Source organism: Lysinibacillus sp. UBA5990, from assembly GCF_002429815.1.
GTDB lineage: Bacteria > Bacillota > Bacilli > Bacillales_A > Planococcaceae > Lysinibacillus > Lysinibacillus fusiformis.
The window spans coordinates 1-115,343 of record NZ_DJAY01000016.1; the positions used below are offsets into that span (position 1 = coordinate 1).

At 36.0% G+C, this 115,343-nt stretch carries 104 protein-coding genes (1 of these 104 running past the window's edge); 91 read left to right on the plus strand and 13 right to left on the minus strand.

Annotation, left to right across the window (positions count from 1 at the left end):
* The first annotated feature begins 201 nt into the window (after positions 1-201).
* Positions 202-1,539, plus strand: coding sequence for a helix-turn-helix domain-containing protein (locus B3D94_RS21830; RefSeq protein ID WP_291760795.1), 1,338 nt, complete (start codon positions 202-204; stop codon positions 1,537-1,539).
* A 72-nt stretch (positions 1,540-1,611) separates the two neighbouring features.
* On the opposite strand, the gene B3D94_RS21835 is transcribed toward B3D94_RS21830, so the two are convergent.
* Entirely contained in the window at positions 1,612-2,586 is a 975-nt protein-coding gene (locus tag B3D94_RS21835) for a proline dehydrogenase family protein (protein ID WP_069480051.1), read from the minus strand.
* A 611-nt stretch (positions 2,587-3,197) separates the two neighbouring features.
* Here B3D94_RS21835 and B3D94_RS21840 point away from each other — a divergent pair.
* A complete protein-coding gene (locus tag B3D94_RS21840; RefSeq protein WP_069480052.1) occupies positions 3,198-3,818 on the plus strand; it encodes a TetR/AcrR family transcriptional regulator in 621 nt (206 codons plus the stop codon).
* Positions 3,819-3,842: 24 nt separating this feature from the next.
* Here B3D94_RS21840 and B3D94_RS21845 read toward each other — a convergent pair whose 3' ends face one another.
* Positions 3,843-5,216 (minus strand): S41 family peptidase, encoded by a 1,374-nt coding sequence (locus B3D94_RS21845; RefSeq protein ID WP_291760798.1) that lies wholly within the window; start codon positions 5,214-5,216, stop codon positions 3,843-3,845.
* A gap of 193 nt (positions 5,217-5,409) precedes the next feature.
* Positions 5,410-6,741, minus strand: coding sequence for a branched-chain amino acid transport system II carrier protein (brnQ, locus tag B3D94_RS21850; protein WP_291760801.1), 1,332 nt, complete (start codon positions 6,739-6,741; stop codon positions 5,410-5,412).
* 250 nt (positions 6,742-6,991) lie between these two features.
* Between brnQ and B3D94_RS21855 the strand changes: the two genes are divergently transcribed.
* The gene (locus tag B3D94_RS21855; RefSeq protein ID WP_069480055.1) at positions 6,992-7,885 is read left to right on the plus strand and encodes a LysM peptidoglycan-binding domain-containing protein; all 894 of its coding nucleotides are present in this window, start codon (positions 6,992-6,994) and stop codon (positions 7,883-7,885) included.
* An 83-nt stretch (positions 7,886-7,968) separates the two neighbouring features.
* Here the strand turns inward: B3D94_RS21855 and B3D94_RS21860 are convergent, their stop codons facing one another.
* Both B3D94_RS21860 and secA2 read right to left on the minus strand, forming a co-directional pair.
* Positions 7,969-8,865 (minus strand): accessory Sec system S-layer assembly protein, encoded by an 897-nt coding sequence (locus B3D94_RS21860; protein ID WP_069480056.1) that lies wholly within the window; start codon positions 8,863-8,865, stop codon positions 7,969-7,971.
* Positions 8,865-11,228, minus strand: coding sequence for an accessory Sec system translocase SecA2 (gene secA2, locus B3D94_RS21865; protein WP_193830938.1), 2,364 nt, complete (start codon positions 11,226-11,228; stop codon positions 8,865-8,867). Before secA2 ends, B3D94_RS21860 begins: the two co-directional genes overlap by 1 nt.
* A gap of 225 nt (positions 11,229-11,453) precedes the next feature.
* Here secA2 and B3D94_RS21870 point away from each other — a divergent pair, with 225 nt between their 5' ends.
* Entirely contained in the window at positions 11,454-12,521 is a 1,068-nt protein-coding gene (locus B3D94_RS21870) for a glycosyltransferase family 4 protein (protein WP_025116707.1), read from the plus strand.
* Positions 12,522-13,021: 500 nt separating this feature from the next.
* Here B3D94_RS21870 and B3D94_RS21875 read toward each other — a convergent pair whose 3' ends face one another.
* The gene (locus B3D94_RS21875) at positions 13,022-14,083 is read right to left on the minus strand and encodes an LCP family protein (RefSeq protein WP_291760811.1); all 1,062 of its coding nucleotides are present in this window, start codon (positions 14,081-14,083) and stop codon (positions 13,022-13,024) included.
* A 149-nt stretch (positions 14,084-14,232) separates the two neighbouring features.
* Positions 14,233-14,868: a YigZ family protein gene (locus B3D94_RS21880; protein ID WP_069480059.1), complete on the minus strand. Its 636-nt coding sequence runs from the start codon at positions 14,866-14,868 to the stop codon at positions 14,233-14,235.
* 165 nt (positions 14,869-15,033) lie between these two features.
* Here B3D94_RS21880 and B3D94_RS21885 point away from each other — a divergent pair, with 165 nt between their 5' ends.
* From B3D94_RS21885 to prfB, 64 genes are all read left to right on the plus strand, one after another.
* Positions 15,034-16,182 (plus strand): sensor histidine kinase, encoded by a 1,149-nt coding sequence (locus B3D94_RS21885; RefSeq protein WP_025116710.1) that lies wholly within the window; start codon positions 15,034-15,036, stop codon positions 16,180-16,182.
* A gap of 30 nt (positions 16,183-16,212) precedes the next feature.
* Complete coding sequence (locus tag B3D94_RS21890) at positions 16,213-16,887, plus strand: response regulator transcription factor (RefSeq protein WP_008178876.1); 675 nt, start codon at positions 16,213-16,215, stop codon at positions 16,885-16,887.
* Between the two features lie 295 nt (positions 16,888-17,182).
* The gene (locus B3D94_RS21895; RefSeq protein WP_291760820.1) at positions 17,183-17,734 is read left to right on the plus strand and encodes a DUF3225 domain-containing protein; all 552 of its coding nucleotides are present in this window, start codon (positions 17,183-17,185) and stop codon (positions 17,732-17,734) included.
* 246 nt (positions 17,735-17,980) lie between these two features.
* Positions 17,981-18,823: a DegV family protein gene (locus B3D94_RS21900; protein WP_291760823.1), complete on the plus strand. Its 843-nt coding sequence runs from the start codon at positions 17,981-17,983 to the stop codon at positions 18,821-18,823.
* 45 nt (positions 18,824-18,868) lie between these two features.
* Positions 18,869-20,254 (plus strand): DEAD/DEAH box helicase, encoded by a 1,386-nt coding sequence (locus B3D94_RS21905; RefSeq protein ID WP_291760826.1) that lies wholly within the window; start codon positions 18,869-18,871, stop codon positions 20,252-20,254.
* Entirely contained in the window at positions 20,251-20,841 is a 591-nt protein-coding gene (locus B3D94_RS21910) for a ComF family protein (RefSeq protein ID WP_291760830.1), read from the plus strand. Before B3D94_RS21905 ends, B3D94_RS21910 begins: the two co-directional genes overlap by 4 nt.
* Positions 20,842-20,920: 79 nt before the next feature.
* Positions 20,921-21,334: a TIGR03826 family flagellar region protein gene (locus tag B3D94_RS21915; RefSeq protein WP_012292895.1), complete on the plus strand. Its 414-nt coding sequence runs from the start codon at positions 20,921-20,923 to the stop codon at positions 21,332-21,334.
* Between the two features lie 120 nt (positions 21,335-21,454).
* Entirely contained in the window at positions 21,455-21,715 is a 261-nt protein-coding gene (gene flgM, locus B3D94_RS21920) for a flagellar biosynthesis anti-sigma factor FlgM (RefSeq protein WP_291760834.1), read from the plus strand.
* A 27-nt stretch (positions 21,716-21,742) separates the two neighbouring features.
* The gene (locus tag B3D94_RS21925; RefSeq protein WP_069480065.1) at positions 21,743-22,243 is read left to right on the plus strand and encodes a flagellar protein FlgN; all 501 of its coding nucleotides are present in this window, start codon (positions 21,743-21,745) and stop codon (positions 22,241-22,243) included.
* 16 nt (positions 22,244-22,259) lie between these two features.
* The gene (gene flgK / locus B3D94_RS21930) at positions 22,260-23,852 is read left to right on the plus strand and encodes a flagellar hook-associated protein FlgK (RefSeq protein ID WP_069480066.1); all 1,593 of its coding nucleotides are present in this window, start codon (positions 22,260-22,262) and stop codon (positions 23,850-23,852) included.
* 60 nt (positions 23,853-23,912) lie between these two features.
* Positions 23,913-24,827 carry a flagellar hook-associated protein FlgL gene (flgL, locus tag B3D94_RS21935; protein WP_291760839.1) on the plus strand — a complete coding sequence of 305 codons (915 nt, stop codon included), beginning with the start codon at positions 23,913-23,915 and terminating at the stop codon, positions 24,825-24,827.
* Positions 24,828-24,885: 58 nt separating this feature from the next.
* Positions 24,886-25,449, plus strand: a complete 564-nt coding sequence (locus B3D94_RS21940; RefSeq protein WP_069480068.1) for a DUF6470 family protein — start codon at positions 24,886-24,888, stop codon at positions 25,447-25,449.
* Positions 25,450-25,466: 17 nt separating this feature from the next.
* Entirely contained in the window at positions 25,467-25,910 is a 444-nt protein-coding gene (gene fliW / locus B3D94_RS21945; protein ID WP_069480069.1) for a flagellar assembly protein FliW, read from the plus strand.
* Complete coding sequence (gene csrA / locus B3D94_RS21950; RefSeq protein WP_069480070.1) at positions 25,910-26,128, plus strand: carbon storage regulator CsrA; 219 nt, start codon at positions 25,910-25,912, stop codon at positions 26,126-26,128. Before fliW ends, csrA begins: the two co-directional genes overlap by 1 nt.
* Before the next feature lie 263 nt (positions 26,129-26,391).
* Positions 26,392-27,294, plus strand: a complete 903-nt coding sequence (hag, locus tag B3D94_RS21955) for a flagellin Hag (protein ID WP_069480071.1) — start codon at positions 26,392-26,394, stop codon at positions 27,292-27,294.
* 124 nt (positions 27,295-27,418) lie between these two features.
* Positions 27,419-29,161, plus strand: a complete 1,743-nt coding sequence (locus tag B3D94_RS21960) for a motility associated factor glycosyltransferase family protein (RefSeq protein ID WP_069480072.1) — start codon at positions 27,419-27,421, stop codon at positions 29,159-29,161.
* A 16-nt stretch (positions 29,162-29,177) separates the two neighbouring features.
* Complete coding sequence (locus B3D94_RS21965; protein ID WP_069480073.1) at positions 29,178-29,525, plus strand: hypothetical protein; 348 nt, start codon at positions 29,178-29,180, stop codon at positions 29,523-29,525.
* Complete coding sequence (locus B3D94_RS21970; protein WP_069480074.1) at positions 29,525-30,787, plus strand: motility associated factor glycosyltransferase family protein; 1,263 nt, start codon at positions 29,525-29,527, stop codon at positions 30,785-30,787. The genes B3D94_RS21965 and B3D94_RS21970 overlap by 1 nt, the downstream gene beginning before the upstream one ends.
* Before the next feature lie 20 nt (positions 30,788-30,807).
* On the plus strand, positions 30,808-31,809 hold the full coding sequence (locus B3D94_RS21975) for an NAD-dependent 4,6-dehydratase LegB (protein ID WP_291760848.1): 1,002 nt from the start codon (positions 30,808-30,810) through the stop codon (positions 31,807-31,809).
* Positions 31,806-32,960, plus strand: coding sequence for a LegC family aminotransferase (locus tag B3D94_RS21980; protein ID WP_069480076.1), 1,155 nt, complete (start codon positions 31,806-31,808; stop codon positions 32,958-32,960). Before B3D94_RS21975 ends, B3D94_RS21980 begins: the two co-directional genes overlap by 4 nt.
* A gap of 3 nt (positions 32,961-32,963) precedes the next feature.
* Positions 32,964-34,091 carry a UDP-N-acetylglucosamine 2-epimerase gene (gene neuC / locus B3D94_RS21985; RefSeq protein WP_069480077.1) on the plus strand — a complete coding sequence of 376 codons (1,128 nt, stop codon included), beginning with the start codon at positions 32,964-32,966 and terminating at the stop codon, positions 34,089-34,091.
* The gene (neuB, locus tag B3D94_RS21990) at positions 34,088-35,167 is read left to right on the plus strand and encodes an N-acetylneuraminate synthase (RefSeq protein ID WP_291760853.1); all 1,080 of its coding nucleotides are present in this window, start codon (positions 34,088-34,090) and stop codon (positions 35,165-35,167) included. Before neuC ends, neuB begins: the two co-directional genes overlap by 4 nt.
* Positions 35,160-35,789, plus strand: coding sequence for an acetyltransferase (locus B3D94_RS21995; RefSeq protein ID WP_069480079.1), 630 nt, complete (start codon positions 35,160-35,162; stop codon positions 35,787-35,789). The genes neuB and B3D94_RS21995 overlap by 8 nt, the downstream gene beginning before the upstream one ends.
* Positions 35,790-35,807: 18 nt before the next feature.
* Positions 35,808-36,923 (plus strand): N-acetyl sugar amidotransferase, encoded by a 1,116-nt coding sequence (locus tag B3D94_RS22000; protein ID WP_069480080.1) that lies wholly within the window; start codon positions 35,808-35,810, stop codon positions 36,921-36,923.
* A gap of 25 nt (positions 36,924-36,948) precedes the next feature.
* On the plus strand, positions 36,949-38,013 hold the full coding sequence (locus B3D94_RS22005) for a nucleotidyltransferase family protein (protein ID WP_291760858.1): 1,065 nt from the start codon (positions 36,949-36,951) through the stop codon (positions 38,011-38,013).
* Positions 38,010-38,933 (plus strand): Gfo/Idh/MocA family protein, encoded by a 924-nt coding sequence (locus B3D94_RS22010; protein WP_291760861.1) that lies wholly within the window; start codon positions 38,010-38,012, stop codon positions 38,931-38,933. Before B3D94_RS22005 ends, B3D94_RS22010 begins: the two co-directional genes overlap by 4 nt.
* Complete coding sequence (locus B3D94_RS22015) at positions 38,926-39,633, plus strand: cytidylyltransferase domain-containing protein (RefSeq protein WP_069480082.1); 708 nt, start codon at positions 38,926-38,928, stop codon at positions 39,631-39,633. The genes B3D94_RS22010 and B3D94_RS22015 overlap by 8 nt, the downstream gene beginning before the upstream one ends.
* Complete coding sequence (locus tag B3D94_RS22020; RefSeq protein ID WP_291760864.1) at positions 39,630-40,454, plus strand: SDR family oxidoreductase; 825 nt, start codon at positions 39,630-39,632, stop codon at positions 40,452-40,454. Before B3D94_RS22015 ends, B3D94_RS22020 begins: the two co-directional genes overlap by 4 nt.
* Positions 40,455-40,663: 209 nt before the next feature.
* Complete coding sequence (gene pseB, locus B3D94_RS22025; protein WP_025116737.1) at positions 40,664-41,638, plus strand: UDP-N-acetylglucosamine 4,6-dehydratase (inverting); 975 nt, start codon at positions 40,664-40,666, stop codon at positions 41,636-41,638.
* 214 nt (positions 41,639-41,852) lie between these two features.
* A complete protein-coding gene (locus B3D94_RS22030) occupies positions 41,853-42,794 on the plus strand; it encodes a UDP-glucuronic acid decarboxylase family protein (protein ID WP_069480083.1) in 942 nt (313 codons plus the stop codon).
* Between the two features lie 3 nt (positions 42,795-42,797).
* Positions 42,798-43,679, plus strand: a complete 882-nt coding sequence (galU, locus tag B3D94_RS22035; RefSeq protein WP_069480084.1) for a UTP--glucose-1-phosphate uridylyltransferase GalU — start codon at positions 42,798-42,800, stop codon at positions 43,677-43,679.
* Complete coding sequence (locus B3D94_RS22040) at positions 43,676-44,923, plus strand: UDP-glucose dehydrogenase family protein (protein ID WP_069480085.1); 1,248 nt, start codon at positions 43,676-43,678, stop codon at positions 44,921-44,923. The genes galU and B3D94_RS22040 overlap by 4 nt, the downstream gene beginning before the upstream one ends.
* 21 nt (positions 44,924-44,944) lie before the next feature.
* On the plus strand, positions 44,945-47,731 hold the full coding sequence (locus B3D94_RS22045) for a motility associated factor glycosyltransferase family protein (RefSeq protein WP_291760871.1): 2,787 nt from the start codon (positions 44,945-44,947) through the stop codon (positions 47,729-47,731).
* Positions 47,732-47,744: 13 nt separating this feature from the next.
* Positions 47,745-48,644, plus strand: a complete 900-nt coding sequence (locus tag B3D94_RS22050; RefSeq protein ID WP_291760873.1) for a hypothetical protein — start codon at positions 47,745-47,747, stop codon at positions 48,642-48,644.
* Between the two features lie 366 nt (positions 48,645-49,010).
* A complete protein-coding gene (locus B3D94_RS22055; RefSeq protein WP_254664218.1) occupies positions 49,011-49,136 on the plus strand; it encodes a transposase in 126 nt (41 codons plus the stop codon).
* Positions 49,137-50,007: 871 nt separating this feature from the next.
* Positions 50,008-50,892 (plus strand): class I SAM-dependent methyltransferase, encoded by an 885-nt coding sequence (locus B3D94_RS22060; protein ID WP_291760880.1) that lies wholly within the window; start codon positions 50,008-50,010, stop codon positions 50,890-50,892.
* A gap of 22 nt (positions 50,893-50,914) precedes the next feature.
* Positions 50,915-52,156 (plus strand): glycosyltransferase family 2 protein, encoded by a 1,242-nt coding sequence (locus B3D94_RS22065; protein ID WP_291760882.1) that lies wholly within the window; start codon positions 50,915-50,917, stop codon positions 52,154-52,156.
* A gap of 53 nt (positions 52,157-52,209) precedes the next feature.
* Positions 52,210-53,238 carry a methyltransferase, TIGR04325 family gene (locus B3D94_RS22070; RefSeq protein ID WP_291760885.1) on the plus strand — a complete coding sequence of 343 codons (1,029 nt, stop codon included), beginning with the start codon at positions 52,210-52,212 and terminating at the stop codon, positions 53,236-53,238.
* Between the two features lie 272 nt (positions 53,239-53,510).
* Positions 53,511-54,785, plus strand: coding sequence for a hypothetical protein (locus B3D94_RS22075; RefSeq protein WP_291760888.1), 1,275 nt, complete (start codon positions 53,511-53,513; stop codon positions 54,783-54,785).
* A gap of 9 nt (positions 54,786-54,794) precedes the next feature.
* Positions 54,795-56,054: a nucleoside-diphosphate sugar epimerase/dehydratase gene (locus B3D94_RS22080; protein ID WP_069480091.1), complete on the plus strand. Its 1,260-nt coding sequence runs from the start codon at positions 54,795-54,797 to the stop codon at positions 56,052-56,054.
* Positions 56,055-56,087: 33 nt separating this feature from the next.
* On the plus strand, positions 56,088-57,098 hold the full coding sequence (gene gmd, locus B3D94_RS22085) for a GDP-mannose 4,6-dehydratase (RefSeq protein ID WP_291760892.1): 1,011 nt from the start codon (positions 56,088-56,090) through the stop codon (positions 57,096-57,098).
* Between the two features lie 269 nt (positions 57,099-57,367).
* Complete coding sequence (locus tag B3D94_RS22090) at positions 57,368-58,312, plus strand: GDP-L-fucose synthase family protein (RefSeq protein WP_193830967.1); 945 nt, start codon at positions 57,368-57,370, stop codon at positions 58,310-58,312.
* Entirely contained in the window at positions 58,309-59,424 is a 1,116-nt protein-coding gene (locus B3D94_RS22095) for a glycosyltransferase family 2 protein (RefSeq protein ID WP_291760897.1), read from the plus strand. Before B3D94_RS22090 ends, B3D94_RS22095 begins: the two co-directional genes overlap by 4 nt.
* An 18-nt stretch (positions 59,425-59,442) precedes the next feature.
* Complete coding sequence (locus B3D94_RS22100; RefSeq protein WP_291760900.1) at positions 59,443-60,567, plus strand: glycosyltransferase; 1,125 nt, start codon at positions 59,443-59,445, stop codon at positions 60,565-60,567.
* Positions 60,568-60,570: 3 nt separating this feature from the next.
* Positions 60,571-61,743, plus strand: coding sequence for a glycosyltransferase (locus B3D94_RS22105; protein WP_069480096.1), 1,173 nt, complete (start codon positions 60,571-60,573; stop codon positions 61,741-61,743).
* A gap of 18 nt (positions 61,744-61,761) precedes the next feature.
* On the plus strand, positions 61,762-63,117 hold the full coding sequence (locus tag B3D94_RS22110) for a sugar phosphate nucleotidyltransferase (protein ID WP_069480097.1): 1,356 nt from the start codon (positions 61,762-61,764) through the stop codon (positions 63,115-63,117).
* Positions 63,118-63,257: 140 nt separating this feature from the next.
* A complete protein-coding gene (gene pseH, locus B3D94_RS22115) occupies positions 63,258-63,794 on the plus strand; it encodes a UDP-4-amino-4,6-dideoxy-N-acetyl-beta-L-altrosamine N-acetyltransferase (protein ID WP_069480098.1) in 537 nt (178 codons plus the stop codon).
* Between the two features lie 25 nt (positions 63,795-63,819).
* On the plus strand, positions 63,820-64,044 hold the full coding sequence (locus tag B3D94_RS22120) for a phosphopantetheine-binding protein (protein WP_291760905.1): 225 nt from the start codon (positions 63,820-63,822) through the stop codon (positions 64,042-64,044).
* A 1-nt stretch (position 64,045) separates the two neighbouring features.
* Complete coding sequence (locus B3D94_RS22125; protein ID WP_069480099.1) at positions 64,046-65,293, plus strand: ANL family adenylate-forming protein; 1,248 nt, start codon at positions 64,046-64,048, stop codon at positions 65,291-65,293.
* A complete protein-coding gene (locus tag B3D94_RS22130; RefSeq protein ID WP_069480100.1) occupies positions 65,290-66,015 on the plus strand; it encodes an SDR family NAD(P)-dependent oxidoreductase in 726 nt (241 codons plus the stop codon). The genes B3D94_RS22125 and B3D94_RS22130 overlap by 4 nt, the downstream gene beginning before the upstream one ends.
* Positions 66,016-66,049: 34 nt before the next feature.
* Positions 66,050-66,772, plus strand: coding sequence for a cytidylyltransferase domain-containing protein (locus B3D94_RS22135; protein ID WP_069483242.1), 723 nt, complete (start codon positions 66,050-66,052; stop codon positions 66,770-66,772).
* Positions 66,773-67,753, plus strand: a complete 981-nt coding sequence (gene pseG / locus B3D94_RS22140) for a UDP-2,4-diacetamido-2,4,6-trideoxy-beta-L-altropyranose hydrolase (protein ID WP_069480101.1) — start codon at positions 66,773-66,775, stop codon at positions 67,751-67,753.
* Positions 67,750-68,796, plus strand: a complete 1,047-nt coding sequence (gene pseI, locus B3D94_RS22145) for a pseudaminic acid synthase (RefSeq protein ID WP_069480102.1) — start codon at positions 67,750-67,752, stop codon at positions 68,794-68,796. The genes pseG and pseI overlap by 4 nt, the downstream gene beginning before the upstream one ends.
* Positions 68,797-68,807: 11 nt before the next feature.
* Entirely contained in the window at positions 68,808-69,956 is a 1,149-nt protein-coding gene (gene pseC, locus B3D94_RS22150; protein WP_291760912.1) for a UDP-4-amino-4,6-dideoxy-N-acetyl-beta-L-altrosamine transaminase, read from the plus strand.
* A 339-nt stretch (positions 69,957-70,295) separates the two neighbouring features.
* Positions 70,296-70,667 (plus strand): flagellar protein FlaG, encoded by a 372-nt coding sequence (locus B3D94_RS22155; RefSeq protein ID WP_069480104.1) that lies wholly within the window; start codon positions 70,296-70,298, stop codon positions 70,665-70,667.
* A gap of 23 nt (positions 70,668-70,690) precedes the next feature.
* Positions 70,691-73,117 carry a flagellar filament capping protein FliD gene (gene fliD, locus B3D94_RS22160; RefSeq protein ID WP_291760916.1) on the plus strand — a complete coding sequence of 809 codons (2,427 nt, stop codon included), beginning with the start codon at positions 70,691-70,693 and terminating at the stop codon, positions 73,115-73,117.
* Positions 73,118-73,149: 32 nt separating this feature from the next.
* On the plus strand, positions 73,150-73,503 hold the full coding sequence (locus tag B3D94_RS22165; RefSeq protein WP_069480106.1) for a flagellar assembly protein FliT: 354 nt from the start codon (positions 73,150-73,152) through the stop codon (positions 73,501-73,503).
* A 32-nt stretch (positions 73,504-73,535) separates the two neighbouring features.
* A complete protein-coding gene (locus B3D94_RS22170; RefSeq protein WP_291760919.1) occupies positions 73,536-73,667 on the plus strand; it encodes a hypothetical protein in 132 nt (43 codons plus the stop codon).
* 39 nt (positions 73,668-73,706) lie between these two features.
* Positions 73,707-74,117, plus strand: a complete 411-nt coding sequence (gene fliS, locus B3D94_RS22175) for a flagellar export chaperone FliS (RefSeq protein WP_069480107.1) — start codon at positions 73,707-73,709, stop codon at positions 74,115-74,117.
* A gap of 191 nt (positions 74,118-74,308) precedes the next feature.
* On the plus strand, positions 74,309-74,689 hold the full coding sequence (locus B3D94_RS22180; RefSeq protein ID WP_069480108.1) for a PilZ domain-containing protein: 381 nt from the start codon (positions 74,309-74,311) through the stop codon (positions 74,687-74,689).
* 99 nt (positions 74,690-74,788) lie between these two features.
* On the plus strand, positions 74,789-75,340 hold the full coding sequence (hpf, locus tag B3D94_RS22185; RefSeq protein WP_012292915.1) for a ribosome hibernation-promoting factor, HPF/YfiA family: 552 nt from the start codon (positions 74,789-74,791) through the stop codon (positions 75,338-75,340).
* Between the two features lie 140 nt (positions 75,341-75,480).
* On the plus strand, positions 75,481-77,991 hold the full coding sequence (gene secA / locus B3D94_RS22190; protein ID WP_069480109.1) for a preprotein translocase subunit SecA: 2,511 nt from the start codon (positions 75,481-75,483) through the stop codon (positions 77,989-77,991).
* Positions 77,992-78,352: 361 nt separating this feature from the next.
* Positions 78,353-78,886 (plus strand): competence protein ComK, encoded by a 534-nt coding sequence (locus B3D94_RS22195; RefSeq protein WP_069480110.1) that lies wholly within the window; start codon positions 78,353-78,355, stop codon positions 78,884-78,886.
* Between the two features lie 101 nt (positions 78,887-78,987).
* Positions 78,988-80,092 (plus strand): peptide chain release factor 2 gene (gene prfB, locus B3D94_RS22200; protein ID WP_372427840.1). Its coding sequence is split into 2 segments (ribosomal slippage): positions 78,988-79,062 and positions 79,064-80,092, totalling 1,104 coding nucleotides; the frame shifts between segments, so codons are not numbered across the junction.
* 39 nt (positions 80,093-80,131) lie between these two features.
* On the opposite strand, the gene B3D94_RS22205 is transcribed toward prfB, so the two are convergent.
* Positions 80,132-80,641, minus strand: coding sequence for a competence protein ComK (locus B3D94_RS22205; protein WP_193830984.1), 510 nt, complete (start codon positions 80,639-80,641; stop codon positions 80,132-80,134).
* A 226-nt stretch (positions 80,642-80,867) separates the two neighbouring features.
* On the opposite strand from B3D94_RS22205, the gene B3D94_RS22210 reads away from it, so the two are divergent.
* The 12 genes from B3D94_RS22210 (at position 80,868) to B3D94_RS22265 (ending at position 95,603) form a co-directional block, all read left to right on the plus strand.
* Positions 80,868-81,116: an IDEAL domain-containing protein gene (locus B3D94_RS22210; RefSeq protein WP_291760930.1), complete on the plus strand. Its 249-nt coding sequence runs from the start codon at positions 80,868-80,870 to the stop codon at positions 81,114-81,116.
* A 328-nt stretch (positions 81,117-81,444) separates the two neighbouring features.
* Positions 81,445-83,424: an excinuclease ABC subunit UvrB gene (gene uvrB, locus B3D94_RS22215; RefSeq protein WP_069480113.1), complete on the plus strand. Its 1,980-nt coding sequence runs from the start codon at positions 81,445-81,447 to the stop codon at positions 83,422-83,424.
* A gap of 7 nt (positions 83,425-83,431) precedes the next feature.
* Complete coding sequence (gene uvrA, locus B3D94_RS22220) at positions 83,432-86,299, plus strand: excinuclease ABC subunit UvrA (RefSeq protein ID WP_069480114.1); 2,868 nt, start codon at positions 83,432-83,434, stop codon at positions 86,297-86,299.
* 195 nt (positions 86,300-86,494) lie between these two features.
* Positions 86,495-87,682: a DUF4097 family beta strand repeat-containing protein gene (locus B3D94_RS22225; RefSeq protein ID WP_069480115.1), complete on the plus strand. Its 1,188-nt coding sequence runs from the start codon at positions 86,495-86,497 to the stop codon at positions 87,680-87,682.
* Positions 87,683-87,922: 240 nt separating this feature from the next.
* Positions 87,923-88,609 carry a cell division ATP-binding protein FtsE gene (ftsE, locus tag B3D94_RS22230; RefSeq protein WP_008178797.1) on the plus strand — a complete coding sequence of 229 codons (687 nt, stop codon included), beginning with the start codon at positions 87,923-87,925 and terminating at the stop codon, positions 88,607-88,609.
* On the plus strand, positions 88,599-89,483 hold the full coding sequence (ftsX, locus tag B3D94_RS22235; RefSeq protein WP_036123380.1) for a permease-like cell division protein FtsX: 885 nt from the start codon (positions 88,599-88,601) through the stop codon (positions 89,481-89,483). Before ftsE ends, ftsX begins: the two co-directional genes overlap by 11 nt.
* A 61-nt stretch (positions 89,484-89,544) precedes the next feature.
* Positions 89,545-90,858, plus strand: a complete 1,314-nt coding sequence (locus B3D94_RS22240) for a murein hydrolase activator EnvC family protein (protein WP_069480116.1) — start codon at positions 89,545-89,547, stop codon at positions 90,856-90,858.
* 322 nt (positions 90,859-91,180) lie between these two features.
* Entirely contained in the window at positions 91,181-91,816 is a 636-nt protein-coding gene (locus B3D94_RS22245) for a hypothetical protein (RefSeq protein ID WP_291760940.1), read from the plus strand.
* Between the two features lie 2 nt (positions 91,817-91,818).
* Complete coding sequence (locus tag B3D94_RS22250; protein ID WP_069480118.1) at positions 91,819-92,406, plus strand: peroxiredoxin family protein; 588 nt, start codon at positions 91,819-91,821, stop codon at positions 92,404-92,406.
* A 230-nt stretch (positions 92,407-92,636) separates the two neighbouring features.
* Complete coding sequence (locus B3D94_RS22255) at positions 92,637-94,079, plus strand: S41 family peptidase (protein ID WP_069480119.1); 1,443 nt, start codon at positions 92,637-92,639, stop codon at positions 94,077-94,079.
* A 121-nt stretch (positions 94,080-94,200) separates the two neighbouring features.
* Positions 94,201-95,382: a PDZ domain-containing protein gene (locus tag B3D94_RS22260; RefSeq protein ID WP_291760944.1), complete on the plus strand. Its 1,182-nt coding sequence runs from the start codon at positions 94,201-94,203 to the stop codon at positions 95,380-95,382.
* On the plus strand, positions 95,382-95,603 hold the full coding sequence (locus tag B3D94_RS22265; protein ID WP_008178785.1) for a DUF2198 family protein: 222 nt from the start codon (positions 95,382-95,384) through the stop codon (positions 95,601-95,603). The genes B3D94_RS22260 and B3D94_RS22265 overlap by 1 nt, the downstream gene beginning before the upstream one ends.
* Positions 95,604-95,634: 31 nt before the next feature.
* On the opposite strand, the gene B3D94_RS22270 is transcribed toward B3D94_RS22265, so the two are convergent.
* Positions 95,635-95,961 (minus strand): AzlD domain-containing protein, encoded by a 327-nt coding sequence (locus tag B3D94_RS22270; protein ID WP_036123398.1) that lies wholly within the window; start codon positions 95,959-95,961, stop codon positions 95,635-95,637.
* A complete protein-coding gene (locus B3D94_RS22275) occupies positions 95,958-96,692 on the minus strand; it encodes an AzlC family ABC transporter permease (protein WP_291760953.1) in 735 nt (244 codons plus the stop codon). The genes B3D94_RS22270 and B3D94_RS22275 overlap by 4 nt, the downstream gene beginning before the upstream one ends.
* Before the next feature lie 125 nt (positions 96,693-96,817).
* Here B3D94_RS22275 and B3D94_RS22280 point away from each other — a divergent pair, with 125 nt between their 5' ends.
* The 8 genes from B3D94_RS22280 (at position 96,818) to B3D94_RS22315 (ending at position 110,022) form a co-directional block, all read left to right on the plus strand.
* On the plus strand, positions 96,818-97,369 hold the full coding sequence (locus tag B3D94_RS22280) for a helix-turn-helix domain-containing protein (protein ID WP_008178780.1): 552 nt from the start codon (positions 96,818-96,820) through the stop codon (positions 97,367-97,369).
* Positions 97,370-97,380: 11 nt separating this feature from the next.
* Entirely contained in the window at positions 97,381-98,019 is a 639-nt protein-coding gene (locus tag B3D94_RS22285) for a TVP38/TMEM64 family protein (RefSeq protein ID WP_291760958.1), read from the plus strand.
* Between the two features lie 277 nt (positions 98,020-98,296).
* Positions 98,297-101,806, plus strand: a complete 3,510-nt coding sequence (gene addB, locus B3D94_RS22290; protein ID WP_291760961.1) for a helicase-exonuclease AddAB subunit AddB — start codon at positions 98,297-98,299, stop codon at positions 101,804-101,806.
* 1 nt (position 101,807) lies between these two features.
* Positions 101,808-105,524, plus strand: a complete 3,717-nt coding sequence (gene addA / locus B3D94_RS22295) for a helicase-exonuclease AddAB subunit AddA (protein ID WP_291760964.1) — start codon at positions 101,808-101,810, stop codon at positions 105,522-105,524.
* Between the two features lie 83 nt (positions 105,525-105,607).
* A complete protein-coding gene (locus B3D94_RS22300) occupies positions 105,608-106,774 on the plus strand; it encodes a DUF418 domain-containing protein (protein WP_291760967.1) in 1,167 nt (388 codons plus the stop codon).
* A 124-nt stretch (positions 106,775-106,898) separates the two neighbouring features.
* Positions 106,899-107,801 carry a fumarylacetoacetate hydrolase family protein gene (locus tag B3D94_RS22305; RefSeq protein WP_025116790.1) on the plus strand — a complete coding sequence of 301 codons (903 nt, stop codon included), beginning with the start codon at positions 106,899-106,901 and terminating at the stop codon, positions 107,799-107,801.
* A gap of 186 nt (positions 107,802-107,987) precedes the next feature.
* On the plus strand, positions 107,988-108,356 hold the full coding sequence (locus tag B3D94_RS22310) for a YisL family protein (RefSeq protein WP_012292941.1): 369 nt from the start codon (positions 107,988-107,990) through the stop codon (positions 108,354-108,356).
* 199 nt (positions 108,357-108,555) lie between these two features.
* Positions 108,556-110,022 carry an alpha-amylase family glycosyl hydrolase gene (locus B3D94_RS22315; RefSeq protein ID WP_291760974.1) on the plus strand — a complete coding sequence of 489 codons (1,467 nt, stop codon included), beginning with the start codon at positions 108,556-108,558 and terminating at the stop codon, positions 110,020-110,022.
* 101 nt (positions 110,023-110,123) lie between these two features.
* Here the strand turns inward: B3D94_RS22315 and B3D94_RS22320 are convergent, their stop codons facing one another.
* A complete protein-coding gene (locus tag B3D94_RS22320) occupies positions 110,124-110,981 on the minus strand; it encodes a DegV family protein (protein WP_069480125.1) in 858 nt (285 codons plus the stop codon).
* Between the two features lie 144 nt (positions 110,982-111,125).
* Entirely contained in the window at positions 111,126-111,935 is an 810-nt protein-coding gene (locus B3D94_RS22325; protein WP_291760979.1) for a Cof-type HAD-IIB family hydrolase, read from the minus strand.
* Positions 111,936-112,056: 121 nt separating this feature from the next.
* Between B3D94_RS22325 and B3D94_RS22330 the strand changes: the two genes are divergently transcribed.
* Both B3D94_RS22330 and B3D94_RS22335 read left to right on the plus strand, forming a co-directional pair.
* Positions 112,057-112,821, plus strand: coding sequence for a prolyl oligopeptidase family serine peptidase (locus tag B3D94_RS22330; RefSeq protein ID WP_291760982.1), 765 nt, complete (start codon positions 112,057-112,059; stop codon positions 112,819-112,821).
* 53 nt (positions 112,822-112,874) lie between these two features.
* Positions 112,875-113,183, plus strand: a complete 309-nt coding sequence (locus B3D94_RS22335; protein ID WP_036123413.1) for a metal-sulfur cluster assembly factor — start codon at positions 112,875-112,877, stop codon at positions 113,181-113,183.
* Positions 113,184-113,242: 59 nt separating this feature from the next.
* Here the strand turns inward: B3D94_RS22335 and B3D94_RS22340 are convergent, their stop codons facing one another.
* Positions 113,243-113,929 carry a Crp/Fnr family transcriptional regulator gene (locus B3D94_RS22340; RefSeq protein ID WP_258267813.1) on the minus strand — a complete coding sequence of 229 codons (687 nt, stop codon included), beginning with the start codon at positions 113,927-113,929 and terminating at the stop codon, positions 113,243-113,245.
* Between the two features lie 269 nt (positions 113,930-114,198).
* On the opposite strand from B3D94_RS22340, the gene B3D94_RS22345 reads away from it, so the two are divergent.
* Positions 114,199-115,343, plus strand: partial view of an ATP-dependent Clp protease ATP-binding subunit gene (locus B3D94_RS22345; protein WP_083244599.1) — the 5' portion only. The gene runs 982 nt beyond the window's last position; the window shows 1,145 of its 2,127 coding nt (coding positions 1-1,145); the start codon lies at positions 114,199-114,201; the stop codon falls past the right edge of the window.

Consider the following 115,343-nt stretch of genomic DNA (forward strand, 5'->3'; position numbering starts at 1 on the left):
GTTCGTGTTTGTATGGAATCATATCTGTTTCCTCCCCTGGATAAAGGGTGCCAAATGATTATGCACCTTTAAAGATTTTGTTAATTATATAATGCAATATAATTTGGCATTAATCAACTCAAATTTTAAAACTTTTTTAATTTTTGCATCTGTTTTTCGTATTGGTGTTAGAATAAGCTTAATGGAATACAGGAGGACAAGATGGATAACAATGTACTACTAAGTATTTATAAATACGTCATTGAAAAAGGGGATATGGGAATTTGCGTTGTCGATACAGAAGGCAAGTTGCTCATATACAATAAAAAAATGAGAGAACTAGAAGGCGTAAATGAGGACGAATATGAGGAGAGGCGAGCAATAGAAATCATCGATTTCGAAATTGAAAAGAGCGATATCTTTAAAGTCCTGAGTTCTGAAACGCCAGTTCTACATGTCAAAAAAACGTATTGGAATAAAAAAAATCAAGAGGTGACCTACATAAGCAATATTTATCCGTTGCACTATGAGGGTGTGTTAGTAGGGGCTGTGGAATTTGCGCGAGATATTACGCAGCTTGAATATATGATGTATCAGCCATTAAGAAGATATGGTGCACCGCTAACATTTGATATTATTACGGCTGTTTCCGTAGTCATGAAGGATGTCATTGAAAAGGCAAAAATTGTTGCATTGAGCAGAATGCCTGTTGTGTTAATTGGTGAGTCAGGCACTGGAATCGATATGGTTGCTGAGGGTATTCATCATGATCTGAAGGTGCAAAATGACATGTTTATCGCTCTAATTTGTCGCCGAGATGAGCAAACAGTGTTGAATCAATTTGAAAAATACATTGTTGAAAAAGAGAGAATTACTTTTTTTGCTGAACGCATCGAATATTTATCACTCGAAGCACAAGAAAAGATTGTCGAGCTTTTCAACAATCATCCAAATCATCAGCATGTTTTAATTGCTAGTGTTGGCAAAGACCCTATAGATTTAATTCAAAAGCAGGAGCTTTCTAAAAATCTTTACCGCTTATTTTCTGGAATCACGATTTATGTACCACCTTTACGTGAAAGAAAGGAAGATATGATGCCATTTATTGATGATTATTTCAAAAGGCATCGTGATAGCTTTGGCTCAACAATTCAAGGTCTTTCGGAAGAAGTTCAAGAGACATTTTTGAAATATGATTGGCCAGGTAATTTAAAGGAATTAGAAGTATTGCTGGACGAGATCACCTCGCTAATTACCAATGAGACTATCGTTGAATCCCATATGCTACCTGTTCATTTTAAATGGAAAATCCAAAGCACATGTGAGGAAGCAGAAAACGAAGTATCAACGAGTGATTTGTTTGTCATTAAAAATCAGCAAGACATTCGACCATTAGATGTCTACATGAAAGAGGTGGAGGAATATTATATTTCGAAGGCATTAGACTTTCACCAAGGTAATATTTCCAAAACCGCAGCGGCATTAGGAATACGTCGACAAAGTTTACAATATCGCGTAAAAAACTATAAGCTTAATAAAAAAAGCGAAAACATTGATTAACAATGTTTTCGCTTTTTTGCATAGCTTGTGTAGAGTAACTGATAGCAATTTCAAACCGCTAGGCCTCAACTATTATTTTCCTTTTTTTGAAAGGCGACCAAGGGCGAATGCAGCTGCGCCTAAGCCAATTGCTAGGTTTGTTTTTTTGTTAAACACTTGTTTTGTTACAAGTGCTACGTTTTGTGGGCGTTCTGCTAAACGGCGCATAAAGTAACCGTACCAGTCGTTACCAAATGGTAGATATGTGCAGAAATTATAGCCTTCACGTGCAAGATCTAACTGCATTTCTTTACGGAAACCATAAAGCATTTGGAATTCAAATTTTTCATTTGGAACGTTATGTTGTTTAACGAATTGCTTCACATGATTAATTACATTATGGTCATGCGTAGCGATAGAAGTAAATTTACCATGTAGTAAATGATGTTCAATGAGCTTCAGATAGTTACGGTCGATATCACCTTTTGATTGGTATGCTACACTTTCTGGCTCTTTGTAGGCACCTTTTACAATACGCAAGCGGAAATTTTTGTACTTTTCAATATTTTCTTCCGACTCGAAGAAGTAAGCTTGAATCACTGTCCCCACATTATCAAATTGTTTGTGTAATTCCTCTAGTAATTCAAAAGAGCTGTGTAAACGTTCGTAATTTTCCATATCGAAATTCACGAAAATATTGTATTGATGTGCAAGTTCTACGATTTCTTTTAAGTTTTCATAGCAAAATGCGTAATCAATGTCTAAACCTAATTGGGAGGGCTTAAGGGAAATATGAGCATCTAGTTGCTCATCGTGAATGGCTTGAACAACAGCTAAAATATTATTTTTTGCAGCAGTTGCTTCTGATTTCTCATAAACGAACTCTCCAAGATTGTCGACTGTACAAGAAATATTTGCTTTGTTTAATTCTTTAATAGATTGTACAACTTCAGGTAAGCTAGTGCCTGCCACAACACTTTGAGCACCCATTTTTAAACCATATTTTTGAGCAGCGCTATTTAATATTTTGTTCTCTGATAAGTAAATGAAAAAATCACGTAATACCATTTATATGCCTCCAAAATTGAAAATTTTAAATTCTTGGCGATTATAACACTTTTTTCGAAAAGTAAAATGGTTTGATTTTTAGAAAAAATTTTTTTGCACGGATGACTGTGGGGGTAAACTATTGGCACAATTGACTTTTCAAATTTAAAAATAGCCATAAAAAATATTTTTTCAAAAAGAAGGACTTTTCAAAATAGTAGTTTTGTTTTATGGTAAAATTTTTGTCTTAAAACAGAAGCTCTACTTTATTGGAAGGAGTTTTTTAATATAATTTTAGCAATCTATTGGAGGATAGAGTGAATGTTTAGGCCAATCTATAAGAGAAACGTAACAAGTGGAATGCTTTCTTGTAAAATATATTGATATAATTTCATAGTGTGGGTAATTGTGATTTTTTTCCAATTAGTTACGAAAAATATGCTTTTTTAGTATGATCATAAATCTATCATTTATAGTAAAAATTTAGAAGGTGTATTATAATACAATGGAGTATAATCATGAATAAAATATGTACTTGTTATGAAAATTTAGTTACTTTTGATTAAGAATAGTGTGTCTATTAATGATGCTAAGGGATTAGGGCGACTATAAACTAAGATAAGGTGGAAAGTATGGCAAGGGGAAGAAAATTTAATTCGAATGGGGAACGAAGCAAACAACTATTACTTGAAAAAGCGATAGAGCTATTTTCAGATAAAGGATATCACCATACAAAAATTAGTGATATTGTGAAGGCTGCTAATGTAACACAGCCTACTTTTTATTTATACTTTAAAAGCAAGGATGCACTTTATAATGATTTAAATGTACAATTTCAGAGTGGCTTTTTTGAAGTGATGAATAGTAAATCCTCTGATAGTGTGGCTAATGGATTAGAAGCATTTATTTCGATTTTAGAACAAAAACTGTCAAATTTATTCTTCTATATAATCGAAAATCCGAAGCTATCAAAAATCGGTTTTATAGAATCTAAGCAGGCTTTTTTAGTAAAATCACAGTTAACGCAACAATTGATCCATCTTATTTATCTTTATGATTGTGACAAGGACTTACAACGTTATTGTGTGGATATTAAAATTTTAATAGATTCTTTAGTTGGATCAATGGAGAGATTGATATTAACCAATTTACTGGAGCAAAAAAGATTGCCTGCAGAACTAGCGAACGATATTGTACAATTATATTTTTGGAAAACTGAAGAAATGATACAAAAATCCTCTCATCAATCGTAATGTAGATCGACGAGAGGATTTTTCTTAATTTTCAAATTTTATATGTTGATAATAGCCTTTTTGTGCCTTGCTTTGCTTTTTCGGATGAATGAGTAGCATATATTCCTGATCGAGTGATAAAGGACTTGTTGGAGTAACAATTAATGTTTGCCCTTCAACTTTAGTCGTTGCTACTACTTCATCAGCTCCTAAAGCGATAAGTTGAACATGCCCTTTATCAATTTGCGATACAAGTGTTGAAGGTAGTTTCATCGTTAAATTTCCTGTTTGAAAGGCCATTTTCCCAATTGAAAGCTTTTGATATTGAGGATATTGCTCCTTTATGGCATCAAAGTGTGCTTGGAAAATAGGCGCCGTTGTTGTTTGAATATTAGGTTTGACACCTACTTCATGAATAGTCTGCTGCGCAGGACCTGTAAATTTGCCTACAGTTAATTTTAAGTAGCTTCCATCATGGAGCATATAAAAACCTTGCATAGCTCCCTTCCCATAAGTGGTTTCACCGTATAAAATAGCGGCCTTCTGGTCTTTTAGTGATGCAGAAAGCATTTCAGAGGCACTAGCACTATAACGATTGACTAAAATACGTGTATTTACTGGAAACTTAGTATTTTGCTTAACGGCTGGTATAGTATAAGAGGAATGTGCTTCCTCTAATAGATACGCAACTTTTGCTGATGGAAATAGCCCTGTAAGTTCTTCCGCTGTTGTAACATAACCGCCACCATTATTTTGTAAATCTAAGATAAACGATTTGGCACCGCGCTTTTTTAAGTCAATCAGTGCTTTTTTGATAAGCTGAGCACCATCTTCTGAAAATGAAGCAAGTGAAATATAGCCAACGTGTCCAAACAATAATTCAGATTGTACATTTGGCAATGTGAATTTTTTTCGTGTAATGGTTTTCGTAGTTGTCATTTCATTACTATGTTTAAGTGTTACTTTCACCTGACTACCTTCATGACCCGTTAAGAGAGAAGAGGTCTCCTGTGTAGAGCGACCAATAATAGACTCACCATTTACAGCAATGATGATATCTCCAGCCTGTAAGCCTGCATCAAACGCACCACTGCCTTCAATTACTTGTAAAATATGAATCCCATCTTCATGCTCTTCAATAACAACACCAATGCCGATGGTTGATAGATTGATGCTATTCATATAATCCTCGAATTCTTGTTTTGTAAAATAGGTGGAGTAAGGATCCAGCATATCAATAATTTCTGCGATGGATGTGGCCTTTTCTAAGTTCCCATTGATCGTCCCTACATACGTATTCTGAATAATTTCCTTTATTTCTCTTACTAACGATTGTTCCTGGCTAACTGCCTGAGTAGATGTAAGTGGTAGGAGAAAGAAGCCTAGAATAAATACGAACGAACATATTAATTTTTTCATTGGACACCTCTTTTCTAGCACTCAATAGAAATGTATGATCCTGTCAGGTAGTGGATGGATACATTTTACAATTGAGTATCTAGTTTTATTATACATGAACGATAGGAATAGTGGATGAGTTTAATGTAATAGAAAAAGAATCTGCTAGCAATACATGGCTGGCTAGCAGATTCCGTGGAAGATGTAAGCTCTATTATGCAGAGGCTTGTTTGTTAAATAGTTTGTAAATAATAAAGCCGATGAATGCGCCGACAATGGCTGGTACAAGCCATCCTAAGTTTTGGTCATATAATGGCAAGGCTTGAAGAATATTTTCATATGATGTGATTTCAATTTTCATTTGTTTTAATCCATCATATAAGCTGACAAGGAAAGTAGGGATTAGCGCTAAAATATAAACAATTTGTCCACCTTTATAGAAATGATCCGCTAATGATAGTACCATCAATACCATAGCTATTGGATAAATGATTAACAGCACAGGTAGAGAAGCATTAATAATTGTTGAAAGTCCCACATTAGTAATGGCTGTACTAAAAATAGTAAAAACGATTAAGAATGTTTTGTAGGATATTTTTGGGAATAACTTATGGAAAAATTGTGCATTGGCAGTTAGTAAACCAACAGCTGTTGAAATACAAGCTAGTAAAATAGTCGCAGACAAAATAATACTTCCTAGACTTCCAAAAAGTACTTCTGCTGATTTTGCAATAATATCTCCACCATTAGCAGAAGTACCAATGGCAGTAATACTTGTATTCCCGATATGACCAAGTGAGATATAAACAAAAGATAATCCAATGGCTGCAACGACACCGGCAAATATAGTTGTATTCACTTGTTTTTTCTTATCTGTCATGCCCATATCGCGTAATGCTTGTAAAATAACGATACCGAAAACAAGTGCGCTCAGAACATCCATTGTTAAGTATCCCTGTACAAACCCTTCAGCAAATGGAGAATTAATATAGCTTCCGACCGCGACCCCTGGCTCTCCCATTGGAGAAATAAAGCTTTTGACAGCTAACAATAAAATCACAAGAAGCAGGGCAGGGGTTAAGATTTTTCCTACTCGATCGACAAGCTTCGAAGGGTTAATGGATAAATAAAGAATTAAGGCAAAAAACAAAATAGATGTAATGAAAAGTGGTGCCCAATGGTCCTTCATAACTTCTGGAAGAAAAGGGGCAATTCCAATTTCATAGGACACTGATCCAGTACGTGGTACGGCAAAGAATGGTCCAATTGCTAAATATACAATAGATGTAAAGAGTATACCAAAAGCGGGACTCACACGATTGGCGAGCAGTTGTAAATCGCCTCCTGCTTTTGCGACAGCAACGATAGCTAATAGTGGTAAACCGACACCTGTTATAAGGAAACCAATCATGGCTACTGTGATATTTTCACCTGCCTGCTGACCTAATAACGGTGGAAAAATAATATTCCCAGCACCCAAGAATAAGGCAAATAGTAGTAATCCTACTGCTAAATTTCCTTTGATGAAATGCATGATGTTTTTCATAAGTATAAAAACTCCTTTAAGATTGAAAAGCTAAAACTTTCTAAAAATTTTAAATACAGATGTGTATGTTATCATAGGAACCAAAATCTTGCAATGAATATACTATTGTAATATAGTCGGATTTCGTCGTTTTCTATAAGTTTGATAAAATGTTTGAAAAATAGTCAGTATTTCCGATTTTTCATACTATAATTATCTAGTATGATAGACACACAAGGAAATATTCTAGCACGAACGGAGGCACTTTGGTATGCAAAAAACAAAAAAATGGAGAATTCTTGTTTTAAGCACTTTAGCCACTTCATTTTTAACTCTACAAACTGCAGAGGCTGCGACTTATACTGTACAAAAAGGCGATACTTTATCTAAAATCGCCCAAAATCATCAAGTAACGATTTCAGAGATTATGAAATGGAATAATCTATCGAAAGATACGATTTATGTAGCTCAACAGCTTGAAATTCAAAAGCAAGCAACGAGTGATAGTAAAAAGCCTTCAGTCCCATCAACATCCACAAAGCCAACAACTACTTCTCATACGGTAGCGAAAGGGGATACATTATCGAAAATTGCTAAGCAATATAATGTGACAATTAAGGATATTATGAATTGGAATAAGCTTGAGAAAGACACAATTTTTATTGGACAAGTGTTAAAAGTGTCTCCAGGCGCAGTCATTCCCGAGGGCGATTCGATACATAATAATGTGACTTCAGATGCGGGTACACCATCAAAAGTAACAACAAATGATCCTACAACTAATGGACAAGCTATTTATAAGAAAACAGTAGAAGTAGCTCAGACATTGGTTGGTACACCATATCTATATGGAGGAAATACTCCTGTAGGCCTTGACTGCAGTGGCTTTATTTTCTATGCCTTTAATCAGGGCGGTTTAAAAATAGGAAGAGCAAGTAGTGAAGGATATTATAATGGCAATACTACATCTGTACAAATTCCAGTGCCTGGCGATTTAGTATTCTTCGAGAACACGTATAAAGAAGGCATTTCTCATATGGGTATTTACCTGGGGGATAATAAATTTGTCCATGCGGGTACAGATGGTGTAGAAATTTCAGATGTTACGTATCCATACTGGTCTTCTAAACTAGTAGCCTATAAACGGTTTGAAAGTGTGAAATAAAAAACAAGCAATTTTTGCTAAGGCAGATCGCTTGTTTAGTGAGAAATTGAAAAAGCCCCCTCTTTTAGAGAAGGGGCCTTTTATTATTGGGTTACACGTGCTGTCCAACGGGAAAGATCCGCGCCTTTTGGATTTACTAATTCAGTGGGGAAAATAAATGTCCAAGGTTTTGTTGAATTAGGTTGGACGGTTAAAATAGGATCCATTTTAAAGGAACCTTTTGCGATTTGTTTTCCTCTAGCGTCAATAATTTCAAGAGGCAGTTGCTCCAAATTTATAGCTTTATTGTGTCCATTTCGAATAAAGATAGAGACGTTTAAACTACCATTATTCATAAATTTAGCTTGCAAACCAGTAAAGTTTACTTCTGTGTCTCCTAATTTCGGTAAAGTTTTAACGATCTTGGCAAGCTCTTCTTTTTGTTCGGCTGGTAGCTGTTCTTCCCATGTAGAATCAAGTTCTAATTGATGTTCGCGTAAGGATACAAGATTGAAAGCCAGTTTCCAGCCCTCTTCTGGTACTTCATCTACTTGAATAACTGATTTTTCAAATTCGAATACCCATGGACGAGCACTTTTAGCAGGGATTGTTCCAAGAGCTTTAAAGTCGAATTTTTTAGAAGCTACAAGCTTATCGTTTTTATCCATAATAAATAGTTCGATCTCTCCAAGCTCAATTGCTTCAGAAAGAGAAGACCGGAAAAATGCACGCACTTGCCATTTACCAGAGCGATCCTCTTCAATACTAATTGAAGAAAGTGATAGTTGATTGGGTTTCAACGGCTCTAGTTCATTTGCAAGAAAATTAAAAATGTATTGTTGCTCTTGAGGGACAACCCAATCTGGGTGGAACGAAAGTTTTGTTTCAACTATCTCAGCGTTTCCATTATTTGTAACCGTACTTCCTAGTAAATCTGCTGAATCGATTGTGTTTTCTTGAACTACTTTATCTGATTTTTTAAAGAACGAAAATAAGCCCATTATTTTTCCTCCTGTTGCTCTTCAATTGTTTTCATGTATCCTATTATTTCTATAATGATAGAACGACGTAAAGCTTGGAAGTTTTTAGCGAATAACTCTAAGCCTTCACGTTGATAAATACGCATAGGATCCTCTTGTTGATAATGACGAAGGCCAATACCCTCTTTTAGGTGGCTCATTGCTTCTAAATGTCTGATCCATCCGTTGTCTATGTTGCTTAGCATGATTTGTGGAATAATACTAATAACTTGATCATTCTCGGCAAAAATGTCCATTTTTGCAGTTAATGCATCCACAGGTTTCTGTAGTGAATCTAAGATAGGTATAACCTTTCCAACTTCTCTATCAACTGAAATAGGAGTTAGGAAGAGGCTATTTAGACTTGTCTCTATACCATCATAGTCCCACTCGAACGAAGGTATATCATCTGGAGTTGCGTCACGTACGGCAAAGTCCACTGTTTCATATAACATTTGTTTTAGTTGTTCTAACAAATCTTCCCCAGCTAAAATTTTATCTCGCAGTCCGTAAAGCACAGTACGTTGATCATTAATGACATCATCTAACTTTAAGTTATATTCACGCATGCCATATTGAGATCCTTCGACAATACGCTGAGTACGGTCTATTAGCTCCTGTACCTCTTTATTTTGAATAATGCCTTGTTCATCCACAACCATTTTAGCAGAGAATTTTTCAACTTCTTCTTTTGCATAGCGGCGGAACATATCATCTTCAATAGAGAGAATGAAGCGGCTTTCGCCTACGTCTCCTTGGCGACCAGAACGACCACGAAGTTGATTATCTACACGACGACTTTCATGCTTTTCTGTACCAATGACATATAATCCACCAAGTTCGTGAACATCATCACCTAGCATGATATCCGTACCACGACCGGCCATATTTGTCGCTACTGTAATACGCCCTTTTTGACCTGCTTGTGAAATAAGCTCAACCTCTTGCTCAACGGTTTTGGCATTTAATAATTGGAATGTTAATTTTTCCTTTTTCAAATGCTCAGCGACTGTTTCAGACTGTAAGATCGATGTTGTACCAATTAAGATGGGTTGTCCTTTATCATGACGTTTTTTAGCTTCAGCAGCCACATACTTATATTTTGCCTCTTGTGTGCTAAAAATAATATCAGGCTGATCGACGCGCTGACGAGGACGGTTGGTTGGGATTTGTATAACTTCCATGCCATACACTTCTCGGATTTCTTTTTCCTGTGTTTTTGCTGTACCCGTCATCCCTGAAAGCTTCGGATACATACGGAAATAGTTCTGAATTGTGACCTGTGCCATTGATTTATTTTCATCCGTAATCGTAACGCCCTCTTTAGCTTCAATTGCTTGATGTAAACCGTCAGAAAGTGAGCGGCCTTCTAATATACGACCTGTAAACATATCGACAAGCTCAATTTTGTCATCTTTGACAATATAATCTACATCGCGTTCGAACATTACATGTGCACGAACAGCTTGGATGACGTAGTGGAAAAGTGTTTGATGTTCTAAATCATACAGATTATCAACATTGAAAGCAGCTTCAACCTTTTCAATACCTTTATCCGTAAGGGAAGTAGCTTTTGTTTCATCATCAAAATCATAATCTTCATCTTTCTTGAAACGTTTAGCTACCATTGCAGCGATGCGATGTAATTCATCATTTGAAGGCATCTTACCAGCAATAATTAATGGTGTTTTAGCTTCATCGATTAATACACTATCCACTTCATCAATAATAGCGAAATGATAAGGACGTTGTACTTTATCTGCTAAGCTATAGGCCATATTGTCACGTAGATAGTCGAAACCAAATTCAGTACCCACACCGTATGTGATATCTGCATTATAGGCTTCTTTTTTCTCATCAGCTTCCATCATCGGAATATTTAAACCAACAGTTAGGCCAAGGAAACGATGAATTTGACCAACAAGCTCAAAGTCACGTTTTGCTAGGTAATCATTGACGGTGATGACATGAACGCCTTTACCTTCTAATGCACGTACATAAGAGGGAAGGGAGGCAACTAGTGTTTTACCTTCACCTGTAGGCATTTCAGCAATATTGCCTTCTGTTAACACTAAACCACCGATAAGCTGCACATCAAAATGACGCATTCCTAATACACGCTTTGAGGCTTCGCGTACAACAGCAAATGCGTCTGGGATGATCGATGTAATAGGCTCACCTTGTTCCAATTGATTTTTGAAAATAAAAGTCATCTCTCTTAATTCAGCATCTGACTTATCAACATACTTTTCTTCAAGATTATTAATTTGATCTACTATTTTGTAGTAGCGTTTTAATTGACGAGCACTTGTTTGCTCTTTGTTACTTTTGAAAATTGAGAACATGAAATATACGCTCCTTTAATGTTGTCTAAATGTTAGACACACCATTATTCTATCAAATTTTACTTAAGGTGACTACAATTGACTATATAGGAATCTATGAATGCTAAAATGTACAAAATATTTGTGAAATCGTGGAAAATGTTTAGAAAAAGTATATTTCAATGCTTGTTCGTGCTATAATCAATTTGGATTTCAATGTAGATTATTTTTTTGAGGAGGAGAGACATGATTTACGTGTCTTTAATAGCAGCATTCGTTGCATCCATTTTGTTAACTCCATTAGTGAAACGTTTAGCATTTAGAATAGGTGCAGTGGATGCACCAAACTATCGAAAAGTACATGCTCGAATTATGCCAAGACTTGGTGGTTTGGCAATTTTCCTTGCATTTATAATTGGTGTAACAATTTTATATTCTTATTTAATTCAAACTAAAAATGGCAATAGCGATTATTTAATAGCGATTATTATTGGTGCTTGTATTATAGTTGCGACAGGCGTTGTTGACGATATGCGTGAGATTTCTGCTAAAGCAAAAATGCTTGGTCAGCTAGGTGCGGCACTCATTATTGTTTTTGTAGGCGGCATTCAAATTGATATGGTAAACTTACCGTTTTTAGGTACATTAGATTTTGGATTACTAAGTATTCCATTAACAATTATTTGGATTGTCGGGATAACAAATGCTGTAAATTTAATTGATGGCTTAGATGGTTTAGCGGCTGGTGTCTCCACGATAGCGCTGATTACATTAGCAGTCATGGCATTTATTATGAGTAATATGTTTGTTTTAGCAATAGCAGCCATATTAGCTGTAGCTTCACTTGGCTTTTTATTTTATAACTTCCACCCAGCCAAAATCTTTATGGGTGATACAGGAGCACTATTCCTTGGATTTATGATTTCTGTGCTAGCGCTACTTGGTTTTAAAAATGTTACGTTCGTTTCTTTAATCATCCCAATTATTATTCTTGGTGTACCGATTTCTGATACGTTCTTTGCGATTGTTCGTCGTGTCCGTATGAAGAAGAAATGGTCTGATCCAGATAAATCCCACTTACACCATCGTTTACTGGATATGGGTTTCACACATCGTCAAACTGTCCTTCTTATTTACGGAATTGCCGTGATGTTTGGATTAGCCGCTATTATTTTCTCAATGGCAAAAGTATGGGGAGCAATTTTACTTGTCGCTGTTATCCTAACAGCCATTGAAATATTTGTAGAAATTATCGGGCTTGCTGGTAAAAACTACAAACCATTATTAAATTTTGTACGGAGTTTCAGTAAATAAAGCTTTGTGAAATAATACTAAATACTAAAGGCACACTTAATTTTTTGAGTGTGCCTTTAGTATTTTTTCTTTTAACAATAACAATGAAATTAAGCCTCAGTCCAGAACTTAGACTGGGAGCATAGCAGGCAGCTTAAAAGGACTATGGCTGAAGTTAATATTTGATTTGAGAGCCATATGAAAGAGACGAGAGAACTTCTCGATAGCTTTTGACTGGGTAAACCGTCGATACGCAATGCATTTGGTGGTATGTTTTTCCATCATTGGCTTCTGAAATTTTATTATGGAGGTTTATTGATTATTAATACTTACTGATAGCTGTTTGAAGTAACGGATTAGAGGGAAAAGAAACAACAACCCTAAAGCTGCTCGTATGGTCGTTAGGGTGTATGGAAAAGAGCAGGAGACTTATACTAAAAATGGCCTTGGCTAGAAGTAAAAAAAGATCATAGACAAAATTTTGTCTATGATCTGAAGGGTCTTATTGTTATACGAACTGATTATTCTACAACTGAATTTTCATCGCTAGCAGCACTATCAGTTCCTGTATTGTTGCTACCACTTGATGTTAGGCTTGATGATTCTTCATTTCGGCCAAGGTGGTTTTTAAATATTTCCTTTGTTTCTTCCACAGAATCCTGATTTAGCTGATAATAATAAATACCAGTAGACATATCATCTGTACCTTCCAAATTTAAAGTGTCGATACGTGGAGCGCCTTTTGATAAGTATGACAAGAAGGATTTCATTTCAGTAAATGTCATATCTGTTTTCATATTATCACCAAGTGCTTTAATCACATCATCATACTTTGTGATGGAACCAACAGATGCTACTTTTTTAATTATAGCTGAAAGAATTTCCTGTTGACGTTTACCACGTTCGATATCGCTATCTTGTTTACGTGTTCTTGCAAGGGCCAGTGCCTCACTACCATTTAAATGCTGTAGTCCTGGCTGTAAATTGATTGTAAACTTATCAAATTCGTCTAATTCGTGTAGGGCATACGGTACTTCTGCCTCAACACCGCCTAAAGCATCGACAACATCAATGAAGGCATTGAAGTTCATACGTACATAGTAGTCGATTGGGATATCGAATAATTGTTCTACTGTTTCTATAGTAGTAAGCGTTCCACCCATCGCGTGGGCATGAGTAATTTTATCTTTATAGCCCACTTTAGGAATATAAACGTAAGAATCACGAGGGATACTTAACATTTTAATGGTATGTGTTTTATTATTTAACGTTGCTAAAATAAGCGCATCCGAACGTGAATGATCAGAACCTTGTCCGCGATTATCACTATCATCAACTCCGACAAATAAAATAGAAACATTATCATGTACCGGTTCTACTTTTTCCTCACGGAGCTTAGAAACTTCCCGACCTTCTAATACTTCATGGGCTGAGTTTGCCGCATGCTCTACCTGTTTTGTAAGGTAAACACCATAAGCAGTAACACAAATCACTAAGCTAGCAACTAGGAGTAGTGTAACTTTTATAATTAAGGAAGCTTTAGAAGATCTCTTTTTGAGCTTATTAACAGATCTTTTTTTCATAATGGATATATTCTCCTCTTATTATTAGGAATAATAATGCAATAAAGCTAAATTTTATTCAATTACTAAAGAAGTAAACGTGTGGTCCATAAAAATAGCCTAACAAAAAAATTATACTATGCATATTTAGTTTCGACAATTAAAACTATTTATTTGACAATAAATTCTATAAATTGAGCATCTTCGAATGTGATGGATGCTTGTCCATTCGTGATTTCTGTCATCCAGCTTCGGAACTGTTCCTCTTCTTCTTTTAGCACAGAGACGATGATTTCGACACCCTCTAAATAACGGATGTCCTCTAACGAATAGGACGAACCTCTTACTTCGTTTTCAACTTTCCCGAGCCATGTGTAATCAATGGCAACTTTCATGAAATGATGAAGCTTGCGCTCAACTACTTGCGCGGCAATAAGACCTTCTGTTGTTGCTTTTCCGTATGCACGTATAAGACCGCCACCGCCGAGTTTAATCCCTCCAAAATAGCGAGTCACAACGACTACCGTATCTTTTAGGCCTTGTTTTTTTAAGACCTCTAACATAGGGACGCCAGCCGTACCGCTAGGTTCCCCGTCATCATTCGCTTTTTGAATGTTATCATGTTCGCCGATTATATAGGCTGAGCAATTATGTGTTGCGTTGTGATGCATTTTTTTTATACGATCTATAAAAGAAATTGCATCCTCTTCCGTTTCTGCACGTTCTATATAAGTGAGAAAGCGGGATTTAGAAATAACAATTTCGCTTTCACCATATCCTTTTACTGTTAAATAGTTTTCTCTCATCCGTATCAATCTCCTTTTAACTAGAGTTCTATTCTATAATTTTCGTAAAGAAAAAGCATTAAATTTTAGCATGGTAATGCTATAATAGGTGTAGACTATGGAATATAAGAATTTGGTCTATTAAAATAGTAAGTAATCATAAGACATTAGACTGGGGAGTATAGTATGTTTTCAAATGATACCTTCGATTTAAAGTCGCTTGATGACATTTTTAATCGAATGTTAGATACAATCATGAGCTCGAAGGATGATATCTTTATTATAAGCGAACAAAGCCGTAGAAGCTTTGAAGATATGCAAAAAGAGCTAGAAATTGTTCGAAAACAAATATCAATTGTAATTGATGAAGGCGATGCATTGGAAAAAAGTACGCAGCTTGCTAAACAAAGACTTGTCTTAGTAAGTAAAGCTTTTGATAATTATACCGAAGAACAAGTTAGAGAAGCATATGAAACTGCACATGATTTTCAAGTAAAGCTCTCCGTTATTAGAACGCAAGAAAAACAGCTACGCGATAAAAGAGATGATCTAGAGAGAAGATTAAGAGGATTACTCGATACGATTGAACGTGCTGATCATATTGTCAATCAGGTAAATGTCGTTTTGAATTACTTAACTTCAGATTTAAAAAATGTTGGTTTAGCGCTTGAACAAGCAAAAATGAAGCAAGATTTTGGGATACGTATTATTGCAGCTCAAGAAGAGGAGCGTAAGCGTTTGTCTAGAGAGATTCATGATGGACCTGCTCAAATGCTTGCAAATGTACTAATGCGCACTGATCTAATAGATAGAACGTATCGTGAAAAAGGCATAGAAAATGCATTAGCAGAAATTGCTGATTTAAAGAAAACGGTGCGAAACGCATTATCTGAGGTGCGACGTATTATTTATGATCTACGACCAATGGCACTTGATGATTTGGGAATTATTCCGACATTAAAGAAGTATTTATCAACAGTCACTGAATATAATCCAGGTGTCGACATTCATTTCCAATCGAGAAGTACAGAAAAACGTATACCTTCCAATTATGAAGTATCCATTTTCCGTCTAGTGCAAGAGTGCGTAACAAATGCCATGAAGCATGGAAAATGTAAAGACATTTGGGTAAAGCTTGAGTGGTTAAAAGATGCTGTTAATATTGTTGTTAAAGATGATGGTATAGGCTTTGACCAACAAGTAGTGAAAGACCATTCCTTTGGGATTTTAGGAATGAAAGAACGTATTGAAATTTTAAATGGTACAATTACTATTACTAGTGAAATCAACCGAGGTACAACGGTGTTATTTAAAATTCCGTTAGAAGTAAAGTAACTGTTGCAGAAATTTAGGGGGTAAAGACAAATGACAAAGATTATTATTGTAGACGATCACCAGCTATTCCGCGAAGGAGTAAAACGTATTTTAGATTTTGAAGATACATTTGACGTAGTAGCAGAAGGTGACGATGGTACAGATGTGGTGACGTTATATGCTGAAAACGAACCAGATGTAGTACTGATGGATATTAACATGCCAGGCAAAAATGGTGTAGAAGCAACATCAGAGTTAATTAATGAATTTCCAGATGCGAAGGTCATTATGCTGTCCATACATGATGATGAAACATATGTGACACATGCATTAAAATCAGGCGCTCTTGGCTATATGTTAAAAGAAATGGATGCAGATGAAATCGTGGAGGCTATTAAAGTTGTTGCAAACGGTGGGTCTTACTTACATCCAAAAGTAACGAAAAATTTAGTGGCAGAGTTCAAAAGACTTTCAGAACATGAAAATAAAGGTAACTTCCACCAAACGGAAATTCGCCGTCCATTCCATTTATTAACGAAACGTGAATGTGAAGTATTACAGCTTTTAACAGATGGCCAATCAAACCGTACAATTGGTGAGACGCTGTTTATCTCTGAAAAAACAGTTAAAAACCATGTATCAAGCATCTTACAAAAAATGAATGTGAATGACCGTACACAAGCCGTTGTAACAGCCATTAAAAATGGTTGGGTTGAAGTACGATAATTGTTAAAACTGTTTTTAAAAGCTACTTTGTATAGAAGTAGTTTTTAAAACAGTTTTTTATTGTTTTTTAGTAAATATTTGAAATACTTGTTGAAGGTAGTGGTTCGCCTTTCACAAATTTGTAACATTGCTCTTTCGTCCTGTTACTAGGTATTAAATATGGAAAATGTCAGATCATGCAACATTTTACTACCGAATTCGTCATAAGGAAGATGTAGCACTTAAATGTTGAAAAAGCACAACAAAATTCCTACGACAGCATTTATATGCTACAATATGCGCGGGAGGTTTTGTGATGTTAAAGAAAAGTTTTCTAGCAGTTTTAATTTTATTTGTATTCACTTTAACTGCATGTAGTAATAAAGAAGAAAAGATTAGTGATGACGATCGAGAAAAGGTAATAGAGGATGGTACCGTTGGCTTTGAGATGATGGGCGGTAATGTAGAAAAAGCAGAAAACGTACCAGCAGCAGATGAAAAAGCTATTTTAGCTTCTTTCGAAGAGTATATTGCAGCCCTAAATGCGGAAGAAATCGACCGATATATGAAAACGATTTCGAAAAATCCAAAGGGTTTTAAATATGATGAAGAAAAAGCATATGCAACGGAAGTGTTCGATCAATTTGATATAAAGCGTGATGTCGAAAATGTAACGATTGCCAAATATGAGTCAGAAGAAGCTCAAGTATTTGCCAACATGAAAATGCATTCTCTTCAACTCGAAACAAATGTCGAGCATGAAAGCGCAGGACGACAGGTAACGGTCTTTGTCAAAGAAGATGATGATTGGAAAGTAACAAGCGTCTTTTATATTGGTGATGACTCACAGTCAAGTACAGGCAATTAAGAGGAGCGATTTTCATTCAATATAGAATTGAATGAAGATACGCCTCCTATACATAGGAAATGAATGTGAAATGGAGGCTAGTTTGCTACTAGCTCATTGTCGAATGACCAAAACGTAAAATATACGTTCGTCCTTCATCACATTCATTTCTTTTTTGTTTTTATTCTAAATATGTGAGAAACCCAACAACAATTGCACCAAGATGAAATAGATTGTAAACTATGAATCATAGGAGAGTGGACATAGATGAGGACGGCAATTGTAACAGATAGTACTGCATATATTACGGCTGAGGAACGTGCACGCTTTAACATTCATATGATACCTTTAAGCGTTAATATCTCAGGCCAATTATTTGCAGAAGAAGTAGATATCACAGCATCGGAATTTTATGATAAGGTGCGTGGTGCCAAAGAATTCCCTAAAACAACACAGCCTCCAATTGGAGAATTTGTCGCTCTTTTCGATGAGCTAGCAAAGGATTATGATGAGGTTATTTCCATCCATTTATCGAGTGGAATTAGTGGAACATATCAAGGCGCAGTGCAGGCGGGCGAGATGGTGGAAGGTATTGATGTGTATGCCTTTGACAGTGAAATATCCTGTGCTGTTCAAGGCTTTTACGTTTTAAGAGCAGCTGAAATGGCGAAAGAGGGCTATTCAGCCAAAGAAATACTTGCAGCATTAGCGGACATGCAGCAGTATATTCGTGCTTACTTCATTGTAGACGACTTAGCACATTTACAACGTGGTGGGCGTTTATCTTCTGCGGCAGCCTTAATCGGCGGACTTTTACAAGTGAAACCTGTCCTTCATTTTGTGGACAAGGTAATAGTACCTTTTGAAAAAATCCGAACACGTAAAAAAGCTTTAAAGCGTGCGGAGGAACTGTTAGCTGAGGATGCTAAAAAGTATAATGCTATGGATGCTGTGGTCATTCACGGCAATTGCCCAGCAGAAGCGCAAGAATGGCTAGAACAATTAGCCGCAACCTACCCGAACGTCAACTTTAAATTAAGTTATTTTGGTCCAGTTATTGGTACTCATTTAGGGGAAGGATCAATGGGCTTAGGTTGGACAAAAAAATAAACGTAACCGATGAAAGTCTCTACTCAACAGTAGAGGCTTTTTTCCATGAAGGGAGAGTTCATCTTGAGATACAAAGGTTGGCTGTTGCCACCAGCTTTACGTGATTTTCATGAGGGGCGAATTTGGTTAAAAAACCATTCTCCATTTTTAACTGCAGATATCGAAGAAGCAATGAAGCGAAATTACCTCCATATAATAGAGGGAATTCAAATGAAGCCAATCATAAAATGCAATCGTTGCCACAATATAGACCCACATTTATTCACGATATTCGAATGTTCAAAATGTCAGCAGCAATGTTTATATTGTCGACATTGTATTCGAATGGGTAGGGTTAGTAGCTGTGCGCAGTTGATGATTTGGACAGGCCCTCAAGTAATCAAAATGAGAAAGCATACATTAAAGTGGGGAGGGCAGTTGACTAAACTCCAGCAGCAGGCTGCAAGTGAGATGCTAGCAAGTGTACAAGCGAAACGCTCCCATCTTATTCATGCTGTATGTGGGGCAGGAAAAACTGAGTTGCTTTTTCCAACTGTTCATGGTGCATTAAAGCGGGGTTTACGTGTTTGTATTGCTACACCACGCACTGATGTAGTATTAGAGCTATATCCACGCTTTCAACAAGTATTCCCTAAGACAGTTATTCATGCATTATATGGTGGTGTAACGAAGCAGAATGCTTATGCCCAGCTTATTATTGCCACAACTCATCAGCTCTACCGATTTGAGAGCGCCTTTGATGTTATGATCGTAGATGAGGCTGATGCTTTTCCGTATACTATTGATGAAACTCTACAAAGAGCAGTGGAAAAGGCCAAAAAGGAAGAGGCACCTATCGTATTTGTTACCGCAACGCCATCACACAAATTACGCAATGCTTTCCAACAAGAAAGCTATTCCTTCATCCCCAAACGCTTTCACAATCATCCATTACCAGTCCCTCAGTTTCGTGCTTTATGGGGCTACAATAAAAGCTTCAAACAAGGAAAAATTCCTAAGAAGTTAATAAAATGGACAGAAGAACGCCTTGAACGAAAGGAACCATTCTTACTATTTTTCCCTACAATCGCCCTCATGCATAAAGCAGCACCTCTATTTCAGCTAGTAAATGAAAACATACTAGCTGTGCATGCAGAAGATCCGGATCGGAAAGAGAAAGTAGGGATGCTCCGAAATAATCAAGTACCCGGACTTTTAACGACCACCATATTAGAGAGAGGTATTACCATTAGTAATGTGCAGGTGGCAGTTATTGGTGCAGAATCCTCTATATTTACCGCAAATGCACTAATTCAAATCGCTGGACGAGTTGGACGAAATAGTCAATATCCAAACGGGGACGTCGTATTCTTTCACCATGGTATCACGACAGAGATGGACGAGGCATGTGCAAAAATCTTCTTTTATAATAAGGAAGGATTTTCTGAATGAAAAAAACGGAATCGCATTGCTTATTGTGCTCACAGCTATTGAAAACTTCAGTTACTTGGAAAACGCTATTAATAAAGCAATTTACTCCAACTATATGTACAAGATGCACTGCTCGCTTTGAACATTCACAGTCAGCTACTGCACTCTATCAATATAATGTGGCCATGAAAGACTATTTACACCAGTTCAAATTCCTACAAGATGTAGCTCTGGCCAAAGTATTTCGGCAGGAGCTGTATGCTCGTTTTAATAAAGAAAAGGCGATCATTTTACCAATCCCCATGCATCCCATCAAACAACAAGAGCGCACCTTCTCGCATACTAATGAATTATTAAAGGCAGCTGATATACCATATATACAGCTGCTCGAAAAGACAACAACGGAAACACAAGGCTCCAAAAATAGAGAACAGCGCTTATGTGCAGCTCCTCTATTTCGCTTAAAAGCGGGCGCAAATGTAGAACATAAAGATTACCTTCTATTTGACGATATAAAAACTACAGGAACCACATTACAGCATGCTGCAGATGTTTTAATGCAAGCAGGTGCAAAAAATGTCCGATACTTCACATTAATTGAAGGATGAATTTTCCAATGTATTATGTATAATAGATGATGGGTATAGCATTCGTAGATAAGATATCTTGTTAGAGGAGGAAAAGCAGATGGCAGAAGTTCGAAATTGTCCAAAATGTAATGAGTTTTTTAATTATACAGGGGTACGAGAAGTTTGTCATAAATGTGCACAATCAGAAGAAGAACTGTATCAGATCGTATATCGCTTTCTTCGTAAACGTGAGAACCGTGCTGCAACAGTGGAACGTATTGTAGAAGCAACGGGTGCTGAGGAAGAGCTACTATATAGATGGGTTCGTAAAGGCCGCTTGCAGCCAGCGATGTTTCCTAACTTAGGCTATCCATGTGATAACTGTGGTCATTTGACGACAACAGGTAAGCTTTGTACTAAATGTCAGGATGAATTAAAAGCAGATTTACGTACTTTTGAAGCGGCTAAGGAATTCCGTGATAGTGTAGAGCAACGCGATCGTGTCACATATCATGCAGACCGAAAACGTTAATAATAGAAGGTGTGTTAATTTTAAACAAAATTAGCACACTTTTTTATATGTGAAAACTTAACATTATGTGAGACAATCCGAAATAATAGTAAGATAAGATTTTAGACGGGGGGTTTTAAGATGAAAATTACAACATATGGAATTAATGCGGTGAACGCCTATAAAAACCAAGTTCGCAATGTTAAATCCGATACAAACAAAACATCTTTTGCAGATCAAATCGAGATTTCAAAAGCTGCTCAAGACATGAAAAGTGTTTCAACCTACAATACGGAGCGAGCTGACCGTGTTCAACAGCTGAAAAAAGACATTGATTCTGGAGAATACAAAGTAGATGCTCGTAAAGTAGCTGAGGATATGCTGAAATATTATCGTTTCTAAGGTATAGCAGAAAGGGTGTATAGCGAAATGTCTGTAGAAGCGATTAATTCTACATTAACGATGCTAGAGAGAATGCATAAAAGCTTACTTGAACTAGCCTTAAAAAAAACAGAAATCATTAAAGCTGGCGATATTGAAGCACTAGACCAATTGCTCAAGGATGAGCAGGCACACGTAGCGGCCATCGAGAAACTCGAACAACAGCGTCAGAAACAGGTAACGGACTACCTTGAAGCAAAGGGACTTGCTTCTACTGACAAAACAACTGTGGCGGACGTCATCGAGGCTGCTGAACAACAAACGGACAAATCAACATTATCAGTAGTTCGCGAACGCTTATTGCAAATTATCAATGACCTACGCAAACAAAATGATTTAAATCAAAAGCTCGTGTTCCAGTCACTACAAATTGTCAACCTAACATTAGATGCTGTCAGACCTCGTACAGAGCAAATGAACTACTCTAGCAACGAGGTTCTCGGCACAAATAACATAGCAAAAAAATCATATTTCGATTCACAAGCCTAACAAAGGAGGAAGAAACATGCGCTCAACATTTATGGGTCTAGAAGCAAGTAAACGTGGCCTCTTCGTACAACAGACAGCTTTATACACAACAGGACATAATATTTCCAATGCCAACACATTAGGTTACTCACGCCAACGAGTAAACATGCAGGCAACACCTGGTTTTCCAACTGCTGGATTAAACCAACCAACTTATCCAGGACATCTCGGTACTGGGGTGGAAGCGAGTTCAATTCAACGTATTCGCAGTGAATTTATTGATCGCCAATATCGTCAAGAGACAAATAAGTTAGGTTACTGGGAATCTAGAACAAATGCTATTGCCCAAATGGAAGATGTTATGAATGAACCTTCGGAATTTGGTTTAGATAAAGCTTTCGAACAGTTTTGGAAGGGACTTCAAGATGTTGCGACAAAGCCTGCAGATGGTGCTTCACGTCGAGTAGCCATTAGTCGTGCGGAGCACTTAGCTGAATCTTTTAATTACCTTGATAAACAATTAAAAATGATTCAAGGCAATCTTGGGAATGAACTTAATGTTTCAACAACCCAAATTAATACCATCCTAAAACAGATTGCTGCTGTAAATAAGCAGATTCAAGAGGTTGAACCTAGTGGACATGTACCAAATGATTTATATGATGTTCGTGATACTCTAGTTGATAAATTAAATGAATATATACCAGTATCAATTGAACGTATCCCTTCTGGTGGTTTAGCATCAGAGGTTGCAGAGGGTAGTTTAAAAATTACATTTAAAGGCGCAGATGGTGTTGTCAGAGATCTAGTAAACGGTAAAGATTTCGCTCAATTTACAGCAATGGGTACAAATGGTACAAAGGTGACAGGCGACGATATTACAAATTCTTTCTCTGAATTACAATTAACAGGATTGGAATCTTTAGATGCGCACGAAGCAGGTGCTGTCACTAGTACACAAACAGCCATTAAACAGCAAGACTTTGAAGCATCAAAAGGGAAATTACTTTCACTTATTAATTCGTTTGGTTATCAAAGTACGGGTGGTGATATTAAAGGATACTACCCAGAAACTTTACAAAAATTAGATCAATTAGCCAATGCATTTATTAAAGAATTCAATGCGCAGCATGCAAAAGGTTATACCCTTGAAGAAAAAGATGCGAATGGAAACATCACCAATGCTTCGAAACCGGGCGGCGTTTTCTTTGAAGGAACTGGTGCTGGTGGAATTAAGGTTAATGAAGATATCTCTAAAAATCCTAACCTATTAGCTGCTTCATCTAACCCAACAGAAGAAGGAAATGGTAAAAATGCTTACGAGCTTGCCAATATGCAACATAAATTATATGCAGATATAGATAATGCAAGCTTACAATCATTCTATCAAGCGATTATCGGAAAAGTTGGTGTAGATGGTGAAGAAGCATTGCGTTTAGCAGCCTCGTCAGAATCCCAACTTGAAATGGTGTTCAAAAGCCGTGATTCTGTAAGTGCTGTTTCTTTAGATGAAGAAATGACAAATATGATTACTTTCCAACAAGCATATAATGCAAATGCACGTATGATTACGGTTGTCGATGAAACATTGGATAAAATTATTAACGGTATGGGCCGAGTTGGTTTATAACATTAAAATCAAGTAATCAAGGACCGATGTATTAACTTAAAAGAAGGGAGTTTTTTCAACATGCGTGTAACACAATCAATGTTATCAAGTAACATGCTACGAAATTTAAATAACAGTTATGGTAAAATGTCTAAGCTCCAAGATCAAATCAATTCTGGTTCAAAGATCACTCGTCCATCCGATGACCCAGTAGTTGCAGTAAAGGGTATGGGCTATCGTCGAGATTTAGCTAAAGTAGAACAATATACTCGGAATATGATTACGGCAGGAAGCTGGTTAGATTCGACAGATGAATCTCTTAATCAGGTTGGCGAACAAATGAAGCGAGTTCGCGAACTAGTTATTCAAGCAGCAAACGATACAAATACCCCTGAAGAACGTGAAAAAGTAAAAATGGAAATTGATCAAATTCGCCAACAGATACAGGATGTGGGTAATACGAATATTGGTGGCAGTTACATATTTAGTGGAACAAACACAAATCAGCCACTTTTTATACCAGGCGGAAGTGGTAAAGTAGTCGATCCTGCTATTAACGGAAATGCAGTGAATATTGAAATATATGATGGTATTCAAATCCCAGTAAATACACCAGGTAAGGATTTATTTAAAAATATTGATGATATGATGGGGAAAATTTCAGACTTACTAGGTGATTCAACAAAAACAGGTGAAGAAATTGGTAATATGCTTGGTGGTGTTTCGTCTTCCAGTACCAACGATGATATTACAACAATGCATAATAAAGTCCTAGATGCACAAGCCGATATCGGTGCCCGTCAAAATCGCTTAGAGATGATGGAAAATCGCCTTGGTATACGTGAGGTCAATGTAACGAAGCAGTTGAGGGATAACGAGTCTGTTGATTATTCAAAAGCTATTACTGAAATGGTTACACATGAATCAATTCATCAGGCTGCATTATCGGTGGGCGCTAAAATTATTCAACAAACATTAGTTGACTTTATCAGATGATTTTTAAGCGTTTGGACATTATTATGTTCAGACGCTTTTCTTGAAAGGAGAGGAGTAAATGAGACTCCCGCAAATTCAAATTCGTACAACCGATGCTCAAATGGATCTTGATATTTCCAAACCGAAGCAGTACATTAAACAACCGAGAGCAACGCAACATATTGAACAGCCAGCAGCCATTCTTGAAATACATACGACGCGTGGTGCACTCCGTATTGATTCTTCACAGGCGAGACGGGACTTAGGTTTAATAGGTCCACTTGAATCAAGTGCTAATTATGCACAAAAAGGGAAACAGGAGGCTCTGCAAGGGATGGCACGAAGAGCAAGAGAAGGGCGACAAATGATGGAAAGTGCTGGTAAAGACCAAGGGCGCGCAACTATCCAAAATATCGCGAAACAAAATCACGGCCCCCATCGCGTACAATTTAACATTAATTTTGTGCCATCAATAGGGTCAGTAAAAATTGATTATACACCAGGTACAACTGATATTAATATTCAAAGAAGAGAACCAAAAATTGACGTAAAAGTGAACAAACCAATTCATGAATACACACCTGGAAAAGTAACTGGTACAATGGTGCAAAGACCATCTGTTCAAACTGACGTGATTGTATAAAGGAGAACATTAACTATATGAAAATCGCAACGAAATTTTTAGGAGAAGTAGAAATAACGAATAAGGATATTATAACATTCCCAGAAGGTATTCCAGGGTTTCAAGATGTTACGAAGTTTGTGTTACTCCCTCTTGATCAAGACTTACCACTGGCGCTATTACAAGCGATTGAAACTGCTGAACTTAGTTTTATTGTTGCTTATCCATTTGTATTCAAACCTAATTATGCATTTGACCTTTCAATGGAAGATAGTAATGTACTCGCTGCTGATCAGGAAGAGGATATTGTTACATATGCAATCGTGACATTAAAAGAAAAATTAAGTGACTCTACAATGAATCTACTTGCACCAGTTGTCATTAATATGAAGAAGAAAGTGGGCAAGCAGATTATATTAAGTGACAGTAAGGCTTATCCGTTACGCTTTTCGCTAAGTGCTCTTGAAGGAAGTGTTAAATAATGCTTGTACTTTCAAGGAAAAAGAACGAATCAATAATGATAGGTGACCATGTAGAGGTGAAAATTCTATCGGTTGAAGGCGACCAAGTGAAGCTCGGCATTGTGGCCCCAAAAACAGTAAAGGTTCATCGTGCAGAAGTATTCGAAGCAATTCAACAACAAAACAAGGAAGCGTTAAACGTAGCTTCAAACTTATTAGAACAATTAAAGAGAAAATAAAATCTGAGCCTATAATCTCTTTTGAGTAATAGGCGTTTTTGTTTTTCTTTTAAGACTTGCTTTTCAAGAGCTCTTATAAAAATTGAAAAGTAAGTTTTTATTTTTTCTTGAAAATAAATAAAATTTCGCTAAAAACTATTAAACATTTCTATATAGGTACGATATAGATAGTGTAAGGCAGTGGAAGTACATAATACGTCCAAAGCCAACAGCATTCCACAAGGATGTGGAATGACAAAAAAACATTCAGGGAGGAATTCCAAATGAGAATTCAACATAACATTTCAGCTTTAAACACACACCGTAACTTAGGCTTCAACAACGCACAATCTGCAAAAAACCTTGAGAAATTATCTTCTGGTTACAAAATCAACCGTGCTGGCGATGACGCTGCTGGTTTAGCAATCTCAGAAAAAATGCGTGGACAAATCCGCGGTCTTGACATGGCAACTAAAAATGCTCAAGATTCAGTATCTTTAATCCAAACAGCTGAGGGTGCACTTAACGAAACACACGCAATCCTACAACGTATGCGTGAATTAGCAGTACAATCTTCAAACGATACAAACGTAACTGGTGACCGTAAAGCACTTCAATTAGAAATTGAATCTTTATCAAAAGAAATCACTCGTATTTCTACTGATACTGAGTTCAATACTCAAAAATTATTAAATGGTGATTTTGGTGCTACTATTGAGAATGCGGGATCAGCTACAGATGCTGGTGGTAAAGTATTCCACATTGGAGCAAACTCTGGTCAAAATATTAACTTAAGTATCGGTGATATGGGTGCTACAGCTCTAGGAGTCGATGCAATTGCAGGTAGTGCGGCTGAATTGGCAGCAAATGCTAGTAAAGGTGCTGGTATCAACATCACAACTCAAGAAAGTGCTGATAACTCAATTTCAATTATTGACAAAGCATTAACAAAAGTATCTGAAACACGTGCATCTCTAGGTGCTGTACAAAACCGTCTAGAGCACACTATTAACAATTTAGGTACAACTTCTGAAAACTTAACAGCTGCAGAATCACGTATCCGTGACACTGATATGGCTAAAGAGATGATGAACTTCACGAAGAACAATATCTTAACACAAGCTGCACAATCTATGCTTGCGCAAGCAAACCAACAACCACAAGGCGTTCTTCAATTATTACAATAATTGATAACTTTAACCCTGTTTCTTAAAAAAGAAACAGGGTTTTTTTAATAAAAAAATCTACAAACTGAAATAAAGGTTATTGATTATTTATAATACTAGTCGATATATATATAGAGGTGTACTTATGCAGAATCAATTTATTATTGAAACATTTGAAACAAAATTAGGGAATATGACGTTAAAAGTCAATGATTATTTTTTACATAGTAAATACAATCCTATATTAGAGGCAGATAGATTCGCAGAAAACCACTATGAACCACATCATATACATATCTTATTTGGGTATGGATTAGGCTATATTGTAGATAGTTTAAAAGAGAAATTTAAATATAATGAGCCGTTAATCGTCATTGATCCTTTATTTGATGATTCTCTATTAGAGGTGCAAGCTGAACATAGTGAAAAAGGGCTAGATAAATTTTTGTATAATAGTAAGTATATTAATAAGTTAGACAATATAATAGATAATATTAAATCAGTAGATTTTCAAAATACCTTTAAAATTATCTGTTCACCAAACTATGAAAAATTATTTCCAGAGTTTTATTTACAGATTTTAAAAAAGGTGAAAGATATACAAAAATCAAACATGGTCAATGAAGTTACAATTTTTAGTTATTCCGAAATATGGCAGAAAAACTTCAGTGAAAATCTGATTTCTTTGTTTGAAGATCGGAACCTAGTAAAATTAGAGCAAGCGTATTCATGTCCGGTTATTATTGCCTCGGGCGGTCCGTCTCTTACAAAGCAATTGCCGTTATTAAAAAAAATTCAAGATAATGTCATAATTATTGTAGCCGGATCAACAATTAACTCTGTCCTTCATTATGGAATTGAACCTGACTATGTAGCTTCAATTGACGGAGCTGAAGTAAGTTATGATCAATTCAGGGAATTGGAATTAAATGGATCTAAGTTATTCTATTCAGTTTTTAATCATCCGGGAATTAGAAAGAAGTTTGGGAACAGAGGTTATGCCTTTACGGCTAACTCCGATAAAGCTATTCATCGTTATTTAACTGAAAAGATAGGTCTGAATTTACCTACCATAGTTGGTGGAGGTAGTATTGCACAGTATGCTTATAGTCTCGCACAATATATATCTAGTGGTCCGATTGCTTTAATTGGTCAAGATTTAGCTTATACGAATAATCAAACACATGCTGCGAATAACAAACAAGCTGAACGTATTGAAGAGAGTTGGAAGAAAAGTGACAACATGTTTACAGTAGATGGCTTTGATGGTGAGGCAGTTTGGACAAGCTCAGTGTTTAATTCTATGAGGATAACGTTCGAGCAAATGATTGAGAATTATCCTCCTAAAAATATTGTCTTTAATTGTACAGAGGGGGGAGTTCGATTGAAAGGCTTTGAACAAAAATCATTTAAGGATTTTTGTGAAGAATATGTTCAAGAAGAACTTCCGAAAAAAGTGAAAAGAATTGAAGATCATGCCTATAAAGTTTCTCCAGATGAATGGGAAAAATTGAAGGAATTGTTAGAAGCTGAGCTAGAAGATTATGTTCAAATAATAAAATATTTATCAAAGGGATTAACAGCGTTGGAAAACAATGGATCCAATACGGTTTTTAATAATAAAACGCTAAAAAAGCTGAATAAAGTGGATAAAGAAATTGCTAATCTTTTTTCAAAAGTGCAGATGGATTTTATTGTAACCCCAATTACCTTAGAGGTGTTAAAAGGTTTTTTAGAAAAAGAGAATGAAACAGCTACTGAAAAATATACTAGAGTATTTAATCAAACGAAGACACTCTATAGTAAATTGTTAGAGGCAACAAAAAAATCAAAAATCTATACTGAAAATGTAGTTAAACGAATAGGTAATGAAAAATTAATAAAATGAAGAGTGAGGATTAATAATGACAGAAATCTTAATGGATACGATTCAAAGTTTTAATGAATATTTACCAAGAGTAGCTATTGGAAGCCAAGAAATAGCTGGATATTTAAGAACGGATCAAATAGCTAGCGCATTGAAAATGGTCTTGGAATTTTCTGAAGGCATGTCATGGCTATTAGAGGCTAGTGAACTATTAAAATTAAATGATATAAAAGTTGATATACAAATTGAAAAGATTCGAGAGTTTTTAGAAGAAATTAATTCAGGCCTTGAAATGCAGGATTATGTATTAGTAGCAGATATTTTTGAATATGAGATTACCCCTTTCTTTGAAGAAGCAATAGTAATTGAGGTACAACCAAATTAATGGATTGGATAGTAGAATATGCAAAAGATGGGTCATATACTCTTCAACTTAATGGGATTTACCTTTATAGTAAATATCGCCCAAAACAAGATGTAGAGAAATTTATTGAAAAAGAACTTGAAATACAGTCTAAACAATTTATTTTATTCGGTCTTGGCCTTGGTTATCATGTAGAGGCACTTCTAATTAGTAATCCGACTTCTACTATTTATGTTGTTCTTGCGGATAAGGAAGAACTAAAATTATGTAGAGAGTTTGGTGCTACAAATATTTTAGATGATAAACGTATAAATATTATTACTGACAAAGACTATCTAAAAAATATTATATTGAATGAAACACAGTTTATTATTCCGTTGCAATGGCTAAAGGCAATAGGCACAGCCCATCCATTGTTTACGTTTTTGGAAGATATTAAATTAAGACAAATGTCCTTTCAAAGTGATAGTGAAATTATGCAAAAAAATTTCTTAGCCAATCTAACGAATTCACATTTTTTTATGAGGAAATTTGAAGGAATAGCGAAAAGTGAAGAAGCGGTATTAGTATCAGCTGGGCCATCACTTAATCAAACAATCAAATCTTTAAAAGAAGTTAGCGAGTCCTGCTTTATTTTAGCGGTTGGTTCAGTCTTAAAGACATTGTTAAAAGAAGGTATTACGCCAGATGCAATCATTATTACTGACCCCACGCACTTAGTACAGGAACAAATAGAGCACACTGAATATAATGGTTTACTATTTTATATGGCTACAGCTAATCATGGGATGACGAAAATTCACAAAGGTAAAAAAACAATCTTATTTCAAGAGGGGTATTTTTTATCTGAGGAGTTTTCAGCGTCCAATGCTGTACCTTTAATAGAAACAGGAGGATCAGTTGCAACTACAGGCATATCTCTTTTAGAGTTCATGGGTTTTAAGATAATTTATCTATTTGGTCAAGATCTGGGCTTTAAAAATAATCAAACTCATGCGAATTTATCAACATCTTCCAATACATTTGAATCAAACATAAAGTTTCAAAAAGTCCTTTCTAATAGTGGGAACTATATAAATACATACAGTAGTTTTAATATTTTTCGCCGTTGGTTTGAGCAAAAAGCTGAAAATTCTTCAATGCAAATATTCAATACAGCATGGGACGGTGCTAAAATAGAGGGTATACCTTATCTATGTGTTGATGAGCTGGAAAGGCAATTAAGAAATACTCCAAGTATTAATTACAAGGAGATTTTAGCAGAAATCGCATCAAGTAAATAATTTGAAAAGGTGTTACAGAAATGACTAAAAAAATATTAGTAACGGGCGCTGACGGATTTATTGGCTCCCACCTAACAGAAGAACTTGTAAGACAAGGCCACGATGTGCGTGCATTTGTCTACTATAACTCATTCAACTCATGGGGATGGTTAGACCAATCTACAAAAGAGATTAAAGATTCTTTGGATATTTTCTCTGGAGATATTCGTGACCCATTTGGTGTGAAGGAAGCGATGAAGGGTTGTACACATGTATTGCACTTAGCATCACTTATTGCAATACCTTACTCATACCATTCTCCAGCTACTTATATTGATACGAATGTAAATGGTACTCTTAATATTGTACAAGCTGCACATGAATTAGGCGTGGAAAAAGTTGTGCATACGTCGACAAGTGAGGTATATGGTACAGCTCAATATGTGCCAATCGATGAGAATCACCCGTTGCAAGGGCAGTCCCCTTATTCGGCCTCTAAAATTGGCGCTGACCAAATGGCGTTATCATTTTATCGTTCATTCGAGACACCGGTTGCGGTTATTCGTCCGTTTAATACATATGGTCCACGTCAATCAGCGCGTGCGGTTATTCCGACAATTATTAGCCAATTAGCAAGTGGCCAAACAACAATTAAACTAGGTGCTATTAGTCCAACACGTGATTTCAATTATGTACAAGACACAGTTGGAGGTTTTGTTTCTGTCATGAACTCAGAAAAATCATTAGGTGAAGTCATTAATATTGGTTCTAATTATGAAGTGTCAATTGGTGAAACTGCTGAAATGATTGCAGAGATTATGGGAGTGAACTTAACAATTGAAACCGATGAACAGCGCTTGCGTCCAGAAAAAAGTGAAGTCAATCGTCTATGGGCAGAAAATAAAAAGGCAAAAGAATTGATCGGATGGCAACCTCATTATGGCGGTAAAGATGGTTTTCGTCGAGGGTTAGAAGAAACAATTGAATGGTTCTCTAATTCAAAGAATTTAGCTCAATATAAGGCAGATGTTTATAATATATGAATACACAATGGATAGAGTTTATAGATCAGATTAAAGCACACTATCAAAAGGACTTTGTGCCATTGCACGAACCAACTTTTACTGGTAAAGAGTTGGAGTATGTAACAGATTGTATTCAAACAGGGTGGGTATCTTCTGTAGGTGCTTATGTTACCCGTTTTGAAGAAGATTTAGCACAATTTGCAGGGGTGAAACGTGCTGTTGCCGTTATGAATGGGACTGCCGCATTACATATCGCGATGAAAGTTGCAGGCGTACAAGCAAATGAAGAAGTGTTTATGCCGGCTTTAACATTTGTTGCCACGGCCAATGCAGCTTCATATATTGGTGCTGTTCCCCATTTTGTGGATGTATCTGAAAAAACACTGGGTCTTGATCCGGAAAAATTAGAAGCACATATTATAGACATTGGCGTTGTGCAAAATAATCAACTGATCAATAAAGAGACAGGCCGCGTCATACGTGCAGTTGTTCCGATGCATACTTTTGGGCATGCCGTTGAACTAGAAGAATTACAATTGATTTGCGAAAAGTATCACTTAGTATTAGTGGAGGATGCTGCAGAATCATTAGGGACGTACTATAAAGGGAAGCATACAGGTGGCTTTGGTAAAGTGAGTGCGATTAGCTTTAATGGCAATAAGATTATCACTACAGGTGGTGGTGGTGCCATATTAACCGATGACGAAGAGTTAGCGAGCTATGCTAAGCATATTACAACAACAGCTAAAATACCACATCGTTGGGAATATGAACATGATGAGGTTGCATTTAACTACCGCTTGCCCAATATAAACGCAGCATTAGGATGTGCTCAACTAGAAAAGATGCCAGAATTTATAAAAAGAAAACGTGCATTAACAGCTTTTTATGAAGAACTAGTGGGATCATTAGAAGGTGTTACTCTTTTTAAAGAGCCAGCGAATACATCCAGCAACTATTGGCTGCAAACATTAATTTTAGATGATACATTAGAGCGAGATGAAGTTTTGACATTTTTAAATAATAACGGTGTAATGAGTCGTCCAATTTGGACGCCCATGCACGATTTAAAACCATTTAGAGAATGTCCAAGAGCAAATTTATCTACAATTGAAAGATTAAATAAGAAAATTATTAATATTCCAAGCACACCAATAAAAGAGGGATAACCATTGAAACGAAAAATATGTGTTGTTACAGGGACACGAGCCGAATATGGATTACTTGCGAATTTAATGCATGCTATTAAACAATCAACTGATTTTGAGCTACAACTAGTTGTGACAGGCATGCATTTATCCTCTGAATTTGGCTTAACATATAAACAAATTGAAGAGGATGGTTTTGTCATAGATGCAAAGGTAGAAATGTTATTGTCCTCTGATACAGCAACAGGTGTTGCAAAATCTATCGGATTGGCGACAATTGGATTCTCAGATGCTTTTGAAAAAGTTAAACCAGATTTACTTTTAATCTTAGGGGACCGCTTTGAAATGTTAGCTGCAGCACAAACTGCACTTGTGATGCAAATACCGATTGCTCATATTCATGGAGGAGAATGTACATTTGGCGCTTATGATGATGCTATCCGTCATTCGATTACTAAAATGGCTTCATGGCATTTCACGAGTACAGACACACATCGTAATAGAGTTATTCAGCTTGGTGAAGAACCCTCATCTGTATGGAATGTTGGGGCAATTGGGATTGAAAATATATTAAAGTTGCCATTACTTAAGAAGGAAAAGTTGTATACAGACCTTCAACTAAATATAGATCAGCCAATGTTTTTAATAACATATCATCCAGAAACGAATCTCCAAACAGATGGGATTTATGCATTATTAGAAGCTTTGAATAATTACCCAAGTGTCAATTTAGTTTTTACAAAAGCAAATGCGGATAATGGTGGACGGGAAATTAATAGGGCTATCGAAGAATTTGTTTCGCAACGACAAAATGCAAAAGTGTTTGATTCACTAGGTCAGCTAAGATATTTAAGTACAGTGAAATATGCAGATGTGGTATTGGGGAACTCTTCTAGTGGCTTGATTGAAGTGCCATATTTACACACGCCTACTGTAAATTGTGGTGATAGACAGGCAGGCCGTCAAAAACCTAGCTCGGTATTCGACTGTACTTTAGAGTCATCGACAATAGAAAAAGCAATTGAGAAAGCTTTAATGTACAAAGGACCATATAATCAAATTTTTGGAGATGGACAAGTCTCTGAGAAGATAATGAGGCAACTACAACAAATCTCATCATTCGCTAGACAAAAGGAGTTTTATGATTTATGAGCCAATCAACATATATAATTGCCGAAGCAGGAGTGAATCATAACGGCTCCTTTGAAATGGCGAAAAAATTAGTAAAAGTGGCAAAGGTAGCTGGTGCCGATGCAGTTAAATTCCAAACCTTTCGTGCGAAGAATTTAGTGACAAAAGAAGCAATGCAAGCTGATTATCAAGTAGAAAATTTAGGTGAAGTATCATCTCAATATGAAATGCTTGAAAAGCTAGAACTGTCATTTGACGAATTTACATCATTAAAAAGTTATTGTGATGAATTAGGAATTGAATTTTTATCTACGCCATTCGATCATGATAGCGTGGATTTTTTAGTTGATGAGTTATTAATGGAAACGATTAAAATTCCTTCTGGGGAGTTGACTAATTCTCCATTTATCCATTATATTGCGACAAAGCAAAAGAAAATGATTGTTTCAACTGGCATGGCTACCATGAATGAAATACATGAAGCATTATCTTTTATAGCCTATGGATTAGCAAGACCCTATGATGATGTTTCGATTGATAATGTTCATTCATTTTATAAAACAAGTGAGGCAAAGGAGATTTTGAAAAGATTCGTAACTATTCTTCATTGTACAACGGAATATCCAGCACCTTTTGAAACGATTAATTTAAAAGCTTTGAACTATTTATCTGAAGAACTAGCATTATCTATAGGTTTTTCCGATCATTCACAAGGGATTGCAATACCAATTGCCGCCACTAGTATGGGGGCAACTGTGATAGAGAAACATTTTACATTAGACCGAACATTACCAGGTCCAGACCATGTAGCATCATTAGAACCATTGGAGCTAAAAGCTATGGTAGAGGGTATACGTCAGGTCGAACGTGCTTTAGGGTCTGGTTTAAAAGAACCGACAGTAGCTGAGATGAAAAACCGAGTGGTAGCAAGAAAGAGTATAGTGGCAAAAAAAGATATCCAACCAAGTGAAATCCTTAATATTTCTAATCTTGATATTAAAAGACCTGGTAATGGCATTTCTCCATCGAAATATTGGTCTCTGCTAGGCGGAAAGGCCACTAAATTTTATAAAAAGGATGAACTGATTGATGAATAAGCCGATAATAATATTAGGAAATGGCGGTCATGCTTCAGTTTTAACAGAGATATTATTACTTCAAAATCGAAAAATCCTAGGTTTTACAGCACCAGAAGAACAAACAAATTCATATGATTTAAAGTATCTTGGAACGGATGTAATATTTGAAAATTACAACCCATTGGAAGTGGAACTTGTTTTAGGTTTAGGAACTGTAGGCATTTCAAATGTTCGTCAAAGCCTGTATAAGAAACTGAAAAATCAAGGATATACATTTGTAATATGTGTTCACCCAAGGGCAATAATAGCTAGTACTGCAACTTTAGATGAAGGTACTCAAATAATGGCTGGTGCAGTTGTACAGCCACATGTGCAAATTGGGGAAAATACAATCATAAATACAGGCGCAATTATTGAACATGATTGTATAATAGGTGCTCATGTCCATGTAGCACCAGGCACAACACTGTCAGGGAATATTCAAATTGGTGACTGTACACATATAGGAACTGGTGCGAAAATCATACAAGGAATTACAATCGGATCTCACAGTCTTATAGGGGCTGGTGCGGTGGTAGTAAATAATATTTCATCAAATCAAAAAGTTATTGGAGTACCAGCAAAATCACATAGAATTTAATATAAGGAGCTATAAAATATGAAATTTTGTAATAAATGTACAATGCCAAATACTAGACCGGGAATTTATTTTGATGAAGAAGGTGTTTGTCAGGCGTGTAGAGCTGAAGAACAAAAAAACTATACAGATTGGGCTTCACGTCATCAAGAATTAGAAGAATTATGTGCGAAGTATAGAAGTTCAAATGAAACTGAATACGATTGTATTATTGCCGTAAGTGGAGGGAAAGACAGTCATTTTCAGGTACATTACTTTAAAGAAGTAATGAAAATGAATCCATTATTAGTTTCTGTTGAAGATAATTTCGAAATGACTAAAGCTGGTGAGCACAATGTGAAAAATATTTCTGAGCGATTCGGGTGCCATTTAATCACATTAAAGCCAAATATAAAGGCTCAAAAGGCTATTATGAAAAAAACATTTGAAAAATATGGAAAGCCAACTTGGTATATTGACCGTTTAATTTATACTTATCCTCTACATATAGCTTCAAAATTTAATATTCCCTTAATAATTTATGGGGAGAATATTAGTTATGAATATGGTGGCACAGATAGAATTGAAACGTATTCAGCAAAAAACCAAATTAATAATGGGGTTGCATCAGATATTCCCTACGAAGAATTACTAGATGATAAAATCACAGAAAAAGATTTAATCTTCTGTAACCCACCAAGCAATCAGCAACTAGAGAACTTAGATCCAATCTACTTAAGTTACTTTGTTAGATGGAATAGTTATGCGAACTATATATTTGCTAAAAAAAATGGATTTAAAGATTTGGCACATGAATGGACGAGAGAGCATACTTTTGAAAATTTCGATCAAGTAGATTCAATTCCTTATTTGGTACACCCTTGGTTAAAGTATCCAAAATTTGGGCATGCTTCTGCCACTGACTATTCTTCAAAGTATATTAGGTATGGATTAATTACAAGAGAACAAGGTATAGAACTTGTTAAACAATATGACCATAAAATCGATCAAAAAGCAGTACAATCATTTATAGATTTTCTTGGATACACTCATACAGAATTTTATAATATTATTGAAAAACTGTATAATCCAGATTTATTTGAAAAAGATAGATTTGGGGAGTGGGTATTAAAACATCCAATTTGGGAAAAAGAATAGGATTAAAGGAAGAGGAGGGATTGCGATGAATAGTTGGAGAAAGATAGTGGTGTCTCCAAACACAACATTATTGGAAACCATGAAAATAATTGATGATACCTCCCTTCAATTTGCGATAGTCGTAGATGATAGTCAGACGCTGTTAGGGACGGTAACAGATGGGGATATTCGTAGAGGTATTTTAAGAGGAGAAGGATTAGATGTAAATATTGAAAGTGTAATGAATGTAAGTCCTATTACAGCTGGTCTTGATAATACTTATAGTGAATATCTGAATATTTTAAAAAAATACAAATTAAATCAATTACCAATAATAGATAACGATAATAGAATAGTAGACATTATTTTTGCAGGTCAGCAACAGCAAGAAACAAATAAAAATAATCTTGTTGTCTTAATGGCAGGTGGACTTGGTTCACGTTTACGCCCATTAACAGAAAAAATTCCAAAGCCAATGCTAAATGTAGGAAACAAACCAATTCTAGAAACAATTATCGAGGGATTCAAGCAATATGGATTCACTCGGTTTATTTTATCCGTGAATTATAAAAAAGAAGTTATTCAAGATTATTTTCAAGATGGATCAGATTTAGGTGTGACCATTTCTTATATAGAAGAAGATAAAAGAATGGGAACAGCAGGTGCTTTGTCCTTACTGCAAGAAAATCTTAATAGCCCTATTTTGGTAATGAATGGTGATTTGCTAACGCAAGTAAATTTTGAACAGCTATTACAATTTCATGAAGAAACAGATGCAACTGCGACAATGTGTGTGCGTGAATACGAATATCAAATACCTTATGGTGTCATTGAAACGAAAGGTCAGCAACTAATATCTATTAAAGAAAAACCTATTCATAGAAGCTTTGTGAATGCAGGAATATATGTATTAAGTCCGAGTGTATTTGAGTATATTCCACAGGGTAAATTTTACGATATGCCGGATTTGTTTAACCAATTAATAGATGAACAAAAAAATGTATCAGTATTCCCTGTTCGTGAATACTGGTTAGATATTGGGCGCATGGCCGATTTTGAACGTGCTGATGAAGAGTATAGTAACTATTTTAATAAAGTAGGTTGTAAATGATGAGTGTGAAAAAGGCTGTTGTAATAGGCTACGGGTCTATTGGGCAAAGACATATTAATTTATTAAATGGCTTGGGCATTGCGACAGTAGTAGTTTCAAAACGCTATATTGATGCTGAAAAAAGCTATTTAACAATTGAAGAAGCTATTGAAAGTGAGCGCCCGGAGTATATTGTTATAGCAAATGAGACTTATTTCCATGAAGAAACGCTTAATCGCATTCAAAATACAGGGTATGATCATAAGATTTTAGTGGAAAAGCCGCTATTTGCCAAAATGCCGTCTCAAAACTATCGCTTTTCTTCGCTGTATATTGGTTATAATTTAAGATTCCATCCAATTATACAAAAATTGAATGAGTTGTTAAAGGTTGAACAAACATTATCGGTCAATGCGTATGTAGGTCAATATCTACCCACTTGGAGACCTGATACAGATTATACTAAGGGCTATTCTGCTGATATTGCAAAGGGTGGCGGGGTTATTAGAGATTTAAGCCATGAATTGGATTATTTAAATTTCTTATTTGGAAATTGGGCTGAAATGACAGCAAATGGTGGTCAAATAAGTAATTTGTTAATTCAATCAGATGACTATTTTTCAGTATTGTACCAAACTCAGACAGGGATTAACATTTCAGTAGAAATGAATTATTTAGACAGAATTATACAAAGACAGTTAGTTATACAAACAAATAAACATACATATAAAGCTGACCTAATCGGACAAACGTTACAAATTGATAATGAAATTTTACGCTTTAAAGTGGGTCGAGACGAAACGTATATAAATCAACATATCGCATTATTAAATAATCGTGTGGATATGCTTTGTGATTTGCGAGGCGGAATAGATATAGTTCGTATGATTGAAACAGCCGAACAATGCTCGAAAGAGAAGGTGTGGATGAAAAATGAGTAGAATCTGTACAATTTGTGCTCGTGGTGGGTCGAAAGGCGTTAAAAATAAAAATTTAAAAGAAATATTAGGCAAACCACTAATTGCTCATAGTATTTTACAAGCAAAAGCTAGTGGGTTATTTGACATAATCGCAGTAAGTAGTGACAGTCAAGCAATTTTACAAACTGCTGAGGAGTACGGAGTTGATATTGTAATCAAACGACCAGCAGAGCTAGCAACAGACACAGCGGCAAAGTTACCAGTTATTCAGCATTGTGTAACAGAAGTTGAAGAAATCACAGGCTTAGTATTTGATATTATGACAGATATTGATGCAACATCACCATTACGAAACGTGATAGATTTGAAGAATAGTATCGAGATGCTTGAAAATCACGAACATGCAACTAATTTAATTACTGGTGCTCCGTCTAGAAGAAGTCCATATTTTAACTTAGTAGAAGAAAATGCAAAAGGTTTTGTTCAGTTATCTAAAGAATTACCAGCAGCGATAGTAAGAAGACAAGATGCGCCAAATAGCTTTGATATGAATGCTTCTATTTATGCTTGGAAACGTGCTGCGTTCTTCAATGATAATTCAATATTCACTCCTACAACAATATTATATGAGATGCCTGAAGAACGTTCAATCGATATAGATTCAGAGCTAGATTTTGAATTCGTTTCATTTTTAGCTGAGAAAAGAGGAAGTTTATTATGAGTGTAAACTATTTTGAACGTTTTAATTTAAAAGGGAAAAATGCTATTGTTACTGGTGGTGCTGGGATTTTAGGAAGTTATTTTTGTAAGGGATTAGCAGATGCTGGTGCTCAGGTAGCTGTAGTTGATATTAACATTGAGGAAGCAACTAAGGTTGCAGAGCAAATTATCGTCGATTATAATATGACAGCAAAAGCGTTTTATTGTGATTTAACATCTGAAGAATCTGTGAAACAAATGGTTCAGGCTGTTGTAGAAGAATTTGGGGAAATTAATATTCTACATAATAATGCTGCAGGCAAATCTAGTAATTTAGCTGCATTTTTTGCACCATTTGAAGATTATGATCTAAATCAATGGAAAGAAATCATGAGTACAAATTTAGATAGTATGTTCCTTGTTGCAAAATATGTCGGGAAAGTAATGAAAGAACAAAATAAGGGAGGGTCTATTATCCAAACATCTTCTATTTATGGTGTAATGGGTCCAGATAACCGTATATATGAAGGTTCAAATTATTTGGAACGTCAAATTAATACCCCTGCTATTTATTCAGCTTCTAAAGCTGGCGTAGTAGGTCTTACGAAATATTTGTCTACCTACTGGGCAAAGGATGGTATTAGAGTAAATACCATTACTCCAGGTGGTGTGGAAAGTGGTCAAAATGATACATTCAAGCAGAACTATAGCAATCGTATTCCATTAGGTAGAATGGCACAACCTGAGGAAATGATTGGTGCATTGATATATTTAGCTTCGGATGCAGCAAGTTACGTTACAGGCCAAAATATCATTATAGATGGTGGATTGAGTGCTTGGTAAGTACTATATTTATAATGAAATACTTGTTGTCATGAAAAATGACGGCAAGTATTTTTTTTACTATTTACTTTAATCGGATATTATCTTAAGTTTCAAAAGGTATGATTTTAATAAATATAAAAAGTGACCGATATATACAATATATGCTATAGGTCGATTAATAACATACATAACTTAAAAGCTAATACAAGAATTGAGGAAATAAATCCATGAATATACTAGAAAATAAAACAGTACTGGTAACAGGCGGCACGGGGTCTTTTGGTAAAAATTTTGTCAAACAGGCCTTAAAACTTAATGTTAAGAAAATTATTATATTTAGTCGAGATGAACTGAAGCAATATGAAATGAGACAACAATTTCATGATGAACGTATTCGTTTTTTTATTGGGGATGTTCGCGATAAGGAGCGTTTAGATCGTGCGTTTGATGGAGTAGATATTGTTGTGCATGCTGCTGCGATGAAGCATGTGGAAGCCTGTGAGTATAACCCGTTTGAGGCGATAAAAACTAATATCCATGGGGCACAAAATATTATTGAAGCTGCTATTGATTGCGGTGTCGAAAAAGTAATTGCTTTGAGTACAGATAAAGCATGTAGTCCGGTTAACTTATACGGAGCAACAAAGCTGGCATCTGATAAATTATTTGTTGCAGCTAACTCTTATGTGGGTTCGAAGAAAACAGGCTTTTCTGTCGTACGTTATGGCAATGTTGCTGGTAGTCGTGGAAGTGTGGTCCCATTCTTTAAAAAAATATGCGTAACTGGAACGGTACCAGTAACTGATGAGCGTATGACGCGTTTTTGGATTACTTTAGATCAAGGTGTTCAGTTTGTGATCGATAGTCTAGAGCGTATGCATGGTGGTGAAATTTTTGTTCCAAAAATTCCAAGTATGAAGGTAATGGATTTAGCTAAAGCGATTGCACCTGAGTGTGAAGTTGAAATTGTCGGTATTCGTCCTGGGGAAAAGTTACATGAGGCAATGATTATGGAGGATGATGCCCGACATACAGTAGAGTTTGATGACCATTATGTCATTCAACCAGAGTTTCCTTGGTGGTCTAAAAAATTTGCTGAGGGTGGCAAGACATTACCTGAAGGATTCGCGTACACGAGTGATAATAATACGGAATGGTTAACGATTGAACAATTAGAAAAGCTGTCGGAAGATATATCATAAATTGGTCGGGTTATATTGCATGAGAAAAATTATTGAATTAAATATCAAATGAAGTATCTGGTTGTTGTCACAATCTTCGTTCAGGAGATCCAGCGAAACGCGTTAGTTCAATAGTTAGAGCTAAGAAGATAATTAATTGGCAGTGACAATATGACTTAGAAAAAATTGTTGAAACGGCATGGCAGTGACATGTGAAGAAATTTGGAGGTACAAAATGAAACGTATATTAGTGACAGGAGGGGCAGGCTTCTTAGGCTCGCATTTAATTGATCGATTACTAGAACAAGGGCATGCTATTGTATGTATCGATAATTTACAAACTGGTGCAATGGTAAATATTAGCCATGTACGGGATAAAATTCAGTTTGTTCAGCATGATATTATAGAGCCTTTTCCCGAATTAGGTCAGTTTGATGAGATCTATAATTTAGCTTGTCCAGCCAGTCCTATACATTACCAGGCAGATCCTGTTCATACATTTAAAACAAATGTATTAGGTGCTTTGAATATACTAGAACTTGCCCGTAAAACAGGTGCAAAGGTATTTCAGGCATCTACCTCTGAAGTTTATGGGGATCCTATAGTACATCCGCAACCCGAGCATTATTGTGGAAATGTAAATCCGATTGGTATACGGAGTTGCTATGATGAGGGAAAGCGTGGTGCAGAAACATTATTTTTTGATTACGCACGTATGTATGGTATTGAAATTAAAGTGGCTCGCATTTTTAATACATATGGTCCAAGAATGGATACTAAAGACGGACGTGTCGTCAGTAACTTTATCGTCCAGTCATTACTTAAAAAACCTTTAACTGTATATGGTGATGGGAAACAAACACGCTCTTTCTGCTATGTAGACGATTTGATAGAAGGCTTTTTACGATTAATGGCAACCACAAAAGAAGTTACAGGTCCTGTAAATTTGGGCAATCCGAATGAATTTACAATGCTTGAACTCGCAGAAAAAGTTGTGAAATGGACAGGGAATGATACACCTTTACAATTTGAAAAGCTTCCACAAGATGACCCAAAACAACGCCGACCGGTCATTGCTGAAGCACAACGTATCCTAGATTGGGAACCAAAAGTCATGTTAGATGAAGGACTTCAGAAAACAATCGCTTATTTTGCGAGTAAAGTGCAGGAGAGATGAAAGATGCAAAGAGTACGTAAGGCAGTAATCCCAGCAGCTGGCTTGGGAACAAGGTTTTTGCCTGCAACAAAAGCTCAACCAAAGGAAATGCTTCCAATTGTGGACAAGCCTACAATTCAATATATTGTAGAAGAAGCAGTGGCATCGGGTATTGAAGATATTATAATCATTAGTGGACGCAACAAACGTTCAATCGAAGATCATTTCGATACGAATTATGAATTAGAACATTCATTGGAAATGAAAGGTAAGTTGGAGGATTTAAAGGAAATAGAAGCCATTTCAAATCTAGCGAATATACATTATATACGTCAAAAAGAAGCGAAGGGCCTTGGAGATGCGATTTATTGCGCACATCGTTTTATCGGAGATGAGCCATTCGCCGTATTACTAGGTGATATTATTTTACAAGCACCTACTCCTGCGTTAAAACAATTAATCGATACATACGACCACGAAAAGGTTTCTGTCATCGGTGTCCAGCAAGTACCGATGGAAAGTGTCCATAAATATGGTGTGATTGATCCAGCAGCAGAGGTGAAGAATGGTAAGGCAATTGAAGTAAAGGGTTTTATTGAAAAACCGTCAAAAGAGGCTGCCCCCTCTAACTATGCTATTATGGGACGTTATGTACTAACACCTTCGATTTTTGAAAAGTTGGAAGCTACTGAACCTGGTGCGGGTGGAGAAATCCAATTAACGGATGCGATTCAATCGTTAAACCAAGAAGAACGAGTAGTTGCACAAGATGTTGTAGGACAATTATATGATATTGGTAGTAAAATTGGCTTTGTCCAAGCGACGATCGACTTTGCATTACAACGTGAGGATTTAAAAAATGATATTCAAGCTTACATCAATACGAAAGCAGGGGTAACAAAGTGAACGTAGGTATTATTGGAACGGGATATGTCGGCTTAGTAACAGGGGCCGTGTTATCAGACATCGGGCATGTTGTTACTTGTTTAGATATTAATGAAGAAAAGATTAATACCCTTAAAAAAGGGCAATCACCAATTTATGAGCCTGGATTAGATGAAATACTAACACGTAATATTGAGGAAAATCGCTTAACCTTTACAACAAGTGCTCAAGAAGCATTTGCACAGGCAGATATTATCTTTATAGCTGTAGGTACACCTCAAGGAGAAGACGGGGTAGCGGATTTGTCTTATATTGAACAAGCAGCTAAAGATATTGCGAAAAATGTAGAGCATGATGTGATTGTTGTTGTGAAAAGTACGGTTCCAGTAGGTACGAATGATAGAGTGGAAGAAATACTTCATGCAAATATGGTAGCGGGTTTACAAATTCATGTAGTATCTAATCCTGAGTTTTTACGAGAAGGACATGCAATTAACGATACATTTTACGGAGATCGTATTGTGATAGGAGCAGAAAATTCAATTGCTAGAGAAAAGGTAGAATGTTTGTTCAAGTCACTAAATATACCAATTATGCATACGAATCGCCGCAGTGCGGAAATGATTAAATATGCATCAAATGCATTTCTAGCAGTGAAGATTAGTTACATCAATCAAATTTCTAATTTATGTGAAGCGCTTGGAGCTGACGTGAATACAGTAGCAGATGGTATGGGTATGGATAAACGAATAGGACGCGAGTTTTTGAATGCTGGATTGGGCTATGGTGGATCATGTTTTCCAAAAGATACAGAAGCATTAGCATACTTGGCACATGAAAATGATGTGAACCTAAGTATAGTGCAATCAGCTATACGAGCAAATGATGAGCAGCGCTATATTTTTGTAGAAAAGGTATTAAATCATTTTAATCGAGATGTTATAGGGAAAAAAATTGCGATATTAGGGCTAGCATTCAAGCCAAATACAGACGATATGCGAGAAGCCCCGTCTATCATGATTATTAAAGAATTAGTGGCAAGAGGTGCTGAAATTTCAGCGTATGACCCAGTTGTGAAAAAAACCCAGTATTTGGAGGGAATAAAATTAACTTATGCAACTACTAAGGAAGAGTGTGTCTCAAAATCTGATGCAATCTTGCTCGTTACAGAATGGCAAGAGTTTATCGAGGCAGATTGGGCTAAGTTAATGACTTATTCTAACAATGCTGTTGTCTTTGATGGAAGGAATATACTTAAATTTTAATGGTTACTGGAGGTGAATGAAGTGAGCAAAATTCAAGTTGAAGTACTTGACAGTAAAATTGGGGTTCCAGCTCTACAAGTAGAGATTGATGATAAAAAAATGATGCTCCATAGTAAATATAATCCCATGCAGGAAGCTGAACGTTTAATCGATTCTCTTAAAGAAAAAATAGAAGAATCAGAGCATATTTTATTTTATGGGGTGGGATTAGGTTATCATATTCGATACTTTTGTGAGCAGTTCCCTGAAAAACTTGCATCGGCATATGAACCAGTTGCTGAGATTGCTACAATTTCTTTAAAGGAGCTTACAATAACCAAATTTCCTAAAGATAAATTATCGAATTACATTGTAGAGGATAGTCAACATCCTTTAGTTAAGAATTTGGAGTTACTTAGTGAGCTTATTCATCAAAAAATGTTGTTGATTGTGTTGCCTGTTTACGAAAGAATATTTTCAGAAAAAACAAAGGAATTCGGAGAAACATTAAAATCATTATTAATGAGTAAAGGGTCTAATATGGTTGCAGCCACACTTTTTTCAAAAAGATGGACGCTGAATGCATTGATGAATTTACCAGGAACATTTAAACATGAAAATATAATTTTACATAAGAAAAAACACTTTAAAAACAAGCCCGTTATTTTAGTAAGTGCGGGTCCATCTCTTGATGAAGAATTAGAAAATTTACGCATTATTAAAAAACGGGGCTTGGCATATATTTTCGCAGTTGGTTCGGCCACTAAGGTATTGGTCTTAAATAACATTTACCCAGATGCAATGTGTACATATGATCCACAATCACATAATCACACTGTTTTTAAAGAAATATACGAGCAAGAAATTACTGATATTCCAATGATTTATGGTACTACGGTAGGTTTTGAAACTTTACAATTTTATCAAGGACCAAAGCTATATTTTGTAACATCACAGGATCATATTACTCCACAGTTCTATAAAGAACAATTACCTGTTATTTCTGATGCACCAACAATTGCATTAATTATGCTACAAATTTTCCACGCTCTAGAAGTAAAACAAGTATATCTTGTTGGCCAAAATTTATCTTTTAAAAAGAATAAGTATTATTCAGAAGAAATTAAAAGATATGATTACGAGAAAAAGGAACTAACAAATAGTTTAATACAGACGCATGATTTAATTAGTTCATTTGAAGTGAAAGATGTTCATGGTGGCAAAGTCATTACAAACGATAGTTTAAATCGAATGAGACTAGATATAGAGAAGTATATAGATTTTGTAAATATGCCTGTCATTAATACAACTAATGGTGGTGCAGCTATAAAAGGCGCAAATTTCCAACCTTTACAACAGATAATCGAAGAATTATCGGAAAAAGTTGTAGTAGATGAATGGTGGAAGCCAGTACCACTAGATGGATTTTACGAGTTAAATCAAGCTTTTAAAAAGAAATATAGAAAAGAATTTGAGCTTTTTATTCGATCTGATAAAGAATTGGAAATCTATTTAAATGACTTTAAAGAGTCTTTAAAGAGCATAAAGGTAAATCAAATTAAGCAAAAACTTGAAGAGTTGGAGATACTTTTCGAAAAGTATCAAAGAAACATATTCTTTCTGACGACTATTTCACCAATAGCAAAGCTTGCATTTGAAAAATTAAATGCAGAAAAACAAATTATGAGTAAGATGGATAGTTCGACAAAAAAAGTTGAGAGAACTATTCAAGTGTACAACGGATATCTGAATAATTGCCGAACTTTTTATCGAGATCTTGCTCCAATCATTACCAATATTACATTGTTGGAATTAGAGAAACAATTAGAAACAAAAGGCTATAATAGCACTTCAGGTGTTTTTCATTATGTAGGAGATTGGAAGAAAAAATATCATACCTTGAAGGAGAATGATGGATCCAATTATAGTATTTATACATCAGGAGTAGAAACAAAAGAAAAAGGTGCAAAAATAATCTTCCAATTTCATGGTGAAAATTTAAAGGTGTTCGGAACAATTCATTCTCAGAAAGCAGCAAAAATTCAAGTTACGATTGATGATAAAATGAACACAATTATACTGACCAATGGTGTTAATGAAGATAAGTATGGCTCATTTATGCGTCAGAAACTATTTGAAACTTCAGGTCTAGATGGCAAAAGGCATGACGTTGAAATTGCTATCCTATCAGATAATCCATCAATTGTTTTTGAAGGGATTGAAATTTGTTCAACTGGTAGGGCATATCACATAGATGAAGTGATTTCTGTAGGAGATCTTGAAATTGGGAAGCGGATTCGTTGTCATTATAAAGCAACCTATAATCAAGTTGGAGAATTTTCAGGGCTTGGAGATGAAATAAGTAATCACTTACCAGTTATTTCAACTGCATATCCGAATGGAGATTTTTATTTTATTATGGTGGATGAAATTGATAGTGAGAAGAAGTTGATTGCAGATCGAGTTCTTCAAAATTATATTAGTTGGAATGAACTTACTGTACATCTGAAAAATAGTATAGATCTATTGGAAATTGCCATACCAACAGGTAATAGTACATATAGTAATGAAACAGATATTGATAAACTTCAGGATTTAGATGCGAAATTTATTAGTCAAAATAAAAACAACATTATGTGGAATTATAATAGTAATTCATCAACTTGGATTAAAGAAAACATGTGGTGTGATGTAAAAGAGAAGGTAAACTATGTTGGTTTTAGAGGAGGTAACTTTGGAACTAAAGATAAAGATTTTAACACACTATATATTAGACGGGAGGACACAATAGGAGCACATGTCGGTTTTCGCCCATTATTAATCTTGTGAGGAGTTGTTAAGTTTGAGAGCGGCCATATATGGAGCTAGTTCATCAGGTTACTATGCAAGTGAAATTTTAAAACTACAAGGTTATACAATAATGTTTTATATAGATCAGACTGGTACAATTACTGATGCAAGAAATTTTGATAATGTAATCGTCTATAAAAATGTTGCTGAAATTCAAGATGAAAGTATAAAAAGTATAGACTTCCTTCTAATTGCTCTTGGTAATAAAGATGAGTCAAGATTGCTTCAACAAAAATTATCTTCAGTAATTCATAAACCTATTAAAACAATACATGATGAGCCGTATGAATTAATCTATTCGCAATTAAAAAAACAAAAATACAATTATTTAGAGGAATGTGGTTTTTATAGAAGTATTAATGAAAGGAAATCTGTGGATAAAAATGGAGAACCCATACCATGGATTACATATCCTTGTATTGAGTTTTTATCGAGTAGAATAAATAAAAATATGAAAGTTTTTGAATATGGATCAGGTAATAGTACATTGTGGTGGTCTAAAAGAGTCGATAAAATTTTTGCTGTTGAACATGACAAAGAATGGTATATACAGGTGAAAAATTTAACTAAAGATACTAATGTAGAAATAGTCCATAGAGAATTAATTTATAATGGAAATTATTCAAAAGAAATTTTGAAACATAAAAATATTGATATTGTGATTATAGATGGTCGAGATAGAGTGAATTGTGCCATCAATAGTCTACATTCTTTGAGTAAAAGCGGAGTTATTATTTGGGATAACACGGATAGAGAATGTTATAAAGCAGGATATGATCATTTGATTAAGAGTGGATTTAAACAAATTGAATTTATTGGAATGATTCCAATTTATGATTTCAAATCACAGACGAGTATCTTTTATAAAAACGATAATTGTTTAGGTTTATGAAAGAATTGTAATTGTCCAAAATACGAATCGCCCTATTAAAGCAATATTATAAATTGTTTGAGATACATAATTAAGTTTAGGGGCTTTAAAAGAAATAAAGTACCTTGTGATAAGGGTAACAAAATATAGATGTAAAATATTGAGGGGTCCAATAGCAATTCGAGCAAGATAATTAGTAAGACTGGGGAGTGAAGCAGGGCTGATAGTGATTATGCAAGGTAGTGTAGGGAAAGATCATAATCACTTATTACTATTATTCAAGTAAGTTTAGCACCTAGCAAAAAAATGCAATACCTAAAGGGAAGGTCGCCGAGAATATTGCAAGACGATTTTTCTGAGCTAATAAAAAAGTATTGAGGACAATTTTTGTGGGAGAGAGGGTACTTTTGTGCGACTGTTGGAACAGTTACAGAGGAAATCATAAGAAACTATATAGCTAATCAATTCAGCGAAGACAAGAATGATATCTTTAATATTGAAGAATGGGTTTAGTCAGTATTCAGTGTGCAAAAGTACAAGAGCTTTAAGAAAGCCTTCGAAATGCTTAAATTAAAGGGAGTATGAAATTTTATTTTATATAGATCAAACAGGAATGATTTGTGACACGAGAATTAAAAATAATAATGTATATAAAGGCAGCAATGAGGTGCCAATTCGTCTTATAGAACAGGCAGATTTTATTATAGTTGCAACAGATAATTCTAATATAGCAAAAGAAATTATGTATTCATTGAATTATAAGTCCATTTATAATCAACTAAATAACATGGATATAGAATATTTGCAAAAGAACGTTTTTTATCAAAGCGTTGGAGATAATAGTCCTGTTGATAAGAATGGAAAACCATTATCGTGGATTACATATCCTTTATTAAATTTATTAAAGATAGAGTAAATGAAACTATGAAAATTTTCGAATATGGTTCTGGGGGTAGTACTTTATGGTGGTCTGAAAAGTTGTTAGTATTATCTCAGTAGAACATGATAAACAGTGGTTTGAAAAGGTTAGTAATAATTTGTGTGGAAAAAATATTAATTTATAAAGAGTTATTTTATGATGGAGAATATTCAAAAGAAGTATTAAATCATAAAACCTTGATGGAGTAATAATTGATGGCAGAGATTGAGTGAACTGTACAGTTAATAGTTTAAGTCCATTAAATGAAGACAGAGTTATTATTTGGAATAATACTGACAGATATTGCTCTGAAGAAGGTTTTGATTATGTAATAAAACGCGGCTTTAGAAAGATAGATTTTGTTGGAATGGCTTCGATGTGCGATTTTAAAACACAGACAAGTATTTTTATAGAATTAACAGTAATTTTGGTATCTAATAACAAAAAGAAATTCAGAGGTGTATAATGCTAGATTTAATAGATAAAAAATTAATCTTTTGGGGTACGGGATCTTTAAGTAAAAGAATTTATTGTAATATTATGCTAAATAATCTACCTGTTCATATAGAATGTTTTATTGATAATGATAAAACAAAGGTTGGTCTTATGTTATTTGATAAGAAAATACATCATTCTGAAGAAATTCATAATATAAAGACTAGTGAGCATTGTATCGTTATTTGTAGCTCTTTTGAAAAGGAAATTATGAATCAATTAGGGAATATGAGATTTAAACAGCAGATAGATTTCATCACATATAGGGAGTTCGACAATTATTTAGAATATTTAACTGCGTATGAGCAGATTAAGTATTATGACAAACTAAAGGTTATTATCGGTGCATCTCAAACAAATCAGAAAGGGTGGATTTCTACAGATAAACCTTATTTGGATGTATTAAAGCAGGAAGATTGGAAGAATTTATTTGGAGGTAGGGAAATAAATTCTATTGTCGCAGAGCACGTTTGGGAACACTTAACTTATGAGCAAGGAGTAATAGCAGCCAAAAATTGCTTTTGTTACTTGGAAAAAGGTGGTCGTTTAAGGATTGCAGTTCCAGACGGGAATCATCCGAATCCACACTATATTAGTTGGATAAAGCCAGGTGGATTTGGTGATGGAGCTGAGGATCATAAAGTTTTGTACACCGTTGATATGATAACAGGTTTATTAAAAAATGCTGGTTTTAATACTGTTGATGTAATTGAATACTTTGATGAAAGTGGTAATTTTCATCAAAGCGATTGGAAGCTAGAGCATGGTTTTATTAATAGAAGTAAGGATAATGATCCGCGAAATTGGCACGTTAATAATGTTTACTCGTCTTTGATTGTAGATGGAATAAAATAAAATCTAAGTTGAGGGATGAAAAATGAAAAAACCTGTAGCATTTATCATATTCAATCGTCCAGATACAACAGCTATCGTTTTTGAGGAAATTCGCAAATATTCGCCAAAGCAGTTATTTGTTATTGCTGATGGTCCAAGAGCGTCTAAAGAGGGCGAAGCGCAGTTATGTGCAGATACACGCGCACTTATACAGGTGGATTGGGATTGTGATGTGACATATATTTACTCAGACGAAAATCAGGGTTGTAAAAAAAGGATTTCTTCAGGATTGGATGAGGTATTTTCGTATGTAGAAGATGCGATAATCTTAGAAGATGATTGTTTACCTCATACAGATTTCTTTAGCTTTTGTGAGGAATTATTAGAATACTATCGAGAAGAAGAAAAAGTTATGACAATAGCAGGTAATAATTTTCAATTACCGTCATTTCAAATAGATGAAAGCTATTATTTTTCTGTATATCCAGAGTGTTGGGGATGGGCAACGTGGAAACGTGCGTGGGAAAAGATTGATATTAGTTTGGGGGAATGGTCTAAATATAAAGAATCGAATGAATTTGATGAAATTTATTACGATGTCTTCGTTAAAGAATTCTGGGAAAAAACATTTGATGATGTCGCCAATGGTCTTATAGATTCTTGGGCGTATCCATGGGTTTTTACGTCATTCATAAACAAAGGGTATACAATATTGCCTAAAAAAAATTTGGTTAGTAATATTGGTTTTTCGAAGGAAGCAACCCATACTAAAGAATATAATGATTTATTAGCTGAATTACCAGTTTATCCAATTGATTACCCTTTAATTCATCCGAAAAAAATTGTATCTAATTTTGAAGCGGATTTTTTTACAACAGAAAATATCTTTAATGTAAAGCTTTTGAAAGAAAAAGCATCTACTACCGTTCTGAAAATGAAGTTTATTGAGAACTCTGTTGAAGTAATGAGTCCTAATAATTTTGAAGTAGGAGAATTGTATATATTTGGGTCAGGGGAATGGGGAGAGTTTTTACAAGGTTATATGGATGAAAGAGGATATCGTGTTAAAAACTTCTTAGTAATGGAGTCTAATAATGTAGGGAAAGTATTAAATGGCATAAAAATCAAAGATATTCGAGATATAAGATTTAAAGCTGAAGATATAATTTTGGTAAGTATAGAGGGACATCATGATAGAAAAGTAATTTCTTTAATTAATGATTTAATACCGGAAGGTGTAAAAATAATTAATTGGAAATATTTAACTTATAAAGAAGGTATATAATATAAATGGCAATAAATGGTTTGTGTTTATAGGAACTAGAAGGGAGGGAGGACATGATTTTAAAAAAATTATTAAAATTCGATGGTGATATTTATATTTTTGGAACAGGTGCAATGGGGTTGAATGTTCTAAAAGAGTTGAAAAAGAAAAAAATTAATATTAAGGGGTTTATAGATAATGATATTCTAAAACATGGGAAAACATTACAAGGGCTCAGAATTATTAAACCAGAAATTATAAATAAAGAGTCTTATATTGTAATTGCCTCATCGTGGTATTTAGAAATAGAGACACAACTCCAAAAAATAGGGCTAAAAAAATTTGACAACTATTTATATTGGGAAGATTTTTTTGGTATTTATGGAGATTTCGATAATTGGCAAGAAGCAGAAAGTTTAAGTAGAGGCTATAATTCAGAAATTATACTTAATAAGGTTAAGAATTCCTTATTAAAGGTTAAACAGGGTGAAGCTTTATATGAAAGGGACTCCGTTTTATTTGATAAACCAGATTATTCTTTTCCATTGATTGCCTCATTATTATTTATAGCGAATAGTAATGGAGGGGATTTAAACGTTCTTGATTTTGGAGGATCTTTAGGGTCAACCTACTATGAGTGTAAGAAATTTTTTGATTTTAAGAAAATAAATTGGAATGTTGTGGAACAGGAAGAGTTTGTTCGTGTAGGTAAAGAACATTTTGAAGATGATACACTTAAATTTTACAATAATATCCAAAAGTGTTTACAGACAAAGAATATTGATGTAATAATTTTTTCAAGTGTTTTACAGTATCTTGAGGTCCCATATCTAATATTAGAAGAGGTTATTGGAGAAAAGGTACCATTTATTTTGTTCGACAAGATGCCATTCAATAACAAAAAAGAAGATAGATTATCTATACAATACGTTCCTCACAATATTTATGATGCAGATTATCCTGTTTGGATAATGAGTAAAGAAAAGTTAATAAATTTTTTTTATGGGAAGTATAATATCTTTCTTGAATTTGAATCACATCTTAAAATTAAAATTGATGGGGAATGGAAATCTTATGAAGGATTTTTAATGAAGAGAGGATAAAAATTAGTGATTGTTTAAAAATATTCTAAAATTTCAGAGACAGTTTAAATCGTTATAGTTGAAGAAAGAGGTATAGGTAACTAGGTGATTTACCTATTACAGAAAACCTTTGCTATAGATTCTGAGTATTCCTTTAAATGTAACATTAATGAATAGAGAGCAAGAAGAAACTGTAAAGAACATAGTGTAGTTTTTTGAAGTTGGAAAGGAGTAATAGTTTGCTTAATTTTTGTACTTTATTTGATTCGAATTATTTAACAAGAGGTATGGCATTGTATGAGTCTTTAGAAAACACGGGAGATAATTTTCTATTATACATTATTTGTATGGATGACTTATGCTTTGAAATCTTAGATGATTTGTCTTTACAGCATGCAGTTTTAATACCTTTAGCAAGTTTTGAGAGCGAGAGATTATTATCAGTTAAAGAGAGTCGATCTAAAGGAGAGTATTGTTGGACATGTACACCATATGCAATTTCTTATGTATTAGATAATTATGATGTGAAAGAATGTACATATTTAGATGCTGATTTGTATTTTTATAATTCACCGTCTATTTTACTTGATGAATTTGATAAATCTGGAAAGTCGGTTTTGATAACGGAACATCGCTATACAAAAGTATACGATCAATCAAGTACATCAGGTATTTATTGTGTACAATTTATGACTTTCAAGAACAATTTTAAAGGTAAGAAAATATTAAACTGGTGGCAAGAACGTTGTTTAGATTGGTGTTTTAATCGTTATGAAGACGGGAAATTTGGAGACCAAAAATATTTAGATGACTGGTTAACTAGATTTGAAGGAAGCGTTCATGTACTTGAACATTTAGGTGGTGGAGTTGCTCCGTGGAATGTTCAACAATATGATTTTTCTAAGGGTATCGATACTGAAGAATCTCTAATAGTTTTTTACCATTTCCATCAATTTGAAATATATATCAATAATAGATTTGAAGCTGGGCGTTATCGTTTAAATAAAGATATTATAAATGCTATATATATTCCATACTTAAAAAGCATAAGTAATCAGAATGAAAAATTAAAATCGTATAATCTATTAGAATCAACTGTTTATGATGAAAAAAAAGATAATAACAAAGAAATATTGCTCAAATGGTTAGAAATTAAAATAAATCAAGATAAATCTGTGTGTTCAAATTTCCAGTACTTTAATGATAAAGATATTATGTTGTTTGGAAAAAATCGAATTACACCTCTAATTCTGAATGAACTCGAAAAAGCAAATATTCGAGTTCAAGCTTTAATCGAAAGTAATCCTCAAGAAGTAACAACAGATGATGGTATTCCTATTTATGGTAAATACTATTTAAATGATTATAAACATGATGCAGTTATTATAGTATGTTTAGAGGGGAGTCATGATTTAAATTTAATTAAAGAGTTAGAAGAACTTAAAGTTACTAAAGGACGGTTGTTAATAATAAGTTGGAAAGAAATTGTTGAACAATTTAAAGGGGATTTATTTATTCACAAGAACCAGCAAAATTATAGTTTTATACATTTTAATTCAAAAGAATAGGGAGTTAATGTGGAAATATTAAAGAGAATTTTAAAAAGGAAAGAATTTATTGATAATCCGCCTGTTTTATTAGATATAGGAGCATCGGGTGATTTGAATCAGAAGTGGGAGATACTTGCTCCATATTCAATTGGAGTAGCATTTGATGCTGATGATAGGGATTTTGAGTACATAAATAAAAAAGATTCTACATTTAAACAATTATATGTATTTAATAGCATTGTCTCAAATATAGAATCTAAAAAAGTGTATTTTCATTTGACTAAATCTCCCCATTGTTCTAGTGTACTTGAACCAAATAAAAGTCAATTAGAAAATTGGTCATTTGCAGAGTTGTTTGATGTAGATAATAAAACTGAGTTACGCAACATTACATTAAAAAAAGCTTTACAAAGTATAGGTATTGGATATGTAGATTGGTTTAAGTCGGATTCACAAGGAACCGATTTAAGATTATTTACTAGCTTAGATCAACAGATTCAAAATAAAGTATTATTAGCAGAATTTGAACCAGGGATATTGGATGCATATAAGGATGAGGATAAACTTTTTTCAATTATACAGTATTTTGATCAAAAAAATTTTTGGTTATCTAAAATGGATGTTAAAAGCACATTAAGGTTTAATAAAAAGGTTGAGGCACGATATTTTTCTAGAGCTGAACAAATGTTTTTAGAAAAAAACTTAACTAAAGCACCCGGATGGGCTGAAATTACATATTTAAATGACTTTAGTAATGAAAAATATTTAACAAAGCGAGATTATTTATTAGGTTGGATTTTTTCTATTATAGAGGAACAATTAGGGTTTGCTCTAGAAATTGCAACTTGCGGGTTTGAAAGATATTCTGATGGTGTTTTTCAAGAGATGAAAGAATATACTTTATTAGAAATAAATTTTCGATTAGAAGATGATGAGTTTTATAATTATTTAAAACATGATGCCGTCTATACATTAGATGATGAAAAACTATTCGATAATCTATCCATGTGTACAAATGAAAAAGAGATATTTATATTTGGTGCAGGTTCGTTTGGAGAAAGAGTTTTAGAACATTTAAATAATCATTCAATAAAGTTGAGTGCTTTTATTGATAATGATCTGAATAAACGAGGTCAGCTTTTAAGTAATGTAAAGGTTGTCTCACTTGATGATTTGCCAACCAATATGTTTATTATTATAGCGTCTACTTGGCATAAAGAAATTAAGCAGCAATTAACAGATAAAGGTTTGAAAATAGGGAAAGATTTTTTAGTTGTATATATTTAATCAAAAGAATGATATGAAATTAGGAGATTAAAAATGTTAAGAGCTCTGATTACAGGTATCACTGGTCAGGATGGTGCCTATTTAACAAAATTCCTTTTAGAAAAAGGATACGAGGTGCACGGGTTAGTCCGTAGATCTTCAATTGAGCGCTATGATCGTATTGAGGAATATTTAAGCGATGTGCACCTTCATTATGGCGATATGACAGACTCAGCTAATTTAATTCGTCTAATGTCTGAAATTCGCCCAGATGAGGTGTATAATTTAGCTGCGATGAGTCATGTGAAAGTTTCATTTGATACGCCTGAGTACACGGCGAATGCTGATGGAGTGGGTACACTTAGATTGCTTGAAGCAATTCGAATCTTAGGGCTTGAAAATAAAACACGTATTTATCAGGCATCTACAAGTGAACTTTATGGGAAAGTGCAAGAAACACCACAATCTGAAACAACGCCCTTTTATCCACGTAGTCCATATGCTGCTGCAAAAATTTATGCATATTGGATTACGGTCAATTATCGAGAGGCATATAATATTTTTGCATGTAACGGTATTTTGTTTAACCATGAATCACCATTACGCGGCGAAACCTTTGTTACACGTAAAATAACACTTGCAGTTGCCAATATTAAGCATGGCAAGCAAGAATGCTTGTATTTAGGGAATCTAGATGCTAAACGTGATTGGGGCTTTGCAGGGGATTACGTTGAAGCAATGTGGCTAATATTACAACAAGACAAGCCAGATGATTTTGTGATTGCGACAGGTGAAACAAGAACTGTTAGAGAATTTGTTGAATGTGCATTTGCAGAGGCTGATATTACAATTGAGTGGCATGGTAAGGGAATTAATGAAAAGGGTATTAATAGGGAAACCGGAAAAGTAATTGTCGCTGTTGACCCGCAATTTTCTCGCCCAACTGAAGTGGAATTATTGCTAGGGAATTCAACAAAGGCAAGGGAAGTATTAGGATGGCAGCCAAAAACGAGCTTTAATGAATTAGTGAAAATAATGGTTCATGAAGATTTAAAAAGAATCTAATTTAAGAAAGGTGCGATATGAATTTTAAATATAAATCTCATATCGCTCTTTTTAATATGATTTGATGAAAGAGTGACATTGAAGATACAGGAATTATAGAAATTCAAATTGAAGAAGCAGTTAATGAAGAAGATATAGTGTGTTTTGAGTATGATTGGAATGAAATAATCGCCATAATTTGAGAATCTATGAAAGGAACTGTAGCTATTCAGTTCTATTCTTTTATACCGATAATAAAAATAAGAGATTTTATAATAAGGTGTTGTCGAATGGATAAACAAAGTAAGATTTATGTAGCGGGACATAGAGGTCTAGTTGGATCTTCTATTATGCGTAATTTAAAATCAAAAGGGTATGAACAAATTATATATAGAACGAGCGATGAGTTAGATTTACGTAATCAGCAAGGTGTTCAACATTTTTTTGAACAAGAAAGACCCGACTATGTGTTTTTAGCTGCTGCAAAGGTAGGAGGAATTTTAGCCAATTCTGGTTTTCCAGCTCAATTTTTATACGATAATTTAATGATTCAATCGAATATTATTGAAGCCGCTCGCCAATATGGAGTTAAGAAGCTATTGTTTTTAGGAAGCACATGTATTTATCCCAAAATGGCCCCCCAACCCCTAAAAGAAGAGTATTTACTAACAGGTGAATTAGAATGTACAAACGAGGCATATGCAATAGCTAAAATTGCAGGTATTAAAATGTGTAATGCTTATAACAAGGAATATTGTACAAATTTTATTAGTGTGATGCCAACCAATTTATATGGACCAAATGATAATTTTGATTTGGAAAGTTCACATGTATTACCGGCACTTATTAGGAAAATCCATGAGGCAAAAGTGAATAATGAGTCGACAGTTTCTGTTTGGGGATCGGGGAGGCCACTCCGTGAGTTTTTGCATGCTGATGATTTAGCTGATGCTTGTGTTCATTTAATGAAACATTGCGATGCTGAGCAAGTTGGGGAATTTGTTAATATCGGAACAGGCAAAGAAGTGTCTATAGAACAATTAGCTTTACTATTATCTGATGTAATTGGCTATAAGGGCAAGCTAGTATTTGACATTAGTAAACCAGATGGCACACCAAGAAAGCTAACAGATGTATCTAAGTTACATCATCTTGGCTGGAAACATTCAATTGAATTAAAGGAAGGAATTCAAGATGCATATAATTGGTATCTTGATAATGTCATAAAGTCATGAAAAATGGACCAAAAATTAGTATAATAACTGCTTGTTATAATGCAGAAAATACAATTGAGCAAACGATTCAAAGTGTACTCGGGCAAACGTATAAAAACATTGAGTACATTATTATTGATGGGGCTTCCACTGATGGAACGATGGAGATTGTGGAGAAGTATCGAGACAAAGTAGATGTAGTGGTCTCAGAGTCGGACAAAGGAGTATATGATGCTTTTAATAAAGGTATTGGGTTAGCAACAGGTGATTTTATAAATTTTATGAATGCTGATGATTATTTCAAAGATATTTTAGTAGTAGAAAAAATTGCTCGAATCTTAAATGAGAAAAAGCCAAAAATATTATATGGGAAAGTAAGAGCAATTGATGAGATAAGTGGAGAGTGGCAATTTAGAGGTAAATTATTAACTCTTAATGATTTTAAAAAGGGGGAAATGTGTCCGCATCAAGGAGTATTTACTGAGAGAAATATCTTTAGTCAATTTGGTGGATTTAATTTGAAATATAAAATACTTTCAGATGTGGATTTTACAATTAAATGTTTTAAAAAATACGAGTTCGAGACTCTATTTGTAAATGAAGAAATTGCTATTTTTAGAATAGGGGGATTAAGCACAAATATAAAATACATGAATCGTTTTCATGAGGAAAATAAAGAAATACATCTAGAACACTTTAATTATATTCCTATTCATAGCAAAAAATATTTGGATAATAAAGATATTCATATTTCTAATTATCATTATAGAGAGTTATTTATGTTATCAATTTTAGATAATGATTCATTACTTAAAGGGTTAAAAAAATCAAATCGGTCTGCTGCCATTTTCGGTTCAAGAAGACTCGCTGTTTTACTTTATCACTATCTAAATAAAAATGGGTTTAAAATAAGTGGATTTATTGACAATAATAAGGAAATGCAAGGGGAATATTTGTTAGGAAAAGAGATAGTTTCTGCTGATAATGTAGATTTGTTACAGGTAGACATAATAATAGTTTCAGTTGAGAGATTTGTAGGTGCTAATGAAGTTAAGCTTCAATTAGAAAAGTTAAATCCAAAAATAAAAATAATAACTTGGCATGAATTGATAGATTCTACTTCTAATCTTTAAATTACTTAGGAGGTAACTATGTTAGTATCGGTTCTAATAAACAACTATAATTATGCCCCTTATTTGACTGAATGTATACAATCAGTTATAGACCAATCCTATTCAGATATTGAAATAATCGTTTATGATGATGGTTCAACGGATAATTCATTAGAAATTTTATCAAAATTTAACAACATAAAAGTAATTTCTAATAATAATTATGGTAAAGGCCATAATTTGAATCAAATGAATGCAGTTAATAAAGCATTTGAAGAATCTACTGGTGATATTATTTTCTTATTAGACAGTGATGATTTCTTTAAGAATGATAAAGTAGAAAAAACTATTAACCTATTTAAAGAAAGTCCACATATTGAAGTTATTCAACATCTTCTCGAAGAAGTGGATGAAGATAATAATCTTCTACACAAGGTTGTACCAGTACTAAAAAAAGTTAAAAATTATAAAGAATATATTTATGAAACAGAGAGTATCTATCATTTGTTTTCTATGACGAGTGCGTTAGCATTCAGACGGAGATTTTTAGAAAAAGTACTTCCTTTAGATGAAGATGATTTTTCTTATATGTGCGTTGATACTCGACTTATGCTAGTCGCTGCTCTGCAATCAAATATTTTAACTATTAGTGATTCATTAACTTATTATCGTAAACATGGAAGTAATGCTTGGGGAAAACTTGGTGATTTAAATAATCATGAGGATTACCTACAAGATTTATATGGTTTTTTTAACAAAATCGCTATGGAGAATGGACAGCGACCGATTAGTTATTCTTATAATAAGTACATAGAAAACACTTATTTTTACAATCTTGTAGATAGTAAGAAGTGTATGCGATTTATACAAAACCAACATGCAAAAAGGTATTATATTTGGGGTGCAGGAGAAGCAGGACAAAGTGTCTATCATGCGTTAAAAGATAAAGGTTTGAATTTTCTAGGCTTTATTGACAGCGACGAACGAAAACAAAACTGTTTAGTTATGGATAAAGAAGTATTTAGTCCAGCTAGTTTATACGATAAGGATAATATTTATATACTGATTTCTCCTTTTCATGCCTATGAAACAATTGCCACAATTTTAAAAAATCAAAACTATATTGAGAATGAGCATTTCATATCTCCTTATATGGAGGATTGACAAGTGAATGATATTAAAATTTCAGCTGTAATACCAACATTTAATGCAGAATTATATATAGAAAAAGCTATTCAAAGCATACTGAAGCAAACTGTACATGTGAATGAAATTATTATTATCGATGATGGCAGTGTCGATCAAACCTGTAAAGTAGTTCGAAAGATTCAAAATGACGAACCGAATATAGTTTTGCATACACAAAAAAATACTGGAGCTTCAACAGCAAGAAATAATGGCATTCATGTGGCAACAGGTAACTGGATATTATTTTTAGATGCTGATGATGAATGTTCAGAAGATCTAGTTGAAACTTATCTAGCTAAAATAAATGAAGCTACAGAAGATATTTCAGCAATTTATACTGCTTATTATCAAATTAACGAACATTCTCAAGTGATTTCCTCGCAACTAAGAGGTAAGCGATTAAGCGGAACGGAAGGTTTTTGCGATATTTTGATAAGAAATCCTATTATTTCTCCTTCAGGTGTATTAGTGAATAAAAAACAATTAAATGAATTGAATGGTTTTAATACGCAGATTAAGTATGTAGAAGATGTTGATTTATGGGTGCGTCTATTAGATAGGGATTATTCAATTGAATATATTGATAGACCTCTTTCTTTTATAAGACGTCATTCAAATAATACTACTTCTAGTATGAGTACTTCACATAATGCAGAAAAGCTAATAATGGATCAATATGGTTTGGATTATATTAAAGAAAAGCTTTATAAACGTAGTTATACAATGGAGAAAAACAGTTTAGATTTTGCTTTATTTTTAATTCGTTATAAGCATTGGAAGCAATGCGAAGAGCTTTTAGAGAATACTCGGATTTTAGAAGATTCACCGCATTATAATAGCTATTGTTTTCTGAAATCTATTATTTATATTGAAGATAAACGATTCGATGAAGCGTTGGATGAATATGAAAAAATACTTGTTGCAGATGTAACCCATGGGGCAGCGTTGAATAATTCAGGTGTTATTTACGCAATGTATGGCAATAAAGAACAAGCAATTAATAATATGGAACAAGCTTTGTTACTATATTCAGAGTATTTAGATGTTAAGCATAATATGACACTACTTGAAAATAGTGAAACAGATAAATCACTTTTTAGATTTACTTTGCGTGAGTTAAGACCAGTATTACTATCATATAGTACAGATTAAAGAAATGTGGTGAAAATAGTGAAGTTAATTCTACTTTCAGGTGGATCTGGTACAAGACTGTGGCCACTATCTAATGATTCGCGTGCAAAGCAGTTTCTTAAAGTGTTACATAACGAGCAAACTGGCGAATTAGAGTCGATGGTGCAACGTGTGTATCGTCAATTGTCCAAGGTTGTTGCTGTTGAAGATATGATTGTGGCAACGAATGCTGCGCAAGTAGATATGTTACGCAATCAGTTAGGTGATATTCCAATTGTCGTAGAACCGGAAAGACGTGACACATATCCAGCAATCGCACTAGCATGTACGTACCTTTATTCGATTTTAGGGATGAAGGAAGATGAGGTTGTTGGGGTCGTTTCAGTGGATGCTTTTGTCGATGTCGCTTTTTATCAGCAAGTGAAGAAACTTGAACAGCTTGTGATGACAACCAATGCTGATATTGGCTTATTAGGGATAAAACCTACTTACCCCTCCTCTAAATATGGCTATTTAATACCAAAGCAATATACAGAATACATGCAAGTTGCCCGTTTTGTTGAAAAGCCATCTGAAGAAGCTGCGGAAGTATTAATAGGTAAAGGTGCTTATTGGAATAGTGGTGTATTTGCTTTCCCTTTAAAGTTACTATTAAATAAACTTAGCAAAGATGGATTTTCTAATTCATATGAAGAATTACTAGATCATTTTTCAAGATTGACGAAAAATAGCTTTGATTATGAAATAGTAGAAAACCTAACTAAAATAACTGCTTTAACCTATGACGGTTATTGGAAAGATTTAGGAACATGGAATACGTTAACGGAAGAGATGTCCCAACAGGTTATAGGAAATGGTGGGTTAAGTGAGGATAGCCATAATACACATGTCGTAAATGAGCTTGATTTGCCTGTTAAAGTACTTGGGATTTCCAATGCAGTAGTTGCAGTTAGCGCGGACGGTATTTTAGTAACAGATAAGCCAGCTAGTTCACGAATGAAAGATATGCTCCATGATGGTTTATTTTCAAGACCGATGTACGAGGAACGGCGGTGGGGATGGTATCGAGTGCTTGATGTTACAAGAAAAGATGGGCGCGAGGTTCTAACGAAAAGGCTTTGTGTTGAGGCTGGTAAAAACTTAAGCTATCAATTCCATAACCATCGATCTGAAGTGTGGACAATTATATCAGGGGACTCAATTTTTGTTCAAGATGGAGAAACAAGAATGGTTTCACATGGCGATGTACTAAGCATTCCGTTAGGATCGAAACATTCTCTGTATGCGCTCACAGATACAGAATTGATTGAAGTACAAATAGGTGATCATATAGTAGAAGAAGATATAACAAGACTTTCTAATGATTGGTTGGAGATACTTGAAACAATAAAATAGCAAAAAATTCGGCTTTCATACAATACGTGAAAGTCGTATTTTTTGTTATTATGGAACTAGAAATACAATGTTAGATAATATATCCGATAAATAGTATAGAATATTTTTTAGAGATTACTAATTTCTGATGGAGGTTCTAAATGATTCGCTTTATTAAGCTTAGAGAAGAGCATCTTCAACAAGTTCTGGAATGGAGAACACAGGAAGATGTCACTAAATTCATGAACACCGATATTGAAAAAGACATGGATAAACAGAGAGCATGGTTTAGACGGATTTCAAATTCAAAAAATAATGTTTATTGGATTATAGAAATAAAGGAAAATCCAATAGGCGTAATTTCTTTAAATAATATAGATTTTGAGAATAAAAGAACGAGCTGGGGCTTTTATATTGGCGAAGAAAAGTATCGCTTATATGGAGGAATTATACCTCCATACTTTTATAATTATATATTTTCAAGTTTCGACTTTCATAAAATCACTGCAGAAGTGCTAGAAGGAAATCATAATGTTATGAAGTTGAATATAATGCATGGTTATAGAGTGGTTGGCGTGTATAAAGATCATATTTTAAAAAATGGTTCTTACTTTGATTTGAATTTATTGGAGCTTTTAAAAGACGATTGGTTAAAACTTAATAAATTCCAAAAGTATGTATGTGAATTTGAAGAGTAAAAATATAGAATTGGAGAATAAATAAATGGATAAATTATTATTAATTATTAATGAAATGCGAGAAGAAGCAGGATTTGAATCAATTGATTCTTTAGAAGCTTCTATGGATTTAAGAGAAAATTTACAACTAGACTCTTTAATGTTAGCAGAATTAACAGTACGGATTGAAGATGAATTTGATGTAGACATTTTCGAGGACGGCATCGTTCAAACAATTGGTGAAATCATTGTTAAAATAGAAGGCAAATAATATGGAAAATGTTTTTTTAATACATAATGAGACTACTTATACCTATAAGAAATTGCTATTTGATTTAAATAATAAGGTATATGAAACACCTTATTTATATGTGAAGGACAATCATCCATATGAGGTTTTCTTAGCGATTGTTCACAGTTTGCTTTTTGACTATCCAATTGAAGTGTTAGATGGTGATTTTTCTGAAAAAGAGATAAGTGAATTGGGTATTAATGTGAATGCGTTAACCTTGACGACAAAAATGAAAGAACGCTTCCATTTTCAAAAGCTGGATGATGTCATGAAACAAATAAAAAAAATAGAAAAATGGCAATTAACTCTTTATACATCTGGTACGACAGGGCGTCCTAAGAAGATGAGTCATACTTTCCATACTCTCACAAGAAACGTAAAAAAACATACAAAATTTGAAAATGATGTTTGGGCTTTTGCTTATAACCCAACTCACATGGCTGGGTTGCAAGTGTTTTTTCAAGCATTTCTCAATCAAAACACATTAATTTATATGTTTGGTGAATCAATGAAGAAGATACCAGCATTAATTGAGGAATATCAAATAACTCATATTTCATCTACAGCAACTTTTTATAGAAATGTTCTCCCTTATGTACAAGGAAATACGTTTTCAATGGTCAAAAGAGTGACATTTGGTGGTGAAAAATTTGATTTACTTTTAGAAGGTAAGTTAAAAGCTGTTTTTCCAAATGCTAAGATGATTAATATATATGCATCGACTGAGGCAGGTAGTTTATTTACAGCACAAAGAGATACTTTTGAAATTAAGCCAGAGCATCAACAATGGGTGAAAATTACAGCACAACAGGAATTATGTATACATCATTCTTTACTTGGACATTCAGAGTCTCTATCACTGGATAGTAAATGGTTTCACACAGGAGACCTTGTTGAATGGGTTGATGAAACACATTTTAAATTCCAATCACGTCAGTCGGATATGATTAATGTAGGAGGCTACAAAGTGAATCCACTCGAAGTAGAGAATATACTGATGCAAGTTCCAGGTGTTATCGATATTCTAGTGAAGTCTAAAAAGAATAGTGTTACGGGTGAGCTACTTGTCGCAGACGTTATCAAAAATCAGGAAATAGATGAAAAAGAGTTGAAAAAAGAAATAAAACAATATGCATCTATACATTTACAAGAGTGGAAAGTTCCACGCATTATTAGATTTGTAGATGAACTTCCTAGTACAAGAACGGGAAAGAAGGTCAGAAAATGAAATGGATTATTGTGTCTGGTGATTCAAGAGGAGTCGGCAGGGAAATTGTTCATCAAATACTAGCTGAAACAGAATTTGGTGTTATTGGCATTAGCCGTTCAAGTGAAGATGCTGCTGGCGAGCTGTTAGCAAAATACCCAGACCGTTTCAAACCACTTTCTTATGATTTAACCGATGTGGATGGTATAAAGCCATTATATATGGAAAAGATTCGTAAAATAGGTCCGATTTACGGACTCGTTAATAATTCAGCAATGGCATATGACGATATTGTTTCTAACCTAAATGTTCAACAATTGCAGACAATGTTTCAAGTGAATGTATTTGCAGCTATGCACCTATCGAAGTATGCAATTAGAGATATGTTATTGCATAAAACGCAGGGCTCTATCGTGCATATATCCTCTATCAGTGCTCATACGGGATATAAAGGGTTGAGCATGTATGCAGCATCTAAGGGAGCGATGGAAGCATTTTCTAAAAATACTGCTAGAGAATGGGGTAGCAAAGGAATCCGTTCAAACTGTGTTGTACCAGGTTTTATGGAAACAAGTATGAGTACAGCATTGACAGAAGACCAAAAAGCACGTATTTACCAAAGAACATCTTTGAAAAAGGAAACGGATATATCAAGTGTAGCTAGTACAGTGCTTTTCTTACTTTCTGATCAAGCAAAGTCGATTACAGGTACAGTTGTTCATGTTGATAATGGAACAATATAATAGAGATTTCTATGTAAATGTAGGGTGTGATTATTTGAAAACAATTGTTATTATTCAAGCAAGAATGGGGTCAAGTCGACTTCCAGGTAAGATTTTAAAACCGCTCGGGGATACGGATGTGCTGACTTATGTAACAAAGCGCTGTTTGCAAATTAAAGGTGTCCAAGAAGTCGTTGTTGCAACTACTCTATCATCCAAAGATGACGCGATTGTAGCTTGGTGTCTAGAGCGTGATGTAAAATGCTTCAGGGGTTCAGAGAACGACGTATTATCTCGTTTTGTAGATTGTGCGAATGAATATGAACCTGATTATGTAATGCGTGTGACGTCCGATTGTCCATTTGTAGACTATGAAATGGCCTCTGAAATGATTGCTTTAATGGAAAAAGGGCGCAAAGATATTGTGTTATTAGATGGTGAGTTACCTCGTGGTCTAGCTGTTGAATTAATCTCTTATGCGTCACTGTTGAAAATAAAAGAGATTGGGCTAGAACAGCGTCATCGTGAACATGTGACGTACTATGCTTATGAATTCAAGAATCAATTTGAAGGAATTACATTTAAAGTGCCAGAAAATCTCCAAGCACCTGAATTTCGTATTACTTTAGATACAGATTCGGACTATGAGCTCATTCGAGCGTTAGCAGACCATTTTGATGATTTACTTGTTTCAAGTGTAGACGTAATTGATTACTTAAAGCATACACCTGAAGTGGCAAAACTTAATGTACATATTGAACAAAAGCCGGTGATTTAAATGAACTTTATAATTCGTACAGATGCTTCTGCCAAAATTGGTAGTGGACATGTGATGCGATGTTTAACTATTGCAATAGAGCTTAGAAAAAACGGTCATGAAGTAACCTTTTGGATGAAAGAGCTTGTAGGAGATATGCGAGAGTTTGTACAATCTAAAGGTTTCTCAATTATTACTGAAATGGAAAATACGGATATTTGTATTATCGATCATTATGATATTGATATTAAGTGGGAAAGAAAAATTCGACCATTCGTAAAAAAAATTGTAGTTATTGATGATTTGGCCAACCGTAAACATGACTGTGATCTATTATTGGATCAGAATGTAGTTCCAAATTTTGAGCATCGTTATGATGATTTGGTTCCAGTACATTGTGAAAAATTATTAGGACCGAGATTTTTAATGATGAGAGAAGAATTTATCCGAGAAAGAAAAAATCTTTCATACAAAACAGGTGGAGTGAACCGCATTCTTATTTTCATGGGTGGTAGTGATCCAACGAGTGAAACATTGAAAATTATAAATGCATTAACGCAACATCAAAGTTTCTCATATGTAGATGTTGTTGTTGGTAATAGTAATCCTCATAAAACTAAAATTGAAGGTATTTGCATGAAGGAAGGCTATCATTTTCACTGCCAAATAGATTATTTGGCTTCTTTAATGGCGAAAGCAGATTTTTCTATTGGAGCTGGCGGTAGTGCTACTTGGGAGCGCTGCTTTGTTGGTTTACCTTCATCAAGTACGATTGTTGCAGAAAATCAACGTATTTCAACTGAAACTGCAGAAAAGTTAGGCGTAATATGGAACTTAGGGTGGCATGAACAAGTAACTGTGGATACATATAAAGATCTACTTAGATCCTTAAAAGATAAAAAAGAATTATTGATAAACATGCGCAAAGCCGGATTAAAGTTAACGGAGCAATCAGGAGGGGCGAAATCTTGGTTGGACGCAATTTTGGAGGTAACGAAATGATTCAAATAGGTGATAAAAAGATAGGACTTTCGGAAAAGCCGTTTATTATTGCAGAAATGTCAGGTAATCATAATCAGTCACTCGAGCGTGCTTTAAAAATAGTAGATTTAGCAGCTGAGGCTGGAGCAGATGCAGTGAAATTACAGACATATACACCAGATACAATGACTTTGGATATTCATACAGGTGATTTTTTAATCGAAAATGACACAAACCTGTGGAAAGGACAATCTCTCTATAATTTATATAAGGAAGCATATACGCCTTGGGATTGGCATGAAGCTATTTTTAATCGCTGTAAGGAACATGGGATAGTTGCTTTCAGTTCACCTTTTGATGAAACGGCAGTAGAATTTTTAGAAACTTTAAACGTGCCTGCTTATAAAATCGCTTCATTTGAAAATGTAGATATTCCTTTGATAAAAAAAGTAGCAGCAACAGGTAAGCCTATTATTATCTCAACTGGGATGGCATCGATTGCAGAATTAGATGAGGCAGTACAAGCAGTTAAATCTCAAGGGAACGAGCAAATTATTTTATTGAAATGTACAAGTACATACCCTGCGACACCAGAAAATTCAAATATTTCTACGATCCCACATATGAAAGAATTATTTGGGACAGAGATAGGTTTATCTGATCATACAATGGGTATTGGTGTAGCAGTTTCTGCAGTTACACTAGGTGCTACAGTAATTGAAAAGCATTTTACGATTGCGCGTGCTGATGGTGGTGTAGATTCAACATTCTCTTTAGAGCCATATGAACTAAGAATGCTAGTTGAAGAGACGGAACGAGCCTGGAGGAGTTTAGGCAAAGTTACCTACGGACCTACAAGTGTGGAAAAACCATCTCTTGAATACCGCAGGTCACTCTATATAGGAAAAGATTTAAAAGCGGGTGATATATTAACGAAAGAAAATGTTCGAGTCGTACGACCAGGGCATGGACTAGCACCGAAATATTTAGAGATGGTAGTTGGTAAGAACGTAAAAATAGATATACTAAAAGGGACACCTTTAACATTTGATATACTACTATGAGGACTGATAACATGAATAAGCGCTCAACATTTTTATCATATGGAAAACAGTCGATTGATGAAGCTGACATTGAGGCTGTTGTAGAAACATTACGATCGCCTTTTCTAACGCAAGGACCTAAAGTTGAGGAATTTGAACAATCAGTAGCAGATTACGTAGGTGCAAAGTATGCAGTAGCCTTTTCAAACGGCACGGCTGCCTTACATGGCGCTTGTTATGCTGCAGGAATTGGGGCAGGTGATGAAGTCATTACAACGCCAATAACTTTTGCTTCGACATCGAATGCAATTTTGTATTGCGGTGGAACACCTGTATTTGCAGATATAGACTCACAAACTTATAATATTGATCCTGAGGAAATTAAGAAGAACATTACCTCCAAGACAAAGGCTATTATACCCGTGGATTTTACTGGGCAACCAGTAAACTTAGACGAAATAATGACTATTGCAGAGGAACATAAACTTATTGTAATAGAAGACGGCGCCCACTCATTTGGTGCCAGCTATAAAGGTCGTAAAATTGGTTCACAAGCACATATGACGATGTTTAGTTTTCATCCAGTGAAACCTATTACCACTGCAGAAGGTGGAGTAATCACTACTGATTCTGAAGAATATTATGAAAAATTAAAGCTTTTCCGTAGTCATGGAATATCTAAGACTCCTTATGCAGTTGAACAAGGTGATTGGTACTATGAAATGACGGAACTTGGTTTCAATTATCGTATGACAGATATACAAGCAGCGTTAGGGTTATCTCAAATAAAGAAAATAGATAAATTTATTAATATTCGCCGTGAAATAGCTGATATTTATCAGGAGGCTTTAGATCAATTTCCTGGTGTAATATTACCAAAACAGTTAGATGGAACAAATTCAGGATGGCATTTGTACATAATTCAGCTGGACCAAGCCGTACTAAATAAAACTCGAAAAGAAATATTTAATGAAATGCGAACATGTAATATTGGTGTCCATGTGCATTATATTCCTGTTTACTGGCATCCTTATTACGAACAACTAGGGTTCTCTAAAGGAATATGTAATGTAGCAGAGAGTTGGTATGAAGGTGCTTTAACATTACCGATATTCCCTAGTATGGAAAAATCAGATGTAAATAATGTGATTGAAATATTAAAAAGTACTTTGAATAAATAATTTATAGCAAAGTAGTTCCTTGATGAAGGAACTAAACAGTCCATTTATTACAAAAAATGTGATGTAATTTAAAACAAAGTAGATGGATATATCATAATATTAATTATCATAGACCCATATCTTTAAGCATTAATTCATCACGAGTAGTTTAATTATATGAAAGCGACTTTTCTGTTTTTCGTAAACGAATTGTCGCTTTTTGTAGTGTTTATGTATAGTTCATATTTTCCAATTTCTAATAATACATAATTTAAATTCCTTTTTCTTTAAAAGTGAAACTTCCTAAAATGTTTCCGATAATACACATAAGTACATGAAATGTTTAGGAGGTTGGATAGGATGCGTATTGCAACGCAAGGGCAAACAATAGAGACACCTAATGCTTCAAATAATACGAGGGTGGCAAACTTAGAAGTTAAAACAGAGCCTACTGTCACTAAGCAAAAAGTTGAAAAACAAAATGTTGCACCAGAAGAGCAAGAAATTTCAAAAGAAAAATTACAACAAGCTATAGAAACAGTGAACGAATTTTTGCTAATAAATCATAGTTCTTCGAAATTTGTACTACATGATGGCTTAGATCGTTATTTCGTACAAATGGTAGATGCACAAACAGAAGAAGTCGTGAAAGAAATACCACCTAGAAAACTATTAGATGCATTTTATGAAATGCAAAAACTTTTAGGTATGATTGTAGACGAAAAAATTTAAGGGATAATTAGGAGGAACAAGATATGGTAAACAGAATTGGCGGTTTAGCTTCAGGAATGGATATTGATGCTTTAGTAGCAAAGTTAATGCAAGCTGAAAAATCACCTCTTATCAAATTACAACAGAAAAAAACGATGTATGAATGGCAACGAGATGCGTATCGAGGAATTAATACGAAACTTCAAACATTTGATAAGTATATTGCGGACAATTTAATTTTAAAAAGTATGAAATCAAAAACAGCTGCAGTTTCTAACAGCACATATGCTTCTGCTACAGCAACATCCAGTGCTTCTGGTACGCTTGTACTTGAAGGTGTGTCACAACTTGCAGCTGCAGCGCGAGGCCTTGGTGATCAAAAAAATGCTACTGCCGATACGAAGTTAAGTGAACTTGGCATCAGTAGCGGTGTAATAAAGCTCAACGCTATAAAACCAGACGGAACGATGCCAACAGAGGGTACTGAAATTGTTATTGATGAATCTATGACAATCTCGAAGTTTGTGGAAAAAATTAATGATAGTAATGCGGGTGTAAGTGCATTATTTGAAAACGGTCGCCTATCTATTACTGCAAAAAATACAGGTGATAATAAAAATGGGGCCGAGGTCCAAGTCACTGCTGGAGCAGATGTTTTTGGTAAGCTTGGATTTACGTCGCTTATTGGACAAACTTCTGGTGATTTAGCGCAAGGTGGAAAGAATGCAATTTTCCAAGTGAACGGTATTGCTACTGAACGTGCTTCAAACACATTCAATATTTCTGGCTACAATGTTACGTTAAAAGAGACATTTAACGCTGGTGGTACGATAAATTCTCTGTTAACGTTGTCATTTAACGAAAGAAAAAATGCTGCAGATGATTTGATCACAAAAGATTCAGCTTTTAATACTAAAAAAAGTGCTTATGAAAGCGCCCAAACTAGTAATGATGCAGCTAGAGCTAAATTCTTAGATAGTTTAACAGGTGCCCAGAAAGTAATTTACTCTAATCTTACCTTAGAAACTAGACCTGTCTTAGCCGAGTTAGATTACAGTCAGGTTACAAAACTTGCTACTATAGATTTTACAGATGAAGCAGCTGCAAGGACCGCAATTGCAAATCTCTCTGAAGCAGATGGTTTTACGCCAGCTTTAAAAGAAGCACTAGGCAAAATGAACATTGGTGATTTAAAAGAAATTTCCGAGTTACCAGAGGCAGATTTTAATGCAATATCTGATGTTGCAAAATTAGAAAAAACATTTAATGTTTTGGATAAGCAAGTTTTAAAAGGACTTTCAGGTTTAGGTGCAGATATTGCAACTGCACTTACAGGTCGGGATTTAACAGTAGAAGATCCATTTGCTGATTTACCTGAGGGCCCTTTAAAAGATAAGTTAAAGTCATTAGATAAAGGAACACTTAAGGCTTTACAAGATTTAAGTGGGGACGAAATTGAGAATCTATCGGCAGCAGCTGATGCGCAAATTAAATTAACAACAGCACATAATGAATTTAAACAAGCAGAGACGGCATTAAAAGCGGCTCAAACGAGAAATGACAATGCAGAAGCAAGCTATAAGCAATTATATAAAGAGAACATTTTTAAAGGGAATGAAGCCGATTTTGAGGCAGCTTATCAAAATCATATTGCAAATGATACGACCCCCCCACAGATAACTGCTGATCCATCGACAGTTTCTCCAGTTACCATTACATCTACTACCAACGTTGATGAAATGATGAATAAGATTAAAGAGTTTGTTACTACTTACAATGGCTTAATTAAAGATTTGAGCGAACAAACAAAAGAAACTAAATATCGTTCCTTTGCACCTTTAACGGATGAACAAAGAAAAGATATGTCAGAAAACGAGATAAAGCTTTGGGAAGAAAAGGCGAAAAGTGGTTTACTACGTGGCGATACAATTTTAAGAAGTGGACTTGCTAGTATGCGAGCATTGGTTTACGAAGCAAATCCATCCGTTTCAAATCCAAAATTTAATACACTCTTTAATATAGGAATTACGACAACTAAGAATTATAATGATGGTGGTCAATTAGAAATTGACGAAAAGAAACTACAAAAGGCACTTGAAGAAGATCCAGATGCAGTAGCAGCATTATTCTCAAATCTAGACGGTAAACAAAAAGATACAATTACAGTAACTGATAAAGATGGAAACATTACTACTAAAGAAGCAGATACCCGAGGTTACTTACAAAAATTACGTAGTGCTATGGATGGTTTAAAGATTGATATAGAGAAAAAAGCGGGACGTGCTTCAGCTACAGAGCAAACCTACTCAATCGGTAAAAACATAGTAGATACAAATAAACGTATAGATACTTGGCAAGAAAAACTTAAAGATATTGAAGCTCGCTACTGGAAGCAATTCACAGCCATGGAACAAGCGATAAATAAAGCAAATTCGCAATCAAGTATGTTCATGCAAGGATTAGGAGCATAAGGCTTTTAATAAAGCTAGAGTAGGAGAATTATATGCAATCAATAGAACAACTACTGCAGGTTTCTGCTAATCTATATAAACTTTTAGGGGAAATCCCAGAAGAACGTGATAGCTACATTGAAAACATTAATGCAATGTTGGATAAACGTGGAATTTTTATTAAACGCTTGCAGGAAGAGAACTTTAAGTTCGATGCTCAAAATCGTGTTCATAATACCCTACTCGAATTAGATAATGGTATTAAACAACGATTAGCTGTTGTCATGGAAGCTGTAAAGAAGGATATGGCAAACCTACAAAAAACGAAAAAAAGTGAAGAGCAATACTTCAATCCCTATGCGAATGTTCGTGTGATGGATGGCATGTATTATGACAAAAAGAACTAACATTTAACTTCATTCAGCTTGGTGGAAGCTGAATGGAAGATCAAGCTCCAACGAATGTCAAGGATTTTAAAAGGAGTGAATTGTCGATTGTACAATTCAAAATCCCGACACATTTACGCCTCGGCGTAAATGATCAAATAGCTTTTCTTCATAAAATGGTTTAAACTAGTAAATAAGTAACCTTTCAAAGGAGTTGTCCTTTATTGGCAGCAAATTTAACAGCACAAAATGCGTACAAACAAAATAGTGTGACGACTGCTTCTCCTGGCGAGCTGACTTTAATGCTATATAATGGATGTTTAAAATTCTTGAATAAGGCGAAACAAGCTATTCAAGAGAAAAATGTCCAAGAAAAAAATACAAATCTTCAAAAGGCGCAGGCAATCATTGCCGAGCTTATGTCTACACTCAATATGGATTTAGAGATTTCTAAGCAAATGCTACCTCTTTACGAATATATGAATCATCGTTTAGTCGAAGCGAATATTCAAAATGATGTAGCCATTATTGAAGAAGTAGAAGGATTAGTGACGGAATTCCGCGATACGTGGAAGGAAGTTATTCGCATTAATCGACAACAGCAATTTGGTCAGGGAAACAGCGGACAAATTTAGACACTATTAGAGACCATCCACCAAGATGGTCTCTTTTCTTTAAGACAATCATCCGCTAAAAATTATCACTAAATAGTCATAAATTAGGCTGTTCAACGGTAAAATATGTTACTTATTCCCCTAGCTGTAAGATGGGCATCGTGTCATAATCAAAGCAATATAAATGTTTAACAATATACTGGGGTGGGAATATGATTTTTAAGCGTCAAGAAGGTTTCCGATTTAAATTTGAGGAGCCTGTTCAAATTACTTTTGCTGTTTACGAAAATGGGAGAGTTAATTATGGGCAGACGGCTATGGCTGAATTGCTGGATATTAGTCCGCGTGGGTTAAAGATGTATACGGAAGTGGATTTAGGTGTGAATCCTCCACCATTGGATATCCATTTTGTGCTTGATACACAAGAGGTGCGGGCTTATGGTGAAGTGATTTGGAGTCGTCCATTTGGTAGTGGTAAGCAATACGGCGTTTATTTTAATGATCAAGGACGAGTTGAAGAGTTGATTGTAGATGAATTAAAGCTACGACGTAAAAAGGAAGCGGCAGAGGCGAAAAAGCAAAGCCAATATTAATTTTATAAAAGTTTTTTGTAAAATAAAGAATTATTTTAGAGGAATTTCACACACTTGTGTAGAAATAGATAGTATAGCAGTTATAAAGGAGGAGTTTACATGTTAAACTTTAACATTCGTGGTGAAAATATTGAGGTAACTCCAGCTATTCGAGAGTATGTTGAGAATAAAATCGAAAAAGTTGAGCGTTATTTTAACGAAGATGTTAACGCCAATGCTAACGTAAATTTAAAGGTTTATAATGACAAGCAAACAAAAGTGGAAGTCACAATTCCAATGAAGAACTTAACTCTTCGTGCTGAGGAGCGTCATAATGACATGTATGCTGCGGTTGATCTAATTGTTGATAAATTAGAGCGTCAGATTCGTAAGCATAAAACAAAAGTAAACCGTAAATTCCGTGAGCGTGAAGGGGCAGGCCTTTATTTTGCTACTACTCAAGCAGTCGCTGATACGACTTTGGATGAAGAAGAATACTCCATTGTACGTACAAAGCAATTTGATTTAAAACCGATGGATCAGGAAGAGGCTGTATTACAAATGAATATGTTAGGACATGATTTCTATGTCTTTACAGATGCTGAATCAAACGGCACTAATATTGTGTATAAACGTAAAGACGGAAAATATGGCTTAATTGAAACAACTTAAACTTCATGATGACAAAGGCTCTCGCGATGGCGAGAGCCTTTTTGTATGGCTTTCTTATGCAAGTAGGGTGACTGTTTGCATGAAACTGTTACACAATGGTAAAATGAAAGTTGAATCTATATAGGAAGTGAAAAACATTCATGGCAAACCTATTAAATAAATTATTTGATTTCAATAAACGTGAGTTAAAAAAATTAGAAAAAATTGCTGACCAAGTTGAGGGATTCGCTTCTCAAATGGAACAGCTTTCAGATGAACAATTACAAGCGAAAACAGAAGAGTTTAAAAAGCGTTTTGCTGATGGAGAGAATTTAGAATCGATTCGTGCGGAGGCTTTTGCTGTTTGTCGCGAAGCGTCGAAACGTGTGTTAGAGATGTACCCATTCCGTGTTCAAATTATGGGGGCAGCTTCACTTGATGAAGGTAACATTTCTGAGATGAAAACGGGTGAAGGTAAAACGTTAACAGCTACGATGGCGGTTTATTTAAACGCGATTACTGGTAAAGGCGTGCATGTTGTCACAGTCAATGAATATTTGGCTAGCCGTGACGCTGCCGAGATGGGACAGCTGTACAATTTCCTAGGTCTTACAGTAGGTTTGAATTTAAACAGCCTATCAAAAGAAGAGAAGCGTGCGGCCTATGAAGCGGATATCACTTATAGTACAAACAATGAATTAGGGTTTGACTATTTACGTGACAATATGGTTCTTTATAAAGAAGAACGTGTTCAACGTCCACTTCACTATGCTGTCATCGATGAGGTTGACTCGATTTTAATTGATGAGGCGCGTACGCCATTAATTATTTCGGGTCAGGCTGGGAAATCAGCACAGTTGTACAAACAGTCTAATGCGTTTGTACGTATGTTAAGTGCAGAAACAGATTACACATATGAAGAGTCAACAAAAGGTGTTACATTAACGGATGCTGGTGTTGAAAAGGCTGAAAAAGCATTTGGCATTGACAACTTATTTGATTTAACACATGTCCGCTTAAATCATGCCATTAACCAATCGTTAAAGGCACATGTGAGCATGCATAATGATGTTGATTATGTTGTCCAAGAGGGCGAAATTGTGATTGTTGACGGCTTTACAGGTCGTTTAATGAAAGGGCGCCGATATTCGGATGGCCTTCATCAAGCTATTGAAGCTAAAGAAGGCGTTGAGATTCAAAATGAATCAATGACAATGGCTACCATTACGTTCCAAAACTATTTCCGTATGTACCAAAAGCTTGCGGGTATGACAGGTACAGCGAAAACAGAGGAAGAAGAGTTCCGCAATATTTACAATATGAGCGTAATTGCGATTCCTACGAATAAGCCAATTGCTCGTGATGACCGTCCAGATTTAATTTTTGCTTCTATGGAAGGAAAATATAAAGCAGTGGCGGCTGATATTGCAGAGCGCCATAAGGCAGGACAACCTGTGCTTGTTGGTACGGTTGCGATTGAAACATCGGAAATTATTTCGCAATTGCTTGATAAACATAAAATCCCTCATAATGTACTGAATGCGAAAAACCATGAACGCGAAGCAGAAATTATTGCTAATGCTGGTTCAAAGGGTGCTGTAACGATTGCTACAAACATGGCAGGTCGTGGTACCGACATTAAACCTGGTGAAGGTGTATTGGAAATTGGCGGGTTAGCGGTAATTGGTACTGAGCGACATGAATCCCGTCGTATTGATAACCAGCTACGTGGACGTTCTGGTCGTCAAGGGAATCCAGGGGTGACACAATTCTATCTATCATTAGAAGATGATTTAATGCGTCGTTTCGGTTCAGATAATATGAAGTCTATGATGATGCGTTTAGGTATGGACGATACACAACCATTGCAATCAAAGGTTGTGTCGAGAGCTGTAGAATCAGCGCAGAAACGTGTTGAAGGTAATAACTTTGATGCTCGTAAGCGTTTATTACAATATGATGATGTTCTCCGTCAGCAACGTGAGATTATTTATAAAGAGCGTTATGATGTTCTAGAAACAGAAAATATGCGCGTGCTTGTGGAGTCGATGATTCAAGAGACAATCGACAATGTTGTTGGACTATATACACAAGGTGAGCAAAAAGATTGGAATCTAAAGGCTATTGATGACTTTGTGGCTGCTAATTTGCTAGAAGAAGGTCAACTAAAAGTAGCCGATTTCCAAGGCAAATCTGCTGAAGACATTAACCAATTGATTTCAGAAGCTGTCCATGCTCGATATGATGAAAAAGAAGCTGAGCTTACTCCAGAGCGTATGCGTGAGTTTGAAAAAGTTATTTTATTACGTTCTATTGATACAAAATGGATCGATCATATTGATGCTATGGATCAACTTCGTCAAGGTATCCATCTGCGAGCATATGGTCAAAATGACCCGCTACGTGAATATCAACAAGAAGGTTTTGCGATGTTCGAAGATATGGTCGCTTCCATTCGCGAGGATGTTGCGAAGTATGCGATGAAGGCTGAAATTCGCAGCAATCTTGAGCGTGAAGAGGTGGCGAAAGGTCAGGCAGTTAATCCGAAAGAAGAAGGCGGTCCTGCTCCAAAAAAGCAACCTGTTCGTAAAGCTGAAAATATTGGACGTAATGATTTATGTCCGTGTGGAAGCGGTAAGAAGTTTAAAAACTGTCATGGTGCAGCTCAATAATATAAATGGGAAAGATCATTTTAACTGTATGTTGAAATGATCTTTTTTTGTATAAAAAAATAAATTATTGTCATAAAAGTCATAATTTATAGACAATAGTAAAATATGGGTATACAATAGCTGTAATAATAGGAATTTAGTTTTAGAGAAATCTTCTATTATTATCCTAAATTATTAGGTGTGATGGAGTACTAAGGATTAAGTGACGAAAGATTTTGAGAAGCTGAGGTGTGAGAAATGTGGGGAGAAATAAAGTTTTCCAAGCAATTTCGACTTGTAGAAAAAAGCGGGAATGTACGGACCTTGGTATATTCCTTTTTTATTTAAGCTGAAAACATAAGTGCATAAAGGGGGAATAAGGATGCATAAAAAGGATATTATGAGTAGTGAAACTATGCTGTATATGCCTGTGTATGATTCCTTTGGAAATTTATGTACTCGGGTGATGGAAAAAAGGAACGAATATATTTCTAAATTACCACCAACGAAGTTAATGGACTATAATCTTCGTTATTATGGTTCTAGCTTAAGAGGGGCTTTCGATGGATCGAAAATGATTTTAGGGAAACTTAATAAAAATCCAATCGTTGTGGATGAGCGTGGTAATATTTTATGGTTTCCAAGCAAATCGCCTCTACATCCGGAATGTATATGGTTTGCAGTCCATCATATTGATGAGTATATCTCTGTGGATAAAAAGAGCACAAAGATAATCTTTACGAATGGTCAGGAAATTATTGTAGATGTTAGTGTCAAAACGATAGAGTATCGTATTCAGCGGGCATTTTTATTAAAATATAGATTAGAGAGAAGAACGAAGCATTTACTTGTTCAATATGATCGTGTGAAATTATTTCAACGTTTTGCACTTGATATGCTTGAGGACGAGACGTAGGATCGTGTTTTTATGTATGTTTTCCTCTGTAAAAACGTTATAATAAACAGATACGGAGCTTTCACAATAGTCTCCATTACTAACGTTCGGAGGATTTTACAATGATTGAATTAGCAGATGTACGCAATGTGTTAGACACTACAGCCAAAAAATTGGTGGACTTCAGGGGGTCTCTTTGACTTAGAAAACAAAGAGGCACGTATACAAGAGCTAGATGAAATGATGCTAGAGCCAGGGTTCTGGGATGATCAACAAGGTGCACAAGTGATCATTAATGAGGGCAATGGTTTAAAAGCAATTGTTAATGAATATAAAGATTTAGAAGAAGTACATGAGAATTTAGATATGACACTGGAGCTTTTACGTGAAGAACCAGATGAAGAATTGCAGGAAGAGTTAGGGAAAGAGCTGGCGGAATTTCAACAAAAAATGGCTGATTTTGAGCTACAATTATTATTGAGCGGTCCATACGATCAGAATAATGCTATTTTAGAGTTGCATCCAGGAGCAGGCGGAACAGAGTCACAGGACTGGGGTTCTATGCTACTACGTATGTATACACGATGGGCTGAGAAGCGTGGCTTTAAAGTGGAAACAATGGATTATCTTCCTGGTGATGAAGCAGGCATTAAATCTGTTACCATTTCGATTAAAGGTCATAATGCTTTTGGTTATTTACAGGCCGAAAAAGGTGTCCATCGCCTAGTGCGTATTTCACCGTTTGATTCATCAGGCCGTCGTCATACTTCTTTCGTTTCTTGCGATGTCATGCCAGAATTTGACGAAAATATTGAAATTGATATTCGTACAGAGGATCTGAAAATTGATACGTATCGTGCGACAGGTGCGGGTGGTCAGCATATCAATACAACAGATTCAGCTGTTCGTATTACACACATCCCGACTGGTACGGTTGTACAATGCCAAGCAGAACGTTCACAAATTAAAAACCGTGAAAAAGCGATGGCCATGTTAAAAGGGAAATTATATCAATTAGAGTTAGAGAAGCAACAGGCACAGCTTGATGAGATCCGTGGTGAACAAAAGGACATTGGCTGGGGCTCACAAATTCGCTCGTATGTATTCCATCCATACTCAATGGTAAAAGATCACCGTACGAATGAAGAAACAGGGAATGTCGGAGCGGTAATGGACGGCGATTTAGATCCATTTATTAATGCTTACTTACGTTCAAAAATTAACTAATCCATCCCCCAAGAGTTGCTCTTGGGGGATTTTTTTTAGTTAAAAGGGTGGATGATAGGGTGAGTCTTGACTAAGTTGTTTTCGTTCATTCATGTAATGTTTATAGAGCATAGATGCATTCACAAACTGTTTACTAATAGAAGCATATTGAATAGGTAGCTCAATCTTTTTATCGTTTTTTAATGTGACAACACATCCTGTTTCGCTCGGCGTAATATTGATAATCGCATGGAGCCCTATCCATATATTATGGATGGAATTCGGTGAATAGGTTGGTAGAAAGATGCAAGGAAAACCATAATCAAAGGCCACAACGATTGGTAGCTTATGTTGATTACCAAAAAAGCGTTTAGCAGATTGCTTTGCTGCTTCATAGGTGGAGCCTAATGAAATACAAGATTTTCTCAGTACATGCATCGGCTTCCGAGTAACAATTAGCTCATTATGTTTGTCAATAACATGAGTGAAAACTTTAGTATCATGCTGAACTGGTTGTAGCAAGTAAGTGTTAAAGGAAATTAAATAACCATTTACAAATTTAGTAGTCATATTGAAAATGCCTCCCTTTTCTTTTAATAACCGTAGTGTAGTACATAATATGAATTTCAAAAAATATACAAAGTAACGAAACAAGGTTGATAAATGAATGAAATGCTTAGAGAGTTTGCTTTAAACTTTTAGAGTTTACTAGTTAACCCAAGTTATTTTCAAATCGTAAGCATTGCTTTTTAATTTCAATTTTCATATAATTTAGAAAAGGATCGGGGTGAGATCGTTGGATAAATATTATTCGTACACAGATTTTCTAAAAGCCGTTGGTCAGTCAAAAAAAGTTGATGAGGCAGAGAAATTATTAAACGAGATTTATTTAGATTTATTTTTAAATCGTATCCAGCGTATGCATCGACAAGAGCAGCTCATCGTTCTATTAGATAGGGCGCTCGATGAAAAAGATGAAAACGCATTTTATCAATACGCAACCGAACTCAATTCCTTGCAGCAAACAGAAGATGAATCATACTAATAATTCCGCTCTCCTCGACTATGGAGAGCGGAATTTTTGTTTTTGGGAACGATAGAGTGGATGTACTATGCACTTTATTTATGAAAAATGTTGCTCTAAAAATGAGAAAAGACAAGTGGCGACTATCATTCTACAATTGACGTCTCATTAATAGATATAGCTTGAAAACCTGTCGAAACGGCTATTATGAGAGTAGAGGTTGAGTATTCATCTTCCATTTTAGGGGTAGAAAAAAATTTTACAAACATTCGTTCGTTAAATGTTCGAAATTTTAATATTGCTATGCTAAAATATATGTACAAATTGGAAAGAAAGGACGGGGACAGGTGTGCAAACTTTTGATTTACAAGCGCCATATCAGCCTAATGGGGATCAGCCACAGGCAATTGCGGAATTAGTGGAGGGTGTGAAAGCAGGCAAGCGTCATCAAACATTACTTGGTGCTACAGGAACTGGAAAAACGTTTACGATTTCAAATGTAATCCAGCAGGTTAAAAAACCGACACTCATTATGGCCCACAATAAAACATTAGCGGGCCAATTATATAGTGAGTTCAAAGAGTTCTTTCCAAATAACGCTGTAGAATACTTTGTTAGTTACTATGATTATTACCAACCAGAAGCCTATGTACCGCAGACAGATACTTATATAGAAAAGGATTCTAGCATTAACGATGAAATTGATAAGCTGCGCCACTCTGCAACTTCTGCATTATTTGAGCGTGATGATGTCATTATTATTGCATCTGTATCCTGTATTTACGGTCTTGGTTCTCCTGAAGAATATCGTGAAATGGTTGTATCGATCCGAACGGGTATGGAAATTGAACGTAATCAGCTATTGCGCAAACTTGTAGATGTTCAATATGAGCGTAATGATGTTAGTTTTACACGCGGGACGTTTCGGGTACGAGGAGATGTAGTTGAAATTTTCCCAGCCTCACGTGACGAGCATTGTATTCGTGTCGAGTTTTTTGGGGACGAAATTGATCGCATTCGTGAGGTAGATGCTTTAACTGGAGAAATATTATCAGATCGAGAGCATGTCGCTATTTTCCCAGCATCCCACTTCGTTACACGAGAAGAAAAAATGAGAAAAGCGATTGAAAATATTGAAAAAGAATTAGAGGATCGTCTGGCTTTACTGCGTGCCGAGGATAAATTATTAGAGGCTCAGCGTCTAGAGCAACGGACACGTTATGATTTAGAAATGATGCGTGAAATGGGCTTTTGCTCAGGGATTGAGAACTATTCACGTCACTTAACTTTACGTGAAGCAGGCGCGACTCCATATACTTTGCTTGATTATTTCCCCGAGGACTTTTTGCTTGTAGTAGATGAAAGTCACGTAACTCTTCCGCAGGTAAGAGGGATGTACAACGGTGACCAAGCGCGTAAAGGGGTACTCGTAGAACATGGTTTCCGCCTGCCATCTGCGCTAGATAACCGTCCATTGCGTTTTGAAGAATACGAAAATCGAGTACATCAAGCTATTTATGTATCTGCCACACCTGGACCCTATGAGTTGGAGCATACACCTGAAATGATCCAGCAAATTATTCGACCTACTGGTTTACTGGATCCATTAATTGATGTCCGTCCTATTGAAGGTCAAATAGATAATTTGATCGATGAAATTCAGGAACGAATTGCACGTGATGAGAGAGTGTTAGTAACAACACTAACGAAGAAAATGTCAGAGGATTTAACGGCCTATTTGAAGGAAATGGGCTTAAAGGTTGAGTATTTGCATTCTGAGATTAAAACATTAGAACGCATTGAGATTATTCGTGAGCTACGGAAGGGCACATATGATGTACTAATTGGAATTAACTTATTGCGAGAAGGACTTGATATTCCTGAAGTTTCACTTGTTGCCATTTTAGATGCTGATAAAGAAGGGTTTTTACGTTCAGAACGTTCCCTCATTCAAACGATTGGTCGAGCTGCGCGTAATGCGAACGGTCATGTCATCATGTATGCAGATCATGTAACAGACTCAATGAAAAAGGCGCTTGATGAAACAAAACGTCGTCGTGAATTACAAATGGCATATAACGAAGAGCATGGTATTACGCCTCAAACTATTAGTAAAAAAATACCAGAAGTAATTCGTGCTACACAAGTGGCAGAAGAGGAAGAATCCTATGTAACAAAGGCGACGAAGGGCAAAAAGCTGACAAAGGCAGAAAGAGAACAGCTCTTAGCTTCTCTAGAAATAGAAATGAAGGAAGCAGCAAAAGCGCTAGATTTCGAACGTGCAGCTGAGCTTCGAGATACAATATTTGAATTGAAGGTAGAAGGGTGAATGACTTGTGAAAAATACTGAAATTGTCGTGCAAGGTGCACGTGCTCATAATTTAAAAAATATTAATGTCACAATTCCACGTGATCAATTAGTCGTTTTAACAGGATTATCAGGCTCAGGTAAATCTTCATTAGCGTTTGATACGATTTATGCGGAGGGACAACGACGTTATGTCGAGTCTCTTTCCGCCTATGCGCGTCAGTTTCTTGGGCAGATGGACAAACCAGATGTTGATGCAATCGAAGGATTATCGCCTGCTATTTCAATTGACCAAAAAACGACGAGTCGAAACCCACGCTCTACGGTCGGGACGGTTACAGAAATCTATGATTACTTACGTTTACTTTATGCGCGTATTGGCAAGCCGATTTGCCCGAATCACGGGATAGAAATTACTTCCCAAACGATTGAGCAAATGGTGGACCGTTTATTAACTTATCCAGAAAGAACCAAAATGCAACTTCTTGCGCCAATGGTCTCGGGCCGTAAAGGAACACATGTTAAACTGCTAGAAGATTTAAAAAAGCAAGGCTTCGTTCGTGTGCGAATTGATGGAGATTTACGAGATTTAGATGATGCGATTGATCTTGATAAAAATAAAAAACACTCTATTGAGGTAGTGATTGACCGTGTTGTAATGAAGGAAGGCGTCGCTGCACGTTTAAGTGATTCTTTAGAGACAGCTCTTCGTTTGGCGGATGGTCGTGTGCTTGTAGATGTCATGGAGCATGAGGAATTACTGTTTAGTGAACATCATGCCTGTCCAATATGTGGTTTTTCCATAGGAGAGCTAGAGCCACGCATGTTTTCATTTAATAGTCCATTTGGTGCTTGTCCAAGCTGTGACGGTTTAGGCTCGACGCAAGAGGTGGACTTAGATTTAGTGGTGCCTGATTGGGATCGTTCTTTATTAGAGCATGCTATCGCACCTTGGGAGCCAACAAGTTCACAGTACTATCCTCAATTATTAAAAGCAGTTTGTGATCACTATAATATTCCAATGGATGTGCCTGTAAAAGATCTACCAAAAGACAAAATGGACAAAGTGTTATTTGGCTCAGGAAAAGAGAAGATTCACTTTCATTATGAAAATGAATTTGGCAATGTGCGAGACCAAATGATTGAATTTGAAGGTGTTGTCCGAAATGTAGAGCGTCGTTTTAAAGAGACAACTTCAGATTATGTTCGTGAGCAAATGGAAAAATATATGGCACAGCAGGCTTGCCCTTCTTGTAAGGGTTATCGTTTAAAGCCAGAAACATTAGCTGTGAAAGTTGCCGACAAACATATTGGTGAGGTGACACAATATTCAATTCAGGAAGCCGACACATTTTTCAAAGAGCTAGATCTCACTGAGAAGGATATGAAAATTGCTCGTCTAGTTTTACGGGAAATTGAAGAGCGACTGGGCTTCCTTGTTAATGTAGGTTTAGACTATTTAACTTTAAGTCGTGCGGCAGGTACATTATCAGGTGGGGAGGCACAACGTATTCGCCTTGCTACTCAAATAGGTTCACGATTAACGGGCGTTCTATATATTTTAGATGAACCATCGATTGGCTTACACCAAAGGGATAATGATCGCTTGATTAGCACCTTACAAAACATGCGAGACATTGGTAATACACTGATTGTGGTGGAGCATGATGAAGATACGATGCTAGCAGCTGATTATCTGATTGACGTTGGACCAGGTGCAGGTGTACATGGTGGCCAAATTGTTGCAGCTGGTACACCACAGGAAGTCATGGAAAATAATAAATCTTTAACAGGACAATATTTAAGCGGGAAAAAATTTATCCCATTGCCAATTGAAAGACGTCAACCGAATGGTCGTAAGCTTTCGATTAAGGGTGCCAAGGAAAATAATTTACACAATGTCAAAGTCGACGTTCCACTTGGCTTATTTGTCGCAGTGACAGGTGTATCTGGTTCAGGGAAATCCACGCTGATTAATGAAATTTTATATAAATCATTGGCACAGAAGCTGAATCGTTCTAAGGTTAAACCAGGAGAACATAAAGAGGTAACAGGGATGGACGAGCTTGAAAAAGTCATCGATATTGACCAATCTCCAATTGGCCGTACCCCACGCTCGAATCCAGCTACTTACACGGGAGTCTTTGATGATATACGCGATGTTTTTGCTACCACGAATGAAGCAAAGGTACGAGGCTATAAAAAAGGTCGTTTTAGTTTTAATGTCAAGGGTGGTCGCTGTGAAGCATGCCGTGGAGATGGAATTATTAAAATAGAAATGCATTTCCTTCCTGATGTGTATGTTCCTTGTGAAGTATGTCACGGCAAACGCTATAATCGCGAAACACTTGAAGTGAAATATAAAGATAAAAGTATTGCAGATATTTTAGATATGACGATTGAAAATGCAGTAGTATTCTTCGAAAATATTCCAAAGATTCAACGTAAGCTTCAAACTATTGTTGATGTTGGCTTAGGTTATATGAAATTAGGTCAACCTGCTACAACATTGTCTGGAGGAGAGGCGCAGCGTGTAAAATTAGCATCTGAATTACATCGACGTTCAACAGGTAAATCATTCTATATTTTAGATGAACCAACGACAGGCTTACATGCAGACGATATTGCACGTTTACTTGTAGTGCTACAACGTCTTGTTGAAAATGGTGACTCCGTATTAGTTATTGAACATAATCTAGATGTTATCAAAACTGCTGATTATCTTATCGATTTAGGTCCAGAGGGTGGAGACAAAGGTGGTACGATTATTGCAACAGGTACACCTGAAGAAGTGGCAGAAGTGCCGGGTTCTTATACAGGGAAATATTTGAAACCAATTTTAGAACGTGACCGTATGAGAATGGAAGCAGTAATAGCAGAAGCTTCTAAATCTTAATCCCAGCCTTCAATCGGAATGCGAAAAGCGCAACTCAATCCATAGAATTAAAGAAGAATGGGAGCACATCTTTCGAGCTGACAAGAAGGAAAGCCTTCGTTGAAATAAAAAATCCATTTTATTTCAATTTTGCAGTGAAACTTTTCAAAAAAAGAATCGTATAAATAGTATAACGATGAGGGAGGCTATTTAGTTATGCAAAATGAACGTCAACGAATTTTAGAACTTGTAGAAAAAGGTACGATTTCAGCACAAGAGGCGATTACATTATTAGAAGCATTAGAGCAATCTGGCAAATCTACTCAAAATGTTATGGATGATGTGTCTAAAGAGTCACAATCATTTTCATCTGACAAAGAGTCATTATTTGAAGAAAAGACTAAAGATGGCGACAAGAAAAAAGAAGATTTTATGAAACATTTCCAAGATGAGATGCAAGATTTTCGTAAAGATTTAACGCAGATTGGTTCTCTCTTTATGGATATGATGAATACAGCTGTCAAAAAGGTGAAGGAATTTGATGTAGCTTCTCCGTTTGGCGATAAATTTGAGTTTACGCATACAGAAGAAGTGGCTGCTGCCAATGTAGAAAGCATTATTGCTGAATTACCGAATGGTAACTTTTCATTGGAATCCAGTGAGGGAGATACAATTCAAGTTATTTGCAAGGTGAAGGCACCTCTTATGAATGATAGTGAAGAAGAAACACGCAATCACTTTTTAGAGCAATTTGTCGTGAAAGAAGATGAGCATTCACTACGAATTTTGAGTCAATTAAAGCTTGTTCAAGTCAATGCGAAGGTACTAGTTCCAAAGGATAAACTTGAAAAATTATCTGTTCGACTTATGAATGGTAGTGTTTCATTACAGGATACAAATGTTGAAGAATTAAAAGTGAAAACATTAAACGGTGCTATTAAAGGGACTAAGTTCAGTTTTGGCAAAGCGGAAGTAGATTCCTCTAATGGCTCCATTGAATTAACAAAGGTTCGCGGGAAAGATTTAGAAGCTGAAACATTAAATGGACGTGTTTATTTAGATGGTGCGTTGGACGAAGTGGAAGCTAAATCTGTTAATGGACATGTTGTGGTGACGACTTGTTCAACAAATTCATCCAAAATAAAAGCTCAAACTGTTGCAGGAGCGGTTGAATTATATGTGCCTCGAACTATTTCATTAAGTGGTAAAGTGGTGACGAATTTTGGGAAAGTAGACGTCGGAATACATGATGTGTCCAAAATGGAGTCGCAGGATCAATTCCTCTCCAAAGTTGTTCGTTTTGATAAAGAAGTTGAACATGCAAATCGCTTATTTATCGAGGGAGAATCAAAAACAGGTGCTGTTTTAATTCGCTACACAACAACAGACGAGCAGCAAGTTTAATACAAAGCATTCAGGCGGATTGCCTGGATGCTTTTTTCTTGTGAAGCAGCAATCGACACTGTATGTCGTCGATTGCTGTTTTTATTTTATGTCATATTTTTAAGGATTATGGCAAGGAAAGAACGAAATAGAAGGAACTGCCACGGATTGAAATGAAACTGTAATAAAAAAACAGAAATAGAGTGCTATAATAGTAAATGAAATACCTCTTACATAGTGAGAGTTTTAGGTGGTTTAATCATGATAGAAATGAAAAATGTGACAAAGAAGTACCCCAATGGCGTTGTTGCGACAAATGGTATTTCTGTAAATATAAAGCAGGGCGAATTTGTGTATGTAGTAGGCCCAAGTGGTGCAGGTAAATCTACATTTATCAAATTGATGTACCGTGAAGAAAAAGCAACGTCAGGGCAGATTATTGTGAATGGTATCGATTTAGCAACGTTAAAGAATAAGAAAGTCCCATATTTGCGTCGTCAACTTGGAGTTGTTTTCCAAGATTTTAAATTATTACCTCGATTGAATGTCTATGAGAACGTAGCGTTTGCGCTAGAAGTAATCGAGGAACAACCTGATGAGATTAGACGTCGCGTTATGGAAGTTTTAGAGCTTGTAGGATTAAAGCATAAAGCTAGAATGTTTCCGAATGAGCTCTCAGGGGGAGAGCAACAACGTGTGTCCATTGCACGCTCTATCGTCAATGTACCAAAAGTTGTGATTGCGGATGAACCTACGGGGAACCTTGATCCTGAAACTTCATGGGAGATTATGAATTTATTTGAAGAAATTAATGCGCGGGGGACAACCATTGTAATGGCGACCCATAACCGTGAGATTGTTAATACGATTCGACGTCGAGTTATCGCTATTGAGGGCGGTTTAATTGTCCGTGATGAACACGGAGGTGAATATGGCTATGAAATTTAGTACTGTAAAGCGTCACTTCCGTGAAAGTATTAAGTCTCTTGGACGAAATAGCTGGATGACCATTGCGTCTGTCAGTGCAGTCACAGTTACACTTATCCTAGTTGGTGTTTTTGCGCTTATTATGATGAATTTAAATAAAGTGGCATCGGATTTAGAAAACGACGTTGAGATTAAAGTATTAATTGATGAAACAGCAGATGAGGCGGCAGAAAAAGCACTCATTGAGAAAATTAAAAAATTGCCTGGTATCTCAGAAATGAACTACTCAACCAAGGAAGATGAGTTAACCAAATTAGTCAAAGATTTTGGTGACGATTTTAAACTATTTGAGCAAAGTAACCCATTACGTAATGTAATTTATGTAAAAGCAACTGAGCCTCAGCAAACGGCAAAAGTTGCGAAGGCGATTGATAAATATGAGTATACATATGACGTTATGTATGGTGAAGGCAAAGTAGAAAAACTATTTAACTTCTTAAATATGAGTCGTAATGTAGGAATCGTGCTTATTTTAGGGTTATTATTCACAGCGATTTTCTTAATTTCAAATACTATTAGAATTACGATTATTGCGCGACGAGATGAAATTGAAATTATGAAACTAGTAGGTGCCACGAACTCATTCGTGCGTATCCCGTTCCTATTGGAAGGTATGTGGCTCGGAATTTTAGGTTCTATTATTCCGATTGCGGTTGTCACAACCCTTTACCACAATATATATAAGATTATTGCACCTCGTTTACAAGGTGAGCTCATTCAAGTATTAGATTTTTCTCCACTTGTGTATCAGGTGAGCGGTCTTCTGTTACTCATTGGTGTGTTGATCGGTATTTGGGGAAGCTTTATGTCAGTACGTAAGTTTTTAAAAATTTAGTTTAGCACTCACAGCGGATATTTGTGAGTGGGAAAATGAATAGTCGAAGGGAGTTCAATCGGTGAAAAGTAAGGCGAAAAATACATTGAAAACACTTGCAGTAGCATCTGCTCTAATTCTTTTTATCCAAACTCCATCAGCGTTTGCAACAAGTTTATCGGATTTAAAAGAAGAGAAAAAGCAAATTGAAACAAAGAAAAATGAATTAAATTCATCCATTTCAAACAAATCAAATGCCATTACAGCGAATCAAGAAAAACAACAAAAAATCATAGATCAAATTCAAGCATTAAACGCTGAAATCGACAAAACAAATAGTGATATAAAAAAAGTACAAGCCGAAATTCATGCAACGAATGAAGAAATAAAAAAACTAGAAGAGTCTATTAAAGAACTATTGCATAAAATTGAAGAGCGCGATGTTTTACTACAAGAGCGTGCTCGAGCAATTCAAGCAGGAGGCTCTGTTAGCTATTTAGACGTATTATTAGGTTCTAATAGTTTTGTAGACTTTATTGATCGATTCTCTGCGGTCAATGCCTTAATGGAAGCGGATCGTCAAATTATTCAAGATCAAAAAGATGATAAGCAAAAATTAGAAGAACAAAAGCAAATTGTAGAAGAAAAACGTAAAAAGTTGGAAGGTCAACGTGCGGAGCTTGAACGATTAAAGGCTTCCTTAAATAGCCAAAAGACTGAGAAAAATAAATTAGTTGACCAATTAGAAAAAGAGCAAGAAAAGCTAAAATCAGAAAAAGTATTACTTGAAAAAGAGTATTCAGAGGCTTTGGAAGTTAGCCAAGAATTACAGGATCAAATTATTTCTGAGCAAAAACGTTTAGCTGAAATTGCTCGTCAACAAGAAGCAAAACGTAAAGCAGCCGCAGCTGCAGCCGCTGCAGCTGCAGCTGCCAACAATGGCGGTGGCGGCTCATCTGGTGGTACAGTCAATGCCCCACAATCGAACGGGACATGGATAAAACCAACGAATGGTCGTTTAACATCACCTTATGGATGGCGGAACCTTGGAGCAGGCCCTGAATTCCATTATGGTGTGGATCTTGCCAATTCAACAGGGACACCAATTTGGGCAGCAGCGGATGGTGTAGTTGCTTATGCTGCACCACTAAGTTCCTATGGAAATGTGGTCATTCTGACGCATTCGGTAGATGGGCAAATTTATACAACTGTATATGCACATTTAAATTCATTTAATGTGAGTGTAGGACAAGAAGTAACGCAAGGTCAGCAAATTGCTGCAATGGGTAGTACTGGTCGCTCTACTGGTCCACACTTACACTTCGAAGTGCACATCGGTCCTTGGAGAGGACAAGCAGTTGGTAGTGTAAACCCGCTAAAATATATACCATTGTAAAATATCAGCTATACATTAGAGCAATCTAGTGTGTAGCTTTTTTTGTCCTTCAGCCTTATGAAGGGCCTAAGTATGTTTAGTGCCCAAGCAAAAAAATGAATTACTAGCTAGCCATAACTATTTGATAGACAGCAATATTGTTAGGATGTGATGAACTAGCGAAGCTCCTCACTTTTCCTATTATCAGATTCTATTTAATGTTATGATGAATATATACGTAGTGGGGTATATTTCTTAAGATTTTCTGAACACAGTGTGAAATTGGCTTATGTTGAAAAATTCTATGCTATGCTGTATGTATCTTTCGGAGGTGGATTAGAGAGTGATCAATACAAATTGGTACTCCATCCGAGCACTAACTTTACCAGCAACTGCAATTGCTCTACTTATTACATTTTTCATAGTTTGGCTTATTCTGCGCTTACAATTTTCAAAAAAGTGGTCTGAGGCATATAGTGATGCAGCCTTTACATTTATACTTGTGTGGAAATTTAGCTTGCTTGTCACTGACTTTAAATCAGTGGTGGCGCAGCCTATCTCCTTACTTTATTTCAATGGAGGTACAGTTGGCGTTTTTCTTGGCGCCATCGCTGCATCTTTGCAAGTATGGCGAAAGCGACATAAGCTCTCGTTACAAGGCCATCATATAATCGCGTATAGCTGGGCGATCATCTTAACGCAATCCATTTATCAATGGCTTGTAGTGCTGTTTAACGACAACTCTACAACGAGTGAAGTTATTACATTAATGGTACTAAGTGTATTGACCGTCTTCATACTATGGAAAATGCAGGGGGGAGTAAAACGAGGCTTAATACTGTATACAGCTGGTTTAATTATTGTTGCCGCCTTCTTCCAGCCACTTGGTATAGGGCAAACGGCTGTAGGTATGAGTTTATTATTACTTTGTCTTGGTATAGTTTTAGAACAAGAAGAACAAATCAAAGTGGGAGGGTAAGAATGAAAAAGAATATTGGACTACTGATTGTCGTGCTTTTAGTAGTTGCGATGATTGGTACATATGTTAGACAGCAAATTAATGAAGACCGAGCCATTGAAAAATCTGCTCTTGGCAAGGATATAGAGGAGCGAGAAATTGGTTTAGGCAATGGAGATACACCGCCTGATTTTACATTAACAAGCTTAGATGGGGAAGATATCACATTAAGTGATCTTCGTGGAAAGAAGGTTGTATTGAATTTCTGGGCGACGTGGTGTCCACCATGTAAGGCAGAAATGCCCCATATGCAAAGCTTCTATGATAAATATGGCCAAGAAAAAAATGTAGAAATCGTAGCTGTCAATTTAACATCAGCCGAGCGTGATGTGACAGCGGATGCGAAAGTGGATACGGTGATGACTTTTAGAGATAGCTTTGAGCTAACATTCCCAATTTTATTGGATCCTGAAAATTCAGCAGGCTCAGACTACCAAATTATCACCATTCCAACAACTTATTTTATTGATTCTAACGGGTATATACAGCGTGCCATCAAAGGACCAATGGACGTGGATATGTTAAAAGAATATGTAGATGCATTAGATTAATTCATAAAAAATCTGTTCAGTTTCTATCGTAGAAACGAGCAGATTTTTTTTAACGGTGACACCTTGATGGGGAATCTTATCGTGCAGAGAAGTTTTCCACATTTCCACAGAGTAATGCCGATGGCTCGCAAAGTGAGAGAAAGTATCTCCCCAAATCATAATTTTGAAAACTAATCTTGTATGTTTGAAAAAATAGTGTCATACAGTAAAAGAGACGGAGGAGGGAAGATTTGCGCAAATTAACGGCCGGTGTCGGTGTCCTACTTAGTAGTTTAGTGGTAGGCAGTGGTATTTACTTTGATTGGTTTAATATTGGTGATAAAAAGGAGCCTGTTACGGAGGTTGACACAATTGGTGAGGCCATAACCCTTATTGAAGAAAAATCAGTGTACAATACAAAAAAAGATGCATTGGTGGAAGGAGCCCTTCGTGGTATGGCAGATGCCATTAAGGATCCTTACAGCACTTATTATTCCAAGGAAGAGGCTGAGCAACATCGACAAATGCTAGCTGAAGAAAGAGTGGGTATTGGGATTGAACTCTCAGAAAATAAAGGGAAATTTATTGTAGTTTCCCCTGTTCGTTCATCACCAGCAGAGAAGGCTGGAATGCGTTCACTCGATGAAATTGTACAAGTTGATGGTGTTCGTGTAGATGGTAAAACGATGAGCGAATTAATGCATTTAATTCAAGGAGAGAAGGGGACGAAGGTTACCATTGTTGTTTACCGTCCAAGTGAGGATAAGCATATTAAAATGACAATGGAACGGGCCGCGATCTCTAACAAAACTGTCTCAAGTGAAGTTGTAAAAGTAGAAGATACAGCAATTGGCTATGTTTCAATTTCACTGTTTGGTGAGAAGACGGCAAATGAATGGGTTGCTGAAACAAGTAAATTACTTCGGAAAGATGTTGAAGGAATTGTTATTGATGTTCGCGATAATCCAGGGGGGTATTTACATAGCGTCGCAGCGCTACTAAGCACAGTATTAGATAGTGGCAAGGTATTTGCATATATGCAAAATGCTGAAGGTGCTATGGAACCATTAAAAACACAAACAAAAGGTATTGATGAAAAATATTTAGAAAAAATGAACAAAATTCCGATTGTTGTTTTACAAAATCAAGGTAGTGCTTCTGCAAGTGAAGTATTGAGCGGAGCCTTAAAAAGCTGGGGGCGTGCTTCTCTTGTTGGGGTGAAGAGCTTTGGGAAAGGAACTGTACAGGAATCCTGGGAGCTTTCGAATGGCGGAGAGCTTAAATTATCAACGAATAAATGGTTAACACCAAAACGTGAATGGATTCATGGGCAAGGCATCGAGGCAAGCTTAGTAATCGAGCAAAATGAATTATTCGCTTTCCAATTACATCCACTGACAGGGAAGTTTAAAGTGGGCGATATGAGCGAGGAAATTTCTTATTCTCAAAACGCCTTACAGAAACTTGGCTATCAGATTGATCGCTTAGATGGTTATATGGATGATACAACGGCTGAAGCGGTTAACCTTTATCGAAAACAGAAAAAATTAAAACTAGCAGAAGATGAATTTTATATGGATACGACCTTCTTTAATAGCTTGAATGAAACATTAAAAAATTATAAAGTAGACCGTCAAAACGACCAACAATTCCAAATGGCAACTAGTTTTTTACTACACGCAATTGAACAATAAACTCGCTAGTAGAACAAAAATACCATAATACAGAGCTTTCTATGAGTTTGTACTACGCAAGAGTGTAGTCGTTTGATACAATAAATTCATAGTATTCAAGATAGAAACGGCGGGTGTTCGTATGGTTAGTGATATATTATTAGAAATTGTAACAGCGATTGGCCGCTTTTTACTCAACCAATTACTGTATGTAGCCATCATATTTGCTATTTTATTAGGTTATCGTCGCGTAAAGCAGGAGCGTAAATATTTTAATAGACGGATTATTTGGGGCTGGACAGAGTTAGTCGGACAATGGAAAGATGGATGGCTTTATGCATTGCTTATTTCGCTAATAAGTGTGGCGGCAGGGCTTACCGTTCCAAAAGTTTTTTTAATCATTGTAATAGCGGTCTCGGTAGTAGGGCTCGTATTGTATTTCCTGAATGTGTTGTCACCTATTTTAACAATGGGTATAGCAACGCTAGCAATATGGGCTATGTCTTACTACAACTGGTCCTTTACTTGGTGGGACATTTCCTTAGCAGGTGTCGATTTAGAGAATGGGGCTATCGTTACCATTTCTATTCTTGTAGGTCTTTGTGTGATTGCTGAAGGTCTTTTAATTCGACATGCAGCAATGAAGGTCACAACACCTTGTGTGGAAAAAACAAAACGAGGTATGCAGGCGATTGTCTATCGTTCAAGAAATGTTTGGGTACTGCCTATTTTCTTTGTTATGCCTGGTGATGCGATTTCTGCTGTATTCCCGTACTGGCCACAGTTTACGATAGGGGATACTAGCTTTGCACTGGTCCTTTTCCCACTCGTAATTGGCTTTTCGAAGCTGATAAGAAGGGATTTACCTGCCCTAGTATTTCCTAAAATTGGGCGTTCTGTAGTTATACTTGGACAGCTTATTTTAATAGGGGGGCTGGCTGCATATCTTGAACCAATGATCGGTTATATAACGCTTGGGTTGGGAGCAATTATCCGTATCATCATTTCCATCTATTATGCTCAGCAGGATAAAACAGATCATTATGCGGTAGCACCTAGCACAAAGGGTGCAATTATTGCAGCAGTGTTTCCTGATTCGCCAGCTGAGAAAATGGGCTTACTTGCAGGGGAATGTATTCGGAAAGTAAATGGTGTTTCTATTTTTACAGAAAATGAATTATACGAGGCATTACAATTGAATGCCGCTCATTGTCGTCTTGAAGTGCTAGATCGAAACAATGAAATTCGTTTAACGCAGCATGTCATTTATAGTAATGATCATTACCGAATTGGATTACTACTTGCTGAGCCGAGGGATATATAATGGACGTTTTTGGGAAAATGATGTTGGCGCTCTTCATACCTGCTTTATTGGTGCTATTGTTCACAAGAATTACGTATAATCGCTATGTTGCTCTATTATTGGCCATTGCGCTTATCGCTGCATCAGTATATGCAGGATATACATCTCCACCAATTATTTTCGTTATAGATGCATTTTCATTAACAGTGGGCTTTTGGTTAGCAAGTAAAATGAAGAAATAAAAAAGGTCAGTCCTTGTGGGGACTGACCTTTTTACATGAAAAATCGCACAGCTGCCATTATGATAACTCCTGCAACGACAGTAATAGATAAACTTTTTGTAATAAGCGCAATAACTAGCGTTGGGACAAATGTAATAAAGACTGGCCAATCAAGAGTCACAACTTTGCCGCTTTCGGTATCGATTAAATTTTCGATGACAAGAGCACTTAAAATACAAACAGGAATAAAACTAAGCCACTTTAGGACCACATCTGGGAGTGTGACACTGCGTACAAAAATAAATGGAATGACACGTGGTAGCCATGTGACAAGCGCACAGCCTATAATCAGCCATACCATATAAGCAGTTGTTGTCATTTGTCAGTCACCACCCCAATAGTTGCTACGATCACCGTTGCTAGCAAAACAGCCACATGTGAAGGTACTATATAAGAAAGACCATACATAATAACAGCCATATAGCCGATTAACTTAATATAATGCATGATTTTACTTTTGCCGACACTACTCAATTGTAAAACTATAAGAGCGACAAACATAGCGACTAGGGCGAAATCTAGTCCCCATTGTTCAGGGTTTGCCACCCATTGCCCTAAGAAGGCACCCGTGACACAAGATAAAATCCAAAAAATATACGCTGTTAAGTTAAGCCCATCCATCCATTTACCGTATAATTTACCCGTTTGCATTTGCTTGGTCACAGCCACCCCAAAGGTTTCATCTGTTAATAAAGTACCGAAGCCTACATTTCTAAGCATCGAATAACGGGTAAAATGAGGTGCTAATGTTAAACTCATTAATAAATGGCGTAAATTGACGACAAAGATGGTTACAATGATAGCAGAAGCAGGACTACTTGTTAAAAGTAGTGCACAAAAGATAAATTGTGCTGAGCCTGCGTAAATCAATATGGTTAAAAGGGCGATTTCAAGTACTGATAGTCCTGAAGCGGAACCTACAACACCGAATGCAAGTCCTATACTAATATAACCGAGTAAAGTGGGTACACAATCCTTCACGCCCTGTATAAAGCTATCGTTGGGAGAGTTTGTTGCCGGTTCATGATGAAGCTCTGTTGTACTTGTCATAAATAGGTCATCCTTTCTTAAAAATTTCCATGTATACTGTTGATGGAATAGTTTGATAGTTCTTGATGTTTATTAAAGTATACATATGTCTGATAAAATAAACAATAGAAAATTGGTGATTAAAAATGGAACAAATGAGCCGAAATTTAGCCTTTCAATTAAAGAAAATTAGACAACAACGTCATTTAAGCTTAGATGATGTTGCTAAAGCAACGGGCGTTAGTAAAGCGCAACTCGCTCAAATAGAAAAGGGAGAAGCGAATCCTACTGTATCAACCATTTGGAAAATAGCTGCTGGAATGCGTATTTCATTTTCTTCTTTATTACAGCCGCCAACAGCTCATTTCATGCGTTACAGCGGTAAGGATGTCCCACATGTTGATGAGGATGAGGGACGCTATCGTGTCTATTCCATTATTCCGTATAATCCTGAACGAGGTTGGGAATTCTACAAGGTTGAGATGGAGCCTGGAGCCATTAGTAGGAGTGAAGCCCACACAGAAGGGGTAGAGGAAACTGTCATGATTATCAAAGGACAAGCTGCTATTTCTGCTGGAGATATGCATGAATTACTGGATGAAGGGGATACACTAGTATTCTCGGGGCATCAACCCCATGAATATCGAAATACATCTGAAGGGTTAACAATTTTTCATTTAATTTTACAGTATAAATAGAGGTGTCGATAGTGAAAGAATGGTTTACAGTAGAAAATATTGAACTTGTTGCGGCGCAGTATCGAACACTCGGCCCCGTCATTGGTTTACTGCTACCTTTTCTAGAAGCGTTTTTACCATTCCTACCATTAGTAGTGTTCGTTGTAGCTAATGCAAGTGCATTTGGTTTATGGCTTGGGTTTTTATTATCTTGGTTGGGTTCTGCGGCTGGATCATACGTGGTATTTTTGCTTGTTCGACATTTTGGTAAACATCCAAGGCTGCGATTTATAACTGGCAGTAAAAAAGTACAGAAACTTATTAAATGGGTGGATATGAATGGCATAAGCCCTCTTTTTGTCCTCCTATGTTTCCCTTTTACACCTTCTGTCATCGTGAATATTGTGGCGGGTTTATCTCATATTCATAAAAAGTTTTACTTGGTCGTTTTACTAGCAGGAAAATTCGTGATGATTTTAGGTATGAGTGTATTGGGATATGATTTAAAATCGTTACTAACAAGCCCTGTGAAATTAATAATTGCGGCTGTTGCGATTGTTATTTTATGGTTTATTGGTAAGCTAATTGAGAAGCGTTTGAAAGCTCGTGTAGAAAGAGATTTAAAACAAGCGCGAAATTTGACGAAAAATCAGGATCACCATGCAAGATAAAATAGTTGTAGCCTCTTTGATTTGTTGAAGAGGCTGTTTTTTTGTGAAATGAATCATTGGTTTTTATTGTCTATCGAAGGTTGATAGATAGTATTTGCTAGTTATTTTCGATAGAATTTAAGATAGATGATCAGGGATGTAAATAGCGAAATCACTCTGGCAACGGAATCAGATTAAGTGATAGAAACGATAAAAAATAATCTATATATGTAGGTGAATAGAAGCAAACGCGCAATTAAAATAGTTAGACAGTAATCTATAGAGGAGGGGAAAGGATATGACATTGCGAATTGTTTCGGGACGTTCGGGAACAGGGAAATCAGTATTTATTCATCAAGAAATTGTTGAACAGCTAAAGACTGATCCCCTAGGTCATCCTATTTTTGTAATTGTTCCTGACCAGATGTCTTATTCTACTGAATATGAGCTAACGAATAAGCATGGTTTGCATGGCTTGATTCGTGCGCAAGTGATGACGTTTAAGCGTTTAGCATGGCTTGTTTTACAGGAGACAGGTGGTATTGCTCGTAAAGAAGTGAATGGCTATGGTTATCGGATGCTGATCCGTAAACTTTTGGAGGAACAAAAAAGTGAGTTCTCTTTATTCCGACAAGCTGCTGGAAAACGTGGTTTTACGGAGGAAATTGAAACACTTTTAAAAGAATTTAGTCGATATAGTGTCAATAGCTCTGTTTTAGCTGAGGTAACAGAATCTTTAAAGACCATTGACGCACCAAATACCTTACAAGCGAAAACAAATGATTTACATGTCGTTTTGCAGGCTTTAGAAGAACGACTTGGTACGACATATGTCGATAGTGAGGGCTATTATCCGATATTAACGGAGCAATTGAAGTATGCTGAAACAATGAAGCAAGCAACCATCTATATTGATGGATTCACAGCCTTCACTGTGCGAGAGTTAGAGCTGGTACGAGAATTGCTTAAGGTAACTAAACAGGTAACAGTCGTTCTTCCGTTTGATCATATAGAAGAAGCTTTTGATGAACAGGCTCTTTTTCATGAAGCAGCGTTAACGAATCAGCGACTACATGATATAGCAAATGAAGAGGGAATAGACATCGAGGCACCTTTACATTTTTATTATACTCAAAGATTTCAATCTGAAGATTTACAACATGTGGAGGCGAATTTTGCTAATATGGTGCCGCAAACGAAAGAAACTTCTGGAGATGTAATGGTGTTTGAAGCATCGAATCGTCGAGCGGAGGTTCACGCGATTGCCCGGGAAATAACAAAGCTGACAAGGGAAGATGGCTATCGTTATCAAGATATTGTCCTTTTATATCGACAAGCAGAACTTTATGATCCATTGATTACAAGTATTTTTCAACAATATGAAATTCCTATTTTTACAAATACTAAAAAAACAATGCTCCATCATCCATTGATAGAGCTTAGTCGTTCGGCATTAGAAATCATGACGTCTAATTGGAAGTATGAACCTGTATTTCGAAGTGTAAAAACAGATTTGTTTTTCCCCTTACAAGCGGAGCTAACCATTTGGCGTGAGCGAGCTGATCGATTGGAAAACTTTTGCTTAGCGCAAGGAATCTATGGTGAACGTTGGTTTCAAGAGGCTCGTTGGTTTTATAAAAAGTATCGTGGGCTTGAATTTCATTCGCGTGTACAAACAGATGAAGAACGTGCCATGCAAGCAGAAATTGAGGCAATTCGTGACGAAATTCGTCAGCCGTTAAAGGTGTTTCAAGACAAACTGAGTATTGCGCCAACGGGTAAGGAGGTTGCCACTGCTTTATTTGAGCTTGTAGAGTCCCTACAAGTATATGAGAAGCTTCAAGCTATGAAAGATCGTGAGCTTGAGCGGGGGGATGCACTGGCAGCGAGTGAACATGAGCAAGCCTGGAATGAATGGATCAATGTATTGGATCAATTTGTCTATATGTTTGGCGAGCAGGAGATGTCTGTGGAGGAAGCGGCTAAAATTCTTGATGAAGGTTTTGATACATTAGAATTTTCTCGCATTCCGCCAACATTAGATGAGGTTATGGTAGCGACAGTTGATTTAGCTCGTTTATCCAATGTTAAAGTGGCCTTCGTTTTAGGAATGAATGATGGTGTATATCCAACTCGAATGGAATATGAAGGTTTATTGTCAGATACAGAGCGTGAATGGTTTAGTCAAATTGGTTATGAGCTTGCACCAACCTCTTCTAACCGTTTATTACAGGAAAATTTCTTATTTTATCGTGCTGCCACAACACCCTCAGATAAGCTTTATTTGACTTATCCTACAGCAGATGAAGAAGGAAAGGCACTGTTATCGTCACTATATATAAAAAAATTCATAGGAAATGACAAAACAGCTGGTCTGTTAAGTGGTATTCAAGCGGAGCGGGTTGTAATGGATCCAATTGAATTATTAGATGGAAATGCTTTACCGTATTTACGCCATCCACGAACAGCATTAGCCCATTTAATGGTGCAAATACGTCAGGCAGAACATAGCCGTGAACTGGCACCAGAATGGCTGGCGTTAAAAAAATTTTATCAACAGGACCCTTACTGGGCACTTATCTTTGATCGAGTACATTATCCGATTACTCATAAAAATGAAGCAGAGCCATTGGAAACCTATATAACACAAGAGTTATATGGGCAAAAGCTCACATCTAGTGTGTCTCGAATAGAGAAATATTTTAGATGTCCATTTTCTCATTTCACAACGTATGGTCTACGTTTAGAAGAACGTGCGGAGTACCGATTAGAAACCTTTGCAATGGGTGATTTATTCCATGAGGCTCTAAAGTGGATAACAGAGGAAACTCACCGACTGCAGCTATCTTGGATTCGTTTAACAAAACAGCAAATTAAACAGTTGGCACGTCAAGCAGTAGAACAAATTGTTCCTGTCTTCTCCCATCAAATTTTATTATCTAGTGCGCGTTATCGCTATATTCAGCGAAAGCTTATTCGAATTGTGGAGCGCACGATGATGGCATTGACACAGCATGCAAATGTGTCTCACTTTAAACCAATTGCGATAGAGGCTTCGTTTGGCCCAGGACAACATGAACAGCTTCCACCTCTTGAGATTGATTTGACTAGTGGTAAGAAAATGTTTATGCGAGGGCGTATAGATCGAATCGATAGTGCCACGATAGATGACCGTTCTTATTTACGGATTGTTGATTATAAATCATCAGCTAGAGATTTAGATTTAAATGAGGTTTATTATGGATTGTCTTTACAGGTTCTTACTTATTTAGATGTGGCAATGGAAAATAGCTCCTATTGGCTTCCTGGGGAAACGGAGCCAGCTGGGGTACTGTATGTCCATGTCCATAACCCCATGTTAAAACTAGATAAGGATATGACGGATAGTGAAATAGAAGAGGACCGTTTAAAGCAATATAAAATGAAGGGTCTGCTGTCTGAGAATGCTGAGTCCATTTTATCGATGGACGAGCAGTTAGAGGAAAGTAGTGGACACTCAAAAATTATCCCTGTCTATATGAAAAAAGATGGAACACCTTCTGAATCGCAATCTCGCATTGTGCCTGTGAATGATATGAAAAGACTCCAGCATTTCGTACGTCGTAAGCATCAGGAGGCAGGGAATGGGATTTTGTCTGGTGATACTGCCATCAGCCCGTATAAATTAAAATCCAAAACGGCCTGTGATTATTGTCAATTTGCCGCAGTTTGCCAATTTGATCCATCTGATGGTAAACAAAACTACCGTCAGTTGATGCAAGCGAAACCAAATGAAATTGTTGATAAAATTCGGAAGGAGGTAGAGTAGCATGGTCCAAACAATTCCTATAAAACCGGCGGATGTCTCTTGGACAGACGATCAGTGGAAGGCCATTTACGCTAGTGGGCAAGATACACTTGTGTCGGCTGCGGCGGGGTCTGGGAAAACAGCGGTACTGATTAATCGTATGATTGAAAAAGTTATTGCTACTGACAATCCCATCAATGTAGATGAGCTGCTGGTGGTGACCTTTACGAATGCTTCAGCAGCTGAAATGCGCCATCGAATGTCAGAAGCTCTAGAAAAGGCTATAGTAGAAAATCCAACTTCCAATCATTTAAGACGACAACTGAGTCTTATTAATAAGGCGCAAATATCCACATTGCATTCTTTTTGTTTAGCAATTGTTAAACAATATGCTTATATGCTCGACATTGATCCTGGATTTCGTATTGCTAATGAGGCAGAGGTAGCCTTATTAAGAGATGATATAGTAGCGGATGTTCTAGAAGGAGCCTATGATTCTGAAGAAGAGACACAGGTACAAGCTATTTATCGACTTGTGGATAGCTTTACGTCGGATCGAGATGATCAGGCTATTGAGACGCTGATTAGTAAGCTTTATGATACTTCTCGTGTGCACGCAGAGCCTCAAAGGTGGCTGTGGAGTTTACCGAAAGCTTATGAATTAGCGGAGGAAGTGACGATTGATGATTTAGAGCTATCCCACTATGTTAAATTGACTGTTCGACATAGTTTGGAGGAAGCCTTCGTCCTAATTTCAGAAATGCGAGCAATCACCCTCCTACCGGATGGACCAGCCCCATATGCTGAAACGGCAGAAATTGATTTTGCTATGATTCAGGAAGGGATTCGAATAAGTCAGGAAGGTACATGGCAGGAACTCTTTGATTATTTTGCGACCGTTAAATGGTCTACATTAAAACGAGTATCCAAGGATGCTTTAGTAGACGTGGAGCTACAGGAGCTTGCAAAGAAAAAGCGAGAAGCAGCGAAAAAAATTATGAATAAAATGAAAGAAACCTATTTTATTCGCACCCCCGCACGATTGCTAGAAGAAATACGCTTAATGGCGCCAATCATTGGCACATTAGTGGAATTGACAACGATTTTTAGTGAGCAATTCCGACTTGCCAAATTAGAGCGGGGTATTATTGATTTTTCAGATTTAGAGCATTATGCACTGCAAATTTTAACAGTCGAGATAGATGGAGAGCTACAGCCATCTCCCGTAGCACTTGATTTGAAAAAACGTTTTAAAGAAGTACTTGTGGACGAATATCAGGATACAAATATGCTACAGGAAACGATCTTACAACTTGTCAAGTCAGGGGAAGAACAGGATGGTAATCTGTTTATGGTGGGAGACGTCAAACAAAGTATTTATCGTTTCCGCTTAGCTGAACCTAAGCTCTTTATGAGGAAGTATAGTGAGTTTTTGGAAACGCCTGAGGTAACGGGCATGCGTATTGATTTAAATGCTAACTTTCGTAGTCGTAAAGAGGTATTGAACGCGACGAACTATATTTTTGCACAAATTATGGGTGAGCGTGTTGGCGAAATTCTTTATGATGACAATGCGTCATTAAAGCCCGCAGCGCCCTATGATGAAAAAGAAGTACCTGTTGAGCTTGTCGTAATGCACCCTCCACAGGATGAGGAAGCGGAAGACGAGCAAGAGGATAAGACGAAAGAAGCGACTGAGCTAGAGGAATTAAAAAAGTCACAATATGAAGCACGTTTTATTATTGATCGTATTCGACAAATGATGGAAGATGGAACAACTGTTTATGATACGAAATCACTGACAGAAAGACCGTTGAAATATAGTGATATTGTTATTTTAATGCGTTCTATGACATGGTCGACAGATTTAGTGGAGGAATTTAAGCTAGCAGGTATCCCACTCTATGCAGAATCATCCAAAGGCTATTTTGATGCACTGGAAGTCATGATTATGTTAAATGTCCTAAAGGTAGTAGATAACCCTTATCAGGACATCCCATTGGCTTCCGTACTGCGTGCACCGTTTGTTGGCTTAACTGAAAATGAATTAGCTAAAATCCGCTTAGCTGATTCAAAGGTACCTTTCTATGATGCGCTACGACAATTTATTCGAAGTGAAGGACATGGGATACAGACAACTACGTTTGAAAAACTTCAACGCTTTATGCTAGCTTTTGAAAATTGGCGAGATTTAGCACGTCGTGGGTCACTATCAGATTTAATTTGGAAGATTTATTTAGATACACATTATTATGAAATGGTTGGCGCAATGCCAAATGGTAAGCAGCGTCAGGCCAATTTACGCATCTTACATGATCGTGCATTAATGTATGAGCAAACGGCCTTTCGGGGTCTCTTCCGCTTTTTACGCTTTATTGATCGGATGCGTACACGGGGGGATGATTTAGGTACTGCTAAATCAATTGGTGAAAAGGACGATGTAGTACGCCTTGTGACCATTCACTCCTCCAAGGGATTAGAATATCCTGTAGTCTTTGTGGCAGGAATGGGACGTCCGTTTAATAAAATGGATTTTCATAATCCTTATTTATTCGACCAAGATTTTGGACTAGCTGTAAAGGCTATTGACCCAGAAAATCGGATTACTTATACTTCGTTACCGTTTTTGGCGCTAAAAGAGAAGAAAGAGCTAGAAATGCGTGCAGAGGAAATGCGTGTTTTATATGTTGCTATGACACGTGCTAAGGAACGTCTGATTTTAGTGGGCTCCGTGAAAAATTGGGAGAAAACACGGGACAGCTGGCAGGATGCACAAAATATATCAAATGATGCACCGCTTCAAGAATATTTGCGGGCTAGAGCTAATAGCTATCTAGACTGGGTTGGACCAGCAGTGGCAAGGCATGGTGACTTTGCCTCTCAAGCTACCACTTCATATAAGGAATTGGACAGTCCATCCCATTGGTGGATACAGCCGGTTGATACGAGACATTATTCGTATGATATACAGGCATTTGATGATGACATACAACAACTCCTTACAACACAAGAGGACGAGGCGCTTTTATCCGAAATAACGACACGCTTTCAAGCGCAGTATACGTACCAAAAATCAACAAGAAAACGTTCTAAAACATCGGTTAGTGAAATTAAACGTATAGAAAACTTACAGCGTCAGGAGGAGCCAGAATATTATTTTGCGACTCCAGCTAAGCGGACGTCAGCTTCTATTGCACCACGACCAACATTTTTACAGGATCAACAACTAACAGGTGCCGAAATAGGAACGGCTGTCCATACAGTGATGCAGCATATTCCACAGTTTGGCTTTGATGATATTGAAGCTGTAAAAGGCTTTGTAGCAGATTTAGTAGCAAAACAGCTACTGACAGAGGCAGAAGGAAAAGTGGTCCCTATAGCGAAAGTTTTTCATTTCTTTCATACTGAAATTGGGCAACGCTTTAAGCAGGCAAGACAGATTCGTAGAGAAATGCCATTTACTATTAGTAGAGTAGATGAAGATGGTGATGCTCAAATTGTCCAAGGGATTATCGACTGTTTGTTTGAGGATGAATATGGCAATTGGGTCTTGCTAGATTATAAGACAGACCGTATTTTGCCTCATTTTGCAAAGGAGCCCGCCCTGACAAAAGAAATAATGGGGCGTTATGCTGTTCAGCTTCGTGTTTATAGTGAGGCTATTGAGTCCATTTTACAAATTAAAGTAAGCGATAAAGTGCTGTATTTATTCGATAATGAACAAACTGTACAGGCATAAGTTTTTGTTATGGAAAAGCGGAGGATGCAATTTTTTGCTTGCTCTGCTTCAACCATAGCTGCTATTTAAGAGGAGGCTATTTTGTGGAGTTCAAACCGACAATGTTGCAGGATCGACTAGCAACATTAGATATTTTACGAGGTATTAGTTTATTAGGCATTTTGCTTGTAAATATGTATACCTTTTATTTGCCAATGCCGCATATTGATTTAGCATCTTGGTTTACAACACCATCAGATATCGTATGGCAGAAAAATTTAGATATTTATGTACAAAGTAGCTTTTATCCGCTGTTTGCGATGCTATTTGGATATGGGCTTGCCATGCAGTGGCAAAAAGCACAAAGTCGGGGGCAAAATTTCTATACGCTAGGATTACGTAGACTTTCTGTATTATTTGCCTTTGGTTTCATACATGCCGTGCTAATATGGTGGGGCGATATTTTAATGATGTACGCATTTTGTGGGGTATTTTTAGTGCTTTTACTACGTTTAAGCCCTATTTGGTTAGTGGTTAGTGCACTTATAATTAACGGTTTGATGCAAGTTTTTATGTTATTTGTCATAGGCATTATGCAGTTTACTACGAAGGTGGATGACTATTTAGATATTGTATCTGTAGAGAAGGCGATTACAGCTTACGGTACTGGAAACTGGCTAGATGCTTTTATGCAACGCTTAACAGACTTATCGACGCAAGCAGGTATAGGGATGTGGTTTGCGGCATTGTTTACTATTTTACCATATATGTTAATAGGCGCAGCTGCATCAAAATGGCGTCTAGTAGAGCGAGCAAAAGAATTAAAATGGCTATGGCTAGCATTTGCGATTACTGGGTTGATTATAGGTATAACGATTAAAAGTTTACCAATTATGTTTACACGGACGTATTTATTTGATTATTTAAAGGTATACATAGGTGGCCCCATTCTTTCAGTGGGCTATATCGCGATCATAGTGCTACTTTGCCTGTTACCAATTGTACCTAAGCTACTTAGTCCTTTTGGCAAAATCGGTCGGATGTCGTTAACGATGTATATTATGCAATCCATTATCGGCACGTGTTTATTCTATCAATTTGGCTTTGGCTGGTATGGGAAGGTAAGTGTAGAAACAGGCGTATTCATTGCCATTGGAATAATTGTTGTGCAAATGATCATAGCCGAAATTTGGTTATCAAAATGGAAGCAAGGTCCTTTAGAGGCTTTATGGCGTAAATTAACGTATAAGGAAAAAGTGGAAATACGATAATATATTCCGCTTCACATGCATAATTTATGAATATATAACAACTTATAAAATTATTGTCGCAAAAGTGAGGCAATTTCTATCATATTGTTGTATCATGTAGAAAAAAGAAGGAGCTCTTTCAATCATGAAAATTTTATCATTCAAATTAGGTGGACATGTAAGCTTTGGACCAAAAGTAAAAAAAGAAGAAGCGGTATGGGATGTACTCGCTATTCAAAATGAACTTCAAGTTCTCCCTTCTTTTTCAAGTTCTATTGTAGATGGTATTGCTCTAGGCTTTGATTTTGTTGAACAGATTCGTAAATTAGTAGAAGCAGCTGAAAAATCTGATCGTGCTAATAGTTTTAAACGTGAATTTACAGAAATCGAGTGGCTTTCACCAATTCCACGTACACCAAAAAATATTATGTGTATAGGTAAAAATTATAATGAACATGCCAAAGAAATGGGTGCAGAAGCAGCACCTACGGAATTAATGGTATTTACAAAATCGCCAACGGCTATTGCGGCAGATGGACAAACACTTTCCATTCACGCAGACCTTTCATCGAAAATGGATTATGAAGGGGAGCTTGCTATTGTAATTGGAAAACGCGGTAAAAACATTCCGAAAAACTTAGCATATGATTATGTTTTTGGTTATACAATTGCCAATGATATAACAGCTCGTGATTTACAAGAGAAGCATAAACAATTCTTTTTAGGTAAAAGCTTGGAGGGCACTTGTCCGCTTGGACCATATCTTGTGACAAAGGATGAAATTCCAAATCCTCAGGACTTAACAGTAGTCACAAAGGTAAACGATGAAGTGCGCCAGAATGGCTCGACGAAGGACATGATGTTCTCAGTTGAAACTTTAGTATCTATCCTATCTCAGCATGTAACACTTGAGCCAGGTGATGTTATTTTAACAGGTACACCAGCAGGAGTTGGAAAAGGCATGAACCCGCCACAATTCTTAAAGGCTGGAGATACGGTAAAAGTATCTATTCAAGGCATCGGTACTTTAGTCAACCATTTTGAATAATAATTGGGAATCCGCGTGAGTCTTTACTCCGCGGATTTTTTTATTACTTCACGTGTAAGTTGCTTTTTAGGGAGTTTCTACGTCACAAATGGTGTAAATTATGTGAACACTATTGTAATGTTTGAAACCCTTTCCATCGCATGGTAGGATAGAGTTTGATAGAAAAATGAATGAGGTGGGACAAACATGGGTTTTTTAACTAGCCAAACGCATTTGCATATTACTACGTGGGTAGTAGCTATTGTTATCTTTTTAATCGCTGCGCTAATGGGCAAGCAATCAAAAGGCTTACATATGACATTGCGTCTATTTTATGTACTAATTATCATTACAGGTGGGGCATTATTCATTGAAGGCATGAATTACAACATGGGCATGCTTTACGGCTTTAAATTCATAGGTGGTATTCTTGTAATTGGTATGATGGAAATGGTTTTAGTACGCCAAAAGAAAAACAAACCAACTGGCATGTTTTGGATTTTATTTGCAGTATTCTTATTGATTACATTGTTCCTAGGCTTCAAGCTACCAATGGGTCAAAATTTCTTAGCATAATATTTGGTGAAAGTCGTGAAGTATTTGCTTCGCGGCTTTTATTTTATTAAAAACTGCGATCATACTGAAATGGAAGGGAACGGACACCTTTTTGCCGTAATTCCTTCCGCATTTTCGTAAAATCTTTTGAAAAGATAGCGACGTGACAGTGATATTTGGTAAAATGACGATGGATTGGTTTGAAAGAGAGGGAATAACAGTGAAATTCAAGAAGTGGATAAGTGCGACAGCTGCATCACTTTTACTAGCTACTACATTCGTAAGTGCTACACCTGTAGCACATGCGGATGAAAAAGTGACAACATCGATTGCAGAAGAGAGCATCTATGATTTACTCGTTGACCGTTTCTTTAATGGCTCGGGCGCAAACGATTTTGATACAAATACGCAAGACCCTTCGAAATTTGCAGGAGGGGATTTTACAGGTTTACAAGATAAATTAAAATTTATCGGTGAAATGGGCTATACGATTGTTTCCATTGGACCTATTTATTCCACAGAGAAATATGATGGATCCATGCTAACAAGCTATTCTACGATTGAACGCCATTTTGGGACTGCAGAAGAATTTCAAAGTGTTGTAGAGGCTTACAAAGCTAAAAATATGTCTATAATGGTGGATTTTCCACTCAATGATGTAAGTCCTAATCATGAATGGGCAAAGGATACTGCGAAAGCAGACTGGATTGCTTCTACGAATAATGGACAAGTTCAATGGGATTTAACGAATACAGATGTGCAAGAAGCACTTATTCAATCAGCAATCGATTTTGTTTCTACATATGAAATTGGTGGAATTCGATTAACTCATATTTCAGATGCTGATACGGATTTTATCAATAAAATGATAGCAGCATTAAAAGAGACAAAAGCATCTCTTTATGTCATAACAAATGAAGCGAGCGAGGCTGATTTTGATGCAACCTTCTCACCAGCGACAGCAGAAATTTATCGCAATATCTTTAAGAATGTTGATATGGACTCATCTAAATTAACAGAGCCGTTTTCAGGAGAAAAACCGACGCAAATTATGGTGGATTCTTTAGAAACCCACCGTTTTACATTCGATTCTGCGAATGAAAACATGTTCCCGCCTACACGTTTAAAAATGGCTATGGGTGCTTTATTTATGATGCCAGGAACTCCAGTTGTCCAATATGGTACAGAAATTGCAATGAACGGGGAAGCTAAACCTGATACACATCAACTTTATAACTTTAAAACAGATGAAGAATTAATTGACTATATTAAAAATGTTCAATCCTTACGAAATCAGTCTGCCACTTTACGTAATGGTGATTTTAACGTCATTACAAATGAAAATGGTCTACTTGTCTTTACGCGTACTTCAGATGAAGAGCAATGGGTAATTATGGTCAATAATACGAGCAAAACACAACGCGTGGACTTAACACCAGAACAACTGGGTGAAGGGAAAATGCTAAACGGGATTTTACATGAGGAAAAAGTTCGTATAAACGAAAAGCAAGTGTATCCAGTCATTTTAGACAGAGAAATGGTAGAGATTTATCAGGTTCGCAATGATGAGGGGCTAAACGTTCCGTATATGGTTGCCCTGGGCTTAGTTTGGGTTATCTTTATTGGCTTTGTTGTAATCATCATTAAACGAGGAAAAGTTCGTCGTCAAGAACAAGACGCTTCTTAATATCTAAACAAAAAATAGCATGCTAGGAGTCATCCTAACATGCTATTTTTGTTTTAATTTAGTAATGCTCCAACAGCTCGGCAATTCCGAGCTATCATGGTTTAGCCTTCATAGCTCTTATTTGTGAAGAAAATCGCGATAGTGCCTGGCCCTACATGCGAACCGATGGCTGAGCCAATCATCGTAATTTGAACAGCCTGAGGAGAAAAACGCTCCTGAATGGATGCTTTTGCTTCATTGGCAAAGGCCATATCATCACTATGACTAATACCAACAATTTTATTCGTAAAGTTACCTCCACGCTCCTGCATTAAATCCAGCATACGATTAAGTGCTTTTTTACGACCACGTGATTTTTCTATCGGTACAAGTTTGCCATCTTCAACATTTAAAATAGGTTTAATGCTTAGAAGGCCACCTAAAAAGGCACTAGCTTTTGAGACACGGCCACCTTTAGCAAGGTAGTCCAAATCTTCAACTGTAAATAAATGCTCTATTTGAGGAGCGAAAGCGCTAATTCTAGACGCTACATCTTCAAATGAGGTACCTAAATTTCTAAGCCGAACAGCTTCTTCCACAACAAGACCATGTCCTAGTGATGCACATTTAGAGTCGATAATGACTAACTTCAATGAAGGATATTGTTCTAATACTTGATTACGAATCATTTGAGCAGTACTATATGTGCCGGATAATTCTGATGAAAAGGCAATATAGATACCTTCTTCTTCATTTTTAGCTAAATCTTCAAAGTGCTTCAAAAAAAGCTCTGGCGACACTTGAGATGTTTTGGGTTGGGCACCTTGACGGATTCCATCATAAACCTCTTTGGAATCAATGGAAATGACATCTTCATATTCTTTGTTGTTCAATTGCACTCGTAAAGGGAGTAGCACGACATCATTTTCTTCATAGTAAGACTTTGGTAGATCACATCCACTATCCGTAAAAATCTTCATTCTCTTGTCCCCCTAATTTCAACTTACTTTTTAAAGCCTTTTTAGCTTTATTCAGTCGGTACTCACTTAAATCAACCGGAAGGGGTACCACTGAATAAAGTTAAACTGGTAAAAATGGTATGGTAACTTGAACTTACTACTTAACTATGATAATTTCAAGCGTTCGATGAGTATTTTTGCAATCCCATCATCATTATTTGTAGTAGTGATTTCATTGGCAATATTTTTAAGGCTGGATATACCATTCCCCATCGCTACGCCAAGTCCAGCATATTCGATCATCTCTAAATCATTGTCTTCATCACCAAATGCAATAATACGTTCACGTGGAATACCTAAATCATTCGCTACATGTGCAATGCCTACTGCTTTATTTAATCCACGTCGAACAATTTCTATAATATGAAGAGGTGCGCCCCAACGACGGTGTTCAATAACTTCAGCGTGCACTGCCTGTAAGTGATCGCGGATAATGACAGAATTGTCTTCATTTGCCTGTATCAGTAAACTTGTAGGATTATCTAAGAGATGTGTGTATAAATCCCCAAGTGTAATTTTGGGATTACCCATATTAAAAATATTTAAGATGCGATCATCCTCTGTGTGTACATAAATATCATCCTTTACCTCAGCGATAATATTTTCATACTCATAACTATTAATGGAATTAACGACATCATGGACAACACTTAAATCAATGGGAGTGTGCATATGCTGCCAAGAGGCATTTTTAGGGTGATGCACATAGGCGCCATTAAAGTTGACTATTGGTGTTGTAAGCCCAAGCTCATGATAATAAATATCACTGGCACGGTATGGACGGCCAGTTGCAATCATTACTTGATGTCCTTGTTCCTTAGCCTGCAATAATGATTTTTTTGTTTTTGCGGAAATTTGTTGTTGGTCTGTTAATAAAGTACCATCTAAATCCAATACGATTAAATGCGGTTTCATAGCTCGTTGCCCCTTTCCTATAGTTTGAATAGTATCTCTTTGTCTTTCATTCGTCAAAATTTTGTCACAGTGAAAAAAGTTTGCTAACATAAAGATGAGACAAGAGTTGGGAGTGACAAGAATGTTTGTAGAAAAAGAAATGTGGGGAAATATTCCTTTATTACATATACATACAGACAATATGAATGAAGATACCCCGGTAGTGATCTTTTTACATGGCTTTATGAGTGCAAAAGAACATAACTTACACTATGCATATCAATTGGTGCATAAAGGGGTGCGTGTCCTATTACCAGATGCAAAATTTCATGGTGACCGTAGCGAAGGCCTCTCAGATATACAAATGAACTTGAAATTTTGGGACATTGTTATAAATTCTATTCATGAAGTGGAACAATTATATAATGAATTAAAGAATAAAAATTTATTAGCTCATCATAAAATTGGCATAGCAGGTACGTCCATGGGTGGTATTGTGACATCAGGTTGTCTTAAGCTTTATGATTGGATTCAAACGGCTGCAATATGTATGGGTGCGCCTGGTTTTATAAAATTGGGTGAATACCAATTGCAACAATTCACAAAAAGTGGTGTCAATTGGCCCATGACAGAGGAAGATGTTCAAAAGATTAATGAAGTCCTAGCAACCTATGATGTCAGTCTAACTCCTGAAAAATTTGCCGGACGCCCGATTTTCTTTTGGCACGGTGAATTAGATAAAACCGTACCTTTCCATGAAACATATAAATTTTATGAAACCTTACGGGAATACTATCAAGCAAACCCTGAAAATTTAACATTCATGGTGAATAAAAAGGCTGGACATGCTGTACCACGTGATGGAATGCTGGCAGCAACAGATTGGCTTGCAGAGCATTTGGCATAATATGATGCATCTGCTATGATAAGGTTAACACTATGATGGAAGGAGAAATGGGAATGGATCAAGATATGAAAGATAGCATGTTAGGTGCATTAGAAAACGTAATTGACCCTGAGCTTGGAATTGATATCGTCAACTTAGGTTTAGTATATGATGTAGAATTAGATGATGAAGGTGTAGCGACGGTTACAATGACGCTAACATCGATGGGGTGTCCCCTTGGCCCAGTGATTGTGGATCAAGTGAATACAGCATTAAATGAACTTCCAGAAGTGAAAAGTACAAATGTAAACATTGTATGGAATCCACCTTGGTCAAAAGATAAAATGTCACGCTATGCAAAAATGGCATTGGGTGTACGCTAATATTATTTATTAAAAATCCCTGCTTATTATAAATAGGCAGGGATTTAGCATGTAACGAATTAATCGATACGGCATACTTGTAATGGACAATTTTCGCAGGCAATCTCATTTTTTAAAAATTGTAAATCATGAATAGTAATAAAGCCTTTGTCAAAAGTCAAAATGTCATGTTTTTTTAAATCATTCAACATACGATTAATCATTTCACGACTAGTCGCACACAAATTAGCAATTTCCGTATTCGTTAGTTGAAACTCAATAAAAATGGAACCATCCTCTAAAGGTTTACCATACGTATTAGATAGACGAATGAGTGTTGAAAACAAGGCACCCTTTTTCCCATTTAACACTAAATCACGCAAACGACTTTGATGCTTTAAATTTTCTGTTTGTAGCCACTTCATATATTCCACCATGATCGTAGGCTGTTCTTCTAGTAAATGTTCTAATGATTTTCGACTTAAAACATACAGCGTAGCAGATTCTAAAACTTTTGCAGTCATGGAGTTATAGACAAGGTTACAAAATAATGAACCTTCTCCAATGATACTATCAGGACCACATATACGAATCGTCAATTCCTTGCCAGTTTCGGTTTCTTGACTAATCGATATAACACCTGACTTAATATAGTATATTTCCTTTGACCGTTCGCCCTCTAGAAAAATTTTATTCCCTTTAGTTACTTTGATAAAAACACCATGCTTTTGAAAAAGGTCCATAATTTTTTCAAACATATTATCCATTGAAACCATATCTCCAACACATCGCTTTCTTTTTGTAATAAATGGCGATTATTACAAAAGGACAGTGGACTTTTCGATACTAAAACATAGAAACATACAGTTATTATAACGTAAATTTTCAAGAATAAGTGTAAAAATTTAGTGCTATTTCTTTGCGAAGAACTGTCGAGTGATGTAAAATAAAGTTAGTCAAAGAAGGTCAAACTTTTAAAAAGAACCACAATGGGTATAAAAATTATGCGAAATATTAAAGTAAAGGAGTGCTAGTTATGCAATTTCAACAAACAGATAATCAAAAGCCATTAGAGCAATTTGGACGTAATTTAATAGAAGAAGTGAAAAATGGCAAAATGGATCCTGTCATTGGGCGCGATGAGGAAATTCGAAATGTCATTCGTATTTTAACACGTAAAACAAAAAATAATCCTGTATTAATTGGTGAGCCAGGAGTTGGTAAAACAGCGATTGTAGAAGGTTTAGCGCAACGTATTGTGAAGGGTGATGTACCAGAGGGCTTGAAAGAGTGCGTGCTATACGAGCTGGATATGAGTGCCTTAATCGCAGGTGCAAGCTACCGTGGCCAATTTGAAGAGCGTTTAAAAGGCGTGTTAAAAGAGGTTAAGGATTCAGAAGGACAGATCATTTTATTTATTGATGAAATTCATACAATTGTAGGCGCAGGCAAAACGGATGGTGCAATGGATGCAGGAAATATGTTAAAGCCCATGCTAGCCCGTGGAGAATTACACTGTATCGGTGCCACTACATTAGATGAATATCGTATGTATATTGAAAAAGATCCTGCCTTAGAACGTCGGTTCCAGCAAGTTCTTGTACGCGAGCCTTCAATTGAAGATACTGTGTCTATTTTACGAGGCTTAAAAGAACGCTTTGAATTACATCATGCAGTACGTATTCATGACCGCGCGATTGTGGCTGCAGCAGAACTCTCCAATCGTTATATTACAGAGCGATTTTTACCAGATAAGGCGATTGATTTAATTGATGAGGCATGTGCAATGATCCGTACAGAAATTGATTCAATGCCACAGGAACTAGATGCCGTGACTCGACGTATTATGCAACTAGAGATTGAAGAACAAGCGTTACGTAAGGAGAAGGACGAAGCGAGTAAAAAACGTCTTGAGCAATTACGAGAGGAATTGGCTAAGTTAAAAGAGTCCTCTGAGGGGATGCGGCAACAATGGGAAGCAGAGAAGGAAAAGCTACATGATATTCAGAAAAAACGGGAGACATTAGATAAATACCGCCGTGATTTAGATGAGGCGGAAAGTAAGTATGATTTAAATAAAGCTGCTGAATTACGTCATGGTAAGATTCCAACACTTGAAAAAGACATTCAGGTGCTCGAGAAAGAATTAGAAAGCGGTGCAGAGACCCGTATTTTACGTGA

Excerpts from the sequence above, each read along its gene's own strand:
- B3D94_RS21980 (WP_069480076.1), top strand. The coding sequence starts at position 31,806 with ATGAATACACAATGGATAGAGTTTATAGATCAGATTAAAGCACACTAT.
- B3D94_RS22265 (WP_008178785.1), top strand. The coding sequence starts at position 95,382 with ATGGACGTTTTTGGGAAAATGATGTTGGCGCTCTTCATACCTGCTTTA.
- B3D94_RS22090 (WP_193830967.1), top strand. The coding sequence starts at position 57,368 with ATGGATAAACAAAGTAAGATTTATGTAGCGGGACATAGAGGTCTAGTT.
- B3D94_RS22120 (WP_291760905.1), top strand. The coding sequence starts at position 63,820 with ATGGATAAATTATTATTAATTATTAATGAAATGCGAGAAGAAGCAGGA.
- pseC (WP_291760912.1), top strand. The coding sequence starts at position 68,808 with ATGAATAAGCGCTCAACATTTTTATCATATGGAAAACAGTCGATTGAT.
- B3D94_RS22130 (WP_069480100.1), top strand. The coding sequence starts at position 65,290 with ATGAAATGGATTATTGTGTCTGGTGATTCAAGAGGAGTCGGCAGGGAA.
- B3D94_RS22205 (WP_193830984.1), bottom strand. The coding sequence starts at position 80,641 with ATGACTACTAAATTTGTAAATGGTTATTTAATTTCCTTTAACACTTAC.
- B3D94_RS22060 (WP_291760880.1), top strand. The coding sequence starts at position 50,008 with ATGCTAGATTTAATAGATAAAAAATTAATCTTTTGGGGTACGGGATCT.
- B3D94_RS21835 (WP_069480051.1), bottom strand. The coding sequence starts at position 2,586 with ATGGTATTACGTGATTTTTTCATTTACTTATCAGAGAACAAAATATTA.
- B3D94_RS22065 (WP_291760882.1), top strand. The coding sequence starts at position 50,915 with ATGAAAAAACCTGTAGCATTTATCATATTCAATCGTCCAGATACAACA.
- B3D94_RS22010 (WP_291760861.1), top strand. The coding sequence starts at position 38,010 with ATGATGAGTGTGAAAAAGGCTGTTGTAATAGGCTACGGGTCTATTGGG.
- B3D94_RS22155 (WP_069480104.1), top strand. The coding sequence starts at position 70,296 with ATGCGTATTGCAACGCAAGGGCAAACAATAGAGACACCTAATGCTTCA.
- flgL (WP_291760839.1), top strand. The coding sequence starts at position 23,913 with ATGCGTGTAACACAATCAATGTTATCAAGTAACATGCTACGAAATTTA.
- B3D94_RS22020 (WP_291760864.1), top strand. The coding sequence starts at position 39,630 with ATGAGTGTAAACTATTTTGAACGTTTTAATTTAAAAGGGAAAAATGCT.
- B3D94_RS22310 (WP_012292941.1), top strand. The coding sequence starts at position 107,988 with ATGGGTTTTTTAACTAGCCAAACGCATTTGCATATTACTACGTGGGTA.
- ftsE (WP_008178797.1), top strand. The coding sequence starts at position 87,923 with ATGATAGAAATGAAAAATGTGACAAAGAAGTACCCCAATGGCGTTGTT.
- secA2 (WP_193830938.1), bottom strand. The coding sequence starts at position 11,228 with ATGTTCTCAATTTTCAAAAGTAACAAAGAGCAAACAAGTGCTCGTCAA.
- B3D94_RS21970 (WP_069480074.1), top strand. The coding sequence starts at position 29,525 with ATGGATTGGATAGTAGAATATGCAAAAGATGGGTCATATACTCTTCAA.
- pseI (WP_069480102.1), top strand. The coding sequence starts at position 67,750 with ATGATTCAAATAGGTGATAAAAAGATAGGACTTTCGGAAAAGCCGTTT.
- B3D94_RS22095 (WP_291760897.1), top strand. The coding sequence starts at position 58,309 with ATGAAAAATGGACCAAAAATTAGTATAATAACTGCTTGTTATAATGCA.
- B3D94_RS22330 (WP_291760982.1), top strand. The coding sequence starts at position 112,057 with ATGTTTGTAGAAAAAGAAATGTGGGGAAATATTCCTTTATTACATATA.
- B3D94_RS22250 (WP_069480118.1), top strand. The coding sequence starts at position 91,819 with ATGAAAAAGAATATTGGACTACTGATTGTCGTGCTTTTAGTAGTTGCG.
- B3D94_RS21870 (WP_025116707.1), top strand. The coding sequence starts at position 11,454 with ATGATTTACGTGTCTTTAATAGCAGCATTCGTTGCATCCATTTTGTTA.
- B3D94_RS21860 (WP_069480056.1), bottom strand. The coding sequence starts at position 8,865 with ATGGGCTTATTTTCGTTCTTTAAAAAATCAGATAAAGTAGTTCAAGAA.
- B3D94_RS21890 (WP_008178876.1), top strand. The coding sequence starts at position 16,213 with ATGACAAAGATTATTATTGTAGACGATCACCAGCTATTCCGCGAAGGA.
- B3D94_RS22125 (WP_069480099.1), top strand. The coding sequence starts at position 64,046 with ATGGAAAATGTTTTTTTAATACATAATGAGACTACTTATACCTATAAG.
- B3D94_RS22305 (WP_025116790.1), top strand. The coding sequence starts at position 106,899 with ATGAAAATTTTATCATTCAAATTAGGTGGACATGTAAGCTTTGGACCA.
- B3D94_RS21900 (WP_291760823.1), top strand. The coding sequence starts at position 17,981 with ATGAGGACGGCAATTGTAACAGATAGTACTGCATATATTACGGCTGAG.
- B3D94_RS22000 (WP_069480080.1), top strand. The coding sequence starts at position 35,808 with ATGAAATTTTGTAATAAATGTACAATGCCAAATACTAGACCGGGAATT.
- B3D94_RS22030 (WP_069480083.1), top strand. The coding sequence starts at position 41,853 with ATGAAACGTATATTAGTGACAGGAGGGGCAGGCTTCTTAGGCTCGCAT.
- pseH (WP_069480098.1), top strand. The coding sequence starts at position 63,258 with ATGATTCGCTTTATTAAGCTTAGAGAAGAGCATCTTCAACAAGTTCTG.
- B3D94_RS22275 (WP_291760953.1), bottom strand. The coding sequence starts at position 96,692 with ATGACAAGTACAACAGAGCTTCATCATGAACCGGCAACAAACTCTCCC.
- B3D94_RS22170 (WP_291760919.1), top strand. The coding sequence starts at position 73,536 with ATGGAAGATCAAGCTCCAACGAATGTCAAGGATTTTAAAAGGAGTGAA.
- addA (WP_291760964.1), top strand. The coding sequence starts at position 101,808 with ATGGTCCAAACAATTCCTATAAAACCGGCGGATGTCTCTTGGACAGAC.
- B3D94_RS21880 (WP_069480059.1), bottom strand. The coding sequence starts at position 14,868 with ATGAGAGAAAACTATTTAACAGTAAAAGGATATGGTGAAAGCGAAATT.
- B3D94_RS21940 (WP_069480068.1), top strand. The coding sequence starts at position 24,886 with ATGAGACTCCCGCAAATTCAAATTCGTACAACCGATGCTCAAATGGAT.
- secA (WP_069480109.1), top strand. The coding sequence starts at position 75,481 with ATGGCAAACCTATTAAATAAATTATTTGATTTCAATAAACGTGAGTTA.
- B3D94_RS21910 (WP_291760830.1), top strand. The coding sequence starts at position 20,251 with ATGAAAAAAACGGAATCGCATTGCTTATTGTGCTCACAGCTATTGAAA.
- B3D94_RS21915 (WP_012292895.1), top strand. The coding sequence starts at position 20,921 with ATGGCAGAAGTTCGAAATTGTCCAAAATGTAATGAGTTTTTTAATTAT.
- B3D94_RS22335 (WP_036123413.1), top strand. The coding sequence starts at position 112,875 with ATGGATCAAGATATGAAAGATAGCATGTTAGGTGCATTAGAAAACGTA.
- B3D94_RS22320 (WP_069480125.1), bottom strand. The coding sequence starts at position 110,981 with ATGAAGATTTTTACGGATAGTGGATGTGATCTACCAAAGTCTTACTAT.
- fliD (WP_291760916.1), top strand. The coding sequence starts at position 70,691 with ATGGTAAACAGAATTGGCGGTTTAGCTTCAGGAATGGATATTGATGCT.
- B3D94_RS22340 (WP_258267813.1), bottom strand. The coding sequence starts at position 113,929 with ATGGATAATATGTTTGAAAAAATTATGGACCTTTTTCAAAAGCATGGT.
- hpf (WP_012292915.1), top strand. The coding sequence starts at position 74,789 with ATGTTAAACTTTAACATTCGTGGTGAAAATATTGAGGTAACTCCAGCT.
- B3D94_RS21885 (WP_025116710.1), top strand. The coding sequence starts at position 15,034 with ATGTTTTCAAATGATACCTTCGATTTAAAGTCGCTTGATGACATTTTT.
- B3D94_RS22195 (WP_069480110.1), top strand. The coding sequence starts at position 78,353 with ATGCATAAAAAGGATATTATGAGTAGTGAAACTATGCTGTATATGCCT.
- B3D94_RS22015 (WP_069480082.1), top strand. The coding sequence starts at position 38,926 with ATGAGTAGAATCTGTACAATTTGTGCTCGTGGTGGGTCGAAAGGCGTT.
- B3D94_RS22100 (WP_291760900.1), top strand. The coding sequence starts at position 59,443 with ATGTTAGTATCGGTTCTAATAAACAACTATAATTATGCCCCTTATTTG.
- B3D94_RS21965 (WP_069480073.1), top strand. The coding sequence starts at position 29,178 with ATGACAGAAATCTTAATGGATACGATTCAAAGTTTTAATGAATATTTA.
- B3D94_RS21895 (WP_291760820.1), top strand. The coding sequence starts at position 17,183 with ATGTTAAAGAAAAGTTTTCTAGCAGTTTTAATTTTATTTGTATTCACT.
- B3D94_RS22260 (WP_291760944.1), top strand. The coding sequence starts at position 94,201 with ATGGTTAGTGATATATTATTAGAAATTGTAACAGCGATTGGCCGCTTT.
- B3D94_RS21875 (WP_291760811.1), bottom strand. The coding sequence starts at position 14,083 with ATGAAAAAAAGATCTGTTAATAAGCTCAAAAAGAGATCTTCTAAAGCT.
- flgK (WP_069480066.1), top strand. The coding sequence starts at position 22,260 with ATGCGCTCAACATTTATGGGTCTAGAAGCAAGTAAACGTGGCCTCTTC.
- B3D94_RS22005 (WP_291760858.1), top strand. The coding sequence starts at position 36,949 with ATGAATAGTTGGAGAAAGATAGTGGTGTCTCCAAACACAACATTATTG.
- pseG (WP_069480101.1), top strand. The coding sequence starts at position 66,773 with ATGAACTTTATAATTCGTACAGATGCTTCTGCCAAAATTGGTAGTGGA.
- B3D94_RS22280 (WP_008178780.1), top strand. The coding sequence starts at position 96,818 with ATGGAACAAATGAGCCGAAATTTAGCCTTTCAATTAAAGAAAATTAGA.
- B3D94_RS22270 (WP_036123398.1), bottom strand. The coding sequence starts at position 95,961 with ATGACAACAACTGCTTATATGGTATGGCTGATTATAGGCTGTGCGCTT.
- B3D94_RS21840 (WP_069480052.1), top strand. The coding sequence starts at position 3,198 with ATGGCAAGGGGAAGAAAATTTAATTCGAATGGGGAACGAAGCAAACAA.
- addB (WP_291760961.1), top strand. The coding sequence starts at position 98,297 with ATGACATTGCGAATTGTTTCGGGACGTTCGGGAACAGGGAAATCAGTA.
- B3D94_RS21975 (WP_291760848.1), top strand. The coding sequence starts at position 30,808 with ATGACTAAAAAAATATTAGTAACGGGCGCTGACGGATTTATTGGCTCC.
- brnQ (WP_291760801.1), bottom strand. The coding sequence starts at position 6,741 with ATGAAAAACATCATGCATTTCATCAAAGGAAATTTAGCAGTAGGATTA.
- gmd (WP_291760892.1), top strand. The coding sequence starts at position 56,088 with ATGTTAAGAGCTCTGATTACAGGTATCACTGGTCAGGATGGTGCCTAT.
- flgM (WP_291760834.1), top strand. The coding sequence starts at position 21,455 with ATGAAAATTACAACATATGGAATTAATGCGGTGAACGCCTATAAAAAC.
- B3D94_RS21855 (WP_069480055.1), top strand. The coding sequence starts at position 6,992 with ATGCAAAAAACAAAAAAATGGAGAATTCTTGTTTTAAGCACTTTAGCC.
- B3D94_RS22070 (WP_291760885.1), top strand. The coding sequence starts at position 52,210 with ATGATTTTAAAAAAATTATTAAAATTCGATGGTGATATTTATATTTTT.
- B3D94_RS22165 (WP_069480106.1), top strand. The coding sequence starts at position 73,150 with ATGCAATCAATAGAACAACTACTGCAGGTTTCTGCTAATCTATATAAA.
- B3D94_RS22180 (WP_069480108.1), top strand. The coding sequence starts at position 74,309 with ATGATTTTTAAGCGTCAAGAAGGTTTCCGATTTAAATTTGAGGAGCCT.
- ftsX (WP_036123380.1), top strand. The coding sequence starts at position 88,599 with ATGAAATTTAGTACTGTAAAGCGTCACTTCCGTGAAAGTATTAAGTCT.
- B3D94_RS22325 (WP_291760979.1), bottom strand. The coding sequence starts at position 111,935 with ATGAAACCGCATTTAATCGTATTGGATTTAGATGGTACTTTATTAACA.
- B3D94_RS21905 (WP_291760826.1), top strand. The coding sequence starts at position 18,869 with ATGAAGGGAGAGTTCATCTTGAGATACAAAGGTTGGCTGTTGCCACCA.
- neuB (WP_291760853.1), top strand. The coding sequence starts at position 34,088 with ATGAGCCAATCAACATATATAATTGCCGAAGCAGGAGTGAATCATAAC.
- pseB (WP_025116737.1), top strand. The coding sequence starts at position 40,664 with ATGAATATACTAGAAAATAAAACAGTACTGGTAACAGGCGGCACGGGG.
- B3D94_RS21830 (WP_291760795.1), top strand. The coding sequence starts at position 202 with ATGGATAACAATGTACTACTAAGTATTTATAAATACGTCATTGAAAAA.
- fliW (WP_069480069.1), top strand. The coding sequence starts at position 25,467 with ATGAAAATCGCAACGAAATTTTTAGGAGAAGTAGAAATAACGAATAAG.
- B3D94_RS21960 (WP_069480072.1), top strand. The coding sequence starts at position 27,419 with ATGCAGAATCAATTTATTATTGAAACATTTGAAACAAAATTAGGGAAT.
- galU (WP_069480084.1), top strand. The coding sequence starts at position 42,798 with ATGCAAAGAGTACGTAAGGCAGTAATCCCAGCAGCTGGCTTGGGAACA.
- hag (WP_069480071.1), top strand. The coding sequence starts at position 26,392 with ATGAGAATTCAACATAACATTTCAGCTTTAAACACACACCGTAACTTA.
- B3D94_RS21925 (WP_069480065.1), top strand. The coding sequence starts at position 21,743 with ATGTCTGTAGAAGCGATTAATTCTACATTAACGATGCTAGAGAGAATG.
- B3D94_RS22225 (WP_069480115.1), top strand. The coding sequence starts at position 86,495 with ATGCAAAATGAACGTCAACGAATTTTAGAACTTGTAGAAAAAGGTACG.
- csrA (WP_069480070.1), top strand. The coding sequence starts at position 25,910 with ATGCTTGTACTTTCAAGGAAAAAGAACGAATCAATAATGATAGGTGAC.
- B3D94_RS21845 (WP_291760798.1), bottom strand. The coding sequence starts at position 5,216 with ATGAAAAAATTAATATGTTCGTTCGTATTTATTCTAGGCTTCTTTCTC.
- B3D94_RS21995 (WP_069480079.1), top strand. The coding sequence starts at position 35,160 with ATGAATAAGCCGATAATAATATTAGGAAATGGCGGTCATGCTTCAGTT.